Origin of the sequence: Streptomyces sp. NPDC001904 (assembly GCF_040297005.1) — a bacterium.
Classification (GTDB): domain Bacteria; phylum Actinomycetota; class Actinomycetes; order Streptomycetales; family Streptomycetaceae; genus Streptomyces.
Genome location: NZ_JBEOYI010000001.1, coordinates 173015 through 285959 on the forward strand (window position 1 = coordinate 173015; position 112945 = coordinate 285959).

At 72.0% G+C, this 112945-nt stretch carries 109 protein-coding genes and 1 riboswitch (2 of these 110 cut by a window edge); of the genes, 41 read left to right on the forward strand and 68 right to left on the reverse strand.

Translation table 11 applies throughout. From position 1 onward, the window contains the following. The 10 genes from ABT127_RS00730 to ABT127_RS00775 form a co-directional block, all read left to right on the forward strand. On the forward strand, window positions 1-95 hold the 3' portion of the coding sequence (locus ABT127_RS00730; protein WP_351443675.1) for a LacI family DNA-binding transcriptional regulator. The gene continues 943 nt to the left of window position 1, outside the view; the window shows 95 of its 1038 coding nt (coding positions 944-1038); its start codon lies beyond the left edge, outside the window; it ends in the stop codon at window positions 93-95. Window positions 96-114: 19 nt separating this feature from the next. Further along, on the forward strand, window positions 115-1083 hold the full coding sequence (locus ABT127_RS00735) for a carbohydrate ABC transporter permease (protein WP_351443676.1): 969 nt from the start codon (window positions 115-117) through the stop codon (window positions 1081-1083). Then, a complete protein-coding gene (locus tag ABT127_RS00740; protein ID WP_351443677.1) occupies window positions 1080-1922 on the forward strand; it encodes a carbohydrate ABC transporter permease in 843 nt (280 codons plus the stop codon). Before ABT127_RS00735 ends, ABT127_RS00740 begins: the two co-directional genes overlap by 4 nt. Then, window positions 1922-3217, forward strand: coding sequence for an ABC transporter substrate-binding protein (locus ABT127_RS00745; protein WP_351443678.1), 1296 nt, complete (start codon window positions 1922-1924; stop codon window positions 3215-3217). The genes ABT127_RS00740 and ABT127_RS00745 overlap by 1 nt, the downstream gene beginning before the upstream one ends. Before the next feature lie 67 nt (window positions 3218-3284). Beyond that, window positions 3285-4367, forward strand: coding sequence for an ADP-ribosylglycohydrolase family protein (locus tag ABT127_RS00750; RefSeq protein ID WP_351443679.1), 1083 nt, complete (start codon window positions 3285-3287; stop codon window positions 4365-4367). Between the two features lie 211 nt (window positions 4368-4578). After that, entirely contained in the window at window positions 4579-5739 is a 1161-nt protein-coding gene (locus ABT127_RS00755) for an ADP-ribosylglycohydrolase family protein (RefSeq protein WP_351443680.1), read from the forward strand. Further along, window positions 5736-6896 (forward strand): ADP-ribosylglycohydrolase family protein, encoded by a 1161-nt coding sequence (locus ABT127_RS00760; RefSeq protein WP_351443681.1) that lies wholly within the window; start codon window positions 5736-5738, stop codon window positions 6894-6896. Before ABT127_RS00755 ends, ABT127_RS00760 begins: the two co-directional genes overlap by 4 nt. Beyond that, window positions 6896-8260 (forward strand): ADP-ribosylglycohydrolase family protein, encoded by a 1365-nt coding sequence (locus ABT127_RS00765; protein ID WP_351443682.1) that lies wholly within the window; start codon window positions 6896-6898, stop codon window positions 8258-8260. Before ABT127_RS00760 ends, ABT127_RS00765 begins: the two co-directional genes overlap by 1 nt. Further along, window positions 8257-9468, forward strand: coding sequence for a CaiB/BaiF CoA transferase family protein (locus ABT127_RS00770; protein WP_351443683.1), 1212 nt, complete (start codon window positions 8257-8259; stop codon window positions 9466-9468). Before ABT127_RS00765 ends, ABT127_RS00770 begins: the two co-directional genes overlap by 4 nt. Further along, window positions 9465-10277 carry an HpcH/HpaI aldolase/citrate lyase family protein gene (locus ABT127_RS00775; protein WP_351443685.1) on the forward strand — a complete coding sequence of 271 codons (813 nt, stop codon included), beginning with the start codon at window positions 9465-9467 and terminating at the stop codon, window positions 10275-10277. The genes ABT127_RS00770 and ABT127_RS00775 overlap by 4 nt, the downstream gene beginning before the upstream one ends. A gap of 82 nt (window positions 10278-10359) precedes the next feature. On the opposite strand, the gene lgt is transcribed toward ABT127_RS00775, so the two are convergent. From lgt to hisI, 11 genes are all read right to left on the reverse strand, one after another. Next, the gene (gene lgt, locus ABT127_RS00780) at window positions 10360-11319 is read right to left on the reverse strand and encodes a prolipoprotein diacylglyceryl transferase (protein ID WP_351443686.1); all 960 of its coding nucleotides are present in this window, start codon (window positions 11317-11319) and stop codon (window positions 10360-10362) included. Between the two features lie 68 nt (window positions 11320-11387). Beyond that, window positions 11388-12161: a DsbA family protein gene (locus ABT127_RS00785; protein ID WP_351443687.1), complete on the reverse strand. Its 774-nt coding sequence runs from the start codon at window positions 12159-12161 to the stop codon at window positions 11388-11390. 79 nt (window positions 12162-12240) lie between these two features. Beyond that, entirely contained in the window at window positions 12241-13056 is an 816-nt protein-coding gene (trpA, locus tag ABT127_RS00790) for a tryptophan synthase subunit alpha (protein WP_351443688.1), read from the reverse strand. Further along, entirely contained in the window at window positions 13053-14303 is a 1251-nt protein-coding gene (gene trpB / locus ABT127_RS00795) for a tryptophan synthase subunit beta (RefSeq protein ID WP_351443689.1), read from the reverse strand. Before trpB ends, trpA begins: the two co-directional genes overlap by 4 nt. Window positions 14304-14408: 105 nt before the next feature. After that, window positions 14409-14555: a tryptophan biosynthesis modulator TrpM gene (gene trpM, locus ABT127_RS39285; RefSeq protein WP_361548549.1), complete on the reverse strand. Its 147-nt coding sequence runs from the start codon at window positions 14553-14555 to the stop codon at window positions 14409-14411. 10 nt (window positions 14556-14565) lie between these two features. Beyond that, on the reverse strand, window positions 14566-15372 hold the full coding sequence (gene trpC, locus ABT127_RS00800) for an indole-3-glycerol phosphate synthase TrpC (protein WP_351443690.1): 807 nt from the start codon (window positions 15370-15372) through the stop codon (window positions 14566-14568). A 124-nt stretch (window positions 15373-15496) separates the two neighbouring features. Continuing rightward, window positions 15497-15952 (reverse strand): DUF2752 domain-containing protein, encoded by a 456-nt coding sequence (locus tag ABT127_RS00805; RefSeq protein WP_351443691.1) that lies wholly within the window; start codon window positions 15950-15952, stop codon window positions 15497-15499. 98 nt (window positions 15953-16050) lie between these two features. Beyond that, window positions 16051-16284 carry an HGxxPAAW family protein gene (locus ABT127_RS00810; RefSeq protein WP_351443692.1) on the reverse strand — a complete coding sequence of 78 codons (234 nt, stop codon included), beginning with the start codon at window positions 16282-16284 and terminating at the stop codon, window positions 16051-16053. A 115-nt stretch (window positions 16285-16399) separates the two neighbouring features. Beyond that, window positions 16400-17047: a TIGR02234 family membrane protein gene (locus ABT127_RS00815; RefSeq protein ID WP_351443693.1), complete on the reverse strand. Its 648-nt coding sequence runs from the start codon at window positions 17045-17047 to the stop codon at window positions 16400-16402. A 54-nt stretch (window positions 17048-17101) separates the two neighbouring features. Then, complete coding sequence (locus ABT127_RS00820; RefSeq protein WP_351443694.1) at window positions 17102-18604, reverse strand: anthranilate synthase component I; 1503 nt, start codon at window positions 18602-18604, stop codon at window positions 17102-17104. A gap of 11 nt (window positions 18605-18615) precedes the next feature. Continuing rightward, window positions 18616-18981 carry a phosphoribosyl-AMP cyclohydrolase gene (hisI, locus tag ABT127_RS00825; protein ID WP_351443695.1) on the reverse strand — a complete coding sequence of 122 codons (366 nt, stop codon included), beginning with the start codon at window positions 18979-18981 and terminating at the stop codon, window positions 18616-18618. 83 nt (window positions 18982-19064) lie between these two features. Between hisI and ABT127_RS00830 the strand changes: the two genes are divergently transcribed. Further along, window positions 19065-19700 carry a TIGR03085 family metal-binding protein gene (locus tag ABT127_RS00830; RefSeq protein WP_351443696.1) on the forward strand — a complete coding sequence of 212 codons (636 nt, stop codon included), beginning with the start codon at window positions 19065-19067 and terminating at the stop codon, window positions 19698-19700. On the opposite strand, the gene ABT127_RS00835 is transcribed toward ABT127_RS00830, so the two are convergent. The 13 genes from ABT127_RS00835 to hisD form a co-directional block, all read right to left on the reverse strand. Then, window positions 19672-20982 carry an MFS transporter gene (locus ABT127_RS00835; protein ID WP_351443697.1) on the reverse strand — a complete coding sequence of 437 codons (1311 nt, stop codon included), beginning with the start codon at window positions 20980-20982 and terminating at the stop codon, window positions 19672-19674. The two genes, ABT127_RS00830 and ABT127_RS00835, sit on opposite strands and share 29 nt — an antisense overlap. Before the next feature lie 5 nt (window positions 20983-20987). Beyond that, a complete protein-coding gene (locus ABT127_RS00840; protein ID WP_351443698.1) occupies window positions 20988-21566 on the reverse strand; it encodes a helix-turn-helix domain-containing protein in 579 nt (192 codons plus the stop codon). 75 nt (window positions 21567-21641) lie between these two features. Next, window positions 21642-22859, reverse strand: coding sequence for a PucR family transcriptional regulator (locus ABT127_RS00845; RefSeq protein ID WP_351443699.1), 1218 nt, complete (start codon window positions 22857-22859; stop codon window positions 21642-21644). 163 nt (window positions 22860-23022) lie between these two features. Then, a complete protein-coding gene (locus ABT127_RS00850) occupies window positions 23023-24972 on the reverse strand; it encodes a LuxR C-terminal-related transcriptional regulator (protein ID WP_351444041.1) in 1950 nt (649 codons plus the stop codon). 112 nt (window positions 24973-25084) lie between these two features. After that, window positions 25085-25969, reverse strand: a complete 885-nt coding sequence (gene bdeA / locus ABT127_RS00855) for a bis(hydroxyethyl) terephthalate hydrolase (RefSeq protein WP_502971604.1) — start codon at window positions 25967-25969, stop codon at window positions 25085-25087. 230 nt (window positions 25970-26199) lie between these two features. Further along, window positions 26200-26955 carry an imidazole glycerol phosphate synthase subunit HisF gene (gene hisF / locus ABT127_RS00860; protein ID WP_351443700.1) on the reverse strand — a complete coding sequence of 252 codons (756 nt, stop codon included), beginning with the start codon at window positions 26953-26955 and terminating at the stop codon, window positions 26200-26202. Then, on the reverse strand, window positions 26952-27359 hold the full coding sequence (locus ABT127_RS00865; protein ID WP_351443701.1) for a RidA family protein: 408 nt from the start codon (window positions 27357-27359) through the stop codon (window positions 26952-26954). The genes hisF and ABT127_RS00865 overlap by 4 nt, the downstream gene beginning before the upstream one ends. After that, a complete protein-coding gene (gene priA / locus ABT127_RS00870) occupies window positions 27356-28096 on the reverse strand; it encodes a bifunctional 1-(5-phosphoribosyl)-5-((5-phosphoribosylamino)methylideneamino)imidazole-4-carboxamide isomerase/phosphoribosylanthranilate isomerase PriA (protein WP_351443702.1) in 741 nt (246 codons plus the stop codon). The genes ABT127_RS00865 and priA overlap by 4 nt, the downstream gene beginning before the upstream one ends. A 3-nt stretch (window positions 28097-28099) precedes the next feature. After that, window positions 28100-28738, reverse strand: a complete 639-nt coding sequence (hisH, locus tag ABT127_RS00875; protein ID WP_351443703.1) for an imidazole glycerol phosphate synthase subunit HisH — start codon at window positions 28736-28738, stop codon at window positions 28100-28102. A gap of 5 nt (window positions 28739-28743) precedes the next feature. Then, window positions 28744-28908 (reverse strand): CG2302 family histidine operon protein, encoded by a 165-nt coding sequence (locus ABT127_RS00880; RefSeq protein WP_181512474.1) that lies wholly within the window; start codon window positions 28906-28908, stop codon window positions 28744-28746. A 2-nt stretch (window positions 28909-28910) separates the two neighbouring features. Then, window positions 28911-29504: an imidazoleglycerol-phosphate dehydratase HisB gene (gene hisB / locus ABT127_RS00885; RefSeq protein ID WP_351443705.1), complete on the reverse strand. Its 594-nt coding sequence runs from the start codon at window positions 29502-29504 to the stop codon at window positions 28911-28913. Next, window positions 29501-30601 (reverse strand): histidinol-phosphate transaminase, encoded by a 1101-nt coding sequence (locus ABT127_RS00890; protein ID WP_351443706.1) that lies wholly within the window; start codon window positions 30599-30601, stop codon window positions 29501-29503. The genes hisB and ABT127_RS00890 overlap by 4 nt, the downstream gene beginning before the upstream one ends. Continuing rightward, window positions 30598-31923, reverse strand: coding sequence for a histidinol dehydrogenase (hisD, locus tag ABT127_RS00895; protein WP_351443707.1), 1326 nt, complete (start codon window positions 31921-31923; stop codon window positions 30598-30600). Before hisD ends, ABT127_RS00890 begins: the two co-directional genes overlap by 4 nt. Before the next feature lie 272 nt (window positions 31924-32195). On the opposite strand from hisD, the gene ABT127_RS00900 reads away from it, so the two are divergent. The 5 genes from ABT127_RS00900 (at window position 32196) to ABT127_RS39290 (ending at window position 36352) form a co-directional block, all read left to right on the forward strand. Further along, a complete protein-coding gene (locus ABT127_RS00900; RefSeq protein ID WP_351444043.1) occupies window positions 32196-33707 on the forward strand; it encodes an oxidoreductase in 1512 nt (503 codons plus the stop codon). 196 nt (window positions 33708-33903) lie between these two features. After that, the gene (locus tag ABT127_RS00905; protein WP_351443708.1) at window positions 33904-34914 is read left to right on the forward strand and encodes a hypothetical protein; all 1011 of its coding nucleotides are present in this window, start codon (window positions 33904-33906) and stop codon (window positions 34912-34914) included. 5 nt (window positions 34915-34919) lie between these two features. Next, window positions 34920-35714: an LON peptidase substrate-binding domain-containing protein gene (locus ABT127_RS00910; protein WP_351443709.1), complete on the forward strand. Its 795-nt coding sequence runs from the start codon at window positions 34920-34922 to the stop codon at window positions 35712-35714. An 18-nt stretch (window positions 35715-35732) separates the two neighbouring features. Beyond that, window positions 35733-36236 (forward strand): Cys-tRNA(Pro) deacylase, encoded by a 504-nt coding sequence (gene ybaK, locus ABT127_RS00915; protein ID WP_351443710.1) that lies wholly within the window; start codon window positions 35733-35735, stop codon window positions 36234-36236. Between the two features lie 41 nt (window positions 36237-36277). Beyond that, on the forward strand, window positions 36278-36352 hold the full coding sequence (locus tag ABT127_RS39290) for a 50S ribosomal protein bL37 (RefSeq protein ID WP_494400581.1): 75 nt from the start codon (window positions 36278-36280) through the stop codon (window positions 36350-36352). 69 nt (window positions 36353-36421) lie between these two features. Here ABT127_RS39290 and ABT127_RS00920 read toward each other — a convergent pair whose 3' ends face one another. The 4 genes from ABT127_RS00920 to ABT127_RS00935 all read right to left on the reverse strand — a co-directional run bounded on the left by ABT127_RS00920 (window position 36422) and on the right by ABT127_RS00935 (window position 40413). After that, entirely contained in the window at window positions 36422-37120 is a 699-nt protein-coding gene (locus tag ABT127_RS00920) for a DUF2567 domain-containing protein (protein WP_351443711.1), read from the reverse strand. Window positions 37121-37154: 34 nt separating this feature from the next. After that, window positions 37155-37988, reverse strand: coding sequence for an ABC transporter permease (locus ABT127_RS00925; RefSeq protein WP_351443712.1), 834 nt, complete (start codon window positions 37986-37988; stop codon window positions 37155-37157). Further along, window positions 37985-38965: an ABC transporter ATP-binding protein gene (locus tag ABT127_RS00930; RefSeq protein ID WP_351444044.1), complete on the reverse strand. Its 981-nt coding sequence runs from the start codon at window positions 38963-38965 to the stop codon at window positions 37985-37987. The genes ABT127_RS00925 and ABT127_RS00930 overlap by 4 nt, the downstream gene beginning before the upstream one ends. Before the next feature lie 203 nt (window positions 38966-39168). Continuing rightward, the gene (locus ABT127_RS00935; RefSeq protein WP_351443713.1) at window positions 39169-40413 is read right to left on the reverse strand and encodes an NYN domain-containing protein; all 1245 of its coding nucleotides are present in this window, start codon (window positions 40411-40413) and stop codon (window positions 39169-39171) included. Window positions 40414-40656: 243 nt separating this feature from the next. On the opposite strand from ABT127_RS00935, the gene ABT127_RS00940 reads away from it, so the two are divergent. Then, the gene (locus tag ABT127_RS00940) at window positions 40657-40821 is read left to right on the forward strand and encodes a hypothetical protein (protein WP_351443714.1); all 165 of its coding nucleotides are present in this window, start codon (window positions 40657-40659) and stop codon (window positions 40819-40821) included. Between the two features lie 87 nt (window positions 40822-40908). On the opposite strand, the gene dnaE is transcribed toward ABT127_RS00940, so the two are convergent. Next, window positions 40909-44448 carry a DNA polymerase III subunit alpha gene (dnaE, locus tag ABT127_RS00945; RefSeq protein ID WP_351443715.1) on the reverse strand — a complete coding sequence of 1180 codons (3540 nt, stop codon included), beginning with the start codon at window positions 44446-44448 and terminating at the stop codon, window positions 40909-40911. Between the two features lie 177 nt (window positions 44449-44625). On the opposite strand from dnaE, the gene ABT127_RS00950 reads away from it, so the two are divergent. The 4 genes from ABT127_RS00950 to ABT127_RS00965 all read left to right on the forward strand — a co-directional run bounded on the left by ABT127_RS00950 (window position 44626) and on the right by ABT127_RS00965 (window position 49346). After that, entirely contained in the window at window positions 44626-45951 is a 1326-nt protein-coding gene (locus tag ABT127_RS00950) for a DUF2252 domain-containing protein (protein ID WP_351443716.1), read from the forward strand. Between the two features lie 55 nt (window positions 45952-46006). Continuing rightward, the gene (locus ABT127_RS00955) at window positions 46007-46687 is read left to right on the forward strand and encodes a hypothetical protein (protein ID WP_351443717.1); all 681 of its coding nucleotides are present in this window, start codon (window positions 46007-46009) and stop codon (window positions 46685-46687) included. Window positions 46688-46739: 52 nt separating this feature from the next. After that, a complete protein-coding gene (locus ABT127_RS00960) occupies window positions 46740-47585 on the forward strand; it encodes a thioredoxin domain-containing protein (protein ID WP_351443718.1) in 846 nt (281 codons plus the stop codon). Between the two features lie 105 nt (window positions 47586-47690). Next, complete coding sequence (locus ABT127_RS00965; protein ID WP_351443719.1) at window positions 47691-49346, forward strand: alkaline phosphatase D family protein; 1656 nt, start codon at window positions 47691-47693, stop codon at window positions 49344-49346. Between the two features lie 19 nt (window positions 49347-49365). Here ABT127_RS00965 and ABT127_RS00970 read toward each other — a convergent pair whose 3' ends face one another. Beyond that, window positions 49366-49932: a dienelactone hydrolase family protein gene (locus tag ABT127_RS00970; protein WP_351443720.1), complete on the reverse strand. Its 567-nt coding sequence runs from the start codon at window positions 49930-49932 to the stop codon at window positions 49366-49368. A gap of 69 nt (window positions 49933-50001) precedes the next feature. Here ABT127_RS00970 and ABT127_RS00975 point away from each other — a divergent pair, with 69 nt between their 5' ends. Then, window positions 50002-51111: a mechanosensitive ion channel family protein gene (locus ABT127_RS00975; protein ID WP_351444045.1), complete on the forward strand. Its 1110-nt coding sequence runs from the start codon at window positions 50002-50004 to the stop codon at window positions 51109-51111. A gap of 130 nt (window positions 51112-51241) precedes the next feature. Here the strand turns inward: ABT127_RS00975 and ABT127_RS00980 are convergent, their stop codons facing one another. The 5 genes from ABT127_RS00980 to ABT127_RS01000 all read right to left on the reverse strand — a co-directional run bounded on the left by ABT127_RS00980 (window position 51242) and on the right by ABT127_RS01000 (window position 56136). Further along, window positions 51242-52828, reverse strand: a complete 1587-nt coding sequence (locus ABT127_RS00980) for a Na+/H+ antiporter (protein ID WP_351443721.1) — start codon at window positions 52826-52828, stop codon at window positions 51242-51244. A 150-nt stretch (window positions 52829-52978) separates the two neighbouring features. Beyond that, complete coding sequence (locus ABT127_RS00985; RefSeq protein WP_351443722.1) at window positions 52979-53449, reverse strand: GNAT family N-acetyltransferase; 471 nt, start codon at window positions 53447-53449, stop codon at window positions 52979-52981. Beyond that, window positions 53446-54387 (reverse strand): RluA family pseudouridine synthase, encoded by a 942-nt coding sequence (locus ABT127_RS00990; RefSeq protein WP_351443723.1) that lies wholly within the window; start codon window positions 54385-54387, stop codon window positions 53446-53448. Before ABT127_RS00990 ends, ABT127_RS00985 begins: the two co-directional genes overlap by 4 nt. Window positions 54388-54449: 62 nt before the next feature. Further along, on the reverse strand, window positions 54450-55028 hold the full coding sequence (gene lspA, locus ABT127_RS00995) for a signal peptidase II (RefSeq protein WP_351443724.1): 579 nt from the start codon (window positions 55026-55028) through the stop codon (window positions 54450-54452). Window positions 55029-55146: 118 nt separating this feature from the next. Continuing rightward, a complete protein-coding gene (locus ABT127_RS01000) occupies window positions 55147-56136 on the reverse strand; it encodes a TraR/DksA family transcriptional regulator (protein WP_351443725.1) in 990 nt (329 codons plus the stop codon). Between the two features lie 645 nt (window positions 56137-56781). Here ABT127_RS01000 and ileS point away from each other — a divergent pair. Continuing rightward, complete coding sequence (gene ileS, locus ABT127_RS01005; protein WP_351443726.1) at window positions 56782-59919, forward strand: isoleucine--tRNA ligase; 3138 nt, start codon at window positions 56782-56784, stop codon at window positions 59917-59919. Window positions 59920-60145: 226 nt separating this feature from the next. On the opposite strand, the gene ABT127_RS01010 is transcribed toward ileS, so the two are convergent. The 16 genes from ABT127_RS01010 to rsmH all read right to left on the reverse strand — a co-directional run bounded on the left by ABT127_RS01010 (window position 60146) and on the right by rsmH (window position 78066). Continuing rightward, the gene (locus tag ABT127_RS01010; RefSeq protein ID WP_351443728.1) at window positions 60146-61309 is read right to left on the reverse strand and encodes a DivIVA domain-containing protein; all 1164 of its coding nucleotides are present in this window, start codon (window positions 61307-61309) and stop codon (window positions 60146-60148) included. Between the two features lie 55 nt (window positions 61310-61364). Beyond that, window positions 61365-61649, reverse strand: a complete 285-nt coding sequence (locus tag ABT127_RS01015) for a YggT family protein (RefSeq protein WP_351443729.1) — start codon at window positions 61647-61649, stop codon at window positions 61365-61367. A 75-nt stretch (window positions 61650-61724) separates the two neighbouring features. Then, window positions 61725-62369: a cell division protein SepF gene (locus tag ABT127_RS01020; protein ID WP_351443730.1), complete on the reverse strand. Its 645-nt coding sequence runs from the start codon at window positions 62367-62369 to the stop codon at window positions 61725-61727. A 126-nt stretch (window positions 62370-62495) separates the two neighbouring features. Beyond that, window positions 62496-63233 carry a YggS family pyridoxal phosphate-dependent enzyme gene (locus ABT127_RS01025; protein WP_351443731.1) on the reverse strand — a complete coding sequence of 246 codons (738 nt, stop codon included), beginning with the start codon at window positions 63231-63233 and terminating at the stop codon, window positions 62496-62498. Between the two features lie 6 nt (window positions 63234-63239). Then, complete coding sequence (gene pgeF, locus ABT127_RS01030; protein ID WP_351443732.1) at window positions 63240-63989, reverse strand: peptidoglycan editing factor PgeF; 750 nt, start codon at window positions 63987-63989, stop codon at window positions 63240-63242. A 24-nt stretch (window positions 63990-64013) separates the two neighbouring features. Further along, a complete protein-coding gene (ftsZ, locus tag ABT127_RS01035) occupies window positions 64014-65240 on the reverse strand; it encodes a cell division protein FtsZ (RefSeq protein ID WP_351443733.1) in 1227 nt (408 codons plus the stop codon). Between the two features lie 297 nt (window positions 65241-65537). Then, window positions 65538-66335 carry a cell division protein FtsQ/DivIB gene (locus ABT127_RS01040; protein ID WP_351443734.1) on the reverse strand — a complete coding sequence of 266 codons (798 nt, stop codon included), beginning with the start codon at window positions 66333-66335 and terminating at the stop codon, window positions 65538-65540. A 16-nt stretch (window positions 66336-66351) separates the two neighbouring features. Continuing rightward, the gene (murG, locus tag ABT127_RS01045) at window positions 66352-67443 is read right to left on the reverse strand and encodes an undecaprenyldiphospho-muramoylpentapeptide beta-N-acetylglucosaminyltransferase (protein ID WP_351443735.1); all 1092 of its coding nucleotides are present in this window, start codon (window positions 67441-67443) and stop codon (window positions 66352-66354) included. A 6-nt stretch (window positions 67444-67449) separates the two neighbouring features. Next, window positions 67450-68766, reverse strand: coding sequence for a putative lipid II flippase FtsW (gene ftsW, locus ABT127_RS01050; protein ID WP_351443736.1), 1317 nt, complete (start codon window positions 68764-68766; stop codon window positions 67450-67452). An 85-nt stretch (window positions 68767-68851) separates the two neighbouring features. After that, window positions 68852-70294, reverse strand: a complete 1443-nt coding sequence (gene murD, locus ABT127_RS01055) for a UDP-N-acetylmuramoyl-L-alanine--D-glutamate ligase (protein WP_351443737.1) — start codon at window positions 70292-70294, stop codon at window positions 68852-68854. Continuing rightward, window positions 70276-71349, reverse strand: coding sequence for a phospho-N-acetylmuramoyl-pentapeptide-transferase (gene mraY, locus ABT127_RS01060; RefSeq protein WP_111661786.1), 1074 nt, complete (start codon window positions 71347-71349; stop codon window positions 70276-70278). The genes murD and mraY overlap by 19 nt, the downstream gene beginning before the upstream one ends. Next, on the reverse strand, window positions 71346-72749 hold the full coding sequence (locus tag ABT127_RS01065; protein WP_351443738.1) for a UDP-N-acetylmuramoyl-tripeptide--D-alanyl-D-alanine ligase: 1404 nt from the start codon (window positions 72747-72749) through the stop codon (window positions 71346-71348). The genes mraY and ABT127_RS01065 overlap by 4 nt, the downstream gene beginning before the upstream one ends. Before the next feature lie 4 nt (window positions 72750-72753). Next, window positions 72754-74409, reverse strand: coding sequence for a UDP-N-acetylmuramoyl-L-alanyl-D-glutamate--2,6-diaminopimelate ligase (locus ABT127_RS01070; RefSeq protein ID WP_351443739.1), 1656 nt, complete (start codon window positions 74407-74409; stop codon window positions 72754-72756). Between the two features lie 68 nt (window positions 74410-74477). After that, window positions 74478-76442 carry a peptidoglycan D,D-transpeptidase FtsI family protein gene (locus ABT127_RS01075; RefSeq protein WP_351443740.1) on the reverse strand — a complete coding sequence of 655 codons (1965 nt, stop codon included), beginning with the start codon at window positions 76440-76442 and terminating at the stop codon, window positions 74478-74480. A gap of 4 nt (window positions 76443-76446) precedes the next feature. Further along, window positions 76447-77073 (reverse strand): cell division protein FtsL, encoded by a 627-nt coding sequence (ftsL, locus tag ABT127_RS01080; RefSeq protein WP_351443741.1) that lies wholly within the window; start codon window positions 77071-77073, stop codon window positions 76447-76449. 36 nt (window positions 77074-77109) lie between these two features. Continuing rightward, on the reverse strand, window positions 77110-78066 hold the full coding sequence (gene rsmH / locus ABT127_RS01085) for a 16S rRNA (cytosine(1402)-N(4))-methyltransferase RsmH (RefSeq protein ID WP_351443742.1): 957 nt from the start codon (window positions 78064-78066) through the stop codon (window positions 77110-77112). Between the two features lie 347 nt (window positions 78067-78413). On the opposite strand from rsmH, the gene ABT127_RS01090 reads away from it, so the two are divergent. From ABT127_RS01090 to ABT127_RS01105, 4 genes are all read left to right on the forward strand, one after another. Beyond that, window positions 78414-79019, forward strand: a complete 606-nt coding sequence (locus tag ABT127_RS01090) for a beta-class carbonic anhydrase (RefSeq protein ID WP_351443744.1) — start codon at window positions 78414-78416, stop codon at window positions 79017-79019. 233 nt (window positions 79020-79252) lie between these two features. Beyond that, on the forward strand, window positions 79253-80296 hold the full coding sequence (locus ABT127_RS01095; protein WP_351443745.1) for an AAA family ATPase: 1044 nt from the start codon (window positions 79253-79255) through the stop codon (window positions 80294-80296). Continuing rightward, window positions 80296-81693: a DUF58 domain-containing protein gene (locus ABT127_RS01100; RefSeq protein WP_351443746.1), complete on the forward strand. Its 1398-nt coding sequence runs from the start codon at window positions 80296-80298 to the stop codon at window positions 81691-81693. The genes ABT127_RS01095 and ABT127_RS01100 overlap by 1 nt, the downstream gene beginning before the upstream one ends. Continuing rightward, on the forward strand, window positions 81690-84095 hold the full coding sequence (locus ABT127_RS01105) for a transglutaminase TgpA family protein (RefSeq protein ID WP_351443747.1): 2406 nt from the start codon (window positions 81690-81692) through the stop codon (window positions 84093-84095). Before ABT127_RS01100 ends, ABT127_RS01105 begins: the two co-directional genes overlap by 4 nt. A 161-nt stretch (window positions 84096-84256) precedes the next feature. Here the strand turns inward: ABT127_RS01105 and ABT127_RS01110 are convergent, their stop codons facing one another. The 3 genes from ABT127_RS01110 to ABT127_RS01120 all read right to left on the reverse strand — a co-directional run bounded on the left by ABT127_RS01110 (window position 84257) and on the right by ABT127_RS01120 (window position 86421). Continuing rightward, entirely contained in the window at window positions 84257-84664 is a 408-nt protein-coding gene (locus tag ABT127_RS01110) for an SCO2097 family morphological protein (RefSeq protein WP_351443748.1), read from the reverse strand. A gap of 275 nt (window positions 84665-84939) precedes the next feature. Continuing rightward, window positions 84940-85767: a methyltransferase gene (locus tag ABT127_RS01115; protein WP_351443749.1), complete on the reverse strand. Its 828-nt coding sequence runs from the start codon at window positions 85765-85767 to the stop codon at window positions 84940-84942. Window positions 85768-85869: 102 nt separating this feature from the next. Next, on the reverse strand, window positions 85870-86421 hold the full coding sequence (locus ABT127_RS01120) for an SAV_6107 family HEPN domain-containing protein (RefSeq protein ID WP_351443750.1): 552 nt from the start codon (window positions 86419-86421) through the stop codon (window positions 85870-85872). A 170-nt stretch (window positions 86422-86591) separates the two neighbouring features. Between ABT127_RS01120 and ABT127_RS01125 the strand changes: the two genes are divergently transcribed. The 5 genes from ABT127_RS01125 (at window position 86592) to ABT127_RS01145 (ending at window position 92617) form a co-directional block, all read left to right on the forward strand. Further along, on the forward strand, window positions 86592-87377 hold the full coding sequence (locus tag ABT127_RS01125; protein WP_351443751.1) for an ATP-binding cassette domain-containing protein: 786 nt from the start codon (window positions 86592-86594) through the stop codon (window positions 87375-87377). Further along, window positions 87349-89433 (forward strand): YhgE/Pip family protein, encoded by a 2085-nt coding sequence (locus ABT127_RS01130; RefSeq protein ID WP_351443752.1) that lies wholly within the window; start codon window positions 87349-87351, stop codon window positions 89431-89433. Before ABT127_RS01125 ends, ABT127_RS01130 begins: the two co-directional genes overlap by 29 nt. Window positions 89434-89468: 35 nt before the next feature. Beyond that, complete coding sequence (locus tag ABT127_RS01135) at window positions 89469-90095, forward strand: TetR/AcrR family transcriptional regulator (RefSeq protein ID WP_351443753.1); 627 nt, start codon at window positions 89469-89471, stop codon at window positions 90093-90095. Between the two features lie 367 nt (window positions 90096-90462). Next, window positions 90463-91077 (forward strand): DUF4126 domain-containing protein, encoded by a 615-nt coding sequence (locus ABT127_RS01140; RefSeq protein WP_351443754.1) that lies wholly within the window; start codon window positions 90463-90465, stop codon window positions 91075-91077. A 43-nt stretch (window positions 91078-91120) separates the two neighbouring features. Next, window positions 91121-92617 carry a phytoene desaturase family protein gene (locus ABT127_RS01145; RefSeq protein WP_351443755.1) on the forward strand — a complete coding sequence of 499 codons (1497 nt, stop codon included), beginning with the start codon at window positions 91121-91123 and terminating at the stop codon, window positions 92615-92617. Between the two features lie 39 nt (window positions 92618-92656). Here ABT127_RS01145 and ABT127_RS01150 read toward each other — a convergent pair whose 3' ends face one another. From ABT127_RS01150 to ABT127_RS01175, 6 genes are all read right to left on the reverse strand, one after another. Further along, window positions 92657-93529, reverse strand: a complete 873-nt coding sequence (locus tag ABT127_RS01150) for a hypothetical protein (protein ID WP_351443756.1) — start codon at window positions 93527-93529, stop codon at window positions 92657-92659. Window positions 93530-93574: 45 nt separating this feature from the next. Further along, window positions 93575-94495 (reverse strand): methylenetetrahydrofolate reductase [NAD(P)H], encoded by a 921-nt coding sequence (gene metF / locus ABT127_RS01155; protein WP_351443757.1) that lies wholly within the window; start codon window positions 94493-94495, stop codon window positions 93575-93577. Window positions 94496-94569: 74 nt separating this feature from the next. Further along, entirely contained in the window at window positions 94570-95217 is a 648-nt protein-coding gene (gene thiE / locus ABT127_RS01160) for a thiamine phosphate synthase (protein ID WP_351443759.1), read from the reverse strand. An 83-nt stretch (window positions 95218-95300) separates the two neighbouring features. Next, window positions 95301-95666 carry an Rv2175c family DNA-binding protein gene (locus ABT127_RS01165; protein ID WP_351443760.1) on the reverse strand — a complete coding sequence of 122 codons (366 nt, stop codon included), beginning with the start codon at window positions 95664-95666 and terminating at the stop codon, window positions 95301-95303. An 83-nt stretch (window positions 95667-95749) separates the two neighbouring features. After that, window positions 95750-96913 carry an NAD(P)/FAD-dependent oxidoreductase gene (locus ABT127_RS01170; RefSeq protein WP_351444046.1) on the reverse strand — a complete coding sequence of 388 codons (1164 nt, stop codon included), beginning with the start codon at window positions 96911-96913 and terminating at the stop codon, window positions 95750-95752. A gap of 149 nt (window positions 96914-97062) precedes the next feature. Then, window positions 97063-97437, reverse strand: a complete 375-nt coding sequence (locus tag ABT127_RS01175) for an avidin-fold protein (RefSeq protein ID WP_351443761.1) — start codon at window positions 97435-97437, stop codon at window positions 97063-97065. Between the two features lie 52 nt (window positions 97438-97489). Continuing rightward, window positions 97490-97603, forward strand: a riboswitch (TPP riboswitch). Here ABT127_RS01175 and thiO point away from each other — a divergent pair. From thiO to ABT127_RS01205, 6 genes are all read left to right on the forward strand, one after another. Then, on the forward strand, window positions 97601-98791 hold the full coding sequence (gene thiO, locus ABT127_RS01180) for a glycine oxidase ThiO (protein ID WP_502971605.1): 1191 nt from the start codon (window positions 97601-97603) through the stop codon (window positions 98789-98791). (Overlaps the previous riboswitch by 3 nt.) After that, window positions 98788-98988, forward strand: coding sequence for a sulfur carrier protein ThiS (gene thiS, locus ABT127_RS01185; protein ID WP_351443763.1), 201 nt, complete (start codon window positions 98788-98790; stop codon window positions 98986-98988). Before thiO ends, thiS begins: the two co-directional genes overlap by 4 nt. Before the next feature lie 8 nt (window positions 98989-98996). Next, window positions 98997-99791 carry a thiazole synthase gene (locus ABT127_RS01190; RefSeq protein ID WP_351443764.1) on the forward strand — a complete coding sequence of 265 codons (795 nt, stop codon included), beginning with the start codon at window positions 98997-98999 and terminating at the stop codon, window positions 99789-99791. Between the two features lie 89 nt (window positions 99792-99880). Next, on the forward strand, window positions 99881-101818 hold the full coding sequence (gene pknB, locus ABT127_RS01195; protein ID WP_351443765.1) for a Stk1 family PASTA domain-containing Ser/Thr kinase: 1938 nt from the start codon (window positions 99881-99883) through the stop codon (window positions 101816-101818). A gap of 67 nt (window positions 101819-101885) precedes the next feature. Next, the gene (locus ABT127_RS01200; RefSeq protein ID WP_351443766.1) at window positions 101886-102749 is read left to right on the forward strand and encodes a deoxyribonuclease IV; all 864 of its coding nucleotides are present in this window, start codon (window positions 101886-101888) and stop codon (window positions 102747-102749) included. 85 nt (window positions 102750-102834) lie between these two features. Continuing rightward, window positions 102835-103362: a DUF4396 domain-containing protein gene (locus tag ABT127_RS01205; RefSeq protein WP_351443767.1), complete on the forward strand. Its 528-nt coding sequence runs from the start codon at window positions 102835-102837 to the stop codon at window positions 103360-103362. Between the two features lie 23 nt (window positions 103363-103385). Here the strand turns inward: ABT127_RS01205 and ABT127_RS01210 are convergent, their stop codons facing one another. Beyond that, entirely contained in the window at window positions 103386-104018 is a 633-nt protein-coding gene (locus ABT127_RS01210; RefSeq protein WP_351443768.1) for a sulfite oxidase-like oxidoreductase, read from the reverse strand. Between the two features lie 176 nt (window positions 104019-104194). Here ABT127_RS01210 and bfr point away from each other — a divergent pair, with 176 nt between their 5' ends. Continuing rightward, on the forward strand, window positions 104195-104674 hold the full coding sequence (gene bfr / locus ABT127_RS01215) for a bacterioferritin (RefSeq protein WP_111661814.1): 480 nt from the start codon (window positions 104195-104197) through the stop codon (window positions 104672-104674). 11 nt (window positions 104675-104685) lie between these two features. On the opposite strand, the gene ABT127_RS01220 is transcribed toward bfr, so the two are convergent. Both ABT127_RS01220 and ABT127_RS01225 read right to left on the reverse strand, forming a co-directional pair. Beyond that, complete coding sequence (locus tag ABT127_RS01220; RefSeq protein WP_351443769.1) at window positions 104686-104925, reverse strand: (2Fe-2S)-binding protein; 240 nt, start codon at window positions 104923-104925, stop codon at window positions 104686-104688. 169 nt (window positions 104926-105094) lie between these two features. Beyond that, window positions 105095-106447, reverse strand: coding sequence for a class II 3-deoxy-7-phosphoheptulonate synthase (locus ABT127_RS01225; protein ID WP_351443770.1), 1353 nt, complete (start codon window positions 106445-106447; stop codon window positions 105095-105097). A 100-nt stretch (window positions 106448-106547) separates the two neighbouring features. On the opposite strand from ABT127_RS01225, the gene ABT127_RS39295 reads away from it, so the two are divergent. Beyond that, window positions 106548-106622 carry a trp operon leader peptide gene (locus ABT127_RS39295; RefSeq protein ID WP_502971612.1) on the forward strand — a complete coding sequence of 25 codons (75 nt, stop codon included), beginning with the start codon at window positions 106548-106550 and terminating at the stop codon, window positions 106620-106622. A gap of 122 nt (window positions 106623-106744) precedes the next feature. Beyond that, window positions 106745-108634 carry an anthranilate synthase family protein gene (locus tag ABT127_RS01230; protein WP_351443771.1) on the forward strand — a complete coding sequence of 630 codons (1890 nt, stop codon included), beginning with the start codon at window positions 106745-106747 and terminating at the stop codon, window positions 108632-108634. Here ABT127_RS01230 and ABT127_RS01235 read toward each other — a convergent pair. From ABT127_RS01235 to ABT127_RS01255, 5 genes are all read right to left on the reverse strand, one after another. Further along, a complete protein-coding gene (locus tag ABT127_RS01235; protein WP_351443772.1) occupies window positions 108583-109581 on the reverse strand; it encodes a 2-hydroxyacid dehydrogenase in 999 nt (332 codons plus the stop codon). The two genes, ABT127_RS01230 and ABT127_RS01235, sit on opposite strands and share 52 nt — an antisense overlap. Window positions 109582-109654: 73 nt before the next feature. Further along, complete coding sequence (locus ABT127_RS01240) at window positions 109655-110683, reverse strand: 6-phosphofructokinase (protein WP_351443773.1); 1029 nt, start codon at window positions 110681-110683, stop codon at window positions 109655-109657. Between the two features lie 52 nt (window positions 110684-110735). Beyond that, on the reverse strand, window positions 110736-111437 hold the full coding sequence (locus ABT127_RS01245; protein ID WP_351443774.1) for a response regulator: 702 nt from the start codon (window positions 111435-111437) through the stop codon (window positions 110736-110738). Window positions 111438-111480: 43 nt separating this feature from the next. Continuing rightward, on the reverse strand, window positions 111481-112701 hold the full coding sequence (gene macS, locus ABT127_RS01250) for a MacS family sensor histidine kinase (protein WP_351443775.1): 1221 nt from the start codon (window positions 112699-112701) through the stop codon (window positions 111481-111483). Between the two features lie 29 nt (window positions 112702-112730). Continuing rightward, window positions 112731-112945, reverse strand: partial view of a lysophospholipid acyltransferase family protein gene (locus ABT127_RS01255; protein WP_351444047.1) — the 3' end only. 565 nt of this gene lie beyond the right edge of the window; the window shows 215 of its 780 coding nt (coding positions 566-780); its start codon lies beyond the right edge, outside the window — the gene reads right to left on this strand; its stop codon occupies window positions 112731-112733.

Sequence of the window (112945 nt, forward strand, 5' to 3'; positions counted from 1 at the left end):
AGCCGGTGGCCGAGACCGCCACCCCCCGCTCCACCACCGCCCCGCCCCGCCTCGTCGTCCGTGCCTCCACGGGCCGGGCGGCGCCCGACAGTTGAGAGTCACGAGGTTCTCGCCATGAGTCTCACCGCCTCCCGGGACAGCGCCGTTCCGGGCAGCCGCGGCACACCGCCGCCCCGCACTCCGAACCAGCGCAAGCGTGCGCTGGGGCTGGACCGGGGCGCCTGGTTCCTGCTGCTCCCCGCGCTGATCCCGATCCTGATACTCAGCGTGGGCCCCCTTCTGTACGGCATCTCCCTCGCCTTCACCGATTCCCAGGCGGGCCGCACCGCGCCCACCCAGTTCGTCGGCGTGGACAACTTCCTGGACCTGCGCCACGACGGGCTGTTCTGGGAGTCCTTCCGCATCGGCCTGGTCTGGGCGGTCTGCGTCACGGCGCTGCAGTTCGTCCTGGCCCTCGGCCTCGCCCTGCTGCTCAACCAGAACCTGCGCTTCCGCTGGCTGGCCCGCACCCTCGCGCTCGTCCCCTGGGCGATGCCCGAGGTCGTCGTCGGCATCATGTGGCGGCTCGTCTACCACTCGGACGCGGGCGTGCTGAACAAGACGCTGACGCAGTTCGGGCTGATCCACGAGAACGTCGACTGGCTCTCGGACCTGTCCTACGCGCTGCCCGCGGTCATCGTGGTCGGCGTCTGGGCGGGCATGCCGCAGACGACGGTCGTGCTCCTGGCCGGTCTGCAGAACGTGCCGCACGAACTGCGCGAGGCCGCCCAGCTCGACGGCGCGGGCCTGTGGCGCCGCTTCACCACGGTCACCTGGCCGGCACTCAAGCCCGTCGTCCTGGCCGTCACCGCGCTCAATTTCATCTGGAACTTCAACTCCTTCGGCCTGGTGTACGTGCTGACGCAGGGCGGGCCGGGCGGCAAGACCCGGCTGCCGATGCTCTTCGCGTACGAAGAGGCCTTCAAGTACGGGCAGTTCGGCTACGCGGCCGCGATGGGCCTGGTCATGGTCGCGGTGATCGCGGTCCTGCTGACCGTGTTCCTGCGCAAGAAGCTCAAGGAAGATGTGGAGGCGGCGGCATGAGCACTCCTCTCCCGCGAGTGGCCGGCCGGGCCGGTCAGTACCTCGCCCTGCTCTGCTACATGGTCTTCCTGGCCTTCCCCTTCCTCTGGCTGCTCTCCACGTCCTTCAAGTCCGCGCGGGAACTGGGCTCGATCGACCCGACGTGGATCCCCCAGCACCCCAGCCTGGACAACTACCGCGCGGCCTTCGACGCGCAGCCGCTGCTGCACTCGGCGCTCAACAGCCTGGTCGTCGCGGTCAGCGCCTCGGTGATCTCGGTCGCGATCGCGGTCCCGGCGGCGTACGTGATGGTGCGCTACAAGACGCGCGTGAGCCAGGCGGGCACGGCCTGGATCCTGGTCAGCCAGATGTTCCCGTTCGTCCTGGTGATCATCCCGCTGTTCCTGGTCCTGAAGAACCTGCACATGATCGACAGCCTCCTCGGCCTGATCATCGTGTACGTCGTCTGGAACCTGCCCTTCTCCCTGTGGATGCTCCAGGGCTACGTCAAGTCGGTGCCGACCTCCCTGGAGGAGGCGGCGGCGATGGACGGCGCGAGCCGGCTGCGCACGCTCGTCAGCGTGGTCCTGCCGCTCCTCGCGCCCGGCCTGGTGGCGACGCTGATGTTCTCCTTCGTCACCGCCTGGAACGAGTTCTTCTTCGCCCTCGTGCTCCTCAAGTCCCCGGAGAACCAGACGATGTCGGTCATCCTCACCCGCTTCCTCGGCGCCGAGGGCGTCGCGGACCTCGGCCCGCTGGCCGCCGCGTCGGTCCTGGCCACCATCCCCAGCCTCGTCTTCTTCGCGCTGCTCCAGCGGCGCCTGGTCGGCGGCATGATGAGCGGGGCGGTGAAGGGCTGATGCGCAGGCGCACCTTCCTCACCGCGGCCGCGGCGGGCCTCGCCACGACCGCCGTCGCGGGCTGCGGCGGCTCGGACTCCGATTCGGCCGACGGCACGATCACCCTCGAATTCCTCAGCCTCGCCTGGCAGAAGGAGTCCGTCGACGCCAACAAGGCGCTCGTCGCCCGGTGGAACAAGGCCCACCCGGGCGTCCGGGTCAAGTACATCCAGGGCAGCTGGGACAACATCCACGACCAGCTCCTCACCTCCTTCGAGGGCGGCGAGGCGCCGGACATCTTCCACGACGACGCCTCCGACCTCACCGACTTCGGCTACGGCGGCTACCTCGCGGACCTGTCCCCGTACCTGCCGGAGTCCCTGAAGCGGGACATCCCCAAGGCGGCCTGGGCGACGACGACGTACGACGGCAAGATCTACGGCGTGCCGTTCCTCCAGGAGCCGCGCGTGATCATCGCCAACGCGAAGCTGCTCAAGGAGTCCGGCGTCCGCATCCCGACGGCCGAACGCCCGTGGACCTGGGACGAGTTCGAGGCCGTGGCCAAGCGTCTGACCCACGGCCGCAACCGCTACGGCGTCGCCTGGTCCATGAAGGAACCGGTCAGCCAGTCCGTCAACCTGTCCCTGTCCACCGACGGCCGGATCTTCTACAAGGACAAGGACGGCAAGAACGAGATCCGCTACGACGGCGCCGACTCGGCGATCGCCCAGCTGATCAACCGCCAGGTCAGCCAGGACCGCACCGCCCCCACGTCGGGCCTGGGCATGTCCGGCTCGGACACCCTGCCGGGCTTCTTCGCGGGCCGCTACGCGATGCTGCCGCTCAACTTCTCCTACCGCCAGCAGGTGAAGCAGCAGGCCCCCGAGGGCTTCGACTGGACGGTCCTGCCGATGCCCGCGGGCGCCGGGGGCCTGGCCCAGGGCACGGCGCCGCAGACCCTCTCGGTCTCCGAGGACAGCCGGCACAAGAAGGAGGCCGCGGCCTTCGTCGCGTACCTCACGCAGGCCCGGCACCAGGTGCAGCTGGCGCGCGGCGACTGGCTGCTGCCGACGAGCACCGAGGCCCTGAAGGACCCCGCGCTCACCACGACGGCGTACGGCTGGAAGACCGGCGCCGACATAGCGGCGTCCCTGCGCCCCTCCCCCGTCCTCGGGGTGCGCGGCTACGCCGAATGGAAGGACAAGATCGCCACTCCGGCCTACCAGGAGTACTACAACGGCGCGATCGGCATCGCCGACCTGCGCAAGCGCCTGGCCGGGGACGGCAACCGCATCCTCGACCGCTACCAGCGCTAGGCGAAAGCCGCACGACCCGCACGAAGCGCACGACCCGCACGACCCCAGAAATGAGCACGAACACACCATGAGCGTCAGCGTCGACCCGGACCCGTCGGCCCGCAGGCTGCGCACGGTCCCGCAGCCCCCTCCCCCGGCCCCGATCTCGCTGCGCGACCGCGCCCGCGGCGCGCTGCTCGGACTCGCCGTCGGGGACGCGCTCGGCGCCCCCGCGGAGAACATGAAGCCGTCCCAGATCCGCGAACGCTGGGGCCGCATCGAGGGGTTCGTGTCGGAGAACCCGGCCGGCACGGACGACACCGAGTACGCGATCTTCTCCGGGCTGCTGCTCGCCGAGCACGGCGCCGGGCTGACCGTCGAGCACGTCGAGCGGGCCTGGCACACCTGGATCGCGGACCGGGACGAGGGCCCGTTCCGGGGCGCGGGCTTCAGTGAGCGCGGCACCCTGGAGAACCTGCGCCGGGGTCTCGCCGCCCCCATCTCCGCCCAGCACCGGCACGCGTGGAGCGACGGCCTCGCCATGCGCGCCGCGCCCTTCGGGGTGCACGCGGCCGGGCGTCCCGCCGAAGCGGCCCGGCTCGTGGCGATCGACGGCACGGTGTCGCACGACGGCGAGGGCATCCACGGGGGCCGGGCGGTGGCGGCCGGTGTGGCGGCCGCCATGGTCAGCCACAGCCCCGACGCCGTCGTGCAGGCGGCGCTCTCCGTGGTCCCCGACGACTCCTGGACGGCCCGCTCCCTGCACCGCGCCGTGCAGGCGGCCCGCCGGGCCCGCCGCGATCCCGAGGGGACCCAGCTCTCCATGGAGCGGGCGGTGCGCAAGGCGGTCGTCATCGGCGGCTACCCGTGGACGGACCTGGCGCCCGAGGCCGTCGGGCTGGCCTTCGGGGCGTTCGCGGTGGCCCGGGGCGACTTCCGGGAATCGGTCCTGACCGCGGTCAACATGGGCCGCGACGCCGACACCACGGCGGCGGTGGCCGGGGCGCTGGCCGGCGCCCTGCGCGGCGCGGACTCGATCCCGGCCGCCTGGTCCTCCGCGATCGGCCCCGTCCGCGGCAGCTGCCTCCCCTCCATGGCGGGCCGCCACATCCTGGACGTCGCCGACGAACTGACTCCGCCGCCCCCGGACCACGCCGGGGCGGTGGCCTGATGCCCCATCCCCCAAGGTGCCGCCCGGCGAACGCCGATTCCCCACAGTCCCGCCCGGCGGTGGCTGGTCGCGCAGTTCCCCGCGCCCCTGAGATGCGCACTGCGTGCGCCATCTCATCAGGCGCGCGAAGCGCCGCCGTCAGGGGCGCGGGGAACTGCACGACCAGCCACGACGAATCCCGCACCCGGCAACGAACCCGAAAGGCCACCCCATGACCCCCGACCGCATCGAGGGCCTCCTCCTCGGCATCGCAGCCGGCGACGCGGCAGGCTGGCCGTCGGGACGACACCGCGCGGCCCGCCTCCCCGACTGGACCCGCCGCCTCACCCGCGAACTGGACACCTTCGCGGAGCAGAACGCGACCACCACGCTCCCGGTCCCGATCGCCCTGAACCAGCCCCCCGAGCCCCTCCGCCTCGGCCCCTCCGACGACGCCGAATGGGCGGCGTTCACGGCCCAGGCCGTCCTCGCCGCCCACGCCGACGGCCTCGGCGACCTGCCCCCCGACCACCGGGTCCGCTCGGCGCTCTCCCTGGCCTGGAACACCCTCGCGGACGAGATCGCGGCGGCCGCGGCCCGCGCCGACGAGATCGAGTCGGCGAAGATCCCGCTGCGCGCCCGCATCTCGGTGCGGGCGGGCCTCGGCAACCTCGCCGCGGGCCTGCGCCCGCCCGCCACCGGCCACGACAACCCGCACTACTTCGACGACGCGGCCTGCGTCCGCGCCGCGGTCCTCGCCGTCGTCCACCCGGGCGCCCCCGAAGTGGCCGCGGACCTGGCCGAGTTCGACGCCCGCTACACCCAGGACGGCGACGGCGTGCACGGCGCCCGCGCGATGGCGGCAGCCGTGTCCGCGGCGCTCGGCGGCGCCCTCGTGGACGCCTGCGTGGACGCGGCCCTCGCCCAGCTCCCCGAGGGCACCGAGATCCACCGCAACGCGCACCGGGCGGTCGAGCTCGGCCGCGCCGCGGCAGCCGCCCGCCCGGGCCTGCCCGGCAACGCGTTCGCGCTGGTCCCGGTCCTGGAGCACGAGATCGTCGACCACGTCTACAGCTACGGCATCGCGGCCGCGGAGACCGTCCCGGTCGCCCTGGCCGTGGCGACGGCCGCCGCGGGCGCGGTGTCCGAGGCGGTGCCCACGGCGGCCTGCCTCTCCCGCGTCGCCGACAGCGCCCCCGCCCTGGCCGGCGCGCTGACCGGCGCGGTCGGCGGCGCCGACGCCCTGCCGGACTCCTGGCGCGACGCCTGCCGGATCCTCGCCGGCTGCGCCCTGCCGAACCTGGCCGGCACCGACCTCACGGAACTGGCCGCCCGCCTGGCCGAGACCACGCCTCACTCCATCTCCCGTACCGCAGAAGGAACTCCGGCATGAGCAACGTCCCCTCCCTCCCCTCCCTGGAAGACCGCACCACCGGCGCCCTGGTCGGCGCGGCCGTGGGCGACGCGCTCGGCGGCCCCGTCGAGGGCTGGACGCCCGAGGCGATCGCGGAGCGGCACAACGGCCGGGTGCGCGGCATCGTCGAGCCGTTCTACAAGGACGACTGGAAGACGGCCCGGCCCATCGCCCCGTACCACAAGGGCGACGGGCACGTCACCGACGACACCCTGATGACGCACGCGCTGATCCGCGTGTACGAGAAGGTCCGCGACCACCTCGACGCGTACGCCGTCGCCGACCACCTGGTCCCCGACCTGATCGGCACCCCCCGCTGGATCCCCGAGCTGGAGGCGGAGGCCCTGCCCCTGCAGCGCATCTTCCTCGCGGAGAAGTGGATCGTGGCCCGGATCCACTACGGGCACGTGGACCCCCGCGAGGCGGGCGTCGGCAACATCGTGAACTGCGGCGCGGCGATGTACATGGCGCCGGTCGGCGCGGTCAACGCGGGCAACCCGCTGAAGGCGTACGAAGAGGCGCTGGACGTGGCGGGCGCCCACCAGAGTTCGTACGGCCGCGAGGCCGCGGGCGTCTTCGCGGCGGCCGTCGCCGCCGCGTACCGGCCGGGCGCGACGCCCGAGTCGGTCGTCGAGGAGACCCTGAAGCTGGCCAAGGACGGCACCCGGTCCGCGATCGAGGCCGTCTGCGAAGTGGCCGCCCGCTACGACGACTTCGAGGACGCACTCGCCCCGCTGCGGGAGGCGGTGGCCCCCTTCGACACCGTCGGCCCCGAGTACCGCAAGCCGTCGCTCGGCGCCCGCCGCCCGTCCCGGCTGCACGCCATCGAGGAGCTTCCGGTGGCGCTCGGCATGCTGCTCGTCGGCCGCGGCGACTTCCGGCAGACCGTCCTCGGCTCGGTCAACTACGGCCGCGACTGCGACTCGATCGCCACGATGAGCGGCGCGATCGTCGGCGCCCTGTACGGGGAGCAGGCGGTCCCCAAGGAGTGGAGCACGGAGATCGCGCGGGCCAGCAAGCTCGACCTGCACGCCCCGGCGGCGTCCCTCGCGCAGATCACGCGTGAGGTGCACGGCCGCGACCTGGAGCGCCGCCGCGCCCACGAGGCCGCGTTCGCGACGATCGCGGGCCTGTGATGCTGCGACTGACCTGGGTACAGCCCGAGGACCTGATCGGCCACGAACTGCGCCAGGCGGCCCAGGACGGCCGCGACGCCTCCGGCGCCGAACGGCGCTGGGTCGCGGCGGGCGGCCATCTGGCGCCGGACCGGGCGGGCGCGTCCACGGCCCCGGCCACTCCCGAACTGCGCGCTCTGGCGGAAGAGCTGCTGGACGAGCTGGCGGCCGAGCCGTCCCCGCTCGCGGCGACGGAGCCGGCGGAGTACCGGGCCCCGAAGGCGCCGGTGCCCGCGCGCGGGAACCCGGACACGGATACGGAACTGCGCCGCCTGCACGCCGCCTGGCTCGGCCGGGCGGCCGGCTGCCTGCTGGGCAAGCCGGTGGAGAAGCTGACCCTGACCGGCATCCGGGCGATCGCCCGGTCCACGGGGAACTGGCCCCTGACGAGCTGGTTCACGGAGGTGGGCCTGGACCCGGAGATCGCCCGGGAACACCCCTGGAACCGCCGCTCGCGCCCCACCTCCCTCGCCGAGAACATCGACGGCATGCCGGAGGACGACGACCTCAACTACCCGCTCCTCGGACTGCTGCTGATGCAGCGTCACGGTCACGACTTCACCACCGAGGACGTGGCGAAGCTGTGGCTCGACGAACTCCCGGCGGGCCGCACCTTCACCGCCGAGCGCGTCGCCTACCGCAACCTGCTCGCCGGACTGGAGCCGCCGCACACGGCGACGTACCGCAATCCGTTCCGCGAGTGGATCGGCGCCCAGATCCGGGCCGACATCTTCGGCTGGACGAACCCCGGCGACCCGGCCCGCGCCGCCGAACTCGCCCACCGGGACGCGTCGTTGACCCACACCGCCAACGGCGTCTACGGCGAGGTGTTCGTGGCGGCCGCGATCGCCCACGCGGCGGGCCCGGCCCCCACCACCATCCACGAGACCCTCACCGCGGCCCTCGCCCACGTCCCGCCCGGCTCCCGCTACGCGCAGGCGGTCCGGCTCGGCATCGACACGGCCGCCGCCGAACCCACCGGCACCCCCGAGGGGTTCGAGCAGGTGGTGGACACCCTGCACGACCACTACCGCGACCACCACTGGGTCCACGTACTGCCCAACGCCGCACTGCTGGCGGCGGCCCTCACCCACGCCGACGGCGACTTCGCGGGCTCCATCTGCCGCGCGGTGTCCGGCGGCTGGGACACCGACTCCAACGGCGCCACGGCCGGCTCGATCGCGGGCCTGCTCGCGGGCGACCCGGACGCGCTGCCCCCGTCCTGGACGGCGCCGCTGAAGAACCGGCTCGCCACCACGGTCGGCGGTTTCGACGGCATCGGCTTCGACGAACTGGCCCGGCTCACTCTGGAGGCCCGCGCATGACGACTCCCCGGCACACCACCGCCGACGGCCCGCTGACCGGACTCAAGGTCCTCGACCTGGCCACCCTGTTCGCCGGACCGCTCTGCGCGACGATGCTCGGCGACTTCGGTGCCGAGGTCGTCAAGATCGAGCACCCGCGCAAGCCGGACCCCTCCCGCGGCCACGGCCCGTCCAAGGACGGCGTCGGCCTGTGGTGGAAGACGCTCGGCCGCAACAAGAAGAACCTCACCCTCGACCTCTCCTCCCCCGGCGGCCGCGAGGTCCTGCTCAAGCTGGTCGCCGAGTCGGACGTCGTCATCGAGAACTTCCGCCCCGGCACCCTGGAGAAGTGGCAGCTGGGCTGGGAGGAGCTGAGCGCCGCCAACCCGCGCCTGATCCTCACCCGCGTCACCGGCTTCGGCCAGTTCGGGCCGTACGCGCGCCGCCCCGGATTCGGCACGCTGGCCGAGGCCATGTCCGGCTTCGCCGCGATCACCGGCCAGCCGGACGGGCCGCCGACCCTCCCGCCGTTCGGCCTCGCCGACTCCATCGCCGCGCTCGCCACCTCGTACGCGGTCATGGCGGCCCTGCGCGGCCGGGACACCACGGGCCGCGGCCAGGTCGTCGACATGGCGATCATCGAGCCGATGCTGGCCATCCTCGGCCCGCAGGCCACCTGGTACGACCAGCTCGGCTACGTCCAGCCGCGCACCGGCAACCGCTCCACGAACAACGCCCCCCGCAACACGTACCGCACCAGCGACGGCACCTGGGTCGCCGTCTCCACCTCCGCCCAGTCGATCGCGGAGCGCGTGATGCGCCTGGTGGGCCACCCCGAGTTCATCGACGAGGAGTGGTTCGCGACCGGCGCGGGCCGGGCCGCGCACGCCGACGCCCTGGACGACGCGGTCGGCGGCTGGATCGCCGACCGCACCCGCGCCGAGGTGGTGGCCGCCTTCGAGAAGGCGGAGGCGGCGATCGCGCCGATCAACGACATCCGGGACGTGCTGCACGACGAGCAGTACCAGGCCCTGGAGTCGGTCACCGAACTCCCCGACCCGGACCTCGGCACGGTGAAGATGCAGAACGTCCTCTTCCGCCTCTCCGAGACCCCCGGCGCGATCCGCTGGACGGGCCGCAGGCACGGCGCGGACACCGCCGAGATCCTGTCCGGCCTCGGCCTGTCGCAGGCGGATGTCGCCGCGCTGCGGGAGGCTGGTGCGGTATGAGCACGTTGTACGTCACCTGGCTGTACGTCCCCGGGGACCGCCCCGATGTGGTCGCCAAGGCGCTGGGCTCCGGCGCCGACGTGGTCCTGGTCGACCTGGAGGACGCGGTCGCCCCGGACCGCAAGGCGTACGCCCTCGACGCGACCGCCGAACTCCTCGCCGATCGGCACGACGTACCGGTCCACGTCCGGGTCAACGCGCTCGACGGGCCGCTCGCCGAGCGGGAGGTGCGCCGCCTCAGCGGGCTGCCCGGCCTGGACGCGCTGCGCCTGCCGAAGGTGACCGGCCCGGCGGACCTGGCCCGCGTCGCCGACTGGGCGGGTGCGGCACCGCCGCTGTACGCGCTCCTCGAATCGGCCCTCGGCATCGAGCACGCCTTCGGCATCGCCGCCCATCCCTCGGTGCACGGCATCGCGCTCGGCGAGGCCGATCTCCGGGCCGACCTGGGCGTCGCGGACGCGGCGGGCCTGTCGTGGGTGCGCGGCCGGGCGGTGGTCGCCGCCCGGGCGGCCCAGCTGCCTCCGCCGCCGCAGTCCGTCTATCCGGACATCCGCGACACGGCGGGCCTGGCCCGCTCCTGCGCCGAGGGGCGCGCCCTCGGCTTCCTGGGCCGCACCGCGATCCATCCGCGCCAGCTCCCGGTGATCGAGGAGGCGTTCCGCCCGACGGAGGCCGAGGTGGCGGCGGCCCACGACATCATCGACGCGGCGGCCCTGGACGCCGGGGCACTGGCACTGGCGGACGGCCGCTTCGTGGACGCCGCCGTCGTCGCGGGCGCACACCGCGTCCTCGACCTGGCGGCCCGATGACCGAAGCGCCCCTGAGCGAGCGAAGCTCGCTTCAGGGGCGCGGGGAACTGCGCGAGAACGGCCACCGGCCGTCAGCCGAAGGTCAACCCTTCTTGGCCTCAGACGCAGTCTCAGCCTCAGCCTCAGACGCAGCCTCTGAAGAGGCCTCCTCCTCGGCATCCGACTTCGACTCGGCGTCGAACTCCGGCTCGGGCTCACCCTTGTCCAGGTCCACGACGGAGTCACCGGCGACGGGCTCGACGATCTCTTCACGCCCGGGCCGCGTCTTCGCCGACACCACCATGTAGACCACGGCGAGCAGGAAGATGAGCATCGCGGTCCAGTCGTTGAGCCGCAGACCCAGAATGTGGTGCGCGTCGTCCACGCGCATCCACTCGATCCAGAACCGGCCCACGCAGTACGACGCGACATACAGCGCGAACGCCCGCCCGTGCCCGAGCTTGAACCTGCGGTCGGCCCAGATGACGAGCAGCGCGACGCCGATGCACCACAGCGACTCGTACAGGAACGTCGGGTGGTACGTGCCAGGAACCCGGCCGTCGGTGTCGGAGGTGATCTTCAGCGCCCACGGGAGATCGGTCGGCTTGCCGTACAGCTCCTGGTTGAACCAGTTGCCCCAGCGGCCGGCGGCCTGGGCCAGCGCGATGCCGGGGGCGAGGGCGTCGGCCCACGCCGGGAGCGGGATGCCACGGCGGCGGCAGCCGATCCAGGCGCCGACCGCGCCGAGCGCGATGGCACCCCAGATGCCGAGCCCGCCCTCCCAGATCTTGAAGGCGTCCACCCAGTCACGGCCCTCGCTGAAGTACAGCTCGTAGTCCGTGATCACGTGGTAGAGGCGCCCGCCGACCAGACCGAACGGCACCGCCCAGACGGCGATGTCGGCAACCGTGCCGGCCCGCCCGCCGCGGGCGATCCAGCGCCTGTTCCCGAGCCAGACGGCCAGGAAGACGCCGATGATGATGCAGAACGCGTAGCCGCGGAGCGGGATCGGTCCGAGGTGGACGACCCCGCGCGACGGGCTGGGGATGTAGGCAAGTTCCATGGCAGGGTCGACGCTACCGTGCCGGGCCCGGGCCGCGTCCGGCAGCCCGGCAACGGCTCCATAACGGACTACTTGTCGGCGGCCTCCACCTGCTGCTTCAGCTTGTCCGGCGTCAGCGAGTTCAGGTCCAGCGTCTTGCCGTTCAGGATCACCGTCGGGGTGCCCGAGAGCTTGTCGTCCTGGAACTTCTTGTAGCTCTGCTGCACCCAGCTGTCGTGCGACCCGTCGTTCACACAGGACGTGAAGGTGTCCGTGGTGAGGCCGTCGACCTTGCCCGCGAGCTCGATCAGCTTGCTGTTCTTCGAGAACGCGTCGTCCGTCTCCTCCGGCTGGTTCTCGTACAGCACGTCGTGGTAGTCGCGGAACTTCCCGGCGTCCTGGGCGCAGCCCGCGGCATTGCCCGCGCGCAGGGAGCCGCTGCCGCCCATGTTCGAGTCGATGAGGGTGACGAGGTGGTACTCGACCTTCATCTTCCCCGCGTCGGTCAGCTCGTGGAGCGTCGTGCGGTACGAGTCCTCGAAGGACTTGCACGCCGGGCAGCGGAAGTCCTCCCAGATGGTGAGGGTCGACTTGGCGGTGTCCTGGCCGACGGGGATCGCCAGCTTGTCGGTGCCGGTGGCGCCCTGCGGCGCGCTCACCGGGCCGGACGCGGTGTCGCTGTCGCCGTCACCACCGGAATTGGCGGCGACCACGCCGATCACGGCGGCCAGGCCGAGCACACAGACGACGGTCGCGCCCACGATCAACGTCCGGCGCCGCTTCTCCGCGGACTTCTGCTTCTCGCGCTCCGCGGCCAGTCGTTCGCGGGCGGCGCGCTTTCCCTCACGGTTCTTCTCACTCACACCCGCGCCAACGAGACGGGGAGGCACCAACGTGCCTCCCCGCGACGTATTCCACCCGTAAGGGGTACGTGACTCCGTGTTACTTCGTGCCGCGTACACCGTCGGCGAGCTCGGCGGCGAGGGCGCGGACGCCTTCGAGGCCCGCCTTCTCGTCGGGGGCGTCCAGCATCCGCTTCACGAACGCCGAGCCGACGATGACCCCGTCGGCGAACCCTGCGACCTCCCGGGCCTGCACCGCGTTGGAGACCCCGAGGCCGACGCAGACCGGCAGGTCGGTGGTGGAGCGGGTGCGCTCGACGAGTTCCTTGGCCTGGTTGCCGACCGACTCGCGGGTGCCGGTGACGCCCATCAGCGAGGCCGCGTAGACGAAGCCGGAACCGGCCGCCGTGATGGTGGCGAGCCGCGCGTCCTGGCTGCTGGGCGCGACGACGAAGACGGTGCCGAGGCCGTTCTTCTCGGCGTGCTGCCGCCATTCGGCGGACTCCTGGACCGGCAGGTCGGGCAGGATGCAGCCCGCGCCGCCGGCCTCGGCGAGTTCGGTGGTGAACCGCTCGACGCCGTAGATGTAGATCGGGTTCCAGTACGTCATGACGAGCACCGGCTTGCCGGTGGCCTCGAACGCCTCGCGCACGGTGCGCATGACGTCCTTGATCCTGAGGCCGCCGCGCAGCGCGATGTCGTCGGCGGTCTGGATGACCGGGCCGTCGAGCACCGGGTCGGAGTGCGGCAGACCGACCTCGACCACGTCGGCGCCGCCGTCGAAGGCGGCCTTGACCGCTTCGATGCCGCCGTCGACCGACGGGAAACCGGCGGGGAGGTAGGCGATGAGGGCGGCGCGGCCCTCGGCCCGGGCACCGGCGAGAGTGTCGGACAGCAGCTGAAGGTTCCCGCTCACTTGGACTCCCCCTCGGTGGCCCCGTTGTCGTAGAGACCGAAGTAGCGGGCGGCGGTGTCCATGTCCTTGTCGCCGCGCCCTGACAGGTTGATGACGATCAGGCCGTCCTTGCCGAGTTCCCTGCCGACGTCGAGGGCGCCCGCGAGGGCGTGCGCCGACTCGATGGCCGGGATGATGCCCTCGGTCTGCGACAGCAGCCGCAGCGCCTGCATGGCCTGGTCGTCGGTGACCGCGCGGTACTCGCCGCGGCCGGAGTCCTTCAGATAGGCGTGCTCGGGGCCGATGCCCGGGTAGTCGAGGCCCGCCGAGATCGAGTAGGGCTCGGTGATCTGGCCCTCGTCGTCCTGGAGGACGTAACTGCGCGACCCGTGCAGGATGCCGGGGCCGCCCGCGGTCAGGGTCGCCGCGTGCTCGCCGGTCTCGACGCCGTGGCCGGCCGGCTCGCAGCCGATCAGGCGGACGTCCGCGTCCGGGATGAAGGCGTGGAACAGGCCGATGGCGTTGGAGCCGCCGCCGACGCAGGCGATCGCGGCGTCGGGCAGCCGGCCCGCGCGCTCCAGGATCTGCCGGCGGGCCTCGACGCCGATGACGCGGTGGAAGTCGCGAACCATCGCCGGGAAGGGGTGCGGTCCCGCGACGGTGCCGAAGAGGTAGTGCGTCTCGTCGACGTTGGCGACCCAGTCGCGGAACGCCTCGTTGATGGCGTCCTTGAGGGTGCGGCTGCCGGACGTCACGGCTTCGACCTCGGCGCCCAGCATGCGCATCCGGGCCACGTTCAGGGCCTGGCGCTGGGTGTCGATCTCGCCCATGTAGATCTTGCAGTCGAGGCCGAGCAGGGCGCAGGCGGTGGCCGTGGCGACGCCGTGCTGGCCGGCGCCGGTCTCGGCGATCACCCGGGTCTTGCCCATGCGCTTGGTGAGCAGGGCCTGGCCGAGCACGTTGTTGATCTTGTGCGAGCCGGTGTGGTTCAGGTCCTCGCGCTTGAGGAACACCCGCGCGCCGCCCGCGTGCTCGGCGAATCGCGGGACCTCGGTGAGGGCGCTGGGGCGGCCCGTGTAGTGCACGAGGAGGTCGTCGAGCTCGCGGGCGAACTCGGGGTCCTGCTTGGCCTTGTCGTACTCGACGGCGACCTCGTCGACGGCGGCGACGAGCGCCTCCGGGATGAACTTGCCGCCGAACGCGCCGAAATAGCCCTCGGCGCTGGGGATCAGACCCTCGGGGTCCGGGATGAAGTACTCGCTGGGCATGCGTCAACCTCACGGTGGGTTCTGGTGATGACTAAACGCCGTGGGGGCATGGGTGTTACGTCGGCCGCCGGTCGCCTGCGACAGGTCGCGCCGTTCCCCGCGCCCCTATCGGGGCGCGTGCCATCGCATGCCGTTGATCTGGCCCGGCTCCGCGCCGATGTGGTAGCGCACGCGCCGCCCGCGCACACGGCGTGCCGGAGCCCGGCAGCCGCGGGGGCGGCAGCCTGGGGCGAGGCGGGCGGCGATGGACATGGCGGTGAGACTACCGTCCGTGCCGCAGGGCCGGGTGGGCGCCCGCGGCGACCAGGTCGGCGACGGCGGACTTCGGGTCGCGGCCGGTGACCAGGGACTCGCCGACGAGGACCGCGTCCGCGCCCGCGTTGGCGTACGCGATCAGGTCGTGCGGGCCGCGCACGCCGGACTCGGCGACCTTGACGATGTGGTCCGGGATGTCCGGGGCGACGCGCTCGAAGGTGCCGCGGTCGACGGTGAGGTCCTTCAGGTTGCGGGTGTTGATGCCGATGACCTTGGCTCCGGCGTCCACCGCCCGCTCGACCTCGTCCTCGTCGTGCGCCTCGACGAGCGCGGTGAGACCGATGGACTCGGCGCGCTCGATGAGGGACTCCAGGGCGGGCTGCTCCAGCGCGGCCACGATCAGCAGGGCGAGGTCGGCGCCGTACGCGCGGGCCTCCCACAGCTGGTACGAGGTGACGATGAAGTCCTTGCGCAGGACCGGGATGTCGACCTTGGCGCGGACCGCCTCCAGGTCGGCCAGCGATCCGCCGAAGCGGCGCTGCTCGGTCAGCACGGAGATGACGGCGGCGCCGCCCGCCTCGTAGTCGGCCGCGAGGCCGGCCGGGTCCGCGATCGCGGCGAGCGCGCCCTTGGACGGGCTGGACCGCTTGACCTCACAGATGACCTTGACGCCGTCGCCGCGCAGGGCCGCGACCCCGTCCTTGGCCGCGGGAGCCTTCGCCACGCGCTCCTTGAGCTCGTCGAGGCTGACGCGCGCCTGCCGTTCCGCGAGGTCGGCACGGACTCCGTCGATGATCTCGTCGAGCACACTCACGCGAGCGGACTCCCTTCTGACAGTTCACTGGGCAATCTGCTGGTCACTGAAATGGTATCCGTAGCCGGGCCGAGGCTCCGCATCCGGTTGACGATGGTCCCACTACCTGGACAGTTGCGGATGATCAAGGGTGCAGGAAGCCACCCAGAGGCAGGTTCCGGACAACCGTGAAGACGAGCACGACGGCGCCGAGCGTCCACAGGTGCGCCCGGCCGGGCCGCAGGCCGAACGGCACGCCCCGCAGGCCCCGGGCGGCCCGCACGGCCCACACGGTCCATCCCACGGCGAAGAGGGCGTAGCCGACGACCGCGAGGGCGTTGGCACCGAGCGCCGCGGTGAGGTCGCCGTGCACGATCGCGTGGGCGCTGCGCAGTCCGCCGCAGCCCGGGCAGTAGATCCCGAGGACCTGGAGCAGCGGGCAGGCCGGGTAGTGGCCCGGCTGATTGGGGTCGACGGTGCCGACGTAGGCGAAGGCCGCCGCGACCCCGCCGAGGATGCCCAGCGGTACGGCGGTGCGGCGCAGGAGGCCGGGGTGGTCGCGGGCGGTCGCGGGCGCGGTGTCGGTCGTCTCGACGGTCACCCGTGAATTCTGCCCCGGGGGCCTGCGCTCCGCCTGTCGGCGACACGAAGGGGCGGCCGGCGACCGTGTCGCCGACCGCCCCTTTCGGCGTACGGGTCTCAGGCCTCGGAGCCGGAGGGGTTGAGCTTCAGCTCGGCGCGGCGCGGCTTGCCGAGACCGGCGACGTGCATCGCGCCGCCGACGACCGCGGCGAGGGCGAGCAGGGCCATGCCGGCCCAGAAGCCGACGACGCTGCCCATCACCATGAAGGCGCCCGCGACGATGAAGCCGATGAAGGCGATGATGACACCGGTCCAGGCGGCCGGGGTGTGTCCGTGGCTGCTGTCCGCCATGGCTTGCTCCTCGTTGCGTAATTCTCTTAGCTGACCAGCGCGTTGCTCAGGCTGCTTGCGCTCATTGTCCCGTACCGTTGCGCGGCTCCGGCACGGGGGGTTGGTGGACGGGCCTTCAGGCGCCCGTCGGGTCCTCGCCGCGGTCCAGGGCCTTCCACAGGTCCTCGGGGCGGTCCGGGTCGATGGCCTTCTGCTTCCGGGCCCGGGGTGCGCCGGAACGCTCGTAGCGGCCGCCCATCGAGGGCCATGCGGCGCCGTAGATCACGGCGAGGATTCCGGCGACCAGGATCAGGGCGCCGCCGCCCGCCGCGACGTAGGGCCAGGCGGTGTGGGTGAGCGCGTCGATGGTGGTCGCGGCGTTGCCGGAGGCCTGGGCCGCCTTGTCGTCGAGGGCGGAGCTGTCGTCCGCGCCGAGCACGGCGGCGGCGACGGCGCCCGCGCCGGACAGGGCGAGCAGCGCGGCGACCAGGAAGCGGCCCGCGCGGCGCACCGCGAAGACGGCGACGAGCGCGGCCAGGCCCACGATGGCCAGGGCGGCGGGGACGCCGGTGACGTCGCTGCCCTTGGCGGAGAGCTTCAGGTCGCCGCCGGCGACGGCGGCGACGCCGGAGCACCACTCCTGGCGGGAGGCGAGCAGCGCGACCGCGGCGCCCACGGCCCCGAAGAGCAGCGCGACGGCGAGGCTGCGCCGGCCGCGCCTGGCGGCGGGGCCGGTCTCGGCGGCTTCGGTACGGGGGTGCGGTACGGCAGTCACGTACTCCACTATCGCCCCTGTGTACAGGTGGAGGTGCCTTTCGGGCGGGAGGCGTGCGTCACGTCACACTGTGTGCGCGCCGAGCCGGTTCGCCGTGTGCACCGCGCGCAGCACGGCCGCGGCCTTGTTGCGGCACTCGGTGTCCTCGGCGACGGGGTCGGAGTCGGCGACGACGCCGGCGCCCGCCTGTACGTAGGCGGTGCCCTCGCGCAGCAGTGCGGTGCGGATGGCGATGGCGGTGTCGGAGTCCCCGGCGAAGTCGAGGTAGCCGACGCAGCCGCCGTACAGGCCGCGGCGCGAGGGCTCCAGCTCGTCGATGATCTGCATCGCGCGGGGCTTGGGGGCGCCGGAGAGGGTGCCGGCCGGGAAGCAGGCGGTGAGCACGTCGAAGGCGGTGCGGCCCTCGGCGACGGTGCCGGTCACGGTGGACACGATGTGCATGACGTGCGAGTACCGCTCGATGGACATGAAGTCGACGACCTCGACGGAGCCGGGTTCGCAGACCCGGCCCAGGTCGTTGCGGCCGAGGTCGACGAGCATCAGGTGCTCGGCGCGCTCCTTGGGGTCGGCGATGAGTTCGTCGGCGTAGGCCTGGTCGGCCTGCGGGGTCGCGCCGCGCGGGCGGGTGCCGGCGATGGGGTGGACCATGGCGCGGCCGTCCTCGACCTTGACCAGGGCCTCGGGCGAGGAGCCGACGACGTCGAAGGCCTCTCCGTCCCCGCAGGGGAACCGGAAGAGGTACATGTACGGCGACGGGTTGGTCGCCCGCAGGACGCGGTAGACGTCCAACGCGCTGGCCGTGCAGGGGGTTTCGAAGCGCTGGGAGGGGACGACCTGGAAGGCCTCGCCCGCGCGGATGCGCTCCTTGATGTCGTCCACGGCGGCCTGGTACTGCTCGCCGCCCCAGAGCGCGGTGAACTCGGGCAGCTCGGAGGGCGGGAGCGCGGCCGGGGCGGTGTCGGCGGGCTTGCCGAGGTCGGCCTCCATGGCGTCGAGCCGGGCGACGGCGTCGGCGTACGCCTCGTCGACCCCGGTGTCGAGGTCGTTGTGGTTGATCGCGTTGGCGATGAGCAGGACCGAGCCGTCCCAGTGGTCGAGGACGGCGAGGTCGCTGGTGAGCAGCATCGTCAGCTCGGGCAGCCGCAGATCGTCGCGCTCGCCGGGGCCGATCTTCTCCAGGCGGCGCACGATGTCGTAGCCGAGGTAGCCGACCATGCCGCCGGTGAACGGGGGCAGGCCGTCGTAGCGCGGGGTGTGCAGGGTCTCGACGGTGGCGCGCAGGGCGGCGAGGGGGTCGCCGTCGACGGGGACGCCGACCGGCGGGGTGCCCAGCCAGTGGGCCTGTCCGTCGCGCTCGGTGAGGGTGCCGGCCGAGCGGACGCCGATGAACGAGTAGCGGGACCACGTCCGGCCGTTCTCCGCGGACTCCAGGAGGAAGGTGCCGGGCCGTTCGGCGGCGAGCTTGCGGTACAGGCCGACGGGGGTGTCGCCGTCCGCGAGGAGCTTGCGGCTGACGGGGATCACTCGGCGGTCGGTCGCCAGCTTGCGGAAGGTCTCGAGATCCATGGCGGCCGACCTTACTGGGTGACGGGGAGGACGTCGGCGTCGAAGCAGGTCCGGGCACCGGTGTGGCAGGCGGCGCCGACCTGGTCGACCTTGACGAGCACGGTGTCGGCGTCGCAGTCGAGGGCGACGGACTTCACGTGCTGGAAGTGGCCGGAGGTGTCTCCCTTGACCCAGTACTCCTGGCGGCTGCGCGACCAGTAGGTGCAGCGGCCCGTGGTGAGGGTGCGGTGCAGCGCCTCGTCGTCCATCCAGCCGAGCATCAGCACCTCGCCGGTGTCGTACTGCTGGGCGATGGCGGGGACCAGGCCGTCGGCGCTGCGCTTGAGGCGGGCGGCGATGGCGGGGTCGAGGTCGCTGGGGTGGGGCGTGCTGGTCATACGTGTCATTGTGCCGCGCCACTTGTGCGGGTTCTGTCGGCGTCCACTGTCCGGACGGCGGGGCCGGTCGTAGGCTGGCGGCCATGTCGACCCATGCCAAGCGTGAACGGCTTCTTCTCGCGGACCTGCTGGAGGCGGCGGGCCCTGAGGCGCCCACCCTGTGCGAGGGCTGGACCGCCCGTGATCTCGCGGCCCATGTGGTGGTGCGCGAGCGGCGCCCCGACGCGGCGGGCGGAATCCTCCTCAAACAGCTCGCGGCGCGCCTGGACCGGGTCCAGGCGGAGTTCGCGGAGAAGCCCTACGAAGAGCTGATCCAGCTGATCAGGACCGGTCCGCCGCGTTTCTCGCCCTTCTCCCTGAAGCAGGTCGACGAGGCGTCGAACGCGGTGGAGTTCTATGTGCACTCCGAGGACGTGCGCCGGGCGCAGCCCGACTGGTCGCCGCGTGAGCTGGACCCGGTCTTCTCCGAGGCGCTGTGGTCCCGGCTTGAGCGGATGGCCCGGATGATGGGCCGCAAGGCGCCGGTCGGGCTCGTGCTGCGGCGGCCCGACGGGCAGACCGCGGTGGCTCACAAGGGCACTCCCGTGGTCACGGTCACCGGCGAGCCGGCCGAGCTGCTGATGTTCGCGTTCGGCCGGCAGGACGCGGCGGACGTGGAGCTGGAGGGCGACAAGGCGGCGGTGGACCGGCTCACCGAGGCGAAGGCGCTGGGACTGTAGCCGCCTTCCGTTCAACTGCTTGGTCTGACGAGGGAGTTGCGGTCGGCGCACGGCGGGTCCACAGCAGTGCGCCCGCCGTCAGGCCGAGCAGTCCGGGCAGCCAGGCCGCCACCCCGGCGGGCAGGGCGCTCGCCACCATGCTGCCGCAGGCTCCGGCGAGTTGCAGGGCGAGGGACTGCACGGACAGGGCCGTGGCGCGTCCGGAGCTGTCCGTGCGGCGGTGCAGGAACTCGTTGGCGCTGGGGCTCGCCGCGCCGATGCCCACGTAGACCAGGAGATAGCCGAACGCGGCCGGGACGACGAGGCCGGTCGCCGCGGTGGCGCAGAGCAGGGCGACGCCGAGGACGGCGGTGAACTCCCCGAGGAGCACGGCCCGTTCGCCGCTGCGGGCGAGGCGGGCGGCGAGCGGGGCGAGGCGGTTGCCGAGCGCGGTGCCGCAGAATCCGGCGCAGGCGAGCACCGCGTACAGCACGGCGCCGCCGTCGGCGCTGCCGGTGAGGTCGGCGGCGCGGCCGGGGGTGAGCAGTTCGACGACGCCGAGCGCGCTGCCGACGGCGGCGGCCGTCAGCACGACGCGGCGCACCAGGGTGTCCCGTGCGGTGTGGCGGACGCCGGAGGTGATGGCGCCGGGGATTCCGGCGAGGACCCCGCGCAGGGTCGCGGGCGGTCGCGGGGGTTCGGGCAGGGCGACCAGGACGTAGCCGACGTAGAGGGCGCTGATGAGGGCGCCGAGCAGCAGCGGGACGGCGAGCGCCGGCAGGCCGGTGGCCGCTTCGAGGCGGCCGTCGCGGTCGAGCAGCCAGGGGCCGAGGCCGCCGCACAGGGTGCCGAGGGCGAGCGCGACGGCAGCGGCGGCGCCGCCGCGGGCGAGGCCGGGGCGCAGTTCGGCGTCGGGGCCCTCGTGGGCGTGCACGGTGTCGACGTACCAGGCTTCGGCGGGGCCGCTGTTGAGGGCGCGGGCGGCGCCCTTGAGCGCCATGGCCAGGGCGAGGACCCAGACGGTGGTGCCGAGCGCGGTCAGGGCGAGGGCGGCGGCGGTGAGCACGCCGGACGCGGCGAGGACGGCGCGGCGGCCGAGGACGTCGGAGAGTCCCCCGGTGGGCAGTTCGAGGGCGGCGGCCGTCAGGGAGTGCACGGCGAAGAGGGCCGCGACGGCCGACAGGGACACGCCGCGTTCGGTCAGCAGCAGCACCTGCACGGGGACGCAGAGGCCGATGGGCAGCCAGAACAGGAACGACACCGCGCTGTAGCGGCGCCGGGCGGTGAGCGGGTCGAGGACCATCGCGGTCAGCCTCTCATCGGGAACGCGTACAGGTGGACGCCGACCGTCTCGCGGCCCTCGGGGTCCGCGGTCCGGCCCTGCTTCTCGTACCGGGCGACGACCGCGTGCAACTCGGCGGTGAGCTGCTTGAGTTCGTCCGGGGTGAGCCGGGCCATGAAGTCGGAGCTGTCGTGCGCGTCCTGCCACTCGGCGCTCCAGCCGGCGCGCTGTTCGAGGAAGCGCAGGTAGTGGTCGCGGCGCTGGTCGTAGATGACGTGGGACAGGGCGGTGTGGGCGGCGGCGCCCTCCGGGGTGTCCCGGAAGTCCTTGCTGTCGATGCGCAGCGACTCCTGGGCGGCCTGCCACCAGCGCTCCCGCGCGTCGCCGCCCTCGCTGCGCCCGGCCTCCTCGATCAGCCCGTGCTCGGCGAGCTTGCGCAGGTGGTAGCTGACCAGGGAGACGGCCGTGCCGTCGTCGAGGTCGTCGGCGAGCTGCGACGCGGTGGCGGTGCCGCGCATCTTCAGGGCTCCGTAGAGCCGCATGCGCAGGGGGTGGCCGAAGGCTTTGAGAGTGGCGAGATCCGCGATGCGGCGTTGCTCCGTCATGCCACGACCCTAGATACGAAAGAAATGTTGCGCAATAAAAATTGCGCAACAGGTCCTTCGCACATTCCGCGCGGCTCAGGGCCGGCGGAGCCGGTACGCGCTCAGGGCGAGCCCGAGTTCCACGAGGTCGGCCGGGCGGGTCAGGCTGCGCCCGGTCAGCTGCTCGCAGCGGCGCAGCCGGTTGAGCACGGTGTTGCGGTGGCAGTAGAGGCGGGCGGCGGCCCGCTGCGCGGAGCCGTCGCAGTCCAGCCAGACGGTCAGGGTGTCGAGCAGCAGGTCGCGGTCGGTGGGCGGCAGGGCGAGCAGCGGGCCGAGCACCCGGTCGGCGAGGAGCCGGCCGAGGCCGGGAGCGGCGGCGACGAGGGCGGCGGGCAGTTCGTCGTCCAGGAGCACGGTGCCGCCGGCCGCGGGGCAGATGCGCAGGGCGGTCTCGGCGAGCCGCCGGGCGGCGCCGACCGCGGCGAGGCCGTCGACGGCGGGGCTGACCCCGATCCGCAGCCCCGGGACGCGGTCCGTCGTCGCGCGGCAGGCGGCGGCCAGTGCGGCGCTGGTCCGGTCCGCGAGGGGGACGATGCCGCGCAGCCCGTCGGGGCCCGGGTGCCACACGGCCCGCGGTTCGCCGGGCGGCACGGGCGGCGCGCCGGGTCCGCCCGGTCCGCCCGCGACGAGCACGACCGCGTACCGCCCCCGCTCGGACAGGCCCAGCTCGGCGGCGGCCAGCGGCAGATCGGCGATGCGGGTGGCGCCGTCGAGGAGGGCGGCGGTCATCAGGCGGCGCCGGTTGTCGCGCCGCCAGGTCAGTTCGTGCTCGGCCTGCCGGTAGGCGTCGGCCACGCACGCGCAGTGCTCGTCGACGAAGCCCCGTACGTCGGCGGCGAGATGGACCAGGAGGTGGGCGTCCTCGGGCCGCTGGGCCGTGACCTCGTCGACGAGGGCCTGCCAGATCAGGGCGCCGCCGAGCCGGAAGGCGTGCAGGACGGCGTCCAGCGGCAGGCCGCCCGCGGCGCGTTCGGCGCCGATCCGGGCCGAGCAGGCGCGGGCGGCAGGGCGGGACCGGGCCGGGTCGAGGAGCGAGTCGACACTGTGCCGCAGCGAGCGCTGCACCTCCTGGCGCACCTCGGCGGGGTCGGCCTCGATCGCGGCCCGGTAGGCCGGTTCCCGCTCCCCCAGCTCCGCCACCAGCCGGTCGGTGAGCGCGGGGAGCCGGCCCAGCAGCGGGAGTGCCGCGCGGCGCAGCACTCCCACCGCGGCGGGCGTGGTGACGGGCTTGGGGCGTACGAGGTGCGCGGGCATCGGTCCTCCACGGTTCGGCTCGCGCCGGGGCGCGGCCGCTCCGCCCCGGGCCCGCAGAATGGCATACCGTCCAGTCGGTCTCCAGCCCCCGGAAGGAAACGATGCGGTACGGGGATGTGGCGCGCGGGACGTGACGTCCGTAGTCGGGAGGCGGCGGGGCCGGTCAGGATGCGGTGGCGGGCCGTTCCGCGCGGTGCACGAGCCGGGCCAGTTCGACGCGGGAGCGGACGCCCAGCTGGGCGAAGACGTTGCGCAGGTGGTGGTCCACGGTGCGCGGGCTCACCGAGAGCCGGCGGGCGACCTCGCGGTTGGTGTCGCCCTCGGCGACGCAGTGCGCGATGCGCAGTTGCTGCGGGGTCAGTTCGGCCAGGTCGGCGCAGGGCCGGACGTAGCCGGGGGCCTCGCCGGTGGCCCGCAGTTCGGCCGCCGTCTGCGCGGCCCAGACCGCCGCGCCGCACCGCTCGAAGGCGACCAGGGCGTCGCGCAGCAGCACCCGGGCGCGGGCCGGTCTGCGGGTGCGGCGCAGCCACTTGCCGTACAGGGCGGCGGTCCGGGCCCGCTCGAAGTCGCCGCCGACGCGGTCGTGGCGGGCCAGGGCCTCGCCGAAGCGGTCGTCGCAGGGGTCGAGGAGGGCCAGGCAGCGGGCGAGCTGGGCCGGGGCCTGCGGGTCGTAGCCGCGCTCGGTCCACACGGCGAACTCCGCGACTGCCTCGCGCGCCCCGCCGGGGTCGCCCGCCGATGCCGCCGCCTCCACGAGGCAGGGCACGGCGAGCATCCGCACCGCGAAGTGGCCGCCGCGCGGCCCGGGGCCGGTCAGCGGGCCGAGCCGGGCCGTCGCCTCGGCGGCCCGGCCGCGCGCCAGGTCGGCCCGGGCGAGCGCCCACTGGGCGAGCGTCGCAGCCTGGACCAGGCCGTGCCGGTCGGCGATGTGCTGGGCGGCCGCGGCGTGCCGGGCGACGGTGTCCGCGTCGCTGTCCAGGGAGGCGACCAGGGCGAGGACGGCGTGCTGGCCGGCCACGAGGTTGCGCTGCCCGCCGGCGCGGGCGGTGCGCAGCCCCTCCTCGGCGTGGGCCCGGGCGCGGGCGTGCCGCCCCGAGCGCAGTTCACCGTACGCGAGCAGTTCCAGGGCGCGGGGCACCTCGGGCGCCGCGTCCTGGGCGCGGGCGGCCGCCAGGGCCCTGCTGCCGATCCGGCAGGCGGCGTCGACCTGTCCGGCGACGAGGGCGGCGGCCCCGGCGCGCAGCAGCGCGTCCGGCTCGCCCTCCGGTCCGCGCGCGGCCTGTTCGACGACGCGGGCCAGGGCGGCCCGGCCGGCCAGGAACCGCTCGCCGAGCGAGGCGGACATGCCGAGGCGGTAGTCGAGGACGGCGCCGGGTCCCGGCGGGATCCCCTGGACGCCGACGACCTCCCGGTACCCCTCGGCGTCGCCGAGCGCCCAGGCGGCCTCCGCCGCCGCGAGCCGGGCGTCGAGGGCCGGTCCCGGGGCGCTCTGTCCCGCGGCCAGCAGCAGGGACTCGCGGGCGTCGGCCACGGGTCCGTCGCGCAGCGCGAGCAGCCCGTGGACCAGCGCGGCCTGCCCGCGCACCGGGCCGGGGGCCGCCGACTCGGCGGCCCGGTCGAGGAGTTCGCGGGCCCGCGCCGGGCGGCCCGCGCGCCGGTAGCGGTCGGCCGCCGCGACCAGCCGGGCCGCCCGCACCGCCGGGTCCGCCGCGAGTCCGGCGGCGACGGCGAGCGCCCTGGCCCGCTCCCCCGCGGGCGGGCCGGGCTCCGCCGCCGCGGCGGCGAGTTCGGCGCCGAGCCGCTCGTCCGGGTACGGCGTCGCGAGCGCCCGGTGCAGCAGGCCTGCCGGCCGCTGCCGCTCCCCCGTGGCGGCCGCGGCCAGCAGGCGGTGTGCGGCCCTGCGGCGGTCGGGTGGCTCCGCCGCGTACCGGGCGCGCGGGTCCGGCAGCCGCAGCCGTCCGGCGTCGCGGGTCAGGCCCGCGCGCCCGGCGGCGTCGAGGGCGGCGGCCCCGAGCCCGGCGGCGGCCGCGGCCCGCAGCACGAGCCCCGCGTCGGCGCCGGGGCCCTCCGGGTCGGCCTCGTACGCGGCGGCGGTCAGCAACAGCACGCTCATGCCGGTCACCCGGACCACGCTAGGCGGGAACCGTGCCGTGCGGGGTGCCGGTTGGGCCCGGACCCAACCGGCACCTGGGGACACTGTGTCCCCGCACAGCACGCGCGGAACATCAGGACGTGTGCGGGCAGTTGCCCCGGTACTCCGCGATCGTGGAGCTCGCGCTCGGCAGCGGGCAGAGGAACTGCTCGTACCGGGTGTCGTTGTCGACGAAGCGCTTGAGCCACGAGAGGGAGTACTTGGCGATCGTGGTGTTGGAGGAGTTCGGGGTGAAGTGGGTGGCGCCCCGCAGCTCCAGGTACGCCTTGTCGAGCGAGCCCGGCAGGCTGGTGTAGAACGGCTCGGAGTGCGTGGCGACCGGCGCGACCGTGTCCCCGTCCGCGCCCACCACGAGCGTGGGGGTCTGGATCTCGGGCCAGGTCTTGTCGGTGTTCCAGCCGGTCAGCGGGATGGCCGCCTGCAGCGAGGGGCGGCTCTTGGCGGCCTCCAGCGTGCCGCCGCCGCCCATGGAGTGGCCCATGACGCCGAGCCGGGTGCTGTCGATCCGGCCGCGGACCGCGCTCGACTGGGTCAAGTAGTCCAGTGCGGCGAGGAGTTGGCGGCCGCGGCTGTCGGGCTGGTCGAGCGTGGTGTTGGTGTCGATGGTGAACACGACGAAGCCCTGCGAGGCCAGGCGCGGGCCGAGCCAGGCGATCGACGACTGGTACGCGGTGTAGCCGGGGGAGATCGCGACGGCGCCGAAGGTGCCGTCGGCCGTCGACGTCGGGTAGTAGACGGTGCCGCCGCCGAAGCCGCTGACGCTCAGGGCGGACACGGTGGTCTGGGAGACCGCGTAGCTGCCGCGGGAGGCCTCGATGCTCGACGGGGTCGGGGCGGGGCCGCGTTCGTAGGGGTTGTCCGCGGCCTGGGCGGTCACGGCCTGGGATGTGGCGAGGCCGCCGAGCGCGAGCAGTGCGGCCAGGCTCGTACGGATGAGGCGGTTTCGGAGCTTGTGCACGACGTGGTCCTCTCGGGGAGGCGGCACCGTCGTCCCGAGGCGCCGCCACTGTCATGGACGGCACCAAATTCCCCTGGGAACGCCTCACTCCGCATCGGCGAAATCACCGGTCGTCCACCAGGTGCGGGCCCGGCGGGGCTGGTCGCGCAGTTCCCATCGGACCCCTGAGACGCGCGCAGCGCATGCCTTCAGGGGCGCGGGGAACTGCGCGACCAGCCACGACGGAACCGTCAGCGCACCGGACACCCGGCCTCGCGCAGCGAGGACTTCACCTCTCCGATGCGCAGGTCCCCGAAATGGAAGACGGACGCCGCGAGCACGGCATCGGCCCCGGCCTCGACGGCCGGAGCGAAATGATCGAGGCGCCCGGCGCCGCCCGACGCGATCACCGGCACGGACACGTGCTTGCGGACGGCCGAGATCATCTCCAGGTCGTACCCGTCCTTGGTGCCGTCGGCGTCCATCGAGTTGAGCAGGATCTCCCCGGCCCCCAGCTCGGCGGCCTGGTGCGCCCACTCCACGGCGTCGATCCCGGCGGACCGCCGCCCGCCGTGGGTCGTCACCTCGAAGGACCCGGACTCGGTGCGCCGCGCGTCCACGGAGAGGACCAGCACCTGCCGCCCGAACCGCTCGGCGATCTCGCGGATCAGCTCGGGCCGGGCGATGGCGGCCGTGTTGACGCCCACCTTGTCGGCCCCGGCACGCAGCAGCCGGTCCACGTCCTCGGCGGTGCGCACGCCGCCGCCCACGGTGAGCGGGATGAAGACCTGCTCGGCGGTGCGCCGCACCACGTCGTAGGTGGTCTCCCGGTTGCCGGACGAGGCGGTGATGTCCAGGAAGGTCAGCTCGTCGGCGCCCTCGGCGTCGTACACCTTCGCCATCTCGACGGGGTCGCCCGCGTCGCGCAGGTTCTGGAAGTTGACGCCCTTGACGACCCGCCCGTTGTCCACGTCGAGACACGGGATGACACGTACCGCGAGGCTCACTGTGCTTCTCCTGCCTGCGGGCGGAACGCCTCGACCTCGACCTCCACGACCAGCGACGGGTCGACGAAGCCGGAGATGATCAGCATCGACGCGGCGGGGCGGACGCTGTCGAACAGCTCCTTGTGGGCCCGGCCGACCTCGTCCACGTCCCGCGCGTGCGTGAGGTACATCCGCGTGCGCACGACGTCGTCGGGGCCGAGGCCCAGCTCGCGCAGCGCCTCGATCGCCACGTTGAAGGCGTTCTTGGTCTGCTCGTACGGGCCACCCTCGGCGATCACGCCGTTGACGACGGAGGTGCAGCCGGAGACCAGCACGAGACCGTTGGGGAGTTCGACGGCACGGGCGTACCCGAAGGCCTCCTCCCAGGGGGCCCCGGACTGGGTCCGGCGGACGGCGCCGCTCATACGGAGACCGCCTCCAGCGCTTCCTCCAGCGTGAACGCCTTGGCGTACAGCGCCTTGCCGACGATGGAGCCCTCGACGCCCAGCGGCACGAGCTCGGCGATGGCGCGCAGGTCGTCCAGGGACGAGACGCCGCCCGACGCGACGACCGGGCGGTCCGTGGCCGCGCACACGTTCTTCAGCAGTTCCAGGTTCGGGCCCTGGAGCGTGCCGTCCTTGGCGATGTCGGTGACGACGTAGCGCGCGCAGCCCTCGGAGTTGAGGCGCTCCAGGGTCTCGTAGAGGTCGCCGCCGTCGCGGGTCCAGCCGCGGCCGCGCAGCGTCGTGCCGCGCACGTCGAGGCCGACGGCGATCTTGTCGCCGTGCTCGGCGATGACCTTGGCGACCCACTCGGGGGTCTCCAGGGCGGCGGTGCCGAGGTTGACGCGGGTGCAGCCGGTGGCGAGCGCGGCGGCGAGCGTGTCGTCGTCGCGGATGCCGCCGGACAGCTCGACCTTGATGTCCATCGCCGCGGTGACCTCGCGGATCAGCGCGCGGTTGTCGCCGGTGCCGAACGCGGCGTCGAGGTCGACCAGGTGCAGCCACTCGGCGCCGGAGGTCTGCCAGGCGAGGGCGGCCTCCAGCGGGGAGCCGTAGGAGGTCTCGGAGCCGGACTCGCCATGGACGAGGCGGACCGCCTGGCCGTCACGGACGTCGACCGCGGGGAGGAGTTCGAGCGCGTGGTTGAGAGCAGAGGCCATGGCTTAGAGGTTTCCGATCCAGTTCTTCAGCAGCTGGGCTCCGGCGTCGCCGGACTTCTCGGGGTGGAACTGCGTCGCCCAGAGCGCGCCGTTCTCGACGGCGGCCACGAAGGGCTCGCCATGGGTCGACCAGGTGACCTTGGGGGCACGGATATGGGGGTTCTTGACCTCCATGTCCCAGTGCTGGACGGCGTAACTGTGCACGAAGTAGAAGCGCTCGTCGCTGCCGACACCCGCGAACAGCTCACTGTCCTCGGGGACGTCGACGGTGTTCCAGCCCATGTGCGGGACGACGTCGGCCTTCAGGGGTTCGACGACGCCGGGCCATTCGTCGAGGCCCTCGGCCTCGACGCCGTGCTCGATGCCGCGCGCGAACAGGATCTGCATGCCGACGCAGATGCCCATCACGGGCCGCCCGCCGGACAGCCGGCGCCCGACGATCCAGTCGCCGCGCGCCTCCTTCAGCCCGTTCATGCAGGCGGCGAAGGCGCCCACGCCGGGGACGAGGAGGCCGTCGGCGTTCATCGCCCTGTCGTAGTCGCGGGTGATCTCGACGTCGGCGCCCGCGCGGGCGAGGGCGCGCTCGGCGGAGCGCACGTTCCCGAAGCCGTAGTCGAAGACGACAACTTTTTTCTCTGTCATGGCCGTCAGTTCCAGTAGTCGAGCCGCAGCACGCCTGCCACGAGGCACAGGCCGGCGCTGATCGACAGCAGCGTGATGAGGCTCTTGCCCATGCCCTGCTTGGTGAACGAGATGATGCCGCCGACGAGGAAGAGGCCGACGAGGATGAGGACGGTCGCGAGGCCGTTCATGGCTAGAGCGCGCCCTTCGTCGACGGGAGGATGCCGGCCGCGCGCGGGTCGCGCTCGGAGGCGTAGCGCAGCGCGCGGGCGAGGGCCTTGAACTGGCACTCCACGATGTGGTGCGCGTTGCGCCCGTACGGGACGTGGACGTGCAGGGCGATCTGCGCCTGCGCGACGAACGACTCCAGGATGTGCCGGGTCATCGTCGTGTCGTACTCGCCGATCATCGGCGCCATCTTCTCGGGCTCGGTGTGCACGAGGTAGGGGCGGCCGGAGAGGTCGACGGTGACCTGGGCGAGCGACTCGTCCAGCGGGACGGTGCAGTTGCCGAAGCGGTAGATGCCGACCTTGTCGCCGAGGGCCTGCTTGAAGGCGGCGCCGAGGGCGAGGGCGGTGTCCTCGATGGTGTGGTGCGAGTCGATGTGCAGGTCGCCCTCGGTCTTGACCGTGAGGTCGAAGAGGCCGTGGCGGCCGAGCTGGTCGAGCATGTGGTCGTAGAAGCCGACTCCGGTCGACACGTCGACCTTGCCGCTGCCGTCGAGGTCGATCTCGACGAGGACCGAGGTCTCCTTGGTCGTACGTTCTACGCGTCCTACGCGGCTCATGCGCCGAACTCCTTCTTCACTTCACGGGCCGCGTCCAGGAACGCGTCGTTCTCTTCGGGGGTGCCGACCGACATGCGCAGCCGTCCCGGCACTCCGTTGTCACGGATCAGGACGCCGCGGTCGAGGATGAACTGCCAGACGGCGTGCGGGTCGTCGAAGACACCGAACTGGATGAAGTTGGCGTCGGCGACGGTGACGTCGAAGCCGAGTCCGGTCAGCTCCGCGACCACCCGGTCGCGCTCGGCCTTCAGCTGCTCCACGTACTGGAGCAGGGTGTCGGTGTACTCCAGGGCGGCGAGCGTCGTCGCCTGGTTGACGGCCGACAGGTGGTAGGGCAGGCGCACCAGCTGGACCGCGTCGACCACGGCCGGGTCGGCGGCGAGGTAGCCGAGACGCAGGCCCGCGGCGCCGAACGCCTTGGACATGGTGCGCGAGACGATGAGGTTCGGGCGGCCCTCGATCAGGTCGAGCAGCGAGCTGCCGTGGCTGAACTCGGTGTACGCCTCGTCGACGATCACCACCGCGTCGCGGCCCGCCGCCTCGTACAGCGCGAGGACGTCCTCGCGGGCCACGGCGTTTCCGGTGGGGTTGTTGGGGCTGGTGATGAAGACGACGCTGGGGCGGTGGGTACGGATCGCCTCGACGGCGCCGGGCACGTCCAGCGAGAAGTCGTCGTTGCGCGGGGCGCTGACCCAGTCGGTGTTGGTGCCGCGGGCGAGCAGCGGGTGCATCGAGTACGAGGGCTCGAAGCCGAGCGCGGTGCGGCCGGGGCCGCCGAACGCCTGGAGGAGCTGCTGGAGCACCTCGTTCGACCCGTTGGCCGCCCACACCTGCTCGAAGGTGACCTCGTGGCCGGTGGTGCGCGTGAGGTACCGGGCCAGCTCCGTGCGCAGCTCGACCGCGTCGCGGTCCGGGTAGCGGTTGAGGGTCCGGGCCGCGTCGGCCACCCGCTCGGCGATGCGCGCCACGAGCGGCTCGGGCAGCGGGTACGGGTTCTCGTTCGTGTTCAGCCGGACGGCGACGTCGAGCTGGGGCGCGCCGTAGGGGGACTTGCCGCGCAGTTCGTCGCGTACGGGAAGGTCGTCGATGTGCGTCACTTGTCCGTCGGCACCTTCCATCCGAAGCGGGCCTTCACGGCGGCGCCGTGCGCGGGCAGGTCCTCGGCCTCGGCCAGCGTCACCACGGTGTGGGCGACCTCGGCGAGGGCGTCCTTCGTGTAGTCGACGATGTGGATGCCGCGCAGGAAGGACTGGACGGACAGGCCGGAGGAGTGGCAGGCGCAGCCGCCGGTCGGCAGGACGTGGTTCGAGCCCGCCGCGTAGTCCCCGAGGGAGACCGGCGCCCAGGGGCCGACGAAGACCGCGCCCGCGTTCCGGACGCGCTGGGCCACGGCGGCGGCGTCGGCGGTCTGGATCTCCAGGTGCTCGGCGCCGTACGCGTCGACGACCTTGAGGCCGTCGTCGAGCGAGTCCACGAGGACGATCGCGGACTGCTCGCCCTTGAGCGCGGGCAGGATCCGGTCCTCGACGTGCTTGGTCGCGGCGACCTGCGGTTCCAGCTCGCGCTCGACGGCGGCGGCCAGCTCCTCGCTGTCCGTGACGAGGACGGCGGCGGCCAGCGGGTCGTGCTCGGCCTGGCTGATCAGGTCGGAGGCGACGTGCGCCGGGTCGGCGGTGGCGTCGGCGAGGACCGCGATCTCGGTCGGGCCCGCCTCGGCGTCGATGCCGATCCGGCCGGTGAAGTAGCGCTTGGCGGCGGCGACCCAGATGTTGCCCGGGCCGGTCACCATGTTCGCGGGCGGGCAGGACTCGGTGCCGTACGCGAACATCGCGACGGCGGTGGCGCCGCCCGCCGCGTACACCTCGTCGACGCCGAGCAGCGCGCAGGCCGCCAGGATCGTCGGGTGCGGCAGGCCGCCGAACTCCTTCTGCGGCGGGGAGGCGAGCGCGATCGACTCGACCCCGGCCTCCTGCGCCGGCACGGCGTTCATGATCACGGACGACGGGTAGACGGACCGGCCGCCGGGCGCGTACAGGCCGACGCGCTCGACCGGCACCCACTTCTCGGTGACCGAGCCACCGGGCACGACCTGGGTGGTGTGGCCGGTACGGCGCTGCTCGCGGTGGACGATGCGGGCCCGCCGGATGGACTCCTCCAGGGCCGCGCGGACGGCCGGGTCGAGGTCGGCGAGCGCCTTGGCCAGCGCTTCGGCCGGCACCCGCACCGACTCGAGGGTCACTCCGTCGAACTTCTCCCCGTACTCGATCAGCGCCGCGTCGCCGCGATGATGCACGTCCTCGCAGATCGGTCGCACCTTCTCCAGGGCGGCCGAGACGTCGAAGTCGGCTCGGGGCAGCAGCGAGCGCAGGGCCTGGCCCTCGGGGAGGGCGGCGCCGCGCAGATCGATTCGAGAGATCACGTACCAATTCTCTCAGACGCGCCTTTGCCGCCGGTGGCCCGTATCAGTGACTGATACACGTGCGGTTTCGGCCGTTGTTCCGGGACCGGAGGATGACCTTCACCCCTGGCGTTCAAGCTGTCACCCAACGGGCATGACCGGTCGTACACAACCCCGCGGACAGCAGTTGCCGACGGGGCGTACGGGGAGGCAGGACAGGCGTGGTCGACGGGACGACGACCGGCGGCGGCAGTGGCGACGTGCCGGACGGGCTGACCGCAGCGGAGGTCGGGATGTGGCAGGCGTTCCGCAATGGGAGCGTCTACGACCTGCGGACGGGCGGCAGGGACGTCGACGACCCGCACGGCGGTCACCCCTGGGGGCAGAACCGCAGCGTGCGCGCGCGGATCGTGGCGTGGCTGCTGCTCGACGGACCGCCGGCCCTGGACGGCCGGGTGTCGTCGCTGAAGCTCCAGGGCCTGCAGATCACGGACACGCTCGATCTCGCGGGCGGCACCATCGAGCCGTACGTGGAGCTGAAGGACTGCCGCTTCGAGAAGGAGGTGCTCCTTCCCGAGGCGCACTTCACGACGCTCCGGCTGGTGAACTGCTCGGTGCCGCGGCTCGAGGCCGCCCGGGTGCACACAGAGGGCGATCTGCATCTGCCCCGCTCCCGGTTCCACACCGGCGTCCGGCTCACCGACGCGCACATCGGCACGGACCTGCTGCTCAACCAGGCGGTGGCGTTCCGCGACCGGACCGGCAAGGCGATCGCCGCGGACGGGATGTCGGTCGGCCAGGACCTCCAGGCCGAGATGCTGGAGACGCACGGCGAGCTGAGCCTGCGCGGCGCGACGGTGGGCGTCTCGCTGTCCCTGCGCGGCAGCCGGCTGAGCAACACGCAGGGGCGGCGCGCGCTGAACGCCCCGCAGCTCACGGTCGAGCGCACCCTCTATCTGACCCCCGCGGGGGTCAACAATTCGCTCCTGTCCAACGGCACCCCGGCCCAGGGCACCCGGGTGCAGCGGTTCGAGTGCGTGGGCGGCCTGCGCCTCGACGACGGGCGCTTCGGCGACGCCGTCGACCTGGAGGCGGCCCGCTTCACGATGCGCAACGACCAGGAGGTGTCGCTGCGCCGGGTCCAGACGCCGGAGCTGCGCTTCACCGCGGAGGGGCCGGAGCGCGGGCTCATCGTGCTGAACGGCGCGAGGATCGTCAATCTGGTCGACAAGGCGACGAGCTGGCCGGTCGCGGGGCAGTTCCGGGTCAACGGCTTCACGTACGAGAACCTGATCCCGATCGGCTCCTTCCCGCTGCACCGCCGGCTCGGCTGGCTCTCCGACGCCACCCCCGAGTACCGGCCCGAGCCGTACGAGCAGCTCGCCACCATCCTGCGCAACAGCGGGGAGGACGCCGACGCCCGCGAGGTGCTGCTCGCCAAGCAGCGCCGCCGCCGCGAGACGCTGCCGGTGGCGGCCAAGGTGTGGGGCTACATACAGGACTGGACGGTCGCCTACGGGTACCGGCCGGGCCGGGCCGCCGTCTGGATGGCCGTGCTGTGGGCGGTCAGCGCGGTCGCCTTCAGCCGTGCCGACCATCCGCCGCTGCACAAGGGCGAGGGGCCGAACTGGGACCCGGCCCTCTTCGCGCTCGACCTGCTGCTCCCGGTGATCGACCTGGGCCAGGCGGGCAGCTGGCAGCTGCGCGGCGGCTGGCAGTGGCTGGCGGCGATCCTGATCATGCTCGGCTGGATCCTGGCGACCACAGTCGCAGCGGGCGCCACCCGCCTCCTCCGCCGAAACTAGCTCCTCCGGGAGCCCAGGAGACCCGCACCCCGGCCCCCGCCCGGCGACCCCACAGCCGCACCCCTGCACGCCCGTACACCCGTCCGGAGCACCCTCGCCCCGCCCCAAACCGTTACCGGTCCACAGGCAACCAACACCCCTCGGAGCCCGTCATCTCAGGGCAACCAACAGCCGGCCCGCAAAGGAGGACGCGGACATGCCCCTGCTCCGCGCCCTCATCCGCACAGCCCGCATGATCCGCCACACCGCGTCCCTGGCCGAAGGCCTCCCCCCGGACGACGACATCCTCCTCGACGCCCCGGACGACCGTCTCGCCACGGCCCTGGCCGCCGCGGGCCACACCGACCACGGCCCGGCCGCGAAACTCCTCGCCCACACGCGCGAGGCCGCGGAGTGGGAGAACCGCGACCGCTACGTCCAGCGCCTCGCCGCCTTCGCCGCGTCCCGCCCGGAATGGCTCGCCGCCTGGCAGTCGGCCGCCCCGCACGACCCCGACCTGCTCCTGGTCAAGGCGGAGGTCGCCGTCGCCCGCGCCTTCGGCTCACCGGCCCGCGCCGAACTGCTCCGCGACGTCACCCCGCTGATCCTGGCCGCGGCGGACGCCGAGCGCGGCGACCCGGTCCCCTGGCGCCTCGCCCTGGACCACGCCCGCGGCGCGAACGCCCCGCACACCGTCTTCGAGGAGCTGTGGGCCCAGGCGGTGCGCCGCTCCACGCACCACTACGGCTGCCACGTCGCGGCCCTGCAGTACCTGTCGGCCGCCTGGTACGGCTCGCACGCCGAGTGCTTCGACTTCGCGGAGCGCGCCGCCGAGGACGCGCTGCCCGGCTCGCTGCTCCAGGCCCTCCCGGCCCGCGCCGCCTTCGCCTACCTCACCGCGCAGTCCCCGCAGGGCATCCCGCGGGCCCGCCTGGACGCGGCGGCCGATCTCGCCGTCGGGCTCTCGGCCACGTACGACACGGCGGACCCCTGGCCCGCCGAGGTGCGCAATCTGCTGGCCTGCGTCCTGATCCACCTCGAACGCTGGCAGGACGCCCTGGACCAGCTGCGTCTCATCGGCCCGTACGCGACCTCGTTCCCCTGGGACCGGCTCTCCGACGACCCGCTGGGCGAGTTCCTGCACCTGCGCGACGGCGTCCGTCTCGAGGTCGCGGCGGCGCTCCCGCTGCTCGGCGGACCGCGGACCTCCGACGACCATTACTCTTGACCGTCGTGACCACCGTCCGGCTTCCGCTCTTCCCGCTCAACTCGGTGCTGTTCCCCGGGCTCGTGCTCCCGCTGAACATCTTCGAGGAGCGCTATCGCGCCCTGATGCGCGACCTGCTGAAGGACTCCCCTTCCGGGCCCGCCGACCCCGACGACCCCGAGGCCGACCCGGCCGTCTCCGACGAGCCGCGCAACTTCGTGGTCGTGGCGATCCGCGACGGCCACGAGGTCGCGCCGAGCGCCGCCGGGATGCCGGACGACCTGACCACGAAGGAGGCCGGCGCCGGCCCGGCGGCGGGCTTCGGCGACGACCCGATCACCTCCTTCCACTCCGTCGGCTGCATCGCCGACGCGGCGACGATCCGCGAGCGCGCCGACGGCAGCTTCGAGGTGCTGGCCACCGGCACCCAGCGCGTCGAGCTGCACTCGGTGGACGCCTCGGGCCCGTACCTCACCGCGGAGGTGGAGGTGCTGCCCGACGACGACGGCGACGAGGCGGGCGCCCTGGCCGAGGGCGTGCTGCGCGCGTTCCGCTCGTACCAGAAGCGGCTCGCGGGGGCCCGCGAGCGGTCCCTGACCACGGGCGCGGAGCTGCCGGACGAGCCGTCGGTGGTGTCGTACCTGGTCGCCGCGGCCGCGGTGCTCGACGTACCGACGCGGCAGCGCCTCCTGGAGGCCGGTGACGTGGCGTCCCGGCTGCGCGAGGAGCTGCGGCTGCTGCGCGCCGAGACGGCGATCATCCGGCATCTGCCGTCGCTGCCCGCGACGGACCTCACCAGACAGGCGACCAGCCTCAACTGATCTGAAGGACACGGCACGTTGGCGAAGAAGTCCAAGAAGCAGCAGCAGTCCGGCGGTACTCCGGCGACGTTCGCGCTGACGGCCGCGGGCACCGCCTTCACGGTCCACTCCTACGAGCACGACCCGGCCCACCCCAGTTACGGCGAGGAGGCGGCCGAGGCGATGGGCGTCTCCCCCGAGCGGGTCTTCAAGACGCTCGTCGCGGACGTCGACGGGCGGCTCACGGTCGCCGTCGTCCCGGTGGCGGGCCAGCTCGACCTGAAGGCGCTCGCCGCGGCGGTCGGCGGCAAGCGGGCCGCGATGGCCGACCCGGCGCTCGCCGAACGCACCACCGGCTACGTCCGCGGCGGCATCTCCCCGCTCGGGCAGCGCAAGAGGCTGCCGACGGTCATCGACGCGTCGGCGGCGGAGCACCCGACCATCTGCGTCTCGGCCGGCCGTCGTGGCCTGGAGGTCGAGCTGGCGGCCGCCGATCTGGCGGAGCTCACCGGCGCGGTGCTCGCGCCCGTCGGGCGTGCGTGACCCCTCGACGGACCGCTCCGCTTCGGCTAAGCACCAAGGACATGTCGAAGAGGACGCGCAAGCGCAAGTGGCGGATCAAGAAGCGCAAGGCCAATCACGGGCGCCGGCCCGCCTGACGTTCGGTGCGCGCACGACCGGCCGGGGACGCCGTCGTCGTACGGCGTCCCCGGCCGGGCACGAGGTTCTTACGCGGAGGGGCCCTGGACCTGCGGTCCCGGCGTCCCCTCCGTGCCGTGCGGCGCGTAGTAGGCCGCGTACGGGTCGGGGTCGCGGGGCCCGAACAGGCCGGTGAGCGCGAGGTGGACGACCATCGCGGCCAGTGGCCACGCGAGCAGCGCGCCCTTGGCCTTCAGTTCGAGGGGCGCGTCGAACACGACGCCCTTGCCGAGCTCCTTGGCGTGGGCGGCGACGTCCCGCGTCGGTCCGAGCCAGATCCCGAACCGCCAGGCGACGACCCCGCCGAGCAGCGCGCCCAGCGCGAGCGCGACGACGATCCCGATGCCGCCGCGCCGCCGCCACAGGAAGACGAGCAGGGCGGTCACGGCGCCGAACGCGAGCCCGAGCAGCGCGAACGTGCCGTCGATCCCGATGGCCTGCTCCCCCTCGGTGTCCTTGAGGTAGACGGCCGTGCTGTCGGAGACGAGCGGGACGCGCGGCGCGAGCCACAGCCAGAGCACACCGAGCAGGAGTCCGAACAGGGCGACACCGACGAACACGACGACGGCCTCGCGCAGCTCGGCCTTCAGTCCGGGCCCGTCCTCGCGGGCCGCGGAGGGCGCCGGCGGCGGCAGATGCCCGGCCATCGGGTCCGGGGCCTGCCACGGGTTGCCGTGCCCGTTGTCGTCCGGGGGTTGATGCGGCGGCGGTGTCAGCGGTGCGGTCACCCTGCCATCGTGCCAGGCGTGTCTGCCGGGCGCGTCACCGGACGGCCGCCCGGCGGTACGCCCAGGTCGCCACGGCCAGCGAGGCGACGCCGACGGCGGCACAGACGCCCAGGTCGAGCAGGACGACGGGCCAGTCGGGCCGGTCGCCGAAGGTGCGGGCGAAGGCCTCGACGCCGTACGTCGACGGCAGCAGATCGCGGGCGTACCGCACGACTTCCGGCATCCGGTCCGCCGGCAGGACACCGAGGAGCAGCGCCGCGGACATGCCCAACTGGCCGAGCAGTGTGGCCAGTTCAGGGCGCGGCGCGAGCAGGCCGAGCGCGGCGCCGAGCCCGGCGAGGGCGGCCCCGGCGAGCGGGATCACGGCGGCGAGCACCCACAGATGGGCGAGCGGCAGATCGAACATGGCGCAGCCGACGACCGCGGTGACCACGGTGCCCGGCACGGTGAACGACGCGTACGCGCCCGCCGCGCCCAGGACCACGGAGGCGGGCGGCACCGGCAGCGTCGCGTAGTGGTCGAGTCCGCCGGCCGCGCGCAGCTGCCCGAAGTACTGGGCCAGCAGGTTCAGCGCGACGAACGCCACGACCAGCACGGCGGACCCGGCGACGACGGCCTGCGCCTCGCGGCCGCCCTGGTCGACGACGCCCCGCATCAGGATCATGATGCCGATGGACTGGAAGGTCGCCACGAAGAGCAGCGGGATCCGGGCCACCCGGGCCCGGGACAGCTGGGCGCGGTAGACGGCGGCGAGCGACGGCAGGAACCGGGCCCGCGGCGCGAGCCCCTCCTCGCCTCGGCCGGCGCCCGGATCGGCGGGCACGGCCCGGTCCACGGCCCGCACCGCGTCGGCGGATACGACACTCATGCCTTCACCAGGCCCTTCACGCCGCTGCGGCTCCCGCCGAGCGCCAGGTACACGTCTTCCAGGCTCGGGGTGGCGAGCGTGAAGTCGTCGAGGAAGTCGAAGGCCGGGCCGCCGGTGACGGCGGCGACGGCGCGGCGGGCCTCGTCGGGGGCGAGCCGCAGCGACCAGCGCCGTCCGGACTCGACGGCGTGCTCGCGCAGCCGTGCGACCTCGGCCAGCTCCGTCGGCGCCTCCTGGCGCCACACCAGCTCGACCCGCACCTCGCCGGCGACGCGCTCCTTGAGCCCGGCCGGGGTGTCGCAGGCGATGACGCGGCCCTGGTCCATCACGGCGACCCGGTCGAGGACGGTCTCGGCCTCGATGACGTTGTGGGTGACGAGCAGGACGGTGGTGCCGCGCTCGGCGCGTCTGCGGTCCACGGCGGCCCAGACGGCCCGCCGGGCGACGGGGTCCATGCCGGTGGTCGGCTCGTCGAGCACGAGCAGCGGCCGCTCGCCGACCAGGACGGCGGCGAAGCAGGCGAGCCGCCGCTGCCCGCCGGACAGCTTCTTCAGCGGGCGCCCGGCGATCGAAGTGATGCCCAGTTCGTCGAGGACGTCGTCGCGCGCGGCCCGTGCGTCCTTGAGGCTGAGCCCGCGCAGCCGTCCGGTGGTCTCGGCGGCGAGGGAGACGGTGAGCTCGTCGAGGGCGGTCGACTCCTGCCCGAGGTAGGCGAGGATCCGCGAGGCCCGCTCCGGGTGGCGCACGATGTCGTGCCCCAGGATCTCGACGCTCCCGGCGTCCGGCCGCATGAGCCCGGTCAGCTGGCGTACGAGGGTGGACTTCCCGGCGCCGTTCGGCCCGAGCAGGCCGAAGATCTCGCCGCGCGCGATGTCGAGCCGGACCTCGTCGGTGGCCCGCACCGCGGGCGTCCCGGGGGCTCCGCGCCGCCCGCGCGAGGGCGGATACGTCTTCCGCAGCCCGCGCACCGAGCACACGACGGCACCCCTGTCATGCTCCAGGGCGGGCTCACCGGTGCGCGTACTCACGAGGAACGAGAGTACGGGGTAAGAGCGCCTGCTTTGCGCCCGGGTAGGACAAATAGCGCCCCAAAGGGGCGCGAGGAACTGCGCGACCAGCCACGACGCACCGTGGACGCGACTCGGCGAGAACACGGGCGGCGGCCCGGCTGACGCCGCGATCAATCCCCCGCGGCAGCGTGCTCCACGCCGGTCCGCACGTCGATCTCCCGCCAGAACCCGGCCCGGATCGCGTACCGGTCGTGCTCGTCGATCTGGTCGTCCTTGTGGGCGAGCAGCCCGAACCGCGCCGCGTACCGCAGCAGCTCCCCGTCGATGCGGTGCGGCACCCGGGGGTACATGGTCGACAGTTTCTGCAGTTGTGTGTGATCACCCAGCCGGCCCATCCACCGCCGGGCGAACACCTGCCCCACCTCGTACGGATCGCCCCCGACCGTGGTGATGTCCTCCTCGCGGTCGGCCCAGCGCTGCTCGGCGGTGGTGAGCTGCGCCAGGGTGGGCAGCGACGCGGACTCGGGGGGCTCGCCGCCCCCGCCGGGCCGCTCGACCCAGCCCTTGTCGGAGGACCAGCGCAGCGTCGCGTTGGCCGGATGCTGCGCGGGCTGGGTGGTGCCGGGCGCGCGCAGGGCGGCCAGGTCCTTCGGGGTGGGGACGCCCCTGCCGGCGCCGGAGCGGTCCTCGTGGTCGCTCTCGGGCCGCTCGGCGCGCTCGGCCGGGGCGTGCTGGACGGGCGGCGCGTCGGCGTCCCGGTCGGCGAGGCGCCCGGCGGCGGCCGGCGCGGACTCGGGCAGCGGGGCGGAGAGGATCGCGGCGATCTCGGGGCGCGGGGCGGGCGGCGGGGCGCACGGGCCGCTGAGTTCCTTGGCGCGGACGGCCTTGGTGATCCAGGTCCGGTCGAGCACCCGCCGTTCGTCGGCCTCGGCGACCAGGTCCTCGGACTGGTTGTAGTCGCCGTCGGCGGCCTGGACGGCCCAGAGGTGGACGGCGACGCCGTGCTCCTTGGCGGCCATCATGCCGGGCAGCAGATCGCCGTCGCCGGTGACCAGGACGACGTCGGAGCAGGCCCGGTTGCGCGCCAGCTCGGTCAGCTCGGCGTGCATCGCGGCGTCGACGCCCTTCTGCGCCCAGCGTCCGTCGCTGCGGGTCAGTGCGCCGAGCCGCACCGTGACCCGGGGCATCACGCGCAGCCTGCGGTGCTCGGGCTGCGGGACGCGGTCGGGGGCGCCGTCGAACCAGTAGATGCGCAGCAGTGGGCGCTCGGTCTCGGATTCGGCGCGTTCGCGCAGCCCCTGGATGAGGGCGGCGTGGTCGACATGGATCCGGGACCGGGAGGGTTCGCCCGCGAGGAGACTCGCGGCCGCACCCAGCAGATACCCGGCGTCCACCAGGACGATGCAACGGTCCATGCGGTCCACCCTCTTTCGCCGACACGCCCGTGCGTTCGCTTCGGGTTTCCTTCGAGTCTGCCCGACAGCGCGGGGCTTAACGGCCCGAACTCGATCTTCGGCGTGGCGGAAGGCGTGAAGGTGGCGCGAACAGGGCCCGAACCCTCTGCTACGCACGGTAATTATCCGAAATGCGGTCTTGTTCCCCCTATGTGAGTCTGAAACCGGCCCTGGCCCCTAGTTCCCCCGCAGGAGGCAATCACCATGGCCAAGAACCGCAAGCAGAACCGCAATCAGCAGCAGAAGTCGGCAGAGCCGCAGGAGCAGGCCCGGTCGTCCGCCATGGAGGCCGAGGCGAAGTCGGCCGTCCAGGCCACACCGGGGGATGTGGCCCGCAAGCACCGCGAGCGCCGCTTCGGGCACAACTGACGTACGCCGCAAGGCTGTTGCGGCACGGCGAGGGCCGCACCCGGATGTCCGGGTGCGGCCCTCGCGCCGTGTGCGCCGTTCGGCGGATCAGCCCGCCAGGCAGGACGGGCCGAGAAGCACCTTCAGGTCGCCGTAGAGCGCCGGGTCCGGCTTGACCCGGTGCCGGTCGAGACGGAGGACCGTGGTCTTGCGCGGACCCTGGAGCTTGATCCGCACCTCGCTGTCGCCCCGGTGGTTGGAGAGGATCTCGCCGAGGCGGCTGACCATCGGCGGGGTCACCTTCAGGGCGGGGATGGTGAGGATCACCGGAGCGTTCGTTCCCGCGTTCGACAGGTCGGGGACCTGCATCTCCATGGCGACCAGGCGCGGCACGTCCTCGCGCTTGTCGAGCCGGCCCTTGACGAAGACGACGGCGTCCTCGACGAGCTGGGTGGAGACCAGCTGGTAGGTGGCCGGGAAGAACATGCACTCGATGGAACCGGCGAGGTCCTCGACGGTCGCGATCGCCCAGGCGTTGCCCTGCTTGGTCATCTTGCGCTGGAGGCCGGAGATGATGCCGCCGACCGTGACGACCGCGCCGTCGCCGAAGTCGCCGCCGGTGAGCTGCCCGATGCCCGCATCGGCCTTGTCGGACAACACGTGCTCCAGGCCGAACAGCGGGTGGTCGGAGACGTACAGGCCGAGCATCTCGCGCTCCTGGGCGAGCAGGTACGTCTTGTCCCACTCGTCGGTGGAGAACTCGACGTCGAGACCGAAGCCCGGGGCGTCGCTCTCCTCCTCGCCGCCGCCGAAGAGGTCGAACTGTCCCTCCGCCTCCTTCCGCTTGACCGCGACCACGTTGTCGATCATCGGCTCGTACTGCGCGGTGAGGCCCTTGCGGGTGTGCCCCATCGGGTCGAAGGCGCCCGCCTTGATGAGGGACTCGGTCGTCCTCTTGTTGCACGCCGCGGCCTCGACCTTGTCGAGGTAGTCGGGGAACGAGCTGTACTTCCCCTTCGCCTTGCGCGAGCGGATGATCGACTCCACCACGTTCGTACCGACGTTGCGGACGGCCTCCAGGCCGAAGAGGATCACGTCGTCGCCCTGGGCGGCGAAGTTGTGCACCGACTCGTTCACGTCCGGCGGGAGCACCTTGATCTTCATGCGCCGGCACTCGTTCAGGTAGACGGCCGACTTGTCCTTGTCGTCCTTCACCGAGGTGAGCAGCGCCGCCATGTACTCGGCCGGGTAGTTCGCCTTCAGGTACGCGGTCCAGTAGGTGACCAGGCCGTACGCGGAGGAGTGCGCCTTGTTGAACGCGTATCCGGCGAACGGCACCAGGACGTCCCACAGGGCCTGGATCGCCGCGTCGGAGAAGCCGTTCTTGCGGGCGCCCTCCTGGAAGATGGTGAAGTTCTTCGCCAGTTCCTCGGGCTTCTTCTTGCCCATCACGCGGCGCAGGATGTCGGCCTCGCCGAGCGAGTACCCGGCGACGATCTGGGCGGCCTTCTGCACCTGCTCCTGGTACACGATGAGGCCGTAGGTGAGACCCAGCGTCTCCTTCAGGGGCTCTTCGAGCTCCGGGTGGATCGGCGTGATCTCCTGGCGGTTGTTCTTGCGCTCCGCGTAGTTCGTGTGCGAGTTCATGCCCATCGGGCCCGGCCGGTACAGGGCCGAGACGGCGGAAATGTCCTCGAAGTTGTCGGGCTGCATCTGGCGGAGCAGCGAACGCATCGGGCCGCCGTCGAACTGGAAGACGCCGAGCGTGTCACCGCGGCAGAGCAGTTCGAAGGTCTTCGGGTCGTCCAGCGGGAGCGACAGCATCTCCAGGTCGATGCCCTTGTTGGACCGCACCATCTTGACGGCGTCGTCCATGATCGTCAGGTTCCTGAGGCCCAGGAAGTCCATCTTGATCAGGCCGAGCGACTCGCACTGCGGGTAGTCCCACTGCGTGATGGTCACGCCGTCGGTGTGCCGGGTCCACAGCGGGGCGTGGTCGACGATCGGCTCGCTGGACATGATGACGCCGGCGGCGTGCACGCCCATCTGCCGGACCAGGCCCTCGACGCCCTTGGCGGTGTCGATGACCTTCTTGACGTCCGGCTCGTTCTCGTACATCCCGCGGATCTCGCCCGCCTCGCTGTAGCGCGGGTGCGTGGGGTTGGTGATGCCGTCGAGGTCGATGCCCTTGCCGAGGACGTCGGCGGGCATCGCCTTGGTGAGGCGGTCGCCCATCGCGTACGGGTAGCCGAGCACGCGCGCGGAGTCCTTGATCGCGTTCTTGGCCTTGATCTTGCCGTACGTGCCGATCATGGCGACCTTGTCGGCGCCGTACTTCTCGGTCACGTACCTGATCACTTCGACGCGCCTGCGCTCGTCGAAGTCGATGTCGACGTCGGGCATGGAGACGCGCTCGGGGTTGAGGAACCGCTCGAAGATCAGGCCGTGCGTGATCGGGTCGAGGTCGGTGATGCCCATCGCGTACGCGACGATCGAGCCGGCCGCGGAGCCTCGGCCCGGGCCCACCGCGATGCCGTTGTTCTTGGCCCACATGATGAAGTCGGCGACGACGAGGAAGTACCCCGGGAACCCCATCTGGATGATGATGTCCATCTCGTACTCGGCCTGCTTCTGCCGGTCCTCGGGGACACCGTCCGGGTAGCGCCGGTTCATGCCGCGGCGCACTTCCTCCTTGAACCAGGTGGTGTTGGTGTAGCCCTCTTCCGGGATGTCGAACTTCGGCATGAGGTCGCGCTTGTCGAACATGCCGGTGGTGTCGATCTGCTCGGCCACCAGGAGGGTGTTGCGGCAGCCCTCCTGCCAGGCGTCCGAGGAGTCGACGGCGTACATCTCGTCGGTCGACTTCAGGTAGTAGCCCGTGCCGTCGAACCGGAAGCGGTCCGGGTCGGAGAGGTTCTTGCCGGTCTGGATGCAGAGCAGGGCGTCGTGCGCGGTCGCCTCGTGCGCGTACGTGTAGTGCGAGTCGTTCGTCACCAGGGGCGGGATGCCGAGCTTCTTGCCGATCTCCAGCAGACCGTCGCGGACCCGGCGCTCGATCTCGATGCCGTGGTCCATCAGCTCCAGGAAGTACCGGTCCTTGCCGAAGATGTCCTGGTACTCGGAGGCGGCCTTCAGCGCCTCGTCGAACTGGCCGAGGCGCAGACGCGTCTGCAGCTCACCGGAGGGGCAGCCGGTGGAGGCGATGAGCCCCTCGCTCCACTGGGAGATCGTCTCCTTGTCCATGCGCGGCCACTTCTGCAGCCAGCCCTCGGCGTACGCGTCCGAGGACAGCTTGAAGAGGTTGTGCAGGCCCGTGCTGTTCGCCGCCCAGATCGTCTTGTGCGTGTAACCGCCCGAACCGGAGATGTCGTCGCGCTTCTGGTGCGGCTGTCCCCACTTGATCTTCCGCTTGTTGCGCCGCGACTCCGGGGCGACGTACGCCTCGATGCCGATGATCGGCGTGACCCCGGCGCTCTGCGCGGAGTGGAAGAAGTCGTACGCCCCGTGCAGGTTCCCGTGGTCGGACATGGCGATGTGGGTCATGCCCATCTCGTTGCACGCCTTGAACATGTCCTTCAGCCGCGCGGCACCGTCCAGCAGCGAGTACTGGGTGTGGACGTGCAGGTGCGTGAAGGGCGGCTTTGACACGGTTGAGGCCTCCGATGGAAAACGCGCGGCGACGGTCTGGGGACAGCTTGGAAGTCTACGACCGACCGCTGACAACCGACGGGCACTCCGGAGTACGGTCGGGCGTTGGACAGGTCAGAACACCTGCCCTGCGTGTCACACAGCTCACGCACCATCTGCACCAGGAGGCACCCCGCGATGTCGGACCCGCAGCCCACCGCTGAAGAGCGCGGCGAGCAGATCCTTGCCGTCTTCGACACCGCGTTCGGCGAGCTGCTCGCCGCGGACCCCGCCGCCTTCCGGGTCAAGTTCCGCAAGATGGCCGCGTCGGCCTTCGCCTTCTACCGCGGGACGGCCTGCCTGTTCTACCAGGACCTGGAGCGTGAGCAGCACGGCGGCCCGTACCTGGACGACCGCACCAGCCGGGTGTGGATCCACGGCGACCTGCACGCGGAGAACTTCGGCACGTACATGGATGCGAACGGCCGGCTGGTCTTCAATGTGAACGACTTCGACGAGGCGTACGTCGGCCCCTTCACCTGGGACCTGAAGCGCTTCGCCGCCTCGGTGGCCCTGATCGGCTACGCCAAGGCGTTCAGCGACGAGCAGATCACGGCCCTGGTGCGCACGTACGCGGCGGCCTACCGCGAGCGGGTCCACTCCCTGGCCACCGGCGCGAAGAACGACGAGGTGCCGCCCTTCACCCTGGACACGGCCGACGGCCCGCTGCTCGGCGCGCTCCGCGACGCCCGCTCCCGCACCCGCTTCGAGCTGCTCGACTCCATGACGGAGATCCGCGACTTCGAGCGCCGCTTCGCCCCCGGCGGCGGCTCCATCGAGCTGGACGCGGCGACCCGCTACAAGGTGCTCGCGGCCTTCGACGGCTATCTGGAGACGCTGCCGGAGTCGTCGCTGACCCGCCCTGACTCGTACCGGGTCAAGGACGTCGTCGGGCGCCGCGGCATCGGCATCGGGTCGGCGGGCCTGCCCTCGTACAACATCCTCCTGGAGGGCAACAGCGACGCCCTGGAGAACGATGTGGTGATCTACGTGAAGCAGGCCCAGACCCCGGCCGTCTCGCGCCACATCACGGACCCGGCGATCCGCGGCTACTTCCAGCACGAGGGGCACCGCACGGTCATCTCGCAGCGCGCGCTCCAGGCCCACGCGGACCCGTGGCTGGGCTGGACGGAGCTGAACGGCTCGGGGCAGCTGGTCGCCGAGGTCTCCCCGTACGCGGTGGACCTGGACTGGTCGGACATCGACGACCCGGAGGAGGTCGACGCGGTCGTCGCCGACCTCGGCCGGGCCACCGCGACGATGCACGCGGCGGCCGACGACCAGTCCGGCGAGTCGCTGGTGCCGTTCTCCACGGAGCGCGCGATCGACGCGGCGATCGCCGCCGACGAGGACGGTTTCGCCGACCTCCTGGTGGACTTCGCGCACGTCTACGGCGCCCGCGCGCGGGAGGACCACCAGATCTTCGTGGACCTGTTCCGCAACGGCCGGATCCCCGGTCTCTGACACACAGCCACCCTTTAGGCATCGTTTACCGTCGGCCATGGCACACTCCTCGGCGATGGACGACATATCCGGGACCCAGCTCAGAGCCGTGCGCGCGGCACTCTTCACGGCCGTGGCCGTGACGCTGTCCGCCGCGTCGCACGTGCTGCTGTCCAGGGCCCCGCTGCCGCTCACGACGGTCGGCGCGATCGCCGCCGCCGTGTTCGTGATCGCGTACGCGCTCGCCGGACGCGAGCGCGGCTTCGGGCGGATCGCCGCGCTGCTCGTCCCGCTGGAGCTGGCCGCGGACACGGTCTTCACCACCGGGCAGCACGTCTGCTACGGCGCGGCGGGCGGCCCGGTCGCGGGTCCCCTGCGCTCGTTCGGCTTCGACCTGCTGTGCGCGGGGAACGTGGGCACGCCCCTGGCCCGGATGACCGGCGGTGGCGCCGGCAAGGCCGTCGGCCTGCTCGCACACCCCGGCCCGGCGGCCTCCTGGCTGCTCCTCGGCGCTCATGTGACGGTCGGCATGCTGGCGGCCCTGTGGCTGCGCCGCGGCGAGCAGGCGGTGGCCCAGCTGCTCCGCGCGCTGGCCGCGTTCGCGTTCCGGCCGCTGATCGTCGCCTGCGCCACGGTCACCGCCCGGGTCGAGCCGGTCTCCGCCGGACCCCGTCCGGTCACCGCCGTGCCGGCCGCCCGCATCCGGATCTGGGTGCACTCCGTGGGACGGCGCGGACCGCCGTGCCTGGCCGCCTGAGCCAGCACACGACAGTCCCCCTCATCTTTCACAGCTACGGAGTACGAACATCATGAGCAAGCGCAACAGCCAGCAGGCAAAGACGGCGGCCCGCGAGCGGCTGCGGATCGAGCGCGAGAAGCAGGCGAAGACGGCGAAGGCGAAGCGGCAGGCGATCGTCGCGGGTTCCATCGTGGGTGTGCTCGCGATAGCCGGCGGCGTCGGCTACTTCGCGGTGCAGGCCATGAAGCCCTCCTACTGGGAGAAGGCCAAGGACGCGAAGAGCGCCGACGTCGTGGCGCCCGCGCACACCACCGGCACCAACGGCACGACCGTGGTGATCGGCAAGGACAGCGCGAAGAAGACCCTGAAGCTCTACGAGGACTCGCGCTGCCCGGTCTGCGCGTCCTTCGAGCAGACGGTCGGCTCGACCGTCCACAAGGACGTCGAGGACGGCAAGTTCAAGATCCAGTACATCGGCGCCACCTTCATCGACGGCGACGGCAACGGCAAGATCGGCACCAACGGCGAGGGCTCCAAGAACGCGCTGAGCGCGCTCGGCGCGGCCCTGAACGTCAGCCAGGACGCCTTCCTCGACTACAAGACCGCCCTGTACTCGAAGAAGTACCACCCGGACGAGACCAAGGACGAGTTCAAGAGCGACGACTACCTGATCAAGGTCGCGAACACCGTGGACGCCCTGAAGGACAACAAGGCCTTCCAGAAGGACGTCCGCAAGGGCACCTACGACAACTGGGCCATGAAGATGTCCAAGACGTTCGACTCGAACAAGGACGGCGTCACCGGCACCCCGTCCCTCGTCATGGACGGCAAGAAGCTCGTGGGCTCCGACGGCCAGAACGCCCCCATGACGGTGGCCGACTTCAACACGGCGATCCAGAAGGCGCTCGCGGGCTGATCCCGCTCCGCTCCGTCCGGTCCACCTGACGCACCGCTGAAGGGCGGGCGAACTCTTCGGAGTTCGCCCGCCCTTGGCGCGTACCGGTCAGTAGGGTTCTGCCCCGTGACCAGTCGACTTCAGGCAGAATCCTCAACTCCGCGCCGCCGTACGGTGGTCAAGGCCGCGGCCGCGGGCGCCGTCCTCGCCGCCCCGCTGCTCGCGGTTCCCGCCGCCCACGCCGCCCCTCCCGCCCCGGCTCCCGCCTTCCTGCACGGCGTCGCCTCGGGCGACCCGCTCCCCGACGGCGTCCTGCTGTGGACACGGGTGACCCCGACCGCCGAGGCCGTGCCCGGCTCCGGCAAGGGGCCCGATACCCGGGTGAGCTGGGAGATCGCCGAGGACCAGGCGTTCCGTACGGTGGTGGGCCGGGGCACCACGACCGCCAGCGCCGCGTCCGACCACACCGTGAAGGCGGATGTAAGGGGCCTGCGCCCGGCGAGCGCCTATTACTTCCGCTTCTTCGTGGGCGACGCGTACTCGCCCGTCGGACGGACCCGCACCGCGCCCGCAGCCGACAGCCGCGACGAGCTGCGCTTCGGCGTCGTCTCCTGCGCGAACTGGGAGGCGGGCTGGTTCTCCGCCTACCGTCATCTGGCCGCCCGCGCCGACCTGGACGCGGTCCTGCACCTCGGCGACTACCTCTACGAGTACAAGACGGGCGAGTACCCGGCGGCGAAGTACACCGTCCGCCCGCACCAGCCCGCCCACGAGATCGTCTCGCTGGCCGACTACCGGATCCGGCACGGGGCGCACAAGACCGACGACGACGTCCGGGCCGTGCACGCGGCCCACCCGCTGGTGGCCATCTGGGACGACCACGAGTTCGCCAACGACGCCTGGTCGGGCGGCGCCGAGAACCACTCCCCCGACACCGAGGGCGCCTGGGCGGCCCGCAGGGACGCCGCCAAGCAGGCCTACTTCGAGTGGATGCCGGTGCGCCCGTCGATCGCGGGCACCGTCTACCGGCGGCTGCGCTTCGGTGCCCTGGCCGACCTGCACCTGCTCGATCTCCGGTCGTTCCGCTCGCAGCAGGCGAGCGTCGGCAGCGGCGCCGTGGACGACGCCGACCGCACGATCACCGGCCGCGCCCAGCTCGACTGGCTGAAGTCCGGGCTCGCCGCATCCGACGCGCAGTGGAAGCTGGTCGGCACCTCGGTGATGATCTCGCCGGTCGCCTTCGGCTCCCTGCCGGCCCATCTCCTCGCGCCGCTCGCCGAGTTGCTGGGGCTGCCCAAGGAGGGTCTGGCCGTCAACGTCGACCAGTGGGACGGCTACACGCACGACCGCAAGGAGCTGATCTCCCATCTGCGCGAGCGCGGCATCAAGGACACCGTCTTCCTGACCGGCGACATCCACATGGCGTGGGCCAACGACGTCCCGGTGACCGCGGGCACGTACCCGCTCTCGCCGTCCGCGGCGACGGAGTTCGTGGTCACGTCGGTGACGTCGGACAACCTCGACGACATCCTGCACGTCGCGCCCGACACGCTCTCCACGGTGGCCGAGACCGCGGTCAAGGCGGCCAACCGGCACGTGAAGTGGCTGGACATGGACTCCCACGGCTACGGCGTCCTGGACGTCACCGCCGAGCGGGCGCAGATGGACTACTACGTGATCTCGGACCGGACCGACAGGAACGCCACGTCCGCCTGGGAACGTTCCTACCGCACGCGCAGCGGCACCCAGAAGGTCGAGCGCACGGACGCGCCCGTGAAGTGACCCCGGGCCGGACCGGGGGCTAGAGGGAGTCCAGGAAGCCGAGCGCCACCCGCCAGGTGGCCTCGGCGGCCTCCTCGTCGTAGTCCGGCCCGGGGTCGGTGTAGAGGTGGCCGGCCCCGGCGTAGCGGTAGATCTCGACGTCGGCGCCCGTGCGACCCATCTGCAGGTACCAGGTGTTCAGCCAGTCGTCCGTCTCGAAGGCGTCCGGCGAGGCGACGTGGAGCTGGACCGGCAGCTCGTCCACGGAGGCGTTCTCGGCGATGTCCGACGTGCCGTGCAGGAGCAGCAGCCCGCGGGCCTTCTCGTCGCCGAGCGCGAGGGTCTGCGCGACGGAGGCGCCGAGCGAGAAGCCCGCGTACACCAGGCCCCGCTCGGAATAGGGGGCGGCCGCGAGCACGGCCCGCTTCAGCAGTTCGTCCTTGCCGATCTCGTCCTTGTACTCCATGCCCTCCTCGACGGTGTCGAAGGTGCGGCCCTCGAAGAGATCGGGGGTCCACACCTCGTGACCTGCGGCGCGCAGCCGGTCGGCCGCGTCCTTCACGGCGGGCCGCAGACCGAACGTCGAGTGGAAGAGCATGATGTTCATGGGCTCCATGGTGCCAGGAACGCCACAGGTTAGCCGTGGCGGATCCCGGTTACGGTGCAAGGCATGGAGATGGAGAACGTATTGCGTCCGCTGATCGTGATCGGTGGTTCGGTCCTCATCACCCTCCTCGTCGGGTGGGCCGTGGACCGACTGCTGAAGCGGGCCGACCGACGCCACCACGAGACGCCGCTCTGGGGTCTGCTGCGCCGCTGCCGGCTGCCGCTCCAGTTCGTGCTCTGCGCGGCACTGCTGCGCGGCTCGTACGACCAGACGAAGCTCGCGAAGGAGCACTCCGCCGGGATCGGCCAGACCCTCAGCCTGGTGCTCATCGGCGCCACGGCCTGGCTGATCATCCGGGTCGCCGCGGTGATCGTCGAGTCGTCCTACGCCCGTTATGCCGCCGCCCACCGCGATCCCGCCCGGGTCCGCCGGGTGCGCACGCAGGTCGCTCTCATCCAGCGCGTCGTCACGGCCGTCGTCGGTGTGATGGCGGTCGCGGCGATGCTGCTGACCTTCCCCGCGTTCCGCGCCGCGGGCGCCTCGCTGCTGGCCTCGGCCGGCATCCTCGGCATCGTCGCCGGTGTCGCCGCCCAGTCCACGCTCGGCAACCTCTTCGCCGGGCTGCAGATCGCCTTCGGCGACATGGTCCGCATCGGGGACACGGTCGTGGTGGACGGCGAGTGGGGCACGGTCGAGGAGATCACCCTCACCTTCCTCGCCGTACGCACCTGGGACGAGCGCCGGATCACCATGCCGGTGTCGTACTTCACGTCGAAGCCGTTCGAGAACTGGTCGCGCGGCGGCGCCCAGATGACCGGCACCGTCTTCTTCCACCTCGACCACAGCGCGCCCCTGCACGAGATGCGCGAGCGGCTGCGCGACATCCTCGGCGAGTGCGCGGCCTGGGACGGCCGCGACTGGGGCCTGGCCGTCACCGACACCACGCCCTCCACGATGCAGGTCCGCGCCCTGGTCACCGCCAAGGACGCCGACGACATCTGGACGGTCCGGGTCACCGTCCGCGAGCAGATGCTGCGCTGGCTGACCGAGAAGCACCCGTACGCCCTCCCGCGCATCAACACGGCCACGGCCCTGCTCGCCCCCGACGAGGCCATGGAGGCCTTCTCGGAACACGTCCGCGCCCGGGACGGCCGCGCCCCGCGCACCGGTCGCGGCTGAGGACCGCCGCCCGGCTGACGGCCTCGCGCAGTTTCCCCTGAGCGAGCGGAGCCCGCTTCAGGGGCGCGGGGAACTGCGCGACCAGCCACGACGAGACCCGCACACGAGCACGCACCCTCCGCAACCCCGGCTAGCGCAGACTCCGTACGTCGAGCTGCCGCAGCACCCGGTCGACGACCTCCGGATTGGCCCCGGGCTCGCTGCGCGCGGCCAGCACCTCGTGCCGCGCCGCCGACATCATCTCGGCCTGGATCCGCCGCACCCGCTTGATCCTCTTGTACCGCTTGGCCTGCGACTCGCGCCGTTCCTCGGCCCCCATCTCGGGATTGATGCGCAGCCCGATGTCGTACGCCCGGCGCAGCATCTGCTCCTGCACCTCGGCGGGAAGCTCCTCGACCTCCTCGATCTCCTTGTACCGCCGCTTCGCGGCCTTCGCGGCGCGCAGCGCCAGCTCCTTCTCGTACTCCTGCTCGGCCTCGGTGTCGGCGCGCACGTTCAGCTTCGTCACCAGCCAGGGCAGACTCAGCCCCTGGAGCACGAGGGTCGCCATGATGACGCCGAACGCGATGAAGACGATCTCGTCCCGGTCGGGGAAGGCCGACCCGTCGTCCATCGTCAGCGGGATGGCGAGGGCCAGCGCCACCGACGCCACCCCGCGCATCCCCGACCACCACATGACGACGGTCTCCCGCCAGCTCAGCGGGATGTCCTCGTCGAAGTCGCGGCGCGCGTGCATCCGTTTGGTGACCAGGGTCATGGGCGCCAGCCACAGCAGCCGCACGACGATGACGACGCCGACGACCGCGGCCGACCAGCCCAGCATCTCGCCCCAGCGGCCCTGCGCGGTCCTGACGACGTTGTGCACCTCCAGGCCGATGAGCCCGAAGGCGACCCCGGTGACGAGGGTGTCGACGACGTCCCAGAAGGCGCGGCCGGTGAGCCGGGTGAGGACGTCGTCGGCGTCGAAGGCGTGCTCGGCGAGGAAGATCGCCGTGGTCAGGACGGCGAGCACGCCCGAGCCCTTGAGCTCCTCGGCGAGGACGTAGGAGGCGTACGGGATGAGGAGGGTCAGGCCGATCTGGAGGGTGGCGTCGCCGAGATAGCCCATGAGCTTGTTGGCGGCCCAGCCGAGCACGAACCCGACGACGATCGCGACGACTGCGGACAGGACGAGGTCGAAGGCGGCCCGCGGCAGGGAGAAGGAGCCGCTGACCGCGGCGGCGATGGCGACGTGGTAGAGCACGATCGCCGTCACGTCGTTGAACAGCCCCTCGCCCTCCAGGATCGACACCATCCGCCGGGGCAGCCCGAGTTGGCCCGCGACGGCGGTCGCGGCGACCGGGTCCGGCGGGGCCACCAGCGCCCCGAGCGCGACCGCCGCGGCGAGCGAGAGACCGGGCACCACGGCGTTCGCGACGAAGGCGACGGCGGCCGTGGTCACGAAGACGAGGGCGACGGCGAGCAGGAAGATCGGCCGCTTGTTGGCGGCGAACTGGCGCCAGGACGTGCGGTGCACGGCCGCGTAGAGCAGCGGCGGCAGCACGAGGGGCAGGATCAGGTCGGGGTCGATGTCGACGTTCGGAACGGCCCGGATCAGGGCGAGGACGATGCCGAGCAGGGTCATCAGGATGGGCGCGGGCAGCTTGAGCCGGTCGCCGAGCGGCACGCTCAGGACGGCCCCGAGCAGCAGCACGAACAGCAGGGCCAATTGATCCACGGATGCTCCGACCAGGCTCGACGATCACGTGTGTACCGGCGTCCAGGGTGCCACGCGATCCGGGCAAAACGGCTCGACAGCGGTGCGTGGGCGCACCGATTCGAGCGGCGGCGAACACCCGGTCCGGAGCGGGACCGGGCCGCGCCCGTCTCAGCCGACGGTCTTGCGCATCGCCCGGTGCGGAATCCCGGCGTCCGGGAACTCCGGCCCGTACGCCTCGTACCCGAGCCGCTCGTAGAAGCCCAGCGCATGAGTCTGCGCGTGCAGATCGACCGCCGAGAGCCCGCGGTCCCGGGCGGCTTCCTCGATGGCGCCGACCAGAGCGGCGCCCACTCCAAGGCCCCGGGCGGCCTTGGCCACGGCGAGGCGGCCGAGGGCGCCGACGTCCTCGGCCCCGCCGTTCTTCACCGCGGCGGCGGCACCGGTCAGCAGCCGGCCGGTGCCGAGCGCGGTCCCGTCCTCCCGGACCGCCAGCACATGCACGGCGTCGATGTCGTACGTGTCGTACTCCAGCTCCTGCGGCACGCCCTGCTCGGTGACGAAGACGTCCCGGCGGACGGCGAAGCAGGCGGCGCGGTCCGTCTCGGACTCGGCGACCCGCAGCTCGTAGGCGGCGCTCATGCGCTCTCCGCCCGGACCCGGTCCAGCGCGGTCTGGAGGTCGTCGGGGTACTCGCTCGCGAACTCGACCCACTGGCCGTCCGCCGGGTGCTCGAAGCCGAGGCGCACCGCGTGCAGCCACTGCCGGGTGATGCCGAGGCGCTTGGCGAGCGTCGGGTCGGCGCCGTACGTGAGGTCGCCGACGCACGGGTGCCGGTGCGCGGACATGTGCACCCGGATCTGGTGGGTGCGGCCCGTCTCCAGCTTGATGTCGAGCAGGGAGGCGGCGCGGAAGGCCTCGATGAGGTCGTAGTGCGTGACGGACGGCTTGCCGTCGGCGGTCACGGCCCACTTGTAGTCGTGGTTCGGGTGACGGCCGATGGGGGCGTCGATCGTGCCGCTCATCGGGTCGGGGTGACCCTGGACCAGCGCGTGGTAGCGCTTGTCCGGGACGCGCTCCTTGAACTGGCGCTTCAGCGAGGTGTACGCCCGCTCGGACTTGGCGACGACCATCAGGCCGGAGGTGCCGACGTCGAGCCGGTGCACGATGCCCTGGCGCTCGGCGGCGCCCGACGTCGAGATCCGGTATCCGGCCGCGGCGAGGCCGCCGATCACGGTCGTGCCGGTCCAGCCGGGGCTGGGGTGGGCGGCGACGCCCACCGGCTTCACGATGACGACGATGTCGTCGTCGTCGTGCACGATCTCCATGCCCTCGACGGGCTCGGCGACGATCTGCACCGGAGCGGGCGCCTGCGGCATCTCCACTTCCAGCCAGGCCCCGCCGTGCACCCGCTCGGACTTGCCCACGACCGAGCCGTCCACCGTCACCTTCCCGGCGGCGGCGAGCTCGGCGGCCTTGGTGCGGGAGAAGCCGAACATGCGGGAGATGGCGGCGTCGACGCGCTCGCCCTCCAGGCCGTCGGGCACGGGCAGGGTTCGGATCTCGGGAATCGTGCTCACCCGTCGAGTATGCAGGAGCGCACCGACAGCCCCGAACCGCAGCCCTGCCACCAGGGCCGCGGTCAGTCCTTGTGGACGGTGCCGTCGGGGTCGATCCCGCGGAAGGACAGCAGCACGATCAGGATGCCGCCGCACACGATCGCCGAGTCGGCCAGGTTGAACACCGGGTAGTGCTTCGGCGCGATGAAGTCGACGACGGCGCCCTCGAAGATGCCGGGGGCCCGGAAGATCCGGTCGGTGAGATTACCGAGGGCCCCGCCGAGCAGCAGCCCGAGCGCGATCGCCCACGGCGTGCTGTAGAGCTTCTTCGCGAGCCGCACGATGACGACGATCACCGCGGCCGCGATCACCGTGAAGACGATCGTGAAGGCCTCGCCCACGCCCCAGGCGGCGCCGGGGTTGCGGATCACCTCCAGCTGCAGCCAGTCGCCGAGGATCCGGACGGAGTCCTGGTGCTCCAGCTTCGCGACCACGATGAGCTTGCTCACGAGGTCGAGGGCGTACGCGAGGGCGGCCACGGCGAGCAGCACGACGAGCCGCCGCCTGCCCTTGGGCCGCTCGGCCGCGGCGGCCTGCTCGGGCTCGACCGCCCCCGTCTCAGAGGAATCCGGCGTACCGATGACGCGCTCCGCTTCTGCCACGTGAGTCCCTCAACCTAGTGCCTGACTGGGGACGAGCGTACGGCACACGTGTGCGGCCGTACGAGGACGGTACGGCCACGACTCGGCTGCTTCTCGGCCGGGAGAGCGCTGCTGACGCTCAGTAGCGCCGCTCCTGCTTCTGCTTGCACTCCACACACAGGGTCGCCCGCGGGAAGGCCTGCATCCGCGCCTTGCCGATCGGGTTCCCGCAGTTCTCGCAGAGTCCGTAGGTGCCGGCGTCCAGCCGCTCCAGCGCCCGCTCGGTCTGGAGCAGCATCTCGCGCGCGTTGGCCGCGAGCGCCATCTCGTGCTCGCGCGTGATGTTCTTCGTGCCCGTGTCGGCGTCGTCGTCGCCCGCCCCGTCCCCGGAGTCCCGCATCAGGCCCGCGAGGCCCTCCTCGGCGGTGGCGATCTCGCTGCCCAGCCGCAGCGCCTCGCTCTGCAGCTCGGCGCGCGCCTCCGCGACCTCGTCCGGGGTCCAGGGCTCCTCGCCGGGCCGGACGGCCAGCTCGCCGGGTTCGGCGGCGGCCACCCGCGCCTTGGGAACCGCTTCGGCTTCGGGCTTCTTCGCCGCCGTGGCCGTTCCCTGAGTCTTCTTCGCAACCACCGTCGTGGCTCCCGTCGTCTTCGCGGCCTCGGCCGCGTCCTCGGCCGCGGAGGCGACCGTCTTCTTCGCCGCGCTCTTGCGCCCGGCGGCCTTCTTGGCGCCGGGCTTCGCCGTGCTCGCGGTGCCGTCCCCGGCACCGGTCGTACCGCTCGTACGGTCCGCGGCAGTGGTCTCCTCCGCGGCCTCGGCCGCCGCGTCCGCGCCGGGGCTCTTCGCGGAGGTGACCTTCGCGGTCTTCTTCGCCGCGCTCCTGGTGCTCTTCGCCGCCTTCTTGGCGGGCGCGGCACTTTTCGCGCTCTTCGTGGGCGCGCTCTTCGCCGCCTTGGCAGTCTTCCGGGGCGCCGAAGCATCCCCGGACACCGCCGCGCGGGCGCTCTTCTTGGCCCCCACGTCCTTCCCGGCACCGCCGGAGGCAGTGGCACGGGCCGCCCCGCCGGAGGCACCCGCGCCCGTCGATCTGCCGGACGCCGACTGCTGAACGGCGGTCTTTTTCGCCACCATGGCCGCGGCCCCTTCACATATTGTGATCTTGCACGCGAATCGTGCTGGGACGATAAATCGACTCCAGGCCCGCGGCAACGGGACAGGCGCCCCGGTCCACCCCCTCCGCGACGGTCCGGCGACCGTCGCGCGAGGAACCTGCAAGCGTTGTGCCCAGCTCCCCGCCTGGTAATCCGCCCACCGCCCGAGTGCGCCGCGCCCGCCGACGGACCGGCCGGGACCGGCCCGCGCGCGTGTCGCCATTCGGGTCACCGGAGACGGACGGCGCGGCCCGCCGCCGACCCCGCGAAAACCGGTCGGCCGCCCCGCCCGGGGCGCCGTACACTGGGCGGAGCGAGAAGCATGGATGGGGACGAGTAGCGGCGTACGCAGCCAGGAGCGACCCGGGGTCGGTGGAAGCCCGGGGGCGAGCGCGACGCGAAGATCACCCCGGAGCCGCCGGAAGAACGCCCAGGACGACGTCCACGGGCCGATAGACCCGGCATCGCGACCCCAATGAGGGGGCTCGCCGGAGCACACCACGCTCCGGAGGGCCAAGGAGGGTGGTACCGCGGGAGCGCGCCGCACACGGCGTACGTCGCACGGCAGTGGCGGCAGGCTCTCGTCCCTCCGACGGAAGAAGGCAGATCCGCCGGAGGAAGACTGATGACGCAGTACCGCCAGGTGCCCGCCCAGGTCGACCTGCCCGCCCTCGAGCACGCGGTGCTCGACTTCTGGGACGAGCAGAAGATCTTCGCCAAGAGCCTGGAGCAGTCCGAGGGGCGCCCCGAGTGGGTGTTCTACGAGGGCCCGCCCACGGCCAACGGCATGCCGGGTGCCCACCACATCGAGGCCCGCGTCTTCAAGGACGTCTTTCCCCGCTTCCGCACGATGCGCGGCTACCACGTGGCGCGCAAGGCGGGCTGGGACTGCCACGGCCTGCCCGTGGAGCTGGCGGTCGAGAAGGAGCTGGGCTTCACCGGCAAGAAGGACATCGAGGCGTACGGCATCGCCGAGTTCAACGCCAAGTGCCGCGAGTCCGTGACCCGGCACACCGACGCCTTCACCGACCTGACGACCCGCATGGGCTACTGGGTCGACCTCGACGACGCCTACCGCACGATGGACCCGAGCTATGTCGAGTCGGTGTGGTGGTCGCTGAAGGAGATCTTCGACAAGGGCCTGCTGGTCCAGGACCACCGTGTCGCCCCCTGGTGTCCGCGCTGCGGCACCGGCCTGTCGGACCACGAGCTGGCCCAGGGCTACGAGACGGTCGTCGACCCCTCGGTCTATGTCCGTTTCCCCCTCACCTCCGGTCCCCTGGCCGGTCAGGCCTCGCTGCTGATCTGGACGACGACGCCCTGGACGCTGGTGTCCAACACGGCGGTCGCCGCGCACCCCGAGGTCCGCTACGTCGTGGCGACCGACGGCACCGAGAAGCTGGTCGTCGCCGAGCCGCTCGTCGAAAAGGCGCTCGGCGAGGGCTGGGAGACCACCGGCGAGTCCTTCACCGGTGCCGAGATGGAGCGCTGGAAGTACCAACGCCCGTTCGAGCTCATCGAGTTCCCGGCCGAGGCCCACTATGTGGTCAACGCCGAGTACGTGACGACCGAGGACGGTACGGGTCTGGTCCACCAGTCCCCCGCGTTCGGCGAGGACGACCTCAAGGTCTGCCGCGCGTACGGCCTTCCCGTCGTGAACCCCGTGCTGCCCGACGGCACCTTCACCCCCGATCTCCCCCTCGTGGGCGGCGTCTTCTTCAAGAAGGCGGACGAAGCGCTGACCGAGGACCTCAAGAACCGCGGCGTGCTCTTCCGCCATCTGCCGTACGAGCACAGTTACCCGCACTGCTGGCGCTGCCACACCGCGCTCCTCTACTACGCGCAGCCGTCCTGGTACATCCGCACCACGGCCGTCAAGGACCGCCTCCTCCAGGAGAACGAGAAGACCAACTGGTTCCCGGAGACGGTCAAGCACGGCCGCTTCGGCGACTGGCTGACCAACAACATCGACTGGGCGCTGTCCCGCAACCGCTACTGGGGCACCCCGCTGCCGATCTGGCGCTGCGAGGACAACCACCTCACCTGCGTCGGCTCGCGCGCGGAGCTGTCCGAGCTGTCCGGCACCGACCAGTCGCAGCTCGACCCGCACCGCCCCTACATCGACGACGTCACCTTCCCCTGCTCCCACGAGGGCTGCCGGTCGACGGCGACGCGCGTGCCGGAGGTCATCGACGCCTGGTACGACTCGGGCTCGATGCCGTTCGCGCAGTGGGGCTACCCGTACCAGAATAAAGAACTGTTCGAGTCCCGCTACCCGGCGCAGTTCATCTCCGAGGCCATCGACCAGACCCGCGGCTGGTTCTACACCCTGATGGCGATCGGCACCCTGGTCTTCGACAAGTCGTCGTACGAGAACGTGGTGTGCCTGGGCCACATCCTCGCCGAGGACGGCCGCAAGATGTCCAAGCACCTGGGCAACACCCTGGACCCGATCCCGCTGATGGACCGGCACGGCGCGGACGCGGTGCGCTGGTTCATGGCGGCCGGCGGCTCCCCCTGGGCGGCCCGCCGGGTCGGCCACGGCACCATCCAGGAAGTCGTCCGCAAGACGCTCCTCACGTACTGGAACACGGTCGCCTTCCAGGCCCTGTACGCCCGCACCGCCCAGTGGGCGCCCAGCGAGGCGGACCCGGCCCCGGCCGACCGCACCGTCCTGGACCGCTGGCTGCTCTCCGAGCTGCACCAGCTCACCGACGAGGTCACCAAGGCGCTGGAGGCCTACGACACCCAGCGCGCCGGCAAGCTGCTGTCCGCGTTCGTCGACGACCTCTCCAACTGGTACGTGCGCCGCTCGCGCCGCCGCTTCTGGCAGGGCGACAAGGCCGCGCTGCGCACCCTGCACGAGGTCGTCGTCACCATCACCCAGCTGATGGCACCGCTGACACCGTTCATCTCCGAGCGGGTCTGGCAGGACCTGGTCGTCCCGGTCACCCCCGACGCCCCGGAATCCGTCCACCTCTCCTCCTGGCCCGAGGCCGACCTCTCCGCGATCGACCCGACCCTGTCCACGCAGATGGCGCTCGTGCGCCGCCTGGTCGAGCTGGGCCGCGCCACCCGCGCGGAGTCGGGCGTCAAAACACGCCAGCCGCTCTCCCGCGCACTGGTGGCCGCCTCCGGCTTCGACACCCTCTCCCCCGAACTGCACGCACAGATCACGGAGGAACTGAACGTCTCCTCACTGGCCACCCTCTCCGAGGTGGGCGGCAGCCTCGTCGACACGACCGCCAAGGCGAACTTCCGGGCCCTGGGCAAGCGCTTCGGCAAACGCGTCCAGGACGTCGCCAAGGCCGTGGCCGACACGGACGCCGCAGCCCTCTCCCTCGCCCTGCGCGAAGGCACCGCATCGGTGGAGGTCGACGGCGAGAAGGTCGACCTGGCCCCCGACGAGGTCATCATCACCGAGACCCCCCGCGAGGGCTGGTCCGTGGCCTCCGACTCGGGCGCCACCGTCGCCCTCGACCTGGAGCTCACCGAGGAACTGCGCCAGGCCGGCCTGGCCCGTGACGCGATCCGCCTCATCCAGGAGGCCCGCAAGAACAGCGGCCTGGACGTCGCGGACCGGATCGCCCTGCGCTGGACGTCCACGGACCCGGCGGTCATCTCCGCACTGTCCGAGCACGCCGGCCTCATCGCCGACGAGGTCCTCGCGACCGACTTCGCCCAGGGCGAGGCCGACACCGACTACGGCACCCCGTTCACCGACGAGGGCCTGAGCCTGGAATTCCGCCTCCGCAAGGCGTAACCCGCGCGATGCGCCGGAGGGGCCCGATGGATTCATCGGGCCCCTCCGGCGTATGCGGCCTCAGATGAAGCCCCTCCGGCGATCGAGGAGCGGGGTCCGGGGCGGAGCCCCGAGACGGCGCCCCGTCCCACCCGCAGCCCACACAAAGACCTCGGCCCGGATCGCAGAAACGATCCGGGCCGAGGCCTGAATGAACGCCGACGCCTCTAGGGCGCTACAGCCGGGCTCAGTTGTCGTCCTCGTCGATGAGGAAACCGCGCATCGGCGACGGAGCCTGCCCCATCGGCTGCGGACCCTGCGGCCGCACCGGAGCCATCGGCTGCGTCATCGCGGGCGACATCTGCTGCTGGCCGCCGTACGACGGGCCACCGGCGGACGGGTTGCCACCCATGGTCTGGTTGCCACCGTAGGACGGGGCACCGGCACCGGCGGGAGCCATCGAAGGCGCCGGGGACGGCGGCAGCGACGCGGTGGCCGGGGTGCGCGGCGGAGCCAGCGAGTCGTCGGACTGGGACTCCAGCTGACGCAGCTGCGACTCCAGGTACGACTTCAGACGCGTGCGGTACTCGCGCTCGAAGCCGCGCAGGTCCTCGACCTTGCGCTCCAGCGTGGCGCGGGCGGACTCCAGGGAGCCCATCGCGACGCGGTGCTTCTCCTGCGCGTCCCGCTCCAGGGCGTCGGCCTTGGCACGGGCGTCACGCTCGAGACCCTCGGCGCGGCTGCGGGCCTCGCCGACGATCTTGTTGGCCTCGGAGCGGGCCTCGGCGATCGCCTGGTCGGCGGTCTGCTGGGCCAGCGAGAGGACACGGGCGGCACTGTCGCCGCCGGGGCCCTGACCGGGCTGCGGCATCTGCGGACCGCCGTGACCGCCCATGGGGCCGCCCATCGGACCGCCGAGCTGCGGCTGCTGGCCCATCGGACCCTGACCCATCGGACCCTGGCCCATCGGGCCGGGACCCTGCGGGCCGCCCTGCGGACCGTGGCCACCCGGACCGGCCGGAAGCTGCGGGGCACCGCTCGGCAGCTGCGGCGGACCACCCATGGGGCCGCCCATCTGCTGCTGCGGCGGGCCCGATATCCCGGCGGGCACCGGGGCGCCCGGGCCGCGCATGCCCTGCGGGGGACCCTGCTGGTCCTGCGGACCACCGGGGCCGTCGGGACCACCGGGGCCGCCGGGACCCTTGCGCATACCACCCTGCTGCTGGTTCTGCGCGGCGGCACGCGTGGCCGCGGCCAGCTTGGCGCGCAGATCCTCGTTCTCACGCAGGAGACGGGTCAGTTCGGCTTCGACCTCATCGAGGAAGGCATCGACCTCGTCCTCGTCATAGCCTTCTCGGAGGCGGACGGTCGTGAACTGCTTGTTCCGCACGTCCTCGGGGGTCAGCGGCATCTCTTCACCTCAACGTTGTCGTCGGCATTCGGCAAGACCGTAGTTGACATCGTGCTCACACCGCGCTCACGAGAGAGATCAGGATGTAGACGATGATCATCAGTACGAAGAAGGACAGGTCGAGCGCCACGCCCCCGAGACGCAGCGGCGGAATGAACCGCCGCAGAAGCTTGAGCGGTGGATCAGTGACAGTGTAGGTGGCCTCCAGAACGACCACCATCGCCTTGCCGGGTTGCCACGAGCGGGCGAACTGGAAGACATAGTCCATGACCAGCCGGAAGATCAGCACGATGAGGAAACACATCAGCGCGATGTAGACCACATCCAAAACCACGCTCATGTCGGTGGTTCCCTCTCCCCTGTGTCTCGTGCCTCGTGACTAGTACATAGCTAGTCGTTGAACTAGTGCTGCGTCTCAGCTCTGGTTGAAGAACCCGCCCTCTGCGATGCGGGCCTTGTCCTCCGCCGTGACATCGACGTTAGCAGGCGACAACAGGAACACCTTCTGCGTCACCCGCTCGATGCTCCCGTGAAGACCGAAGACGAGACCGGCGGCAAAGTCGACAAGTCGCTTCGCGTCGGTGTCGTCCATCTCCGTCAGATTCATGATCACCGGAGTGCCCTCGCGGAAGTGTTCCCCGATGGTACGGGCCTCGTTGTAGGTCCGGGGGTGCAACGTGGTGATGCGGTAGGGCTCCCGCTCGGACACGACCTTGGGCATGATCACCGGTGCGTTCTTCTCCAGGTTCTGACGTTCAGGTGTGATGGATGCCACGGGGGCGATTCGTGCCGGACGTCCCGATTCAGCGCCGAGCGAAGCGGAGGGGCGGACCGGCTCCCGCTGTGCGGGGGGCTGTACCACTCGTACCGGTTCGTCCTCTTCGATCACTGAACGTGCGTTGTGTGACGGGTGCGACGGCTCGTGCCGTCGACGGTCACGCTCGGGTTCCGGGTCGAGCTCGGGTTCGAAGTCGTCGTCGGGGTCGAACCCCCGGCCGTCGTACCCATCGTCCTCCACGAGGCCGAGGTAGACCGCCATCTTGCGCATCGCGCCGGCCATGCTCTGAGTCCTCCGCTCTGTGGTGGATCGGCTGACGTCAACCAAAATGCCCGCGATCCACGTGATCTCCCCGCCCATCAGCGAGAATGACCATATTTTCTGCTGTGGTCCGACTTCTTGGCGACGTTACCCGAGCCTCGGCCGGACACCGAGGACCGCCGTACCGACGCGCACATGTGTCGCTCCGGCCGCCACGGCCTGCTCGAGATCCGAACTCATCCCTGCCGAGACCATGTTCGCAGCCGGATGGGCCGCGCGCAGGGCAGTCGACAAATCCATGAGGTGCTCGAACGCCGCCTGTTGCCGTCCCGCGTACTCCCCGGTGAGCGGCGCGACGGTCATCAGCCCGTCGAGCCGCAGCCCCGGCGCCTCGGCCACGCGCGCCGCCAACTCCTCCACTCCGCCCGGCGCCACGCCGCCGCGCTCACCGCGCCCGTCACCCGCCGTGACGTCCGCGTCGAGCGCGACCTGGATCAGGCAGCCGAGCTCGCGCTCGGTCCGTACCGCTTCCTTGGACAGCGCCGTGACGAGCTTCGCCCGGTCCACGGACTGCACCAGATCGGCATAACCCACCACGGATCGCACTTTGTTGGTCTGCAACTGACCGACGAAGTGCCAGGTGAGCGGGAGGTCCGCGCACTCGGCCGCCTTGGGGGCGGCGTCCTGGTCGCGGTTCTCGGCCACGTGCCGCACGCCGAGCCCGGACAGGATCCGGACATCGCTCGCGGGGTAGGTCTTGGTGACCACGATGAGAGTGACGTCCTCGCGCTTGCGGCCGGCGGCGGCGCACGCGGCGGCGATACGTTCCTCCACCCGGGCCAGGTTCGCGGCGAGTTCGTCCTTACGTCCCTGAAGGTCCGTCATGTCGTTTCAGTCCAGCCAGACATAGCTCGCGAGGCGCCCGGTGGTGCGCTCGCGGCGGTACGAGAAGTGGTCGTGCGACTCCAGCGTGCACACCGGCGACGAGCGCCGGTCGCGCACTCCGAGCCTTTCGAGTTGCGCGTGCACACCGGCGGTCACGTCGACGGCCGGAGTGCCCCAACTGGTCTCGGCGTACGCCGCCGGTTCGATCCCGGCGACCTCCGCGCGCATGCCGGCGGGGACTTCGTAGCAGCGGCCGCAGACCGCGGGTCCGGTACGGGCGACGATCCGGCCGGGCTCCGCGCCGAGCTTCACCATCGCCTCGACCGCGGCGGGCACGACCCCGGCGACCATGCCGGGGCGTCCCGCGTGTGCTGCGGCAACGACTCCGGCGTCCGGGTCCGCGAGCAGCACCGGTGTGCAGTCCGCGGTGAGCACGGCGAGGGCGAGGCCGGGCCGCGCGGTGACCAGGGCGTCGACGCTCGGGATGTCGGCGTCCGTGGCCCAGGGCCCGTCCACCACCGCGACATCGGGCCCGTGCACCTGGTTCATCCAGACGACCCGGGCCGGTTCGAGGCCGAGTTCCCGGGCGGCCAGCTCCCGGTTGCGGAGCACGGCGTCGCGGTCGTCGCCGACCGCCCCGCCGAGGTTGAGCTCCTCGTACGGAGCGGCGCTCACCCCGCCCCACCGGTCGGTGAAGGCGAAGTGCGCGCCGCTTGCCGTGGACGCCGAGGTCACGGCGTCGAGCTGTCCTATCACTTCAGTGGTCCGAGCTTCCGGAGGTCACTTCAGGAAGTCCGGCACGTCCAGCTCCTCGGCCTGGCTGTCCGGGTAGGACGGCCGGGGCACGTGGGGCGGGGCGACCGGGGCCACCGGGGCCTCGTTCACCGGGGCGGGCGCCTCGGCCGGCTCCGGCTTGAGCTCCTCGCGGGGCGTGACGCTGCCGAGGCTGCCGAAGGTCGGACGCGAGGGCTCGGGAGCCGACGCGGCACGGGCCGCGGCGGCCGGGTCCTCGCGCTTGACCGACGACGAGCCGATGACGTTCTCCCGCTTGGCCGGCGGCTGCCCGCCGTCGAAGCCGGCGGCGATCACCGTGACCCGCACCTCGTCGCCGAGGGCGTCGTCGATGACCGCACCGAAGATGATGTTCGCCTCGGGGTGCGCGGCCTCGCTGACCAGCTGCGCGGCCTCGTTGATCTCGAAGAGACCGAGGTCCGAGCCGCCGGAGATGGAGAGCAGCACACCGCGGGCGCCGTCGATGGACGCCTCCAGGAGCGGCGAGGAGATCGCCATCTCGGCCGCCGCCACCGCACGGTCGTCGCCGCGGGCCGAGCCGATGCCCATGAGGGCGGAACCGGCTTCGGACATCACGGACTTGACGTCGGCGAAGTCGAGGTTGATCAGACCCGGGGTGGTGATCAGGTCGGTGATGCCCTGGACACCGGAGAGCAGGACCTGGTCCGCCGACTTGAAGGCGTCGAGGACGGAGACCTGCCGGTCCGAGATGGACAGGAGCCGGTCGTTCGGAATGACGATGAGGGTGTCGACCTCTTCGCGGAGCTCGGCGATGCCGTCCTCCGCCTGGTTCGCCCGGCGCCGTCCCTCGAAGGTGAACGGGCGGGTGACCACGCCGATCGTGAGGGCGCCGAGCGAGCGCGCGATGTTGGCCACGACGGGCGCGCCGCCGGTGCCGGTGCCGCCACCTTCACCGGCGGTGACGAAGACCATGTCGGCCCCCTTGAGGACCTCCTCGATCTCCTCGCGGTGGTCCTCGGCCGCCTTGCGGCCGACGGCCGGATTGGCTCCGGCGCCGAGTCCGCGGGTGAGTTCACGGCCGACGTCGAGCTTGACGTCCGCGTCGCTCATCAACAGGGCTTGCGCGTCGGTGTTGATGGCGATGAACTCGACGCCCTTGAGACCGACCTCGATCATCCGGTTGATGGCATTGACACCACCGCCGCCGACACCGATGACTTTGATGACTGCGAGGTAGTTCTGCGGTGCTGCCACGTCGAAGGCCTCTCGCCTCGAGTTACGTGTCGTCGCTCGCCTTCTGCGCTGCGACGACTGATGCCGAATTGGGGCGGTCCGGACTACTAGTTGACTACTAGTCGGCTGCCGACCCGAACCCTAACGCTGAAGTTTAGGGTTACCAGTGTGTCTGTTTCCTGGACTCTTCCGAACCTGACACTAAGTCGACAAGTGGCGCCCGTTCAACGAACACGCCGAACCTCCCGTTTTTCTTTTCACCCTATGTGATCAGCCGTAGCGCTGCCCAACCAGGGTGCTGGCCTGCGCTGATGTGCGTCAACTCCCCACTGACGCAGGGGCGGTGGGAACACTCACGTCGAAGTGCCGTGCCTTCGGAGCGGCTTTCATGAGAGCGGTGAGTGCGTGTACCTTCTGCGCGCTCTTCTCGCCGCTTCCCCAGACGACGGTCCGTCCACCGGTGAGTTCCAGCGAGATCTCGTCGTAGGAACGGACCTTGACGGTCCGGGTGTCGCGCGCCACCGCGGCGGGCAACCGGCCCGCGACCCGCACCGCTTCCCGGGTCAGCCGCTCGGGGCCGAACCGGCGCAGGCTGGCTGCCGCGCCCTTCCGGTCGGGCGTCAATTCCAGTCGGGGAACGTCCTTCGGGGCCTCGTCGACCGTCGCGAAACGCACACCTTCATGGTCGACTTCGACGAACTTGCCCGAATTTCGCTCGTCCGCGGCAATCAGAACCGGCTTGCGTTCCGTCACTTTCAGCCCGATTCCGTGCGGCCAGGAACGCACCACCTCAACCGAGTCGATTCGGGGCAATTTCTGGCGCAGCCGGTCCGCAATGGTGTCCGTGTCGACGGAAATCAGCGGGGCACCGACCGGCACGGCGGCCGCGTCGCGCACCTGGGCGGGCGTCAGGACCTCGGTTCCGGAGGTCGTGACGCGTTCCACGCGCAGCCAGTGCGATCCGTAGAGCGACCAGATGCCGCCCGCCCCGATCAGGACGAGCAGCACTCCGGCCACGATGAGCGTGCGGACGCTCGGACGGCGGAAGCGGGGCGGGGGCGGGCCGGCCTCGTGCGCCTCGGCGTCCTCTCGGTCCGTCACAGCCGATCCGGCCACGCTCGCTCCTTCTACGTCACTGGTGACGCGAGTTGATCGCCTCGTACACCATTCCGACGAGCAGATCGTCGGCGTCCCTGCGGCCGAACTCGGACGCGGCGCGGGACATCTCGAACAGCCGGTGCGGGTCGGCGAGCACGGGAAGGACGTTGCCCTGGATCCACTCCGGGGTCAGCTCCGCGTCGTCGACCAGCAGGCCGCCGCCGGCCTTGACCACCGGCTGGGCGTTGAGCCGCTGTTCGCCGTTGCCGATGGGCAGCGGGACGTAGGCGGCCGGGAGCCCGACGGCGGAGAGTTCGGCGACGGTCATCGCGCCCGCGCGGCAGAGCATCATGTCGGCCGCGGCGTACGCGAGGTCCATCCGGTCCACGTACGGTACCGGGATGTAGGGGGGCATCCCCGGCATCTGCTGAACCTGCGGCAGTTCGTTCTTGGGACCGACCACGTGCAGGATCTGGATGCCGGACTGCTGGAGCAGCGGAGCGACGCGCTGGACGACCTCGTTCAGCCGGCGTGCGCCCTGGGAGCCGCCGGAGACCAGCAGCGTCGGCAGGTTCGGGTCGAGGCCGAACGCGGCGCGGGCCTCGGGGCGCACCGCGGCCCGGTCCAGCATGGCGATGGTGCGGCGCAGCGGGATGCCGATGTAGCGGGAGTTGCGCAGCTTGCTGTCCGGGCTGGAGACGGCGACCTGGGCCGCGTACCGCGAACCGATCTTGTTGGCCAGGCCGGGCCGGGCGTTGGCCTCGTGCACGATGATCGGCACTCCGAGCCGCTTGGCGGCCAGATAGCCGGGCAGCGCCACATAGCCGCCGAAACCGACCACCGCGTCCGCCTTGGTCCGCTCCAGGATCTGCTCGGCGGCCTTGATCGTGCCGCGCAGCCGCCCGGGCACGGTGATCAGCTCAGGGGTGGGCTTGCGGGGCAGCGGCACGGCGGGGATCAGCGCCAGCTCGTAGCCACGCTCGGGTACGAGCCGCGTCTCGAGCCCCTTCTCCGTGCCGAGGGCCGTGATGCCCACGGTCGGGTCCTGCCTGCGCAGGGCGTCCGCGAGGGCGAGCGCCGGCTCGATGTGGCCGGCGGTCCCCCCACCGGCGAGTACGACATGCACCGAAATTCACCGCTCTCCGGACGTACGCGCCGAGGCGCGCCGTCGCATCGTGTTCCATCTCATCCCACGCTCCCCCGAGGTTCGCCGCATGGCGAGGGCCGCCCGCGCCGCCGGCTCGTCCCGCGCGAACGCGATCAGAAGTCCCACGGCGAACATGGTCGGCAGCAGTGCGGAACCTCCGTACGAGAACAGCGGGAGCGGGACACCGGCGATCGGCAGCAGGCCGAGCACCGCACCGATGTTGACCACGGCCTGCGCCGTGATCCAGGTCGTCACACCACCCGCGGCGTATCGAACGAAGGGGTCCTCCGTGCGTCCGGCCACGCGGATACCCGCATAGCCTAGAGCCGCGAACAGGGCGAGCACCGACAGCGTCCCCGCCAGGCCCAGTTCCTCACCGGTGATGGCAAAGATGAAGTCGGTGTGCGCTTCGGGAAGTTGACCCCATTTTTCCACACTGGCGCCGAGGCCGGAACCGAAGAATCCACCGGAGGCCAGGGCGTAGATCCCGTGCAGTCCCTGCCAGCACATGTCGTCGGGGCCCGCGTCGGCCCGGCCCAGGCAGGCGAGGCGCGCCATCCGGTTCGGGCTGGTCTTGATGAGCATGACGCCGATGGCACCCGCGACGCTGAGCACCCCGACGAAGAGCCGGGTGGGTGCTCCGGCGAGCCAGAGAAGGCCGAAAAGGATGGCGGTGAGGAGGATCGCGGTGCCCATGTCACCGCCGAGCATGATCAGGCCGAGCAGCAGGAAGGCGACCGGGACCAGCGGCACCAGCATGTGCTTCCACTGGGTCAGCAGCCGCTTGTCGTGCTTGCGGGCGAGCAGGTCGGCGCCCCAGAGGATCAGTGCCAGCTTGCCGAACTCGCTGGGCTGGAGCATGAAGGGGCCGCCGAGCGAGATCCAGTTCTGGTTGCCGTTGATCGACACTCCTATCCCCGGCACCTGCACGAGCGCCATCATGAAGACGCTGACGGCGAGGATGGGATAGGCGAGCGCGCGGTGCAGCTTCACCGGCATCCGCATCGCGAGCACCAGCAGGATCGAGCCGAGGACGGCGGCGATGAACTGCTTGCGGAAGAAGTAGGAGCCGGTCAGGCCCATCTGCAGGGCCGTGATCATCGACGCCGAGTACACCATCACCAGGCCGAGGCCCGTGATCAGCAGCGCGGAGCCGAGGATCAGGTAGTAGGCGGTGAGCGGCCGGTCCCAGGCGCGGCGTGCCTGGTCGTACAGGCGGCGCAGCGGATTGGCGCGGGCCCGGTAGACCTTGCTCGTCCTGCGCGGCGGTGCCGCGGGGCGCTTGGTGGTGCTACCGGCCATCACGGACCCCCGTTCCGCAAGCGGTCTGCGCTGCCACGTCCCCTCCCGAAGGGTGCCCGGCGTCACCGGGCACCCGCGGGTCCCCTCAGACGCTGGTGGCGCCGAGTTCGCGGACTGCCTCCGCGAACGCCTCGCCACGCTTGTTGTAGTTGGTGAACATGTCCATCGACGCACAGGCCGGAGCCATCAGCACGGTGTCCCCCGGGCGGGCGAGCCGTGCTGCCTCCTGGACCGCCGCCGACATCGCCCCAGTGTCGGTCCGGTCGAGGTCGACGACGGGTACTTCGGGCGCGTGTCGCTCCAGGGCTTCACGGATCAGGCCACGGTCGGCACCGATCAGCACGGCGCCCCGCAGCCGCTTCGCGGCGCCCGCGACCAGCTCGTCGAAGGTGGCTCCCTTGGCGAGACCGCCCGCGATCCACACGATGGACTCGTACGACGCCAACGATGCCTGAGCGGCATGGGTGTTGGTGGCCTTGGAGTCGTCGATGTAGGCGACCTCGGCCACATCGGCGACGTGCGCGATGCGGTGCGCGTCCGGGGTGAAGCTGCGCAGCCCGTCGCGTACGGCGGCGGGCTCGACGCCGAAGGCGCGGGCGAGGGCGGCCGCGGCGAGAGCGTTGGCGATGTTGTGCGGGGCCGGCGGGCGCACGTCCGTGACCTCGGCCAGCTCCTGCGCGTTCTTCTGCCGGTCGTCGACGAAGGCGCGGTCGACCAGGATGCCCTCCACGACGCCGAGTTCGGAGGGGCCCGGCGTGCCGAGGGTGAACCCGATGGCGCGGCAGCCCTCCTCGACGTCGGCCTCCCGGACCAGGTTCTCGGTGGCCTTGTCGGCCACGTTGTAGACGCAGGCGACCTGATTGCCCTCGTAGATACGGCCCTTGTCGGCGGCGTACGCCTCCATGGAGCCGTGCCAGTCGAGGTGGTCGGGCGCCAGGTTCAGGACGGCGCCGGAGTGGGCGCGCAGCGAGGGTGCCCAGTGCAGCTGGTAGGAGGACAGCTCCACGGCGAACACGTCGTAGGCGTCGTCGCCCTGGAGGACGACGTCGATGATCGGCGTACCGATGTTGCCGACGGCGGCCGTGCGCAGGCCCGCGGCCTCCAGGATCGAGGCGAGCATCTGCGTGGTCGTCGTCTTGCCGTTGGTGCCGGTGATGGCGAGCCAGGGCGCGGCGTCCGGGCCGCGCAGCCGCCAGGCGATCTCCACGTCGCCGACGACGTCGACACCGGCCGCCGCGGCCGCCGCGAACAGGGGCGACGAAGGCTTCCAGCCGGGCGAGGTGACGACGAGATCGGTGCCCTCGGGCAGGGTGGTCGCATCGCCGAGCTGTACGGAGATACCCGCCTCTCGCAGGAGAGCGGCCTTTTCGTGGTGGGCGGGGCTGTCGCCGCCGTCGACCACGGTGACCGACGCGCCGAGGCCGGCCAGGGCGCGGGCGGCGCTGAGGCCGCTCACGCCGAGACCGGCGACGGTGATGTTCCTGCCCTGCCACGTGTCCTGGGGCGTGGTCACTTCTTGGCTGCCCATCCTGCGTAGAAGAGGCCGAGTCCGACGATCACGCACATGCCCTGGATGATCCAGAACCGGACCACGACAAGGACTTCGGACCACCCCTTGAGTTCGAAGTGGTGCTGGAGTGGCGCCATCCGGAAGACCCGCTTGCCGGTCATCTTGAACGAGCCGACCTGGATGACCACGGACATCGTGATCATCACGAACAGGCCGCCCAGCAGGGCGATCAGCAGCTCGGTGCGCGAGCAGATCGCGAGACCCGCGAGGGCGCCGCCGAGGGCGAGCGAGCCGGTGTCACCCATGAAGATCTTGGCCGGTGAGGTGTTCCACCACAGGAAGCCGAAGCAGGAGCCCATGAGCGCCGATGCGACGACCGCCAGGTCGAGTGGGTCTCTGACTTCGAAACAGGCGCCGGGGTTGGTGAGGGTCTGCGCGTTGGCGCAGGACTCCTGGAACTGCCAGACACCGATGAAGGTGTAGGCGCCGAAGACCATCACGGAGGCGCCGGTGGCGAGGCCGTCGAGGCCGTCGGTCAGGTTCACGCCGTTCGACATCGCGAGGATCATGAACAGCGCCCAGACCACGAAGAGCACCGGGCCGATCGTCCAGCCGAAGTCCTCGACGAAGGAGAGCTTGGTGGAGGCCGGGGTGTTGCCGCGGACGTCCGCGAAGTTGATGGCGAGCAGCGCGAAGGCGATGCCGACGATCAGCTGTCCGGCCATCTTCGCCTTGGCGCGCAGACCGAGCGAGCGCCGCTTGACGATCTTGATGTAGTCGTCGAGGAAGCCGACCAGGCCCATGCCCGCCATCAGGCCGAGGACGAGCAGGCCCGACAGGGTCGGGGCGGCGCCGGTGATCAGCTTGCTGAGGAAGTACGCGATGAGCGTCGCCAGGATGAAGGCGATACCGCCCATGGTCGGCGTACCGCGCTTGCTGTGGTGCTCGCGCGGGCCGTCGTCACGGATGTACTGGCCGTAGCCCTTGCGGGCCAGCAGCTTGATGAGCAGCGGGGTGCCGACCAGGGTCAGGAAGAGACCGATGACGCCCGAGAAGAGGATCTGCTTCATCATCGGGCATCAGCCCCGGCCTGTACGTCGTCAAGGAGAGCCTGTGCAACGCTCTCCAGGCCCACCGACCTGGACGCCTTCACGAGTACGACGTCTCCCGGGCGCAGCTCACTGCGCAACAGGTCGATCGCCGCCTGTGCGTCGGACACGTGCACCGACTCCTCACCCCACGAACCCTCGTTATAGGCGCCCAGTCGCAGCCAGGACGCTTCCCTGCCCCCGACTGCCACGAGCTTGCTGACGTTGAGCCGGACGGCGAGCCGTCCGACCGCGTCGTGCTCGGCCAGCGCGTCGTCCCCGAGCTCGGCCATCTGGCCGAGCACCGCCCACGTGCGATGCCCCTTGCCCATGGCCACCAAGGCGCGGAGAGCCGCGCGCATGGACTCGGGGTTCGCGTTGTAGGCGTCGTTGACGATCGTGACGCCGTCCGGGCGCTCGGTGACCTCCATCCGCCAGCGGGACAGGGTGCCCGCCTCGGAGAGCGCGAGGGCGATCTCCTCCACGGACATGCCAAGGTCATGGGCGACGGCGGCCGCAGCGAGCGCGTTCGACACGTGGTGCTCACCGTACAGCCGCAAGGTCACTTCGCTGCACCCGGAGGGTGTGTGAAGACTGAAGGAGGGCTGTCCGTTCTCCGTGAGACGGACATTCTCGGCACGAATGTCGGCTTCTGCGGCCTCGCCGAAGAAGAGCACCTTCGCCTTCGTGCGCGAGGCCATCGCCTTCACCAGCGGATCGTCGGCGTTCAGGATCGCGGTGCCGTCGGCGGGCAGGGCCTCGACCAGTTCGCCCTTTGCCTGCGCGATCTGCTCGCGGCCGCCGAACTCGCCGATGTGGGCGGTTCCGACATTGAGGACGAGGCCGACCTTCGGGGGCGTCAGGTCCGTCAGGTAGCGGATGTGGCCGATGCCGCGGGCACCCATCTCCAGGACGAGGAACTGCGTCTCGTCGGTGGCGGAGAGCGCGGTGAGCGGCAGCCCGATCTCGTTGTTGAGCGAGCCGGGCGTGAAGACCGTGGGGGCCTTGCTCCGCAGCACCTGGGCGATCAGGTCCTTGGTGCTGGTCTTGCCGGCCGAGCCGGTCAGCGCGACGAGCGTGGCGCCGAGCCGGGCGACGACGTGCCGGGCGAGTGCGCCGAGCGCCGCCGTGACGTCGTCGACGACGATGGCCGGCACTCCGACGGGCCGGGTGACCAGGACCGCGACGGCGCCCTGGGCGACCACGTCGGCGGCGTAGTCGTGGCCGTCCACGCGCTCACCGGCGAAGGCGGCGAACAGGCTGCCGGGCTCCACCTCACGGGAGTCCCTGACCACCGGTCCGGTGACCCGGACCTGCGGATCCGGTATGTCGTACGTCTGCCCGCCGACGACTGTGGCGATCTCGGCGAGGGAGAGGGCGATCACAACTTCATCCCTGGGTTTGCTCGATGGCTTCGCGAAGCACCAGGCGGTCGTCGAAGGGACGCACCACCCCGGCGATGTCCTGTCCCTGCTCGTGGCCCTTGCCGGCGATGAGCACGGTGTCGCCGGGCTCGGCGCGCGCGACGGCGGCGGCGATGGCGGCGGCCCGGTCCTCGAAGACGGCGACGTCGCCGCGCTCGTGGGCCGGCACCTCGGCGGCGCCCGCGAGCATCGTGGCGAGGATCGCGAGGGGGTCCTCGCCGCGGGGGTTGTCGGAGGTGAGGATGGCCGTGTCGGCGAACCGCGCGGCGGCGGCGCCCATCGGCATCCGCTTGGTCCTGTCCCGGTCGCCGCCGCAGCCGAGCACGATGTGCAGCTTGTTCTCGGTGACCTTGCGCAGCGCCTTGAGGACGGACTCGACGGCGTCGGTCTTGTGCGCGTAGTCGACGACGGCGAGGTAGTCCTGCCCGGCGTCCACGCGCTCCAGCCGGCCGGGGACGCCCGGCACGGCGGCGACGCCGTCGGCGGCGGTCTGCGGGTCGATCCCGGCGACGGCGAGGGTGACGATCGCGGCGAGGGTGTTCGCGACGTTGAAGGGACCCGGCAGCGGCGCCTCGGCGGTGATCCGCTCGCCCCCGGGGCCGACGACGGTCAGCGTCGAGCCGAGCTGGCCGACCTCGACGTCCTCGGCGCGCCAGTCGGCGTCGGGGTGGCCCTCGGCGGAGAAGGTGACGACCGGGACCTCGGATTCCTCGATGAGGCGGCGGCCGTACTCGTCGTCGTAGTTCACGACGCCCTGTTTGCTGCGCGCACGCGTGAACAGCTGCGCCTTCGCCTGGAAGTAGTCCTCCATGTCCCGGTGGAACTCCATGTGCTCCGGGCTGAGGTTGTTGAAGACGGCGACGTCGAAGACGCAGCCGTCGACCCGGCCGAGCACGAGGGCGTGGCTGGAGACCTCCATGGCGACGGCTTCGACGCCGCGCTCGCGCATGACGGCGAACAGGGCCTGGAGGTCGGTGGCTTCGGGGGTGGTCCGCTCGGACTTGATCCGCTCGTCGCCGATGCGCATCTCGACCGTGCCGATGAGCCCGGTGGAACGGACCTTCTTCAGACCGCCCTCGACGAGGTACGCGGTCGTGGTCTTCCCGGACGTGCCGGTGATGCCGATCTGCAGCAGCTCCCGGCCGGGGTGGCCGTAAATGGTCGCGGCCAGCTCGCCCATGCGTCCGCGCGGGTTCTCGACGACGAGGGCGGCGAGCCCCGCGGCGGTGACGCGGTCGACGCCCGCCGGGTCGGTGAGCGCGGCGACGGCGCCGAGACTCGCGGCCTGCGCGGCGAAGTCGGCGCCGTGGGCGCGGGCTCCGGGCAGTGCCGCGTACAGGTCGCCGGGGCGGACCGCACGGGAGTCGTGGGTGATGCCGGTGACCTCGACCGCGGCCTGGGGTGCGGCGACACCCAGCTGACCGGCCAGTTCCGCGAGGGGTGCGGCGGTGACGTCGGCCGGTCGCGGCGGCCCGGGATAGGTCACGGGTGCGCCCTTCTGGGTGGTTTGGGACTGATCAGCGTGTGGCACGGCGGTGAGCGTACCGGGCCGGGCCCGCCCTGGGCGAAGCGAGGGGCGTGGCGCGGGCTGGTTCCCTGGATCGGGGGTGATGGTTGTCACGGGGTCTTCAGGCTGTCTTCACTGTGTGGGGTGATCATGGTCACGGCAGGTCCGGCCGGTTCTCACCGTCATGGCTTGAACGAGACGGGCAGCTTCGCGGACTTGGCGCCCGTGGGCGGGACTTGGAGGGTCTTGAGGGCGAACTCCATGACCTTCTTGTAGATGGGGCCGCAGATCTGGCCGCCGAAGTAGCTCCCCTTCGTGGCGTTCTGGATGGCGCAGTAGACGGTGATGCGCGGCTTGTCCGCGGGTGCGAACCCGGCGAACGACGACGTGTAGCCCTTGTAGCGGCCGGTGGCCGGATCCACGCGGTTGGCGGTGCCCGTCTTGCCCGCGACGCGGTAGCCGGGGATCCGGGCCGCGGTGCCGGTGCCCTCCACGTCGTCGACGACGGACTCCAGCATCTGCGCGACCGTGCGCGCGGTCTTCTGGCTGACGACGCGGCTCTGCTTGGGCTTGGGCGCGGCGACGAACTTGCCGTCGGCGCCGGTGGAGCCGCGCACCAGGGTGGGCTCGACCCGCACACCGCCGTTGGCGATGGTCGAGTAGACGGAGGCCGCCTGCATCGCGTTGATGGAGAAGCCCTGGCCGAACGGGATCGTGAACTGCTGCGACGTCGACCACTTGTCGGCGGGGGCGAGGATGCCGGGCGTCTCGCCGGGGAAGCCGAGTCCGCTCGCCGTGCCGATGCCGAACTTGCGCAGGTACGAGGAGAGCGTCCGGTTGGCCTCGGGCTGCGTCCTGCCGAGCTGGCCGGTGGCCAGGATGGTGCCGATGTTGCTGGACTTGGCGAGCACGCCGTTGAGCGTGAGGTGCCAGGTCTCGTGGTCGACGTCGTCCTGGAAGAGGCGGTCGCCGCGGTGCAGCCGGTTGGGCACGGTGACATGGGTCAGCGGCGTCGCCGCGTTCTCCTCCAGGACCGCCGCCATCGACATCACCTTGGCGGTGGAGCCGGGTTCGTAGGCGTCCTGGAGCGCGGCGTTGCCGAGGGCCGCCGAATTCGCGTGCGTGAGGTCGTTGGGGTCGAAGCCGGGCGCGTTGGCCATGGCCAGGACCTCGCCGGTCCGCGTGTCCTGCACTATCACGTAGCCGCGGTCGGCCCCGGACTTCTTGACCTGCTCGGTGATCGCGTCCTGCGCGGCCCACTGGATGTCCCGGTCGATGGTCAGCTCGACGTCGGAGCCGCCCACCGCGGGCTGCTCGGTGCTGCCGGCCGTCGGCACCTGGCGGCCGCCGGACTGCGCGTACCGGATCTTGCCGTCCTTGCCCGACAGCTGCTTGTTGAGCTGCTGCTCGACCCCGCCGCCGCCCTTGCCGTCGGCGTTGACCCAGCCCAGTATCCCGGCGGCGAGGTCGCCGTTGGGATACACGCGCTTGCTGCTGGGGTCGGCGAGGACGCCGGAGAGCACGCTCGCCTCCCGGCCCTCGGCGTTGGCCTTGTCGTTCAGGGTGGACCTGAGGTCCTTGATCTGCTTCCAGACCTGCGGCGTCTGCCGCGCGGCCAGCCGCACGTACCGGGTGTTCCTGGTCTTCAGCCGCTTGGTGAGGGTGGCGGTGTCGACTCCGACGATCGGCGAGAGGAGCGCGGCCGCCTGCTCGGGGGCGTCGGACACCTTGGTGATCTTCTTGGTGAACATCGTCGGGTCGGCCGTGATGTCGTACGCGTCCACGCTCGTGGCCAGCGCGACGCCGCCGCGGTCGGTGATCTGCCCGCGCTCGGCGGCGATCGTGTGGCTGACGTAGCGGTTCAGCTGGGCCTTGGCCGCGTACGCGCTCGCGTCGACGCCCTGCACCTGGAGGAGCCGCACGGTGAAGACCATGAGGACGAGCGTGAGGCCCAGGCTCACCATCCGCAGGCGGGGCCGCGGGCTGCCCAGGCGCAGTGGGGTGGAGCCCTTGGTCCCCGCGGGGCGCGGGCGCCGTGCGGCGGGGCGCGCGCCGGAGGCGGGGCGCCGCTGGGCTCCGGGCCTGGCGGTTCTGACCGGGCGCGCGGGTCCCGGGACGCGACGGCGCGGAGGCTGCCTGTCGGTCATGACGTCACCTGCCGGAGCTGGAAGGGGCGGGGGCGGTGGGCGTGGAGGCGGCGGGGGTCCGCGCGCCCGGCCCGGCCGGGGCGGAGGCCGAGGCGCCGGCCGCCGGGCTGCCCGACGGGGTGGCGCTCGGCGCCGAGGTCACCGGCTCGGCCTCGGGCGGGCGGGGCGTCTGCGGCCGGACCGGCACGGGCAGCGAGGCCGGGCTCGGCAGGCCGCGGACGGTGCCGTCGGGGTTCAGGAACGCGGGGTCGCCGCCGGGGACCATGCCGAGTTCGCGGGCGCGGCGCTGGAGGGCGTCGGGCGCGGAGTAGGAGTCGACCTCGCGCTGGAGCTCCTGCTCGTCGTCGGTCAGCTCGGTGGTCTGCTTCCTGAGCTTGGTGAGCTTGAACGATCCTTCGTTGAGCGAGGAGTTCAGCATCAGCAGCGTGATGAGCCCGCCGCCGAGCAGCAGCACCACGAGGAGGACGAACGGCGTGCGTGCGGCCTGTGAGCCGCCGGAGGGCACGACGGGGAGGAAGCGCGCCAGCCGTGCCGCCCGTCCGCGTGGTCCCCCGGAGGGGCCGTCGGAACTCCGGGAGCTCTTGGCTCCCCGGGAGTTCTTGGTTCCTTGCGCGTCACTTCCGACGCTCATGACCACCCCTCCACGCGCGCGTGCCTCACTCGACCGTCATCCGTTCACGTCCTCGCGGATCCGCTGCGCACCCCGCAGCCGTGCCGGGGCGGCCCGGCGGTTCTCGGCGACCTCTTCCTCCGTGGGGAGTTCGGCGCCGCGCGTGAGCAGCTGCAGGCGGGGCTGGTACTGCTCCGGGACGACCGGCAGTCCGGGCGGCGCCGTGGTGGCCGCGCCCGCCGAGAGGACCTGCTTGACCAGGCGGTCCTCCAGCGACTGGTAGGACAGCACGGCGATCCGGCCGCCGACCGCGAGCGCCTTCACCGCGGCCGGGATCGCCCGCTCCAGGACGCTCAGCTCTCCGTTGACCTCGATCCGCAGGGCCTGGAAGGTGCGCTTGGCCGGGTTGCCGCCGGTGCGCTTGGCGGCCTGCGGCAGCGCGTCCCTGATCAGCTCGACGAGCCGCGCGCTGTTGCTGAACGGCTCCTTCTCGCGCTCGCGCACGACGGCCGAGACGATGCGCTTGGCCTGCTTCTCCTCGCCGTACTGGCGCAGGATGCGCACCAGTTCGCCCGCGGGGTAGGTGTTGAGGACCTCCGCGGCGCTCATCCCCGTCGTCTGGTCCATGCGCATGTCGAGCGGCGCGTCCTGCGCGTAGGCGAAGCCGCGGTCGGCCTCGTCGAGCTGCATGGAGGAGACACCGAGGTCGAACAGGACGCCCTGGACGCGCGGGATGTCCAACCGGTCCAGGACCTCGGGCAGTTCGTCGTAGACGGCGTGCACCAGGGTGGCCCGGTCACCGAAGGGGGCCAGCCGCTCGCCCGACAGGCGCAGCGCCTCCTTGTCCCGGTCCAGTGCGACGAGACGGCAGGCGGGAAACGTGCTGAGCAGGGCTTCGCTGTGGCCGCCGAGGCCGAGCGTGCAGTCGACGACGACCGCGCCCGGCTGGGCCAGCGCGGGAGCCAACATGTCCAGGCAGCGCTGGAGCATGACCGGGACGTGTCGCTGACTCAAGAGGCCCTCTCAGGTCCGGCGGGCCGGTGCGCACGCACCGCCGGGTCCCCGCCCGCTCATGAAGGGGATGGTGGTCCGTCGGCGCCGGGGAAGTGACGCCGGCCGACCGGAGCGGGAGGAGGCCGAGCCGTACGTACGCGCCGCGCACGCGGGGAGCGTCCGGCAGCGCCGGGATCTCCGTGTTGCTTCGTTAATGGGGTTCGGCGTCACTTTAGTCCACGGCGACCCCCGGTCAATCAACCGGCCTGCGCGTCGCGGACCGCTTCCCGAGGAAGCCGTACCTGCGTCGAATTCACCTGATCGGGGGAGGTGTGCACACCCTGTGGGTTAGCTCACAACAAGGCTCGATGACGTTCTTTGTCCCCTCTCACAGCGGGCCACGCACGTCGGTGACCAGTAACGTCGTCACCATGACGACTTCCGCATCCCTCCCCTCCGAAGGCGCCATACCGGCCGACGGCACCGTGACGGACCGCCTGGTCGAGGCGAACGGGCAGTACGCCGAGGCGTTCACCGACCCCGGCATGGACGCGCGCCCCGTGTTGCGCGTCGCCGTGGTGGCGTGCATGGACGCCCGCCTCGACCTGCACAAGGCGCTCGGCCTCCAGCTGGGCGACTGCCACACGATCCGCAACGCGGGCGGTGTCGTGACCGACGACGTGATCCGCTCGCTCACCATCAGCCAGCGCGCCCTCGGCACCCGCAGCGTGGTTCTCATCCACCACACGACGTGCGGCCTGGAGTCCCTCACGGAGGAGTTCCGGCACGAGCTGGAGCTGGAGGTCGGCCAGCGCCCGAGCTGGGCCGTCGAGGGCTTCCGCGATGTCGACCAGGACGTGCGGCAGTCGATAGAGAAGGTGCGCACCTCCCCCTTCCTTCTGCACACCGACGACATCCGTGGATTCGTGTTCGACGTGAAGACCGGACGACTGCGGGAAATCACCCCGGCCTGAGCGGCCGAAAGGGCGGACGGTCACTCGGCCGTCCGCTCAAAAGGTCGTAAGCCCCGACATATCGCGGCCAGTTGTCCACAGGCGAGTGACACGAACCGGTAACGGCAACAAGAATGCGGGTGTGACACCTCGCGCGAGCGTCGGAACTCTTCGCGCGTGGTGTCCGTGTTTCGGGGTGGGCCGGTCCGCGTCACAGAGCGTCGGCCCGGAACGTACGGGCCGAGGAGGGCCGGGTGACGACCTATGACGATCGAGCGAGCCTCACTGATCTGACCACCACTGCGGAGCGGGTCCGCAGGTCGGTGGAGGGTGTGATCGAGGGCAAGCCGGAGGTCGTACGGCTTTCGCTGACGGTGCTCCTGGCCGAGGGACACCTGCTCATCGAGGATGTACCGGGCGTCGGCAAGACGATGCTCGCCAAGGCGCTCGCGCGGTCCATCGACTGCTCGGTGCGCCGCATCCAGTTCACTCCCGACCTGCTGCCGTCGGACATCACCGGCGTGTCCATCTGGGACCAGCAGCGGCGGGACTTCGAGTTCAAGCCGGGCGCGATCTTCGCCCAGATCGTCATCGGCGACGAGATCAACCGCGCCTCGCCGAAGACCCAGTCCGCGCTCCTGGAGTCCATGGAGGAGCGCCAGGTCACCATCGACGGCAAGACCTACGAACTGCCCAGCCCCTTCATGGTGGTGGCGACGCAGAACCCGGTCGAGATGGAGGGCACGTATCCACTGCCCGAGGCCCAGCGCGACCGCTTCATGGCCCGGGTCTCCATCGGCTATCCCAGCCCGGAGGCCGAGCTGCAGATGCTGGACGTGCACGGCGGCGTGTCGCCCCTCGACGACCTCCAGCCGGTGGCGCACGCGCACGACATCGTGAAGCTGGTGGACGCCGTGCGCACGGTCCACGTCGCCGACTCCGTACGGCGCTACGCGGTGGACCTGGTCGCCGCCACGCGCACCCACCCGGATCTCAGACTCGGCGCCTCCCCGCGCGCGACGCTGCACCTGCTGCGCGCGGCCAAGGCCTCGGCCGCCCTCAGCGGGCGCGAGTACGCGCTGCCGGACGATGTGCAGGCGCTGGCCGTGGCGGTCCTGGCACACCGTCTGCTGCCCACCGCGCAGGCGCAGTTGAACCGGCGCACGGCGGAGCAGGTCGTCCTGGACATCCTGCAGCGCACCCCGGTCCCGGCCGCGGACGCCCGCACCCCGCAGCAGGGCCTCGACGCCACGCCCCCGATGTACGGCCAGCAGTCGCCCGGCACGCGGAGGCCGTGATGACGGCCGGGGGGTATCACGCGGCCGACCCCGGGGGCGGATTCACGGACGGCGGCGCGGCGAACGACAAGGGCGACAAGAGCGGTCTGCGCACGGCGCTGTCCGGCCTGACCACGCGCGGCCGTTCGTTCCTCGCAGCCGGCATCGCCGCGACCGTCTGCGCGTACGTCCTGGGGCAGAGCGATCTGCGCCGGGTCGGTCTGCTGCTCGCGACGCTGCCGCTGGTCTGCGCGGGGGTGCTGTACCGCACCCGCTACCGGGTCGCGGGCAACCGCCGCCTCTCCCCCGCGCGCGTGCCCGCGAGCGCCGAGGCGCGGGTGCACCTGCGGATCGACAACATCTCCCGGCTGCCCACCGGTCTGCTGATGCTCCAGGACCGGGTGCCGTACGTGCTCGGGCCGCGGCCCCGCTTCGTGCTCGACCGGGTCGAGGCGAGCGGGCGCCGCGAGGTGTCCTACCGGGTCCGCTCCGACCTGCGCGGCCGCTATCCGCTGGGCCCGCTCCAGCTGCGCCTGACCGACCCGTTCGGCATGTGCGAGCTGACCCGGTCCTTCTCCGCGTACGACACCCTGACGGTGATCCCGCGCGTGGAGGCGCTGCCGCCGGTGCGGCTGGCCGGGGAGGCCAAGGGGTACGGGGACGGGCGGCAGCGCTCGCTCGCGCTGGCCGGCGAGGACGACGTGATCCCGCGCGGGTACCGCCACGGCGACGATCTGCGCCGTGTCCACTGGCGCTCGACCGCGCGCTACGGCGAGCTGATGGTGCGCCGCGAGGAGCAGCCGCAGCGGGCCCGCTGCACGGTGCTGCTCGACACGCGCGAGGGCGCCTTCCAGGGCGCGGGCCCCGACTCGGCCTTCGAGTGGGCGGTGTCCGGCGCGGCCTCCGCCCTGGTCCACATGCTGGAGCGGGGCTTCTCGGTCCGGCTGCTGACGGACACCGGCACGTCCGTGCCGGGCGACGGCAGCGACGGGTTCACGTCCGCCGGCCAGGGGTCGGCGGACGCCGCGGGTCTGATGATGGACACGCTCGCCGTCGTCGACCACTCGGACACGGCGTCGCTCTCGTCCGCGTACGACGTGCTGCGCGGCGGGAACGAGGGACTGCTGATCGCCTTCTTCGGCGATCTCGACGAGGAGCAGGCCGCCGTGGCCGCCAGGATGCGCCAGCGCAGCGGCGGCGCGATCGCCTTCCTGCTGGACAGCGAGACCTGGGCGCAGGGCTCCGGCGCGGCCCCGGCCGCACGCTGCGCGGAGCGGCTGCGGATGCTCCAGGACGCGGGCTGGACGGCGGTGGCCGTACCGGCCGGCGCGTCCCTGGTGGAGGTGTGGCGGCAGGCCGACCGGGACCGTTCGGGCGCGCACGCGGCACGGACGAGCACGGCTGGGGGCTGGTCATGAGCGGTGGTGCCCGACTGTCGATCTGCGCGACGCTGGCCACCTTCCTGGCGTCGTGCTCCCTGCTGCCCCTGGTCGACACCTCGGGCTGGCTGCTCGAAGTGGCGATCCTGCTGACGATCCAGGCGGCGGTGGGGGCATTGGCCCGTCGGGTGCCGCTGGCCCGGCCGCTGACGATCACCGCGCAGGCGCTGGTGTCGCTGCTGCTGCTCACCGTCTCCTTCGCCCGTGAGCAGGCGATCGGCGCGATCGTTCCCGGACCGGAGGCCTTCCGGTACTTCGGGCTGCTCCTGGAGGCGGGCGGCGACGATGTCGGCCGGTACGCGATCCCGGCGCCGGTCTCCGACGGCATCCGGCTGATGCTGGTGGGCGGCGCGCTGGTGATCGGTCTCGCGGTGGACGCGCTGGCGGTGACGTTCCGCAGCGCGGCCCCGGCCGGGCTGCCGCTGCTCGCCCTGTACTCGGTGGCCGCCGGGCTCTCCGAGGGCAGCTTCGACCCGCTGTGGTTCCTGCTCGCGGCCGGCGGCTATCTGGTGCTGCTGCTCGCCGAGGGGCGCGACCGGCTCTCCCAGTGGGGGCGGGTCTTCGGCGGCACGGGGCGCGGTCCCGGCAGCGCACCGGCGGCCGACGGTCCGAGCGGCGCGACCGCCCCGGTCCGCACCGGGCGGCGCATCGGTGCCGTGTCCCTGGGCATCGCCCTGGTCGTGGCGTGGGCGCTGCCCGCGCTGGACGGCGGTGTGCTCGGCCCGTCCGGTTCGGGTGTGGGGGCCGGTTCGGGCGGCGGCGGCATGATCTCCGCGGTCAATCCGCTGGTCTCGCTGCAGAACAGTCTGAACCAGCCGGAGGACCGGACGGTGATGACGTACCGGACCAATGCCGAGCAGACCTCGGAGCTGTATCTGCGGATCGTCTCCCTCGACAAGTTCGACGGCACCACCTGGAGTCCGTCGGTGCGCAGCATCGGCGACGTCCCCTCGACGCTGCCGAATCCGCCGGGCCTCGGTCCGGACATCCGCAGGACCGAGGTGCAGACGAACATCAAGGCCGCCGACTGGTACAGCCAGGACTGGCTGCCGATGCCGTATCCCGCCTCCCAGGTGTCGATCGACGGGCGCTGGCGGTTCGAGGAGGTCGGCCGGACCCTGGTGGGCGACCACGGGCAGACGACGCGCGGCAAGCAGTACAGCGTGAAAAGCCTGGTCGTGCAGCCGACGGCGCAGCAGCTGGCCAATGCCGGGCAGCCGCCGCGCAGTCTGCTGAAGGAGTTCACGAAGGTGCCCGCGTCGCTGCCGGACGTGGTGAGCCGCACGGCGCTCCGGATCACCGACGGCTCGGCGAACAACTACGAGCGTGCGGTGAAGCTGCAGGACTACTTCGCGGTCGACGGCGGGTTCACGTACAACACCGACGTGCAGGCGGGCAGTGGTTCCGCCGCCATCGTCCGCTTTCTGAAGCAGAAGGAGGGCTTCTGCGTCCACTTCGCCTTCTCGATGGCGGCGATGGCCAGGACGCTGGGCATCCCGGCCCGGGTCGCGGTCGGCTTCACCCCGGGCTCGGCCACGGGCGACGGTGCGTACACGGTGGGGCTGCGGGACGCGCACGCCTGGCCGGAGCTGTACTTCGAGGGGGTCGGCTGGACCCGCTTCGAGCCGACGCCGACCCGTGGCTTCACGCCGGAGTACACGCAGGACAACACGCCGTCCGACGGCTCGTCCGTCTCGGCGGCGCCCAGCGACTCCGCCTCGGCGGCATCGTCCTCGGCGCAGTCCTCGGAGTCGGCCTCCTGCTCGGTGGAGGAGCGCAAGGAGGGCGGGTGCGCGAGCACGGCCCCCGCGCTCGTGACCGGTTCCCCGGACGACGGGCCGCCTCTCGGCACGATCCTGCTGGTGACGCTCGCGGTGCTGCTGGTCCTGCTGGTGCCGCTGCTGCCGATGCTGTGGCGGCTGCGGGTCAGGTCGCTGCGCCTCGGCTCGGGGGGCCGCAGCGACGCCGATGTCGCCGGGCGCACCCTGGCGGCCTGGCGCGAGATCACGGACACGGCGTGGGACCACGGCATTCCGCCGGACGATTCGCAGACCCCGCGCAAGGCGGCGGCCCGGATCGTGCGTCTCGGACAGCTGGAGGAACCGGCGGCCGACGCGGTGCGGCGGGTGGCGGCGGCGGTCGAGCAGGTGCTGTACGCGCCTCGGCCGCAGCCCGCTTCGGGGCTCGGCGACGACGCGCGGCGGGTGCACGCCGGACTGCACGCGAAGGTGAGCGGCGGGGCGCGGCTGCGCGCGACGCTCGCGCCGCGTTCGGCCGTCCGGGTGGCGTGGGCGGTGGCGGAGCGCTGGGCACGGTTCACGGCGGGGCTGCGGGACCGCCGGACCGCGGCCCGCTCCCGGCCGTCCGGCCAGGAGGGCTGACACGGATGGAGGCCCGGCCCCCGCGAGGGGCCGGGCCTGAATCCGTACTCGGAGAAGAGCACCCAATCGGGGGTGGAGCGCACAAAGGGTGACCGCATCCCGCGGTCACCCTTCACACATGTACGTCGATCAACCGGACCCCGCGCAGGACGCGGAGGTGGTCAGCGGGCGCCGCCCTGCTCGTCGCGGCGGCGCTGCCAGCGCTCCTCGATGCGGTCCATCATCGACCGCTTCGGTTTGCTCTGGCGCCGGGCCGCGGTGCCTCCCGGCACGGCTCCGGCCGGCTGTTCACCAGGCTTGGGCGCTTTGCGCCAGCCGGTGACGGCGAGCACCGCGCACCCCAGCATGACGAGGAATCCCACCACGCTGATCCAGATCTGGTTCGCGACCATTCCAGCCATGAGGAGCGCGATACCCACCAGGAAACCGGCCACGGCCTGGTAGACCCGACGTCGGGTGTATGTACGCAGCCCGCTTCCCTCAAGCGCTGTCGCGAACTTGGGATCTTCGGCGTACAGCGCTCGCTCCATTTGCTCGAGCATTCGCTGCTCGTGCTCCGAGAGCGGCACGGAGTCCTCCTCATCGTGCAGTCGCCGGGGCGACCGGGGGTCCCCTTCAGGATAGGCAGGGAATCGCCCCCGTGAAACCCGCCCCTCTACGCCAACTTCACCATTCCGGACCGCATCACGCCGCTCCGGCCTCCTGGGACGTCATTCCCCGGTGGCCGACCCGTCATGCCGGGCGGTCTCCCCCGATCATACGGCGCCGGGCGCCGGATCGGGGGGCCTGTGGCGTACTCCATCTGCCGCTGCACCGCTGATCAGCGGTGCGCCACGGCGGCCGCTCAGGCCCCGTCCTGCACGTGCTTCTCACCGAGCACGTGCAGCTGGGTCGCCACGGCGTGGAAGGCGGGCAGCTCGGCGGCGGCCGCCTCCAGCCTGAGCAGTTCCTGGAGGGCTCCGGGCTCGGTGTCCACCAGGACTCCGGGGACCAGGTCGGCGAAGACCCGTACGCCGTGCACCGCGCCGACATCCACCCCGGTGTCGGCGACCAACCGGGTGAGCTGCTCGGCGGTGAAGCGCCGGGGCACCGGGTCGGCGTCGCCCCAGCGGCCCGCCGGGTCGTCGAGCGCCTGCCGGGCCTCCTTGAAGTGACCGGCGAGGGCTCGCGCGAGCACGGCGCCGCCGAGGCCCGCGGCGAGCAGGCTCAGCACGCCGCCCGGCCGCAGGGCGTCCACGGCGTTGCGCACGCCTTCCTCCGGCTCCTCCACGTACTCCAGGACGCCGTGGCAGAGCACCGCGTCGTAGCCGCCGCGCTCGACGACGTCGAACAGGCCGGAGACATCGCCCTGCACGCCGCGCACCCGGTCGGCGACCCCGGCCTCGGCGGCGCGCCGCTCCAGCGCGAACAGCGCGTTCGGACTGGGGTCGACGACGGTGACGCGGTGGCCCAGGCGGGCGACCGGCACGGCGAAGTTGCCGCTGCCGCCGCCGGTGTCGAGGACGTCGAGCGACTGGCTTCCCGCGGCCTTGGCCCGCCGGTCGAGGCCGTCCTTGAGGACTTCCCAGACCACGGCGGTGCGGAGCGAGGCACGGGGGCCGAAGGGATCGGAGCGCTGTGACGTCGGCTGCGACTGGCGAGGGGAGGCGGGCGGGCGAGTCGGGTCCGACACTGCAGGTGACTCCTCGGCGCGGCTCCGGCCGACGCGGGCGGAGCGTTATCTGATGCGGGCGACTCCACCCTAATGGGCCCGGCCGTGGGCCATCGCCAGTGCTCACCCGGCGTCGGGCACGCCCCGCCCGCCGTCTTCCCGGCGTGGTCCGGGCAGGACCGGCTGGAGCACGAGCATCCGCTCGACGAGGCGCAGGAACATCGCCACGTCGCGCAGCAGATCGTCGGCGTCGCGGGCGCTCGCCGCACCGCGGATGCCCGCCTCGGCGCGGGCGCGGCGGGTGGCGCCCGCGGCGAACAGGGCGCTCCACTCGGCCAGTTCGGGCGCTATCTCGGGGAGCACCTCCCAGGCGCTGCGGATCCGGGCGCGGCGCTTGGGGGTGGGCTCGGGGCGGCCACGGGCGGCGAGCACGGCGGCGGCGGTGCGCAGGGCGGCGAGGTGGGCCGTCGCGTACCGCTCGTTCGGCGCTTCCAGGGTCTCCGCCTCGTCGAGCCCTGTGCGGGCCTGGGCGAGCAGGTCGAGGGCGGCGGGCGGCGCGCCGGCCCGGCGCAGCACCGGGTGGACGTCGCTCGCCGGGCCGGTGGGTGAGGGGGCAGGGCCGGTGGCGGCGCGGCGTCGTGCGGCGGCCGCGGTGGATGCGCGGTGTCCAGCCATGACGAACCTCCTGTCGTCGTGTGACGGCACAGTGGCCGTATGTGTCCATCGTGGCGTACGCCACTGACAATCGGCCCTGACCTGCGCCTTTGCCTCGATCGACGGTTCGGGTTAGCTTTTTGCACTGACCAGTCAGTTCAAATGGTGGTCGGGTCGAAAAGGGGAGGGTCATGGACGGGCCGCAGGACGGGGCCGCCGTCACCGCCGCGGGGTTCGGGGTGAAGGGACCGCGCGGCTGGGCTTTCCGCGGCGTCGGCATCGACGCGGAGCCGGGGACGCTCGTCGCGGTCGAAGGACCCTCCGGCAGCGGTCGCACCTGCCTGCTGCTCGCCCTGACGGGACGGATGCGCGCGGCCGAGGGCACGGCCCGCGTCGCCGGTCTCGGGCTGCCGAAGCAGATGGCAGCCGTCCGGCGGGTGAGCGCGCTCGCGCACGTGCCCGGGGTAACCGATCTCGATCCGGCGCTGACCGTCGCCGAACATCTGCGGGAGCGGGCGCTGCTGCAGCGCCGGTTCGACGGCTCGTGGCGCGCGCTGCTGCGTCCGCGCCGGGAGCGGGCCGCCCTGGCCCGGGAGCGGATCGACACCGCGCTGGCCGGTGCGGGGCTCGACCTGGACACGCTGCCCAAGAAGGCCCGCACGGCCGTGCGCGACCTGGAGCGCGTGGAGGCGCTGCGCCTCTCCCTGGCGCTCGCGCTCATCGGCCGGCCGCGGCTGATCGGCGTCGACGACACCGACCTGAAGCTCTCCGGCCGGGAGCGGACCGAGGCCTGGGACCAGTTGCGGACCATCACCGCCGGCGGCACCACGGTGCTCGCCGTGTGCAGCGAGGCCCCCGAGGGCGCGCTCACCGTGTCGACCGCCCCCGCACGCACCACCGCCGACGACGACGAACCGTCCACGCCCGACACCGACAAGGAGACGGCCGATGCGCTCGCCGAAGCTGGCCGCGCTTGAGCTGAGGCGCTTCGGCAGAGGGAAGCTGCCGCGCGCCGCGCTCGTCGCGCTTCTGCTGCTGCCCCTGCTCTACGGGGCGCTGTACCTGTGGTCCTTCTGGGATCCCTACGGGCGGCTCGACAAGATCCCCGTGGCGCTCGTCAACGACGACAAGGGGGCGAAGGCGGGCGGTCAGAAGATCACCGCGGGCGACGACATCACCAAGGGGCTGTACGACAGCGACACCTTCCAGTGGCACGAGGTCGACTCCGCGCAGGCCGCGAAGGGCGTGGAGAACGGCACGTACTACCTGTCGCTGACCATGCCGAAGGACTTCAGCGAGCGGATCGCGTCCAGCTCCGGGGACGCCCCCGAGACCGGCGCCCTTCAGGTGCGCACGAACGACGCGAACAACTACATCGTCGGGCAGATCTCCCGGACGGTGTTCTCCGAGGTGCGCTCGGCCGCGTCCACCCACGCGTCCCGTTCGTTCCTCGACAAGATCTTCATCTCGTTCTCGGACATCCACGACGCGACCGAGAAGGCGGCCGACGGCGCGGACGACCTCAGGGGCGGCATCGGCAAGGCCCAGGAGGGCGCGAAGGACCTGGCCGACGGCCTCAAGGACGCCAAGAAGGGCAGCGGCGACCTGGCGAGCGGCCTGACCAGGCTCGACCAGGGGGCCGGTGACCTGGAGTCGGGGTCCCGGCAGGTCGCCGACGGCACGCGGCTGCTCGCGAGCCGGGTCGACGGCGCGGCCGACCAGGTGCTGCCCTTCCTGAAGGACAACAAGAAGACGATCGGCGACACCGCGCGGCTCGTGTCCGACTCGGCCGCGGGCGTCCGGCGCCACCTGGACGACCTGGTCAAGCTCGCCCCCACCGCCCGTCAGGGCGCCCACGCGGGTTCGGACATCCTCGCCGCGATCTACGAGCGGCGCTGCACGCAGGCGGTGCTCGACGACCCGGCCTGCCCCGACCTGAAGAAGGCCATGACGGCGGCCGCGGACGTCGCCACCGTCTCGGACGACCTGAACACCCTCGTCCAGGACCAGAACGGCGATCTGGCGGCCATGGACCGGAATCTGGCGACGCTCCAGGAGCAGTCCGCGGCCCTCGCCCGGCACGCCCCGACGCTCGACCGGGACGTCGAGAAGGCGGTCGCGCAGATCAACCGCCTCGACGACGGGGCCGGGCAGGTGGCGGCGGGCGCCAGGAAGCTGCACACGGGGCTCGGCACGGCCTCGGCGGGCGCCGGCGACCTCGACTCCGGGATCGGCAGGCTGGCGACCGGTGCGCAGGACCTCGACGGCGGCATGTACCAACTGGCCGACGGTTCGGGGAAGCTGGCGGGCGGGCTGCACGACGGCGTCGGGAAGATCCCCGACTACGGCACGAAGGACCGCGACCGGCGCACCGAGGTGATGGCGGACCCGGTGCGGCTCGCCTCCCAGTCGCTGCACAAGGCGCCCAACTACGGGACGGGCTTCGCCCCGTACTTCATTCCGCTGTCCCTGTGGGTGGGCGCGATGGTCGCCTACATGCTGATCGCGCCCCTGAACCGGCGGGCACTCGCCGTGGGCGCCTCATCCTGGCGGGTGACGCTCGCGGGCTGGCTGCCGGTGGCCGCGCTCGGCCTGCTCCAGGTGGCGGCCCTGATGTCCGTCCTGCACTGGGCACTCGGGCTCCAGATGCTGCACGCGGCGGGCACCGTCGGTTTCCTGTGCCTGGTCACGGCCTGTTTCGCGGCCATCGTGCAGTGGCTGAACGCGCGCTTCGGGGCGGCGGGCCGCATCCTCGTCCTCGCCTTCCTGATGCTCCAGCTGACGTCGGCGGGCGGCACGTATCCCGTGCAGACCAGCCCCGGCTTCTTCAACGCGATCCACCCGTACCTGCCGATGAGCTACGTCGTGGAGGCGCTGCGCAGGCTGATCTCCGGCGGCGGGCCGGGGCCCGTGTGGCAGGCGTGTGCGGTGCTGGCCGCGTTCACGGCGGGCGCCCTCGCGCTCACCGCGCTGACCGCCCGGCGCAAGCAGGTGTGGACCCTGGACCGGCTGCACCCGGAGCTGAGCCTGTGAGCGCGCCCGCCGGACAGCCTGTGAGAATCAGGGGCATGGAAAGCAGCTCACGGCGCCAGGCCACCCGGCAGAAGCTCTACGAGGCCGCTGTCACGCTCATCGCGGAGCAGGGGTTCTCCGCCACGACGGTCGACGAGATCGCCGAGCGCGCCGGGGTGGCGAAGGGCACCGTCTACTACAACTTCGCCAGTAAGTCGGTCCTCTTCGAGGAGCTGCTGCGGCACGGCGTCGGGCTCCTGACCGCCTCCTTGCGGGACGCGGCGCAGAAGGCCGCCGACCAGGGCGGCAGCAAGATCGACGCCCTGGACGCGATGATCCGCGCGGGTCTGGTCTTCATCGACCGGTACCCGGCCTTCACCCAGCTCTACGTGGCCGAGCTGTGGCGCACCAACCGTGCCTGGCAGTCCACGCTGGCCGTGGTCCGCCAGGAGGCGGTGGCCGTGGTGGAGGGCGTGCTGCGGGACGCCGTGGGCAGCGGCGAGCTGAGCGACGAGATCGATGTGCCGCTCACGGCGGCCGCGCTGGTGGGCATGGTCCTGGTGGCGGCCCTCGACTGGCAGGCGTTCCAGCCCGAGCGCTCGCTGGACGATGTGCACGCCGCGCTGTCGCTGCTGCTCCAGGGCCGGGTCGGCGGCGGACAGCCGCTGACCGGAAAAGCCTGACGGCCACGCACGTAAGAGCGCCGGTCCGGCAAGGCCTGTGACTGCTCTCAGGCTTCACCGGACCGGCGCATCCCCCGTCGTTCCCCCGTGGGATCCCCGTCGTTCCCCCGTCGGTTCTCCCTCGGTCCCCCGTGCCTCGCTCCCGCCCTGCCGGGCGGGAGGAGCGGTCCAAGGGCGCTGTTCTCCGTTCCGCCGCCCCGTGTCGGCGGTGCCGGGGCCGCGCCCTTCCCCGTGGCCTCCACTCTTCCGTCTACGCAGGTAGAACCCCATCCGCGCAGCTACTCATCTCCCTCTCTAGGTACGGATACTCAGATCTGCGTGCTCAACCCCAGGCACGGAGAGTTCTCCACTGGTTACGATCACCTCCGTGTCCGTACTCCCCCTGGTCTTCACCAGTGGCTGGGCGAGCGGCATCAACGCGTACGCGGTGGTCCTGCTGCTCGGCGTCTTCGGCGCGACCGGGTTGACCGACGAGGTCCCCGAGTCGCTGCAGCGCCCTGACGTGCTGATCGTGGCGGGAGTGCTCTTCCTGTGTGAGGCCGTCGCCGACAAGATCCCGTACGTGGACTCGGTGTGGGACTCGGTGCACACCGTGATCCGGCCGGTCGCGGGCGCGGTCGTGGGGGCGCTGCTCGCCGGGCAGAGCGGGTCGCTGTCGGATCTGGCGGCGGGCGCGGTGGGCGGTTCGACGGCGCTGGCCAGCCATGCGGTGAAGGCCGGCACCCGGATGGCGGTCAACACCTCGCCCGAACCGGCGTCGAACTTCGTGCTGTCCACCGCCGAGGACCTGGGCGTCGCCGGCATCGTGACGTTCGCGATGTTCCATCCGGTGGCGGCCGCGGTGATCGCGGCGGTGCTGCTCGTCGCCGGCCTGGTGGTCCTGGTCTTCCTCATCAGCCGGATCCGCAGATTCCTGCGGAGACGCGCCCAGCGGCGCGAGGAGCGACGCATCGCCCGCGAGGAGCCGCCGCCCCCGCCCTGACCTGGCGACGGTGTTGTCGGTGGCGGCCGCTACAGTCCCTGGCATGGCACGAATTGCGGTGATCGGCGCGGGGATGGGCGCCATGGCGGCGGCCGCTCGGCTGGCCGTGGCGGGCCACCGACCGGTGGTCTTCGAGCGCGCGTCGACGTACGGCGGCGCGGTGGGCCGTTTCGAGCGCGACGGCTTCGCGTTCGACACGGGCCCCGGCCTGCTCCCGCTCCCGGCGGTCTACCGCGATCTGTTCGTCAAGACCGGCAAGGAGCCCCTGGAGGATCTGGTCGGTCTGACGCAGGTGGAGCCCGCCGTGCGGCACGTCTTCGCGGACGGCACGGCGGCGGACCTGCCGAACGCCCGGCGCGCGGGCGTCGCCGAGGCGCTGGACGCGACGGTCGGCGCGGGCGCGGGTGCGCGCTGGTCGGCGTTCATGGACCGGGCGCGGGAAGCCTGGGACCGCTCGCGCCGTCCGCTCCTCGAAGAGCCCCTGTGGCCGAACTGGGAGGTGCTGGCCGAGCGCGAGCCCTACCCGGCCGTGCCGCAAAAGCGGCTGCTGCGCAAGGCCCGCACGGCGGCCACGCTCGCCGACATCGGCGACCTGGAGCTCGGCGGTGACCCGCGCCTGGTGGCGCTCCTGGAGAGCTACGCGCTCGGGTACGGCCTCGATCCCCGTACGGCACCGGCGAGCGCGGCCGTGCTGCCGTACATGGAGCAGACCTTCGGCACCTGGGCGGTGACCGGTGGCATGCGGGCCCTCGCCGACGCGGTGTACGCACGCTGCCTGAAGCGGAAGGTCGAGTTCAGATTCGACACCGCCGTCACCCGGGTCGTGGAGAAGGACGGGCGCGCGGCGGCCGTCGAGCTGGCCGACGGGGCGGTCGAGGACGCCGCGTTCGTGGTGGCCGGCGTCGCGCCCGGCGTGCTCGACGCGCTCGTGCCGGGGCGGTCCGTGCGCGGCGCGGTCCCGGCCCGTGCCGAGGCGGCCGTGCCCAGCCGGCTGACGGTGCATCTCGCCCTGCGCGGGCCGCGCCCCGACGGCACCCCGCACCGCACGGTGGTGCACGGCACGGACCGGACCGCCGAGACGGCCTGGCTGTTCGACGGCGCCGCGCGGCCGGACAGGCCGACGGTCACGGTGCTGCGGCCGGGAGACGCCGCCCAGGTGCCGGACGACGCGCACGAGGCGGTGACCCTCACGGTGACGGTGCCGCCCGGCGCGCAGGTGTCCGACGCCGAGGTCGACGCGGTCCTCGCGGCGGCCGGGCGCGCGGTGCCCGGGCTGAGTGAGCGCCTTCTGTGGCACGAGGTCCGCACCCCGCGCGACATCGCGGCGGCGACCGGCGCGGAGGGCGGCGCCGTGCCCGCGCCCGCGCTGGCGGCGGCGCGGGGCGCACTGCTCCACCCGGCCAACAGCACCTCGCTGCCGGGGCTCCTCGCCGTCGGAGGCTGGTCGCACCCGGGCGGCGGGCTGCCGCACGCGGGCATGTCCGGGGCCCTGGTGGCCGGACTGATCGTGGAGGGGCCCGAGTTCCGCGGCTCGCAGTGAGCCGGGCCGCGGCCCCCTCCCCTCCGGACAGTCGGTGGCTCAGTACCGGTACTGCTGCTCCTGCTGGTACCCGGTGTCGTACCCGGTGTTCGGGTCGTGCTGCGGGTACGCGGGATAGGGCTGCTCGGGCGGCAGTTCACCGCCGTACTCGTCGCCGTCGCGCTGCTGCGGCACCCAGACACCGCCGGGCGGGGTCTCCCCGCCGTAGCCGCCGCCCGTCGCGTACGGGTCGCCGTAACTCTGCTGGCCGGTGGCGTACGGGTCGCCGTACTGGGGCTGCTCGGGGTAGCTCTGCGCCCCGATGTACGGGTCGGAGTACGGGGCCGCGTAGGGCTGCTGCCCGGCGTCGTACCCGTAGCCGTTCTGGTCGTAGCCGTAGGACCCGGTGTCGTAGCCGTAGCCCTGCTGCGTGCCCTGGTTCGCCTGGGCGTACGCGTGGTCGCTGTAGACGCCGTACTGGCCGGTGTCCTCGGGCAGCGGCTCCGGGGCGTACACGGAGGTCGATTCGGCCGCGCTCTCGGGGGCCGACGGGTAGTCGTCCCCGGCCGCGTCCTGCGCGCCCTGCTCGTACTCCAGGTCGGAGACTTCGAGGGTCGGGTCCTGGCGGACCGTTTCCCTCCTGCCGCGCCGCCCGCTCGGGGCCTCGGCCGCCGGGTCGCCCTTCTTCAGGGCCCAGCCGGACGCGAAGCCGCGGCGGAACGACAGCGTGACGTAGGTCTGCCCGATCGCGAAGGCGATGGCACCGATCCCGATGACGTACACCGAGGGCATCAGGACGCCGAGGACCACCCCGAGGAAGCCGCCGAAGGCCAGCAGCCGCCAGCGCAGCCGCGCCTTGTACTGCAGCAGCACCTCACCGAGCAGCCACAGCGCCACCAGTCCGAACGCGATATAGAGGACCGCCCAGCCCATGTACGCCCCTCTCGTACGGCCGCAGCCCCGGGTGGGTACGGCCCATCAGGCCCGCAGATCGTGCAGGCCCAGGTTTTCGTAGATTTCCAGCGTCGCAGTCGAGTTGTTGAGCGTAATGAAGTGCAGACCCGGCACTCCCTCGTCAAGCAGCTTGGCGCAGAACTCGGTAGCGAACTCGATGCCAATGGAGCGTACAGCGGCCGGATCGTCTTTGGCTGTGAGGATCCGCTCTTTCAGCGCCGGAGGGAAGTCCGCGTTGCTCAGCTTGGGCAGGCGTTCGAGCATCCGCACGCTCGTCACGGGCATGCACTCGGGGATGATCGGGGTGTCGCAGCCGGCGGCGGCGACCTTGTCGCGCAGCCGCAGGTACTCCTCCGGGTAGAAGAACATCTGGGTGATCGCGTAGTCGGCGCCCGCACGGCACTTGTCGACGAAATGCCGCACGTCGGAGTCCCAGTCAGCGGAGCGCGGGTGCATCGCGGGGAAGGCCGCGACGCCCACGCAGAAGTCGCCGGACTCCTTGATCAGTTCGACGAGTTCGGCCGCGTACGTCAGCCCCTCGGGGTGCGAGATCCAGTCACCCATCGGGTCGCCGGGCGGATCGCCGCGCACCGCGAGCATGTTCCGGATCCCGGCGTCGGCGTACTGCCCGATGATGTTGCGCAGTTCGGCGACGGAGTGCTCGACGGCGGTGATGTGGGCCACCGGCGTGAGTGTCGTGTCCGCGACGATCTGCTCGGTCTCCTTGACGGTGCCCGCGCGCGTGGAGCCGCCCGCGCCGTACGTCACGGAGACGAAATCGGGAGCGACGGCCTCGACCCTGCGCAGCGCGTTCCACAGGTTGCGCTCGCCCTTGGCGGTCTTCGGCGCGGAGAACTCGAAGGAGTATGTCGTCTTGCCGGTCGCGAGCATGTCGCGCACGGTGCGGGCGCGATCAGTCCTGGTGGAAGGGGTACCTAGGGCCATACGGGCAGGTTACTGACGGAATACGGCAGACCCTAATCCCCGTCCACCCTGCGGACAGGGGCCGGAGCCTCATGTCACGCGGAACGCAGACGCTTGGCGAACTCGGCCGCGGCGGCGGCCGGATCGTCGGCCTCGGTGACGGCCCGCACGACCACGACACGGCGGGCGCCGGCCTCCAGGACCTCGTCGAGATTCCCCAGGTCGATGCCGCCGATGGCGAACCAGGGGCGGTCGGTCCCGAGGGCCGCGGTGTGGCGCACGAGGTCGAGGCCCGGTGCGTGGCGCCCCGGCTTGGTGGGGGTCGGCCAGCAGGGGCCGGTGCAGAAGTAGTCCACGCCGTCCTGGACGGCGGCCGCCTCGGCCTCCGCCTCGGCGTGCGTGGAGCGCCCGATGAGCACGTCGGCGCCGAGGACGGCGCGGGCGGCGGGCACGGGCAGGTCTCCCTGGCCCAGGTGCAGCACGTCCGAGCGGGTCGCGTGGGCGACGTCCGCCCGGTCGTTCACCGCGAACAGCTTGCCGTGGCGGCGGGCCGCCTCGGCGAACACGGCGAGGTGCTCCAGCTCCTCGCCGGCTTCCATGCCCTTGTCGCGCAGCTGGACGATGTCCACCCCGTTCGCCAGGACGGCGTCGAGGAATTCCGGGAGGTCTCCCTGGCGCTTGCGCGCGTCGGTGCACAGATAGAGCCGCGCGTCGGCGAGCCGGGCACGCTGGACGTCAGCCATGGAGATCCCCCCGTAGATGGTGCGGTGTCGGCGGTGTGCGGGCCCCCCACGACGGGGGACCCGCACACCGGACGGCGATCAGGTCAGACGGCGAGCGCCTGGGCGCGGCGCTTCACCTCCGTGCCGCGATTCTCGCTCAGCGCCTGCGCGGGCGTGCCCGGCAGGGTCGGGTCGGCGGTGAAGAGCCACTCCAGCATCTCTTCGTCGGAGAAGCCGTCGTCCCGCAGAACCGTCAGGAGGCCGACCAGCCCCTTGACGATCTTGTCGCCGTCGATGAAGGCGGCGGGCACGTGCAGCGCGCGGTTCTCCCCGCGGCGTACGGCGATCACCTGGCCTTCCTTCACCAGCTGGCGCACGCGCGTCACCTCGATGTCCATCTGCTCGGCGATGTCGGGGAGGGTCAGCCACTCGGGGACGAGAGCATCGATCTTTGCGTCAATCTCGGTCACGGGACAAGCCTGCCATCCCGGACTGACAGTCGGAAGCCGGGACCGTCTGACCAGGTGTTTCCAGGAGCGGCCCGGCGCCCCGGTCAGGCCACGGCGGACTTCAGCGGGCGGGCGGGATCGGCCAGCCGGCCGGGGTCGAGGACCGTGCCGGCCTCGATGAGTTTGCGGCCCTGGGCCAGGTCACGGGGCTTGCCGACCGCGAGGACGGCCACCAGGGCGCCGTCGCGCAGCCAGCACACCGACCAGGCGGCGCCCGCCGGGTCGCCGCGCCACACGGCCGTGTCGGCGCTCTCGTGGTGGCCCGCGTACTGCACGAAGCGGCCGAACTGCTCGGACCAGAAGTAGGGCACCGGGTCGTAGACGGCGGGCGTCTCCCCGATGATGTTCGCCGCCACGGTGCGCGGGCCCTGCAGGGCGTTGTCCCAGTGGTGGACCAGCAGCCGCTGTCCGTAGCGGGCCGAGGGGAACGACGAGCAGTCCCCCACCGCGTACACGTCGGGCACGGAGGTGCGCAGCGCCTCGTCGGCCAGCACCTCGCGGTGGGCGCCCAGGGCGATGCCGGAGCCGGCCAGCCAGCGGGTGGCGGGGCGGGCGCCGATGCCGACGACGACGGCCCCGGCGGGCAGGCGCGTGCCGTCGTCCAGGACCACGGCCCCCGGTTCGACGTGCTCCACGCGCGCGCGGGTGCGCAGTTCGGCGCCCGAGTCCGCGTACCAGGCCGCCATGGGGGCCGCGACCTCGGCGGGCAGCGCCCCGGCCAGCGGCCGCTCGGCGGCCTCCACGACGGTGACCCGGCAGCCTGCCTCGCGCGCGGCGGTGGCGAACTCGGCGCCGATCCAGCCCGCGCCCACGACGACCACGTCGTGCTGCTCGGCGAGGACGGGCCGCAGCCGCTCGGCGTCGTCGAGGGTGCGCAGCAGATGCACCCCGGGGACGCCCTCGGTGCCCGGCAGCCGCACCGGTTCGGCGCCGGTGGCGACGACCAGCACGTCGTACGGGACGGGGCCCTGCGCAGTGTCCAGCTCGTGGTCGCCGGGGCGCAGGCCGGTGACCTCGCGGCCCAGCTCCAGGGTGACGCCGAGCGCCTCGAAGTCGACGTCGAAGGCGGAGCCCTCGGCCTTGCCCAGCAGCACCGCCTTGGACAGCGGCGGCCGGTCGTAGGGCTGGTGGGGCTCGGCGCCGAGCAGCGTCACCGTGCCCGGGAAGCCCTGTTCGCGCAGGGCCACCGCCGTCTGCACTCCGGCCATGCCCGCACCGACGATGACGACGCGTCGCGCCGAGGCCTCGTTCCCGTTCCGCTGCTCGCTCACGGGATCACCTTAGGCACCTGATCTTGCGTCAGTCAGCGGAGCGGGCCACTGGAGCGCCGTGACGTCCTGCACACGTGTCACCGGGTTTAGTGATCAACAGCGGTCGAAAGGGGGGCGCCGGCGGGCCCGATCTCCTCGACGACGCTGGTGCCGCGGCCCTCCTGCGACTCCCAACGCCACGTCTCGTCGAGCCGCACGCGCCCGTCGGGCAGTTCGGACACGGCGGAGAGGCAGTGCCCCGAGGAGGTGGACCCGTCGGTCTTCAGCTGGACGTAACGGAAGTCGAGCCGGTCGCCGGAGCGGGTGCCCACGAGGTGTCCGCGGACGACGTCGCCGCCCGCGTAGTCGGCCCAGATCCGGCCGTCCCGCTCGTGGTAGGCGAAGCGGGTGCTGGTCCCCACCTGGCCCGGCGCCTGGTCGGCGACAGGGGCCAGGAAGAGGCCGTCGAGCGAACGGGCCACGGGCGAGGGCTCCCTTACTGGGGCGGGGACCGAAGGGCTAGGGTGGCCACCGTAAAGCACTCGCGGGAGCCCGTACGCAGCGGGCTGAGAGGGAGGCTGGAGCGGCCTCCGACCGTACGAACCTGATCCGGGTCATGCCGGCGAAGGGAGGGGCTGGACGCCCATGTCGCGTACGCCACCCACACCATCGAACCCTGTGGACGAAGCCGCCGACGTCCTCGTCGTCGGGGGCGGCATCATCGGCCTGGTCACCGCGTGGCGGGCCGCGCAGCGCGGTCTGTCCGTCGTGGTCGTGGACCCCGAACCGGGCGGCGGGGCCGCCCAGGTGGCCGCGGGCATGCTGGCCGCCGTCACCGAGCTGCACTTCGGCGAGCAGACGCTGCTCGGCCTGAACGTCGCCTCGGCCGCCCGCTATCCGGAGTTCGCCGCCGAGCTCTCCGAGGTCACCGGGCAGGATCTCGGCTACCGCGCGTGCGGCACGCTCGCCGTCGCGCTCGACGCCGACGACCGGGCCCACCTGCGTGAACTGCACGCGCTGCAGACGAAGTCGGGCCTCGACTCCGAGTGGCTGTCGGGCCGGGACTGCCGTCGCCTGGAGCCGATGCTCGCGCCGGGCGTGCGCGGGGGCCTGCGGGTCGACGGCGACCACCAGATCGATCCGAGAAGGCTCGCGAGCGCCCTGCTGACGGCCTGCGAGCGCTCCGGGGTGATCCTGCGCCGGGCGTGGGCCGACCGGCTCCGTGTCGTCCGGGACCGGGCGTGCGGTGTCACGCTCGCCGACGGGACCGACCTCGACGCCGGACAGGTCGTGCTGGCGGGCGGGAGCCGCAGCGGACAGCTCGCGGGGGTCCCCGACGAGGTGCTGCCGCCCGTCCGGCCGGTCAAGGGCCAGGTGCTGCGGCTGACGGTGCCGCGACGGTACGCGCCGTTCCTGAGCCGCACCGTGCGCGCGGTGGTCCGCGGCAGCCACGTCTATCTGGTCCCGCGCGTCAACGGAGAGCTGGTCGTCGGCGCGACCAGCGAGGAGCTGGGCTGGGACACCACGGTCACCGCGGGCGGCGTCTACGAGCTGCTGCGCGACGCCCACGAACTCGTCCCCGGCATCACGGAACTGCCGCTGACGGAGACCCGCGCGGGCCTGCGCCCGGGCTCGCCCGACAACGCCCCGCTGCTGGGCCCGACCGCGCTGCCCGGCCTGCACCTCGCCACCGGCCACCACCGCAACGGCGTGCTGCTCACCCCGGTCACCGGCGACGCCCTGGCGCATGTCCTGGTCACCGGTGAACTCCCCGAAGAAGCACGTCCGTTCACCCCGAGGCGGTTCGGCGCCGCCGTCCTGGAGCAGCCCGCATGAACGTCACTGTGAACGGCGAGCCGCACACCGTGGCCGCCGGGGTCACCCTCGGCGCCCTGGTGGCCACGCTCACCAGCGCGCACTCCGGAGTCGCCGCCGCGCTCAACGAGACGGTCGTGCCGCGCACCCGGTGGCCGCTGACCGCGCTCTCCGAGGGAGACCGCGTCGAAGTCCTCACCGCCGTCCAAGGAGGCTGAACCCATCCATGGCTGACGACGCTTTCGTCCTCGGCGGCACCACGTACTCCTCGCGCCTGATCATGGGCACGGGCGGGGCGCCGAGCCTCGACGTCCTCGAACGCTCGCTCGTCGCCTCCGGCACCGAGCTGACCACGGTGGCGATGCGGCGCGTCAGCGCCGACGTGCACGGCTCGGTCCTGTCGGTCCTGGAGAAGCTGGGCATCGGGGTGCTGCCGAACACCGCGGGCTGCTTCACCGCCGGCGAGGCGGTGCTCACGGCCCGCCTCGCGCGCGAGGCGCTGGGTACGGACCTGATCAAGCTGGAGGTCATCGCGGACGAGCGCACCCTCCTGCCGGACCCCGTCGAGACGCTCGACGCCGCAGAGACGCTGGTCGACGACGGTTTCACCGTCCTGCCGTACACCAACGACGACCCGGTGCTGGCCCACAGGCTGGAGGACGTGGGCTGTGCGGCGGTCATGCCGCTGGGCTCCCCCATCGGCTCCGGGCTCGGCATCCGCAATCCGCACAACTTCCAGCTGATCGTCGAGCAGGCGCGCGTTCCGGTGATCCTGGACGCGGGCGCGGGCACGGCGTCCGATGTGGCGTTCGCCATGGAACTGGGCTGCGCCGGTGTGATGCTCGCCTCGGCGGTGACCCGCGCGCAGGAGCCGGTCCTCATGGCCGACGGCATGCGGCACGCGGTGGAGGCGGGACGCCTCGCGTACCGCGCGGGGCGGATCCCCCGGCGCCATTTCGCCGAGGCGTCCTCGCCCCGGGAGGGGCGCGCGCACCTCGATCCCGAGCGCCCCGCCTTCTGACACCTCCGCCGGTCACAGCTCTGCTGCAGTACGGGTCCGGTCCTGCCGCACGGGACCGGCCTGTCGGTCGCTCCTCGTAGACTCCCTGCGTGGACACGACCCTTCAGGACCCGTTGCTCGGGCATGTGCTCGATGCCCGGTACCGCATCGACGCACGCATCGCGGTCGGCGGGATGGCCACGGTCTACCGGGCCGTGGACACCCGCCTCGACCGCGTGCTCGCGATCAAGGTGATGCATCCGTCGCTGGCGGCCGACGTCACGTTCGTCGACCGGTTCATCCGCGAGGCCAAATCGGTGGCCCGGCTCTCGCACCCCAATGTGGTGGGCGTCTACGACCAGGGCACGGACGGCCAGTACGTCTATCTGGCGATGGAGTACATCGCGGGCTGCACGCTCCGCGACGTCCTGCGCGACCGCGGGGCGCTGCGCCCTCGCGCGGCCCTCGACATCCTGGAGCCGGTGCTCGCCGCGCTCGGAGCGGCGCACCGCGCGGGCTTCGTGCACCGCGACATGAAGCCGGAGAACGTGCTGATAGGCGACGACGGCCGGGTGAAGGTCGCCGACTTCGGTCTCGTGCGCGCGGTGGACACGGTCACCAACACCACGGGATCGGTCCTCGGCACGGTGTCGTATCTGGCGCCCGAGCAGATCGAGCACGGCACGGCGACGCCCTCGGTGGACGTCTACGCGTGCGGGGTCGTCCTGTACGAGATGCTGACCGGCGGCAAGCCGCACCTGGGGGACTCCCCCGCGCAGGTCCTGTACAAGCACCTCAACGAGGACGTGCCGCCGCCGTCGGCCTCCGTCCCCGGTCTGCCCTACGAGCTGGACGAGCTGGTCGCCTCGGCGACGGCCCGCAACCCCGGTGTCCGCCCCTACGACGCGGTGGCGTTCCTCGCCCAGGTCCGCGCGGCCCGGGCGACGCTGTCCGACGCCCAGCTGGACGCGGTGCCGCCGCAGGCCCTGGAGGCGGAGCACGTGGGGGCCGACGACCGGACGAGCGTGATCCCGCGCGCGGTGGGCGCCACCTCGGTGCAGCTTCCGCTGCCGACGCAGGACGAGGACCGGTACGACCGCACGAGCGTGCTCCAGAGCCCGCCGCCCATGCCGCCGGCTCCGCCGCGCGGCGCGGGCGGCCGACCGCGCCGCGGCCTCTTCGTGATCATCGCGGCGGTGCTGCTGGCCCTGGGCATCGGCACGGGCGTCTGGTACATCAACTCGGGCCAGTTCACCAAGGTCCCCACGATCCTGAGCCAGAGCCGGGCCGACGCCGAGCGCCGCGTCGAGGGAGCGGGCCTGAACCTCGGCAAGGTCACCGAGAAGTACAGCGACGCCTACGACCGGGGCACGGTCATGGGCAGCGACCCGGCGCCCGGCAGCCGCATCAGGGACAACGGCACGGTGAACCTGACGGTGTCCAAGGGCCCCGAGACCGTGAAGGTCCCCGATCTCAAGGGCACCGCGCTGGCCAAGGCCAGGAGCGGGCTCAAGGACGCGGGGCTCGAACCGGGCATGGTCACCAAGGAGTTCAGCGAGGACGTCGCCAAGGGCTCCGTGATCAGCACGGACCCGAAGGCGGGCTCGACGCGCAGGTCCGGCGCGGCGGTCGCCCTCGTCGTCTCCAAGGGCTCCCCCGTCGACGTCCCCGACGTCACCGGTGAGTCCCAGGAGGGCGCGGTCGCCGACCTGGCGGACGCGGGCCTGAAGGCGAAGATCGCACCGGAGCGGGTCAACTCGGACGAGGACAAGGGCGACGTGGCCGAGCAGTCTCCCGGCGAGGGCAAGCAGCTCGCCGAGGGCGACACCGTGACCCTGACGATCTCCAAGGGGCCCGTCATGGTCGAGGTCCCGGACGTCACGGGCATGAAGGTCGACGAGGCGACGTCCACGCTGGAGGACGCCGGGTTCCAGGTCGACGAGGACCGGGGGCTGCTCGGGCTGTTCGGCGACCATGTCGACAAGCAGTCCGTGGAGGGCGGCGACGAGGCCCCCAAGGGATCGACGATCAAGATCACGATCAGGTAGTCCGGCGGGCCCCCGCCCGGGGGCCCGCGTCCGGACCGCCCCCGCGCACCATGACACCCTGGGCCGGGTGAACAGCAGCATCCGCAACCCGATCGGCGGTCACGTCCCCGTGGCCGGCGGCCTCGCCTCCGTAGGGCTGTCCTACGCGCGTGACCTCAAGGCCGAAACCGTCCAGGTCTTCGTCGCCAACCCGCGCGGCTGGGCCACTCCCACCGGCAACCCCCGGCAGGACGAGGAGTTCCGCGCCGCGTGCGCCGCCGGGAACATTCCCGCGTACGTCCACGCGCCCTATCTGATCAACTTCGGGTCGCACACCGAGGCCACCGTCGAGAAGTCCGTGGAGTCGCTGCGCCACTCCCTGCGACGCGGCCGCGAGATCGGCGCCCTGGGCGTGGTCGTGCACACCGGTTCCGCCACCGGCGGCCGGCCGCGCGAGGTCGCGCTGGCGCAGGTGCGGGAGCACATGCTGCCGCTGCTCGACGAGCTGACGCACGACGACGATCCGTTTCTGCTCCTGGAGTCGACCGCCGGGCAGGGCGCGTCGCTCTGCTCGCGGACCTGGGACTTCGGCCCGTACTTCGACGCGCTCGACCGCCACCCCAAGCTGGGCGTCTGCCTCGACACCTGCCACATCTTCGCGGCGGGCCACGACCTGACCGGCCCGGCCGGGATGAAGCAGACCCTCGATCTGCTCGTGGAGACGGTCGGCGAGGGCCGCCTCAAGCTGATCCACGCCAACGACTCCAAGGATGTCGCGGGCGCCCACAAGGACCGGCACGAGAACATCGGCTCCGGCCACATCGGCGCCGATCCGTTCCGCGAGCTCATGGCGCATCCGGCGACCGAGAACGTGCCCCTGGTCATCGAGACGCCCGGCGGCAAGGAAGGGCACGCCGCGGACGTGGCCCGCCTCAAGGAGCTGCGTCCGTAGAGATGTCCTCCCCCATGAGGGAATACCCCTAGGGGGTATGTGGTTGCCGTCGGTGACAGGGACCGTGACGGACGCAGGGGGACCCATGCGGCACGACGAGCACACCGGGCAGCAGCACGCCCAGCACACGCACCACCGCCACGAGCACACCCACGACGACCGGCACGGGGCCGCAAGGGTCAGCTGGTCGACGGCGGCCCAGGCCACCCTGCACTGCCTCACCGGCTGCGCCATCGGCGAGGTCCTCGGGATGGTGATCGGCACCGCGCTCGGCTGGGGCAATGCGCCGACGATGGTGCTGGCGATCGCGCTGGCCTTCGTCTTCGGCTACTCCCTCACGCTGCGCGGAGTGCTGCGGGCGGGCGTCGGCTTCCGGACCGCCTTCCGGGTCGCGCTCGCCGCCGACACCCTCTCGATCGCCGTCATGGAGCTGATCGACAACGGCGTCATCGCGCTGTGGCCGAGCGCCATGGACGCGCACCTCGACGACGTGCTGTTCTGGGGCGCCCTCGCCGTGTCCCTCGCGCTGGCCTTCGTGGTGACGATGCCGGTCAACCGCTGGATGATCGGCCGCGGCAAGGGCCACGCGGTGGTGCACCGCTACCACCACTGAGGACAGGCACCCGGGGACGGGCCCTAGAGTTCGGGCCCTTCCCCGGGCCCTTCCTGGTACGAGTAGCGCTGCTCGCGCCACGGGTCCCCCACGTTGTGGTACCCGCGCTCCTCCCAGAAGCCCCGCCGGTCCGCGGTCATGTACTCGACGCCGCGGACCCACTTGGGACCCTTCCACGCGTACAGGTGCGGCACCACGAGGCGCAGCGGGAAGCCGTGCTCGGCGGTGAGCTGTTCGCCGCCCTTGTGGGTGGCGAAGATGGTGCGCTCGGAGACGAAGTCCGAGAGCCTGAGGTTGGAGCTGAAGCCGTACTCGGCCCAGACCATCACATGGGTGACGTCGGGGGCCGGCGGGGCCAGCTCCAGGACGGTCGAGGCCCGCACCCCGCCCCACTCGGCGCCGACCATGCTGAACTTCGTGACGCAGTGCAGGTCACCGACCACGGTGCCGTACGGCAGCGCCGAGAACTCCTCGTGGTTCCAGGTGTGCTTGTCGCCGTCGGCGGTGGCCCCGAAGACCCTGAACTCCCAGCGCTCGGGACGGAACTTGGGGACCGGCCCGTAGTGCGTGACGGGCCAGCCGCGCTGCAGACGCTGTCCCGGCGGAAGCTCCTGCTGCACTGCTCCCCCAGACTCGCGTTCCACCGGATGACCCATGCCTCCATCCTGACAGACACCGGGCAGTGGACGTGACCACGCCCACGTCGACGGGCGACAGTCGATCATCGATTCGGGCAACTCCTACTAAGCGTGCACTTACTGGACGGGTATGGGTGCCGGTGCGAGGATGCGCGAAACCTGCCCAGTCCACCCGCTTGGAAGGAGCCTCTGCGATGCAGGGCGACCCCGAGGTCATCGAATTTCTCAACGAGCAGCTGACGGCCGAGCTCACCGCGATCAACCAGTACTTCCTGCACGCCAAGATGCAGGAGAACTTCGGCTGGACGAAGCTCGCGAAGTACACCCGGGCCGAGTCGTTCGACGAGATGAAGCACGCCGAGGTGCTGACCGACCGGATCCTCTTCCTGGACGGCCTGCCCAATTACCAGCGGCTCTTCCACGTCCAGGTGGGCCAGACGGTCACCGAGATGTTCCAGGCGGACCGGCAGATCGAGGTCGCGGCGATCGACCGTCTGAAGCGGGGCATCGAGGTGATGCGCGCCAAGGGCGACATCACGTCCGCAAACATCTTTGAGTCGATCCTCGAGGACGAGGAGCACCACATCGACTATCTCGACACGCAGCTGGAGCTGGTGGAGAAGCTGGGCGAGCCGCTGTACATCGCGCAGCTCATCGAGCAGCCCGAGAGCTGACCCCGGGGGGTCTAGGCCGCGTCCGGCAGCTCCGCCTGCGGCGCCAGGGCCACGGCGGTCTCACCCTGCTCGACGAGTTCCCGGCGGGGGCACGCGCCCCGGCCCAGCAGCGCCTGGATCCGGCGGACGCACGATCCGCAGTCGGTGCCGGCCTTGCAGGCCGAGGCTATCTGGCGCGGGGTGGAGGCACCGTCGTCCGCGTGCTTCTTGACCTGCGCCTCGGTGACGCCGAAGCAGTTGCAGACGTACACGCGGGTTCACCTCCCGGTCGGGACGAAGTCGACGCTCATCGTTGGTGCCGTCCCGATTTGTCGGTGAGGCTAACCTAACCTTACCCGGCCTCCTGGGAGCACAAAAGTGCCGTGGGGCGCGGATCCTTGTGATCCGCGCCCCACGGCCTTTACGCAGAGCGAGAGGACCTCACTGGTCGCGGTACATCTCCGCCACCAGGAACGCGAGGTCGAGCGACTGGCTGCGGTTCAGCCGCGGGTCGCAGGCCGTCTCGTAGCGCTGGTGCAGGTCGTCGACGAAGATCTCGTCGCCGCCGCCCACGCACTCGGTGACGTCGTCACCGGTGAGCTCGACGTGGATGCCGCCCGGGTGCGTGCCGAGCGCCTTGTGGACCTCGAAGAAGCCCTTGACCTCGTCGAGCACGTCGTCGAAGCGGCGGGTCTTGTGACCGGAGGCCGCCTCGTACGTGTTGCCGTGCATCGGGTCGGTGATCCAGGCGACGGTCGCGCCGGAGGCGGTGACCTTCTCGACCAGCTCGGGCAGCTTGTCGCGGACCTTGTCGGCGCCCATGCGGACGATGAAGGTCAGCCGGCCGGGCTCGCGGTCGGGGTCGAGGCGCTCGATGTACTGCAGCGCCTCCTCGGCCGTCGTCGTCGGGCCGAGCTTGATGCCGATCGGGTTGCGGATCTTCGAGGCGAACTCGATGTGGGCGCCGTCCAGCTGCCGGGTGCGCTCACCGATCCAGACCATGTGGCCCGAGACGTCGTACAGGTTGCCCGTGCGGGAGTCGACGCGGGTCAGCGCCGACTCGTAGTCGAGCAGCAGCGCCTCGTGGGAGGCGTAGAACTCGACCGTCTGGAACTCGGCCGGGTCGGTGCCGCAGGCGCGCATGAAGTTCAGCGCGTTGTCGATCTCGCGCGCGAGCTGCTCGTAGCGCTGGCCCGACGGGGACGACTTCACGAAGTCCTGGTTCCAGGCGTGCACCTGGCGCAGGTCCGCGTAGCCGCCCGTGGTGAAGGCGCGCACCAGGTTCAGCGTCGAGGCCGACGCGTGGTACATGCGCTTCAGGCGCTCGGGGTCCGGGATGCGGGCGGCCTCGGTGAACTCGAAGCCGTTGACGGAGTCGCCGCGGTAGGTCGGCAGGGTGACGCCGTCGCGGGTCTCGGTCGGCTTGGAGCGCGGCTTGGAGTACTGGCCGGCGATCCGGCCGATCTTCACGACCGGCACCGAGGCGGCGTACGTCAGTACGGCACCCATCTGGAGCAGGGTCTTCAGCTTGTTCCGGATGTGATCTGCGGAGACGGCGTCGAAGGCCTCGGCGCAGTCGCCGCCCTGGAGGAGGAACGCCTCTCCCTTGGCGACGGCCGCCAGGCGGGTACGCAGCTGGTCGCACTCGCCTGCGAAGACGAGCGGCGGATACGACTCGAGGTCCGCGATCACATCGCGCAGAGCCTCGGCATCGGGGTACTCGGGCTGCTGCGCCGCGGGCAGGTCTCGCCAGGTGTTGCCAGCGCTCGCGCTGGTCTTAGCGTTCACGGTCACCTCGCCCACATTACGGGGTCATGTCGCGTGTCCATTCCGGCGCTCATCTTTTGAGACGCGTCGGACACGTCTGAGCCGTCGCTCGGGTATGGTTCGGCCCATGTTCGCGCAGACGCTGGAGAAGCCCAGCCTGACCCGCACCTGGTGGTGGACCGCACATCCGGCGGCCCACTGACTGCGCGTATCCGAATCCGCGAAGGCCGCCCGAGGGGCGGCCTTCAGTGTTTTCCGACACAAGCGGCGGCCGTTCCTCCCGCTCGACTCTCCTCTCGAAAGTCACTGGAAGGAACACCTGCCATGCTCGACCAGCTCCTGACCGACGACCGCCCGTTCGCCCTGTTGCGCCGCCGCACCCCGGGGCGCGACCACGACACGGTCGAGGTCCTGATCGGCCCGGTCGCCACGTACGACAGGCTCGCGGACATCCCCGACGGCCTGGCGCTCGTCCCCTTCCGGCAGATCCGCGAGCGCGGCTTCGACGTCCGTGACGACGGGACCCCGCTGGCCGTCCTGCGCCCCGAGGAGTCGTACGAGATCCCTCTCGCCGACGCGCTGCGGCAGCTGCCCGGGCACGGCGTGGCCGTCCGGGACGGCGGCTTCGACGTCGACGACGACACCTACGCCGACATCGTCGGCCGGGTCCTGCGCGAGGAGATCGGGCGGGGCGAGGGCGCGAACTTCGTGATCCGCAGGACGTACGAGGGTGAGATCCCGGGGTTCTCACGGGCCGACGCCCTCGCGCTGTTCCGGCGGCTGCTCGACGGTGAGCGGGGCGCGTACTGGACGTTCGTCGTGCACACCGGCGACCGCACCCTGGTGGGCGCGAGCCCCGAGGTGCACGTGCGGATGTCCGGCGGAACCGTCGTCATGAACCCCATCAGCGGCACGTACCGCTATCCGGCGGCCGGACCCACCCCGGACGGCCTGCTCGAGTTCCTCGCCGACGGCAAGGAGATCGAGGAGCTGTCGATGGTGGTCGACGAGGAACTCAAGATGATGTGCACCGTCGGCGACCGGGGCGGGGTCGTGATCGGCCCCCGCCTCAAGGAGATGGCGCACCTGGCGCACACCGAGTACGAGCTGCGCGGGAAGTCGACCCTCGACGTGCGGGACGTGCTGAAGGAGACGATGTTCGCGGCGACCGTCACCGGCTCGCCGGTGCAGAACGCGTGCCGGGTCATCGAGCGGCACGAAGTCGGTGGGCGCGGGTACTACGCCGGGGCTCTGGCGCTGGTCGGGCGGGACGCGGGCGGCTCGCAGACGCTGGACTCGCCGATCCTGATCAGGACCGCCGACGTCGACACGGCGACCGGGCGCCTTCGGGTGCCGGTCGGCGCGACGCTCGTCCGCGGCTCGGACCCGCTGGGCGAGGTCGCCGAGACGCACGCGAAGGCCGCCGGGGTGCTCGCCGCCCTGGGGGTGCGGCCGTCCCGGCCGCGCGAGGAGGGCGCGCGCCCGGCGCTGGCCGACGACCCGCGGGTGCGGGCGGCGCTCGACGGGCGCCGGGCCGCCCTGGCCCCGTTCTGGCTGCGGATGCAGGAGCGGGCCGGTGAGCCGGGCGGGCACGCGCTGATCGTGGACGCCGAGGACACGTTCACCGCGATGCTGGCGCACGTGCTGCGCTCCTCGGGGCTCGACGTGAGCGTGCGCCGCTACGACGACGGGGGCGTGGCGGGGCTGCGGGAGCGGGTGCTCGCGCACGAGGGGCCGGTCGTGCTCGGCCCGGGTCCCGGCGATCCGTCCGATCTCACCGACCCCAAGATGCGTTTCCTGCGCTCCCTGACCGCCGAGGTGCTGCGCACGCACGGCCACGGTGTCCTCGGCGTCTGCCTGGGGCACGAGCTGATCGCGGCCGAACTGGGCCTGGACATCGTCCGCAAGGAGGTGCCGTACCAGGGGGCGCAGACCGACATCGAGCTGTTCGGCCGCACCGAGACCGTCGGGTTCTACAACAGCTTCGTGGCGGCCTGCGACGACGAGGCCGCGCGCGAGCTGGCCGCCCACGAGGTGGAGGTCGCCCGGGACACCGGCGGTGAGGTGCACGCGCTGCGCGGGCCCGGCTTCGCCTCGGTCCAGTTCCACCCGGAGTCGGTGCTGTCGCTGCGCGGCGCCGGGATCGTGCGGGAGCTGCTGACTCAGGTGACGGTCGGCACCAGGACGTTCTCGGAGCGGCGGCCCGCCCGGTAGTCCAGCACGTTCTGCACCGTGGCCTCGATGATCTGCTCGATCGCGTCCACGGTGTAGTACGCCTGGTGGGACGTGACCAGCACGTTCGGGAAGGTGACGAGGCGGGCCAGGGTGTCGTCCTCGACGACGTCGAGGGACTTGTCGAGGAAGAACAGGCCCGCTTCGGCCTCGTAGACGTCGAGGCCCACGCCGGTGAAGCGGCCCTCGCGCAACTCGGCGACCAGCGCCTTGGTGTCGACGAGGCCGCCGCGGCTGGAGTTGATCAGGATCACGTCGTCCTTCATGGCGCGCAGCGCGGCCGCGTCGACGATGTGCTCGGTGGCGGGGAGCAGCGGCACGTGCAGGCTGATCACGTCGGACTCGGCGAAGAGCTGCTCCTTCTCGACGTACTTCATGCCGAGGGCGGTGCAGTTCGGGTTCTCGGCGACGTCCCAGCCGAGCAGGTTCATCCCGAAGCCGTGCGCGATCCGGGTGAACGCCTCACCGATCTTGCCGGTGCCGAGCACGCCGACGGTGCGGCCGTGCATGTCGCGGCCCATCAGGCCGTCGAGGCGGAAGTCGAAGTCGCGGGTGCGGGTGCTCGCCCGGACGATGCGACGGTTGACGGCCATCACGAGGGACCAGGCGAACTCCGCGACCGAGTACGGCGAGTAGTACGAGACCCGGGACACGGTCAGGCCCAGGCGCTCGGCGACCTCCAGGTCGATGTTGTTGAAGCCGGTGGACCGCTGGGCGATCATCTGCGTGCCGCCGGCCGCGAGGGTCTGCAGGACGCGATTGTTCAGGGTGGCGTTGACGCTGGTGGAGATGATCTCGTAGCCCGCCGCGATGGGGGCCGTGTCCTCGGTGAGGAAGACATCGAGGCAGCGGACGTCGTGGTGCCCCGCGAAGGCCTTCTCGATGAGGGGCTTTTCGTCCGATTGCACACCAAAAGCGAGAATCTCCATGAGGTGAGTCTAGGCCGGACAAGCCCCTCCGGCGATTGAGGAGCGGGGCCCGGGGCGGAGCCCCGGAACCACCTCAGCCGAAGAAGACGCCGACCTCCTCGTAGAGAGCCGGGTCGACGGTCTTCAGCCGAGCCGTCGCCTCCGCGATGGGCACCCGCACGATCTCGGTCCCCCGCAAGGCGACCATGGCCCCCCAGTCGCCGTCCCGCACGGCATCGATCGCATGCAACCCGAACCGCGTCGCCAGCCACCGGTCGAAGGCCGACGGAGTCCCGCCGCGCTGCACATGGCCGAGAACGGTGGTGCGGGCCTCCTTGCCGGTGCGCTTCTCGATCTGTTTCGCCAGCCATTCGCCGACCCCGGACAGCCGCACGTGCCCGAAGGAGTCGAGGGACTCGTCCTTGAGGACCATGTCGCCGTCCCGCGGCATCGCGCCCTCCGCGACGACCACGATCGGCGCGTACGAGGCCCGGAAGCGGGAGGTGACCCAGGTGCAGACCTGCTCGATGTCGAAGCGCTGTTCGGGGATGAGGATGACGTTGGCACCGCCGGCGAGGCCGGAGTGGAGGGCTATCCAGCCGGCGTGCCGGCCCATGACCTCGACGACGAGGACCCGCATGTGCGATTCGGCCGTGGTGTGCAGCCGGTCGATCGCCTCGGTCGCGATCCCGACGGCCGTGTCGAAGCCGAAGGTGTAGTCGGTGGCGGAGAGGTCGTTGTCGATGGTCTTCGGGACGCCGACGGCCCGGACGCCGTGCTCGTCGGTGAGGCGTGCGGCGACGCCCAGGGTGTCCTCGCCGCCGATCACGATGAGGGCGTCGACCTCCTGTGCGGCCAGGTTCTCCTTCACCCGGCGGACCCCGTCCTCCGCCTGGAAGGGGTTGGTGCGCGAGGAGCCGAGGATGGTGCCGCCCCGGGGCAGGATGCCGCGGACCGCGGGGATGTCGAGACGGACGGTGTCGTTCTCCAGGGGACCGCGCCAGCCGTCCCGGTAGCCGACGAAGTCATAGCCGTACTCCTGGACGCCCTTGCGGACGATGCCCCGGAGAACGGCGTTGAGCCCGGGGCAGTCGCCGCCGCCGGTCAGTACTCCGACCCTCATCGCGTAACTCCCTTGTCACGGTGAGCAGTTCAGGAAACTGTCCCGCGCGGTGTCACGCGTCGTCCAGACCCCGTTCGATCGCGTATCGGACGAGTTCGACGCGGTTGTGCAGCTGGAGCTTGCCGAGGGTGTTCTGCACGTGGTTCTGCACCGTGCGGTGCGAGATGACCAGCCGCTCGGCGATCTGCTTGTAGCTCAGCCCCTTCGCGACCAGGCGCAGCACCTCGGTCTCCCGGTCGGTCAGCTCGGGCGCCTTCGGCACGTCGGTGTCGGCCGCGGGGGCGGGCTCCGAGGCGAGACGGCGGTACTCCCCGAGCACCAGGCCCGCGAGGCCGGGAGTGAACACCGGATCACCGGCCGCCGTGCGGCGCACCGCGTCGATCAGCTCGTCCGTCGAGGCGGATTTGAGGAGATAGCCGGTCGCGCCGGACTTCACCGCCTCCAGGACGTCCGCGTGCTCACCGCTCGCGGAGAGCACCAGGACGCGCAGCGCGGGGAAGGCGGCGACGAGCTCCTTGCAGACCTGGACACCGGGCTTGGCCGGCAGGTTCAGGTCCAGGACGAGGACGTCGGGGGCCGCGGCCTGGGCACGGCGCACCGCCTGCTCGCCGTCGCCCGCCGTGGCGACGACGTCGAAGCCGGCGGCGGCCAGGTCGCGGGCGACGGCGTCGCGCCACATCGGGTGGTCGTCGACCACCATCACTCTGATCGTCTTCTGCCCGGCCGGCCCCTGCTCGGCCCGCTGTTCGCTCATCGTTCCTGTCCCGCCTTCCCCCGTGCGGCCCTGCCGGGCCCGCTCACTTCTTCTTCGGTACGTGCAGTTCGACCTCGGTGCCCTGGCCGGGTACGGAGATCAGCTCGGCGGTGCCGCCGATGTCGCGCAGTCTGCCCCGGATGGACTGGGCCACCCCGAGCCTGCCCTCGCCCTCGGCCTCGGCGAGGCGGCCCTCCGGGATGCCGGGCCCGTCGTCCCGTACGGTCACGATCACCGCCTCCGGCTCGTCCTCCACCAGGATCCAGGCCCGCGCGTCCTCGCCCGCGTGCTGCCGCACATTGTCCAGGGCGGCACCGACAGCGGCGGCCAGCTCGTGGGCGGCGGCGGGCGGCATCAGGACGGCGGTGCCGGGCGCGGAGAAGGTGGTCCGGGCGTCGGCGTGCGGGGCGAGCAGCGGGCGCAGGTCCCGCGGGCCGTCCGTGCCGGGCGACGCGCCGGCCGCGGCATAGGTGGTGACGGCCCGGACGACCGCCCCCTGGGACAGGTCCTCCGAGGCGCGGGAGGGCTGGCGCAGGCCCGCGGCGACCAGGGTGCGCAGCGCGATCTCCTGCTCCCCCGCCATCCGGCCCAGCTCGGCGGCCTCGCCGCCCAGGGCGGTGCCGCGCCGCTGCACCATGGCGAGGACCTGGAGCACGCTGTCGTGGATGTCGCGGGCCAGGCGCTCCCGCTCCCGGGTGGCCGCCTCGATCTCCAGGGCGCGGGCGAGGGTCCGCTCGGAGGCGCGGGCCACCTCGACCACGTAGCCGATCGCTATGCCCGCGATGCAGACCAGCAGGACGTTGTGGATGGTGCTGCGGCTGACGTCACCGCGCTGCGCCACGTTGGCCGCGCCGATCAGGACCGAGGCGAAGGCCGCCCAGCGCCAGCCGCCCTTGAGCGCCCAGGCGAGGACCGCGCCCGCCGTCCAGATCGACGGCAGCGTCGAACCGCCGGTGACCGCCCGATCGTGTCCCGCGACCGGGGAGAGCAGGATGCCGGCGAGCGCGACGGCGAGGTCGATGGTGAGGAACCGCTTGGTGCAGCGCCGGGCGCCCGACACCTGGGGCAGCGTCGCCAGGGTCCACACCGCGAGCACGGCGTAGTAGGCGATGCCGACCCAGGGCCGCTCGTACACCTCGTACGCGGAGGCGAAGAGCCCGATCGCGTACACCATCGTCAGCACGCGGTAGGCCGTCAGGGCACGCCACAGCGGCTGCTCCACCGACATCCGCACCACGCGTTCCCGCCGGGTCGCGCTCCCCATGTCCCCCACCCCCCGACGAGCCGGCGCGGCTAGCTGCCGCCCCGCTCGCCACCCTTCTCCGCAGACTTCTGCGCTTCCTTCTGCGCTTCTTTCTGGGCTTCCTTCTGCGCTTCCTTCTCGGCCTTCGCCGCGTCCGCGATCTGCCGCTTGGCGGCGGTCGCGTACATGTCGACGTACTCCTGGCCGGAGAGCTTCATGATCTCGTACATGACCTCGTCGGTCACGGCCCGCAGCACGAACCGGT

Excerpts from the sequence above, each read along its gene's own strand:
- ABT127_RS00735 (WP_351443676.1), top strand. The coding sequence starts at position 115 with ATGAGTCTCACCGCCTCCCGGGACAGCGCCGTTCCGGGCAGCCGCGGC.
- ABT127_RS00740 (WP_351443677.1), top strand. The coding sequence starts at position 1,080 with ATGAGCACTCCTCTCCCGCGAGTGGCCGGCCGGGCCGGTCAGTACCTC.
- ABT127_RS00745 (WP_351443678.1), top strand. The coding sequence starts at position 1,922 with ATGCGCAGGCGCACCTTCCTCACCGCGGCCGCGGCGGGCCTCGCCACG.
- ABT127_RS00750 (WP_351443679.1), top strand. The coding sequence starts at position 3,285 with ATGAGCGTCAGCGTCGACCCGGACCCGTCGGCCCGCAGGCTGCGCACG.
- ABT127_RS00755 (WP_351443680.1), top strand. The coding sequence starts at position 4,579 with ATGACCCCCGACCGCATCGAGGGCCTCCTCCTCGGCATCGCAGCCGGC.
- ABT127_RS00760 (WP_351443681.1), top strand. The coding sequence starts at position 5,736 with ATGAGCAACGTCCCCTCCCTCCCCTCCCTGGAAGACCGCACCACCGGC.
- ABT127_RS00765 (WP_351443682.1), top strand. The coding sequence starts at position 6,896 with ATGCTGCGACTGACCTGGGTACAGCCCGAGGACCTGATCGGCCACGAA.
- ABT127_RS00770 (WP_351443683.1), top strand. The coding sequence starts at position 8,257 with ATGACGACTCCCCGGCACACCACCGCCGACGGCCCGCTGACCGGACTC.
- ABT127_RS00775 (WP_351443685.1), top strand. The coding sequence starts at position 9,465 with ATGAGCACGTTGTACGTCACCTGGCTGTACGTCCCCGGGGACCGCCCC.
- lgt (WP_351443686.1), bottom strand. The coding sequence starts at position 11,319 with ATGGAACTTGCCTACATCCCCAGCCCGTCGCGCGGGGTCGTCCACCTC.
- trpB (WP_351443689.1), bottom strand. The coding sequence starts at position 14,303 with ATGCCCAGCGAGTACTTCATCCCGGACCCCGAGGGTCTGATCCCCAGC.
- trpM (WP_361548549.1), bottom strand. The coding sequence starts at position 14,555 with ATGTCCATCGCCGCCCGCCTCGCCCCAGGCTGCCGCCCCCGCGGCTGC.
- ABT127_RS00810 (WP_351443692.1), bottom strand. The coding sequence starts at position 16,284 with ATGGCGGACAGCAGCCACGGACACACCCCGGCCGCCTGGACCGGTGTC.
- ABT127_RS00820 (WP_351443694.1), bottom strand. The coding sequence starts at position 18,604 with ATGGATCTCGAGACCTTCCGCAAGCTGGCGACCGACCGCCGAGTGATC.
- hisI (WP_351443695.1), bottom strand. The coding sequence starts at position 18,981 with ATGACCAGCACGCCCCACCCCAGCGACCTCGACCCCGCCATCGCCGCC.
- ABT127_RS00830 (WP_351443696.1), top strand. The coding sequence starts at position 19,065 with ATGTCGACCCATGCCAAGCGTGAACGGCTTCTTCTCGCGGACCTGCTG.
- ABT127_RS00835 (WP_351443697.1), bottom strand. The coding sequence starts at position 20,982 with ATGGTCCTCGACCCGCTCACCGCCCGGCGCCGCTACAGCGCGGTGTCG.
- ABT127_RS00840 (WP_351443698.1), bottom strand. The coding sequence starts at position 21,566 with ATGACGGAGCAACGCCGCATCGCGGATCTCGCCACTCTCAAAGCCTTC.
- ABT127_RS00845 (WP_351443699.1), bottom strand. The coding sequence starts at position 22,859 with ATGCCCGCGCACCTCGTACGCCCCAAGCCCGTCACCACGCCCGCCGCG.
- ABT127_RS00850 (WP_351444041.1), bottom strand. The coding sequence starts at position 24,972 with ATGAGCGTGCTGTTGCTGACCGCCGCCGCGTACGAGGCCGACCCGGAG.
- ABT127_RS00865 (WP_351443701.1), bottom strand. The coding sequence starts at position 27,359 with ATGAGCGGCGCCGTCCGCCGGACCCAGTCCGGGGCCCCCTGGGAGGAG.
- priA (WP_351443702.1), bottom strand. The coding sequence starts at position 28,096 with ATGGCCTCTGCTCTCAACCACGCGCTCGAACTCCTCCCCGCGGTCGAC.
- hisH (WP_351443703.1), bottom strand. The coding sequence starts at position 28,738 with ATGACAGAGAAAAAAGTTGTCGTCTTCGACTACGGCTTCGGGAACGTG.
- ABT127_RS00880 (WP_181512474.1), bottom strand. The coding sequence starts at position 28,908 with ATGAACGGCCTCGCGACCGTCCTCATCCTCGTCGGCCTCTTCCTCGTC.
- hisB (WP_351443705.1), bottom strand. The coding sequence starts at position 29,504 with ATGAGCCGCGTAGGACGCGTAGAACGTACGACCAAGGAGACCTCGGTC.
- ABT127_RS00900 (WP_351444043.1), top strand. The coding sequence starts at position 32,196 with ATGTGGCAGGCGTTCCGCAATGGGAGCGTCTACGACCTGCGGACGGGC.
- ABT127_RS00905 (WP_351443708.1), top strand. The coding sequence starts at position 33,904 with ATGCCCCTGCTCCGCGCCCTCATCCGCACAGCCCGCATGATCCGCCAC.
- ABT127_RS00925 (WP_351443712.1), bottom strand. The coding sequence starts at position 37,988 with ATGAGTGTCGTATCCGCCGACGCGGTGCGGGCCGTGGACCGGGCCGTG.
- ABT127_RS00935 (WP_351443713.1), bottom strand. The coding sequence starts at position 40,413 with ATGGACCGTTGCATCGTCCTGGTGGACGCCGGGTATCTGCTGGGTGCG.
- ABT127_RS00940 (WP_351443714.1), top strand. The coding sequence starts at position 40,657 with ATGGCCAAGAACCGCAAGCAGAACCGCAATCAGCAGCAGAAGTCGGCA.
- ABT127_RS00950 (WP_351443716.1), top strand. The coding sequence starts at position 44,626 with ATGTCGGACCCGCAGCCCACCGCTGAAGAGCGCGGCGAGCAGATCCTT.
- ABT127_RS00955 (WP_351443717.1), top strand. The coding sequence starts at position 46,007 with ATGGACGACATATCCGGGACCCAGCTCAGAGCCGTGCGCGCGGCACTC.
- ABT127_RS00960 (WP_351443718.1), top strand. The coding sequence starts at position 46,740 with ATGAGCAAGCGCAACAGCCAGCAGGCAAAGACGGCGGCCCGCGAGCGG.
- ABT127_RS00970 (WP_351443720.1), bottom strand. The coding sequence starts at position 49,932 with ATGAACATCATGCTCTTCCACTCGACGTTCGGTCTGCGGCCCGCCGTG.
- ABT127_RS00975 (WP_351444045.1), top strand. The coding sequence starts at position 50,002 with ATGGAGAACGTATTGCGTCCGCTGATCGTGATCGGTGGTTCGGTCCTC.
- ABT127_RS00985 (WP_351443722.1), bottom strand. The coding sequence starts at position 53,449 with ATGAGCGCCGCCTACGAGCTGCGGGTCGCCGAGTCCGAGACGGACCGC.
- ABT127_RS01000 (WP_351443725.1), bottom strand. The coding sequence starts at position 56,136 with ATGGTGGCGAAAAAGACCGCCGTTCAGCAGTCGGCGTCCGGCAGATCG.
- ileS (WP_351443726.1), top strand. The coding sequence starts at position 56,782 with ATGACGCAGTACCGCCAGGTGCCCGCCCAGGTCGACCTGCCCGCCCTC.
- ABT127_RS01010 (WP_351443728.1), bottom strand. The coding sequence starts at position 61,309 with ATGCCGCTGACCCCCGAGGACGTGCGGAACAAGCAGTTCACGACCGTC.
- ABT127_RS01015 (WP_351443729.1), bottom strand. The coding sequence starts at position 61,649 with ATGAGCGTGGTTTTGGATGTGGTCTACATCGCGCTGATGTGTTTCCTC.
- ABT127_RS01020 (WP_351443730.1), bottom strand. The coding sequence starts at position 62,369 with ATGGCCGGCGCGATGCGCAAGATGGCGGTCTACCTCGGCCTCGTGGAG.
- ABT127_RS01025 (WP_351443731.1), bottom strand. The coding sequence starts at position 63,233 with ATGACGGACCTTCAGGGACGTAAGGACGAACTCGCCGCGAACCTGGCC.
- ftsW (WP_351443736.1), bottom strand. The coding sequence starts at position 68,766 with ATGGCCGGTAGCACCACCAAGCGCCCCGCGGCACCGCCGCGCAGGACG.
- murD (WP_351443737.1), bottom strand. The coding sequence starts at position 70,294 with ATGGGCAGCCAAGAAGTGACCACGCCCCAGGACACGTGGCAGGGCAGG.
- mraY (WP_111661786.1), bottom strand. The coding sequence starts at position 71,349 with ATGATGAAGCAGATCCTCTTCTCGGGCGTCATCGGTCTCTTCCTGACC.
- ABT127_RS01075 (WP_351443740.1), bottom strand. The coding sequence starts at position 76,442 with ATGACCGACAGGCAGCCTCCGCGCCGTCGCGTCCCGGGACCCGCGCGC.
- ftsL (WP_351443741.1), bottom strand. The coding sequence starts at position 77,073 with ATGAGCGTCGGAAGTGACGCGCAAGGAACCAAGAACTCCCGGGGAGCC.
- ABT127_RS01090 (WP_351443744.1), top strand. The coding sequence starts at position 78,414 with ATGACGTTCTTTGTCCCCTCTCACAGCGGGCCACGCACGTCGGTGACC.
- ABT127_RS01100 (WP_351443746.1), top strand. The coding sequence starts at position 80,296 with ATGACGGCCGGGGGGTATCACGCGGCCGACCCCGGGGGCGGATTCACG.
- ABT127_RS01105 (WP_351443747.1), top strand. The coding sequence starts at position 81,690 with ATGAGCGGTGGTGCCCGACTGTCGATCTGCGCGACGCTGGCCACCTTC.
- ABT127_RS01120 (WP_351443750.1), bottom strand. The coding sequence starts at position 86,421 with ATGGCTGGACACCGCGCATCCACCGCGGCCGCCGCACGACGCCGCGCC.
- ABT127_RS01125 (WP_351443751.1), top strand. The coding sequence starts at position 86,592 with ATGGACGGGCCGCAGGACGGGGCCGCCGTCACCGCCGCGGGGTTCGGG.
- ABT127_RS01130 (WP_351443752.1), top strand. The coding sequence starts at position 87,349 with ATGCGCTCGCCGAAGCTGGCCGCGCTTGAGCTGAGGCGCTTCGGCAGA.
- ABT127_RS01135 (WP_351443753.1), top strand. The coding sequence starts at position 89,469 with ATGGAAAGCAGCTCACGGCGCCAGGCCACCCGGCAGAAGCTCTACGAG.
- ABT127_RS01145 (WP_351443755.1), top strand. The coding sequence starts at position 91,121 with ATGGCACGAATTGCGGTGATCGGCGCGGGGATGGGCGCCATGGCGGCG.
- ABT127_RS01150 (WP_351443756.1), bottom strand. The coding sequence starts at position 93,529 with ATGGGCTGGGCGGTCCTCTATATCGCGTTCGGACTGGTGGCGCTGTGG.
- metF (WP_351443757.1), bottom strand. The coding sequence starts at position 94,495 with ATGGCCCTAGGTACCCCTTCCACCAGGACTGATCGCGCCCGCACCGTG.
- thiE (WP_351443759.1), bottom strand. The coding sequence starts at position 95,217 with ATGGCTGACGTCCAGCGTGCCCGGCTCGCCGACGCGCGGCTCTATCTG.
- ABT127_RS01170 (WP_351444046.1), bottom strand. The coding sequence starts at position 96,913 with ATGGCCGGAGTGCAGACGGCGGTGGCCCTGCGCGAACAGGGCTTCCCG.
- thiO (WP_502971605.1), top strand. The coding sequence starts at position 97,601 with ATGTCGCGTACGCCACCCACACCATCGAACCCTGTGGACGAAGCCGCC.
- thiS (WP_351443763.1), top strand. The coding sequence starts at position 98,788 with ATGAACGTCACTGTGAACGGCGAGCCGCACACCGTGGCCGCCGGGGTC.
- ABT127_RS01190 (WP_351443764.1), top strand. The coding sequence starts at position 98,997 with ATGGCTGACGACGCTTTCGTCCTCGGCGGCACCACGTACTCCTCGCGC.
- ABT127_RS01205 (WP_351443767.1), top strand. The coding sequence starts at position 102,835 with ATGCGGCACGACGAGCACACCGGGCAGCAGCACGCCCAGCACACGCAC.
- ABT127_RS01210 (WP_351443768.1), bottom strand. The coding sequence starts at position 104,018 with ATGGGTCATCCGGTGGAACGCGAGTCTGGGGGAGCAGTGCAGCAGGAG.
- bfr (WP_111661814.1), top strand. The coding sequence starts at position 104,195 with ATGCAGGGCGACCCCGAGGTCATCGAATTTCTCAACGAGCAGCTGACG.
- ABT127_RS01230 (WP_351443771.1), top strand. The coding sequence starts at position 106,745 with ATGCTCGACCAGCTCCTGACCGACGACCGCCCGTTCGCCCTGTTGCGC.
- ABT127_RS01235 (WP_351443772.1), bottom strand. The coding sequence starts at position 109,581 with ATGGAGATTCTCGCTTTTGGTGTGCAATCGGACGAAAAGCCCCTCATC.
- ABT127_RS01240 (WP_351443773.1), bottom strand. The coding sequence starts at position 110,683 with ATGAGGGTCGGAGTACTGACCGGCGGCGGCGACTGCCCCGGGCTCAAC.
- ABT127_RS01245 (WP_351443774.1), bottom strand. The coding sequence starts at position 111,437 with ATGAGCGAACAGCGGGCCGAGCAGGGGCCGGCCGGGCAGAAGACGATC.
- macS (WP_351443775.1), bottom strand. The coding sequence starts at position 112,701 with ATGGGGAGCGCGACCCGGCGGGAACGCGTGGTGCGGATGTCGGTGGAG.